Origin of the sequence: Crossiella sp. CA198, from assembly GCF_052078295.1 — a bacterium.
Taxonomy (GTDB): Bacteria; Actinomycetota; Actinomycetes; order Mycobacteriales; family Pseudonocardiaceae; genus Crossiella.
The window spans coordinates 167554-277149 of sequence record NZ_JBQJIM010000002.1 but is presented as its reverse complement, the minus strand read 5'-3'; the positions used below and the strand labels follow the sequence as shown (position 1 = coordinate 277149).

Sequence of the window (109596 nt, the reverse complement as noted above, 5' to 3'; positions counted from 1 at the left end):
TGGTGGTCGGCGCGCTCGGCGATGTGCTGCGCTCGCGGCGCGGGCAGGACCTGGGGGTGCTGCTCGCGGCGGGTGTCGGCTTGCTGGTGCTGCCGTTCCAGTATGTGCTGAACACGGTTTCCGCCGGGCTGGTGCTGGGTTTTCCGCCGGAGCTGGGCGAGGTGCTGCGGTGGCTGCCTCCTGGCTGGGCGCCCGCGGCGGTCGCCGCCTCGGTGCGGGGTGACTGGCTGACCGTGGCGGCGGGACTGGGCGGGCTGCTGGCGCTGACCATGGTGCTCGCGCAGGTGTGGGCGATTCTGTTGCGGCGCAGGATGACCCGGCCCAGCGTCGGGCTGCGTGGCGCGGATGTGCGGACCGGGAACGGTCTGCTGCAACGGTTCCTGCCCGCCGGGCCGGTCGGCGCGGTGGCCGCCAAGGAGGTGCGCACCTGGTGGCGTGATCCACGGCGACGGGCGGTGTTGTTACCCGCCTTGGTGATCGGGCTGGTGCTGCCGTTGGTGCTGCTCAGTGTCAATCCGGCGGCCGCCATGATCGCCCCGGCGGGTGGACTGCTCGTGGTCGGCTTCGCCGCGCTCAACGCGGGCAACCTGTACGGCTTCGACGGCACCGCGCTGTGGCACATCCTGGTGCAGCCCGACGCCGCCCGCGCCGACATCCGCGGCAGGCAGCTCGGCTGGCTGGTCTACGTGGCGCCGGTGGCCTTGCTCGCGGTGCTGGTGCTGCCCGCGGTGACCGGCCGGCCGGGGGCCTATCCGTACGTGCTCGCGCTGCTGCCCGCGCTGCTCGGTGGCGGGGCCGGGCTGCTGGTGATCCTCTCGGTGTTCGCGCCGTTCCCGGTGGCAGCCCAGCGCGGCAACCCCTTCGCCGGGTCCGGGAACCCCGGCTGCGCGAAAGCCTTGCTGCAACTGGTGATCGGGCTGCTGCTCCTGGTCGCCGCGGCGCCGCCAGGACTGCTGTTGCTCGGTGGCGCGCTGTCCGGGAACGCGGTGCTGACCTGGCTGGCGCTGCCGGCCGGGATCGGCTCGGGAGTGCTGTTCGGCTGGTGGTGGGGCGCGCTCGCGGCCCGGCGGCTGGCCGAACGCGGCCCCGAACTGCTGGCCGCCGTCCGAACTTGACGCGTAGGAGATTTCCTACCTATTCTCCTCGGTATGGATGTGTTCGCCGCGTTGGCCAATCCGACCCGTCGGGAGTTGCTGGGGTTGCTCCTGCGCGGGCCGCGGCCGGTGCAGTCCCTCGCGGAGCATTTCGACATGAGCCGCCCGAGCGTGTCCGAGCACCTGCGGGTGCTCAAGGACGCGGGGCTGGTCGCGGAAGCCAGGCGCGGCCGGGAACGGCACTACCAGCTCGAACCCGAGCCCCTGCAGGAGCTTCGGGACTGGCTCACACCGTATGAGCGGTTCTGGCGGGAGCGGTTGTCCGCGCTGTCCGATCTGCTCGACGAGGAGGAAGAAGAGGAATGACCAACGCCACCGACATCAAGGTGGACCAGTTCCTGGCCCACTCGCCAGCCAAGGTCTGGCGGGCGCTCACCGACCCGGCCCGGCTGGCCCGTTGGCTGATGCCCAACGACTTCCAGCCCGTGCTCGGCCACCGCTTCACCTTCAATCGCGGCGAACCGCTGCCCGCGGTCCGCACCGACGGCATCGCGCACTGCGAGGTGCTGGCGATCGAGCCGGAACGCCTGCTGCGCATCAGTTTCGACGACAGCGGTCCGGACAACGGCATGCGGACCACCATCACCTGGACCCTGGAGCCCGAGGGTCGCGGCACCCGATTGTTCCTGGCGCACACCGGATTCGACCCGGACAACGAGTTCCAGCAGCTCTCCCGCAAGTTCATGGGCAGTGGCTGGAGTTCGGGTGTGGCCGCGGCACTGGCGCGGTTACTGGACGAGGAGGCCGACTGAGGCGTGTCCGCCGCACACTCCGCCGCGATCTGAACGGCCCGCGGTCCGGCCGCACTGGCCATGAGCCACTACTCGGTGATACGTTGTACTGGTACTCGGTACCACTGAGTACTTCGAGATCGAAGAGGGCTCACGATGGACGACCTGACGGAGATGCTGAAGGGCACGCTTGAGGGTTGCGTGCTGGAAATCATCGGCAGTGAGGAGACCTACGGGTATGCCATCACGCGTCGGCTGAACGAACTCGGCTTCACCGATGTCGTCGAGGGCACGGTGTACACCATTCTGCTGCGGCTGGAGAAGAACGGGCTCGTCCTGGTGACGAAACGACCGTCCGGGCAGGGTCCACCGCGGAAGTTCTACGCGCTCAATGACGCGGGGCGCGCGGAACTCGCGAAGTTCTGGGCGAAATGGGAGTACATGACATCGCGGATCGACAAGCTCAAGGAGGGCGGGAGATGAATTTCTGGGAGACGATCACGGGCAGCGATCTCACCAGGGATTTCAAGGCGTTCGAGGCTCGGGCAGCGGCATTGCCTGCGGACTACCGGGCGGCGTGGGAAGAGATCAAGGGGCAGCTCATGCCCTACTCGGACTTCACCGGCCGGAACCTGATGCCGATTCTCGACGGCGCCCTGGGGTTGCTCGAAGAGACCGCGGCCGATGGGCAGAGCATTCAGGAGGTGCTGGGTGAGGACATCAAGGGCTTCTGTGCGGCGCTGGCCGGCGAGGAAAGGGGCCGGAGCTATCGCGACCGGTGGCGTGAGCAGTTGAACAGGAATGTCGCCAGGAAATTGGGCAGGCTGGGAGGCTGATATGGGCATCCAGGACATCATCGAGGGCAAGAAGCAGTGGCGGGCGCACCTGGCGCGGGTCAAGGCGCTCCCGCCGGACTACCGGATCGTCTACAAGGAGATGCAGCGGTACTTCTTCAAGGTCGGGCCGGTCGACCTGCTGGAGGGGACGCTGCTCTCCGGGATCGTCGACTTCTTCGAGGAGGGCGCCGCGGGCGGCAAGGGCGTGTTGGAACTCATCGGCGAGGACGTCGCAGCCTTCTGCGACGACCTGATCAAGGACTCGCGCACCAACGCGGATGTCTATCAGGAGTCCATCAGCGGGAAGTCCGGCACGGCCGGGAAGTGACACCCGCCGAACCAAGGCACCGCGGGGTGCCTTGGCCCGTGCTCGGGAACAACCTGGCTAGCGTGGGTCGCTGTCGATCTTCAGGCCGCCGCCGGAGCGGATCACCCGGATCGTGCGCTGTTCGGACCGGTTGGGGTAGACCACGGTGAGGGTGACGTCCACGGCGTTGTCCGAGGTCTTCTTGCCGGTCGCCTTCTGGCTGTACACCAGCTTGTACTGCGACCAGTACTGGGTGAACCCGGATTCGCCGCCGATGAGGCCCTTGGCGTTGTCGGTGAGCATGTCGAAGGCCTGGCCGCGGTCGGCCGCCCGGCCTGCGGCACCGTAGTAGTCGACCACGTACTGGCCTGCCTCGCGGAAACCGATCGGCGCGGAGTCATCCGGCGGGGTCGGCTTGTCCGCGGCGGAGGTCGGCGGCGGGGGCGTGCTGGAGTTGCTGGTCTGGCCGCCCGCGGAGTTCTGGGGCGTCTCGCGGAGCCCGTAGTAGGCGCCGCCAATGCCAGCCACCAGGGCGATCGCCGCCGCGATGGCGATCACCAGGCCGCGCCGGGACTTCTTGCGCGGTGGCGAGGCGGGGTCGCGGACGTAGGCCGCCGGGCGCGGGCGCGGCGTGGACATGGTCGGGTTCGGCGTCGGCCGGTTCAGCTGCGGCTGGGTCGGCGGCCGGTAGGGCGGCGGCGGGGTGTTCCCGCCGAGTACCCGGGTGCTCGGCGCGGGGCGCAGCGGCGTGGGCTGGGCGTTGGCCAGGTTCGGGTCGTTGGCCAGGGAGCTGAGCGTGGCGGCGGCCTGGGACATGCCGGGCCGGTCGGCGGGCTCCTCGCGGAGCAGGCTCATCAGCACCGCGGTCATCGGGCCCGCCTGCCGGGGCGGCTCGACCTTGCCCGCGGCGACCAGGTGCAGCAGGGCCAGCGGGTTCGGGTTGTTGCCGAAGGGCGGCTTGCCCTCGATCGCGGTGTAGAGCGTCGCGCCGAGGGAGAAGACGTCCGAGGGCGGGGCCGGGTCGTGGCCCTTGGCGATCTCCGGCGAGAGGTAGGCCGGGGTGCCGGCCATCATGCCGGTCTGGGTGACGGTGACGTCGTCCGCGGCCCGGGAGATGCCGAAGTCGGTGATCTTGGCCAGGCCGGACTCGCTGACCAGGATGTTGGCCGGCTTGATGTCCCGGTGCACGATCCCGGCCTGATGCGCGGCGGCCAGCGCGCCCGCGACCTGGCCGCCGATCGCGGCGACCTCGCGGATGGGCAGCGTGCCGCGTTCGTCGAGCAGATCGGCCAGGCTGCGCGAGCGCAGGAACTCCATGACCAGGCAGGGGTCCCCGTTGTGCTGCACCACGTCGAAGATGGTGATCGCGTTGGGGTGGGACAGCCGGGCGGCGATCCGGGCCTCCCGCATCGCCCTGCGCCGCGCGTCCAAGGTCTGATCCTCGGACTGGCCCGGCTGCAGCAGGAGCTGCTTGATGGCGACGGGGCGCTGGAGGCGCTCGTCGTATGCCTGCCACACCGCGCCCATGCCGCCGCTGCCGATGTGTTCGACCAGCCGGTAGTTCCCGGCGATCACCTGGCCCCTGTCGATGGCCGATCGCTCCTCGTCCTGATGAGTGGTGACGGCCCAACGCCGTCTGCCAGACGCGTCCACCCTAATTGACGCGATGGAGGGGGTTGGTGAGCGTTAGGTCGGCGAAAATAGTGCCTAGGGCCTCATCCGTATTGCGCCGAATGGACTAATTGCGGCAACTTTCGGGCGCAAGCGGTCCGGCCTTGACCACGTTCGGTGGCGGGACGCTGCCGGAGGGGCAGGTCCTGGCCCCGGGCTCCTGCCCAGCCCAGGGCAGGGGAAGACCGGTGCGCCGCCGTCGCCCGCGGTGTGGTTGTGGTGGCTGGCGGTGTTGGATGCCTGGTCAGCGGATCGCGGCGGGGCGGGGTGGGCTGGCGCGGGATAACGATCCGGTAGGCGTGGCGTTGGTCACGCTGCCGTCGATCCGGCGGCGTGGGGTCCCCGTGCACGGCGGGAGGAGCCGTGCACGGGGACGTGAGGGTGCGGGCACGGTGGCGCCCGAGGCCCGAGGCCCGAGGCCCGAGGCCCGAGGCCCGAGCCCGAGGCCCGAGGCCCGAGGCCCGAGGCCGAGGCCGAGCCCGAGCCCGAGCCCGAGGCCGGGAGCCCGGGCCCCGAGGCGCCGGACGTCAGGTGCGGAGTAGCTGTTCCAGCGCGGCGCGGAGCTGGTCGTGCGGGTTGGCGTCGGACTCGGTGCGCCAGGCGAGGTAGCCGTCCGGGCGGAGCAGCACCGCGCCCTCGGGCAGGGCGTAGCGGGCCGGCCACTGGTTTTCCGGGTCCAGCAGGTCGGTGCCGATCCGGTGGGCGGTCAGCGGGACGCCGAACTGCTCGGCCAGCTCGGTCGCGGCCTGGCGCCAGCCATCGCCCTGGGGGCCGGTGAGCAGGAGCAGGCCGGTGGAGACCAGGTCGTGCAGGGCCAGGCGGTCGCCGTTGTGGGTCAGCCACAGGTGGGGGGCGCGGTGGCCGGGTTCGGGGACGGGGTGATGGCCGGGGGTGAAGGCGGACTCGTAGGACCGGCCCAGGATGGCGGGGGAGGTGTAGCGCTGGCCGAACATCCAACGGATGTCGGAGTTGGCCTCCTCCTCCGGGTCGCTGCTGCCGCGGCTTTCCTGGCGGTTGATGGTGATGTCCACGAACTCCTGGGCCAGTGGACGGCGTTCGGGTTCGTAGCTGTCCAGCAGGGCGGGGGTGGCCCAGCCCTTGAGCACCGCGGCCAGTTTCCAGGCCAGGTTGTGCGCGTCCTGGACGCCGGTGTTCGCGCCGTAGCCACCCGCAGGCGGCCACACGTGCGCGCTGTCCCCGGCCAGGAACACCCGGCCCTGGCGGAACCGCTCGGCCACCGCGGCCACCTGTTGCCACGGGGTCACGTCGACCACCTCGACCGGGATGTCGTCCCGGCCCAGCAGCTCGTGCAGCATCGGGGTCAGGCGTTGCGCGGTGAAGTCCGCCGGGGTGTCCACCGCGGCGTCGTAGCTGAACGCGGCGGCCCAGCGGCCGGGGTGCGCGGTGGTGGTCAGGAAGCCGGGCGGGCGGCCGGGCTTGACCACGAACCACATCACGGCGCGTTCCGGGATCAGCTCGGACAGATCCGCCTCGAAGAGCACGCCGAGGAAGTCGCCCAGGATGCCGGGGCCGTCGCGGCGGATGCCCAGCTGCTCGCGGATGGTGCCGCGGTTGCCGTCGGCGGCGATCAGGTAGTCCGCGTGGATCCGGTACTCCTCGCCGGTGGCGCGGTCCTTGGTCACCGCGTGCACGCCGTCGGCGGTCTCGGTGAAGGAGACCAGCTCGGTGTTGAACCGCTGTTCCGCGCCGCGGGCCTGGGCCGCCGCGCTCAGCACCGGCTCCACCGTGCTCTGGTCGGCCAGGCACAACCGGCCCGCGCTGTACTCGTCGTAGCTCGCGGTGGCGCCCAGGCGGAACAGCCAGCGCCATTCGCCGGCCAGCGACTGGCAGTGCACGCCGCCCTTGTCGTTCTCGAACGGCCTGCCCGCCTCGTACACCTGTTCGGCGATGCCGAAGGCGCGGTAGATCTCCATGGTGCGCACGTTGATCCCGCGGGCCCTGCCTTGTGGGGACGGGCCGGGGTGCTTGTCCACCAGGATCGACTCGACCCCGTGGCCGGACAGGAAAAGCGAGGCGGTCAGGCCGGCCAGGCCGCCGCCGGTGATGAGCACCGGCACTCGTTCCTCGTTGCCGCTCATGACGATTCCCCCTCGTCGGTTGGTGTGCTGAAGCTGTCCCCGATCCCGCGCAGCCACTCCTGGTCCCAGGTGATCCGGCCGTCGTCGAGTTCGGCCACCGTCGCGCGCACCCAGTCGAGCTGGGCGATCAGCGTGGCCCGCTGGTACTCCTCCTCCAGCAGGAACAGCCGCGGCACGCCCGCGGCCAGCGCCTCGGCCGTCACGGTGTCGGTCTCGGCGACCAGTTCGGCGAGTGTGGTCGCGCGCATCTCCAGCAGCGCGCGGATCTCGCCCGGTTCGAGCAGCGGCATGAACGCCACCGCGGCCGGGAACTCCGGGAACTCGGTGCCGGTCGCGGTGAACATCTCGCGCAGCCAGGCGCGGGCCGTGGCCAGCCCCTCCGGGCCGATCTCGTAGATGGTCCGCTCCGGCCGGTTGTCGGCCCGTTCGGTCTCCTTGACCTTGATCAGTCCGGCCTTCAGCAGGCGCTCGATGGTCTGGTAGACGCTGGCCCGCTGCCGGACGTTGACCACCCGGTCCTTGCCGCGTTCCTTGATCAGTTGCTGAATCCGGTACGCGTGCACCGGGGCCTCGATGACCAGGCACAACACGGTCAGTGCGAGCGGCGAACGACGGATCGGGGTTGCCATAGTCATAAACTTACTAGTGAGAATATGACTATGGCAACCCCGAGGGGACGTCAGGGGAAGTGGTCAGCGGTTCTCCGGGCGGCTCGCGCGCAGTTCGTAGCTGGGACCGAGCAGGCCGCGGCGGTCGTTGAGCCGCAGCAGCACCCGGGTGAACCCGGCGCACTCCACGTCCAGCCGCAGCGTGGCCGGACTGCCCTCCAGCAGCATCCGGTGCGCCGACAGGATCAGCCGCCCGCCCGGCCGCAGCACCCGGTACAGCTCGGCCAGGGCCCTGGTCCGGTCCGCCCACAGGTGCAGCGTGTTCACCGTGAGCAGCACGTCGACGCTGCCGTCGGGCTGCCCGGTGTCCTCCGCGTCGCCCCGGTGCAGCCGCACGTGTCCGGTTCTGGCCTGGTCGGCGCAGCGTTCCCGGGACCGGCGCAGCATCTCCTCGGCCGGGTCCACCCCGATCACCCGTCCGGCGGAGGCCGCCGCGGCCGCCGCGGCCAGTCCGACGCCGGGGCCCGCACCGAGCACCAGCACCGTGTCGGTGTGCCGTAAGCCCGCCTCGGCCACCAGTTCCCGCTCGGTGGCGGCGTTGGCGCGCGCCATGATCGCCCCGCCGATCCGGCCGGTGAGGCCGCGGGGATGACCGAACGCGGAGTCCACGATCCGCGGGAGGGAAGTAGCCATGCCTCCAGCACAGCTCGCATCCTCGCTGCTCGCATCGGGGACTTCCCTGAAATTCCTTCACTCGGGGGTAGTGCGCAAAGATCGTCCCTCGGGTGAGGATGACTGAATGAGCCCCGCCGTGACCCGCGCGCGCCGCACCCGCACCCCGCGCAGCCCGCTGTTCGAGGGCTACCAGGATCCCGACGGCCCGTACGCGGGCGTGCACGACGAGATGTTCGACGAGGACGGCCAGGTCCGGCAGGCCTACCGCAGGCTGTACGAGTCGATCGCGCCCTCGGAGGTCGCCGATCTGGCCGCGCGAGCCGAGGCGCTCGGCCGCGCCTTCGTCGACCAGGGCATCACCTTCTCCCTCTCCGGTCAGGAGCGGCCGTTCCCGCTGGACCTGATCCCCCGGGTGATCGGCGCCTCCGAGTGGGCCCGGCTGGAACGCGGCATCGTGCAACGGGTCCGGGCGCTGGAGGCATTCCTGGCCGACATCTACGGCGACGCGCAGATCCTGCGGGACCGGGTGCTGCCCCGGCGGCTGATCACCTCCTGTGCGCACTTCCACCGCGAGGCCGCGGGCATCTCCCCGGCCAACGGGGTGCGCATCCACGTCGCCGGGATCGACCTGGTCCGCGACGGCGAGGGCGTCTTCCGGGTGCTGGAGGACAACCTGCGCTGCCCGTCCGGGGTGTCCTACGTGATGGAGAACCGGCGCACCATGGCCAGGGTCTTCCCCGACCTGTTCGCCCGGCACCGGGTGCGCGCGGTCGGCGACTACGCCGCGCACCTGCTGCGCGCGCTGCGTGCCTCGGCCGCGCCGAACGCCGCCGACCCCACCGTGGTGGTGCTCACCCCCGGCGTGCACAACTCCGCCTACTTCGAGCACTCGCTGCTGGCCAGGCAGATGGGTGTGGAGCTGGTCGAGGGCAGGGACCTGTTCTGCCGGGACAACGCGGTCTACATCCGCACCACCGAGGGCGAACGCCGGGTCGATGTCATCTACCGGCGCATCGACGATGAGTTCCTGGACCCGCTGCACTTCCGTCCCAGCTCGGTGCTGGGCGTGGCCGGCATGGTCAACGCGGCCCGCGCGGGCAACGTGGTGATCGCCAACGCGGTGGGCAACGGGGTGGGCGATGACAAGCTCGTCTACACCTACGTGCCCGAGATGGTCCAGTACTACCTCGGCGAGAAACCGTTGCTGCCCAACGTGGACACCTTCCGCTGCTGGCTGGATGAGGAACGCGAGCAGGTGCTGGACCGGCTGGACGAGCTGGTGATCAAACCGGTGGAGGGCTCCGGCGGCTACGGCATCGTCTTCGGCCCGGACGCCAGCGCGCGCGAGCTGGCCTCGGTGCGCAAACGGGTCCGCAGCGACCCGCGCGGCTGGATCGCCCAGCCCGTGGTGCAGCTCTCCACCGTGCCCACCAAGATCGGCAACCGGCTGGCGCCGCGGCACGTGGACCTGCGGCCGTTCGCGGTCAACGACGGCGAGAACGTCTTCGTGCTGCCCGGCGGGCTGACCAGGGTCGCGCTGCGGGAGGGCAGCCTGCTGGTCAACTCCTCCCAGGGCGGCGGCTCCAAGGACACCTGGGTGCTGGCCCCGCGATCGTCCACTGTGGAGAGTGAACTGGCCGAGCCGGGACTGGCCGGGGCGGTGACCGACGGACAGGCCGCCGAGCACGGCCCCGAGCTGACCACGAGTCAGCAGCAACAGCAGCAACAGCAGTGACATGTCACGGAAACACGGACGGCAGAGGGTGGTGTCATGCTGGCCCGCAACGCAGAGTCGCTGTACTGGATCGGCCGCTACGTGGAACGGGCCGACGACACGGCGCGCATCCTCGACGTCTCCGTCCACCAGCTGCTGGAGGACGCCACCGTCGACCCGGACTCGGCGAGCCGGGCGCTGCTGCACGTGCTGGGCATCGAAGCGCCCGACGGCCGTGAGCTGGACGCCTGGTCGCTGACCGAGCTGGTCGCCTACGCCCCGGCCAACTCCGGCTCCATCGTGGCCTCGCTGACCAGCGCGCGGGAGAACACCAGGGGCGCAAGGGAGGTGGTCTCCACCGAGATGTGGGAATGCCTCAACGCCACCTGGAATGCGCTTCCCGAACGGCAGCGCTACGCCCGGCAGATGGGCCCGCACGCGTTCTTCTCCTTCGTCGAGGAGCGCGCGGCCATGTTCGCCGGACTGGCCGACTCGACCATGAGCCGCGACGACGGCTGGCGGTTCCTGCTGCTGGGCCGCTCGGTGGAACGGGTGGACATGGTGGTGCGGCTGCTGCTCTCCCGGGTCGGGGACAAGGCGTCCTCGCCGGGCTGGGTCACCGTGCTGCGCTCGGCAGGCGCGCACGACACCTACCTGCGCACCTACCGCGGCGCCATGGACGCCGGGCGGGTGGTGCAGTTCCTGTTGCTGGACCGGCTGTTCCCGCGTTCGGTCTTCCACGCCCTGCGCAACGCCGAGGCCTGCCTGGAACAGCTGGACCACCGGCCCAGCGTGCGCATCGGCGCCAAGGCCGAGGCGCTGCGACTGCTCGGCAGGGCCCGCAGCGAGCTGGAGTTCCTGCGCCCGGCCGACCTGCTGGAGGACCTGCCCCGCCGGCTCAGTTCGCTGCAGGGCACCATTCGGGAGGTCGGCGAGGCGGTGTCGTTGCAGTACTTCCACGCCGCGCCCTGGGTGGCCTGGACCAACGCGGAGGTGACCTCGTGAGCTGGCGGGTACGCATCGTGCACACCACCGGCTACCGCTACGACGAGCCGGTGATCCAGTCCTACAACGAGGCCAGGCTCACCCCGCGCGGCGACGGCAGGCAGAACCTGGTGGTCAACCGGGTGGAGACCACCCCGGCCACCCGCGCCTACAAGTACACCGACTACTGGGGCACCGCGGTCACCTCCTTCGATCTGCACGCCCCGCACACCGAGATGAAGGTGGTCGCATCCTCGGTGGTGGAGACCGCTGACGAGGACAAGCCGATCCGGGTCACCGAGTGGTCCGGGCTGGCCTCCGCGGACGTGCTGGACCGCTTCGGCGAACTGCTGGAGCCCAGCTCCTACGTGCCGACCAACCGCGAGCTGGCCGCGGTGGCGCGCAAGCTGCAACGCGGCCTGGAACCGGCGGACGCGGTGCTCGCGGTGTGCGCCTGGGTGCACGAACAGCTCACCTACCGGCCCGGCACCACCGGCGTGCACAGCTCGGCCATCGACGCCTGGCGGGCCCGTGAGGGCGTCTGCCAGGACTACGCGCACCTGACCCTGCTGTTGCTGCGCGCGATCGGCGTCCCGGCCCGCTACGTCTCCGGCTACCTGCACACCCAGCCGGATGCCCGCCTCGGCCAGACCGTGCGCGGGGAGAGCCACGCCTGGATCGAGGCCTGGACCGGCGGCTGGTGGGGCTACGACCCGACCAACGACGTGCCGATCGGCTCCCGGCACGTGCGGGTGGCGCTGGGCCGGGACTACGCCGACGTCGCCCCGCTCAAGGGCATCTACTCCGGCGGCGGGTCCTCCGCGCTGGAGGTGACGGTGGACATCACCCGGCTGGCCTGAACGCGAGGGCCGTTTCCCGCCGGAGTCCGGCCCCGGCGGTTGGTTGGCTGGACCGGTGAGTGAGACGTTGGCGATCCTGGACCGCTTCTACGCCGCCGAGCTGGCCTACCTCTCCGGCGAGACCGGGTTCGAGCCGGTGGCGGAGTTCCTGGACCCGGAGATCGTGCTGCACCAGGCCGAGGGGCTGCCCTACGGCGGGCAGTGGCGCGGGCCGGACGGACTGGCGAGGTTCCTGGCGGTGATGGCGCGGACCTGGGCCTCCTTCGAGATCCTGGCCCAGGAGACCCTGGTCGACGGTGACCGGGTGAGCGTGCTGAGCCAGGTCAGGGCGCGCGGGCGGGCCACCGGGACCGAACTGGAGTTCCCGATCCTGCAACTGATCCGGCTCCGGCACGGGCGGCTGGCCGAGGTGCGGCCGTTCTACTGGGACACCGCGGCGGTGGCGGCGGTCTGCGCCGGCGCGGACCGGTAGCCGAAACCGGCCGAGACGCAGATCACCGGGACTTGTGCGGGGCACTCCCTCCGGCATGGGACGATAGGTCGTCACCCGTCCGTTTCAGCGAGGGAATCAGTGGCCACGTTCGCCGACAAGACCTTCACGCCGCCGGAGCGCATCCGGAACTTCTGCATCATCGCCCACATCGACCACGGCAAGTCCACGCTGGCCGACCGGGTGTTGCAGCTCACCGGCGTCGTCGACGACCGTTCCATGCGCGCGCAGTACCTCGACCGGATGGACATCGAGCGCGAACGCGGCATCACCATCAAGGCGCAGAACGTGCGCCTGCCGTGGGTGCACGAGGGCACCGAGTACGTGCTGCACCTGATCGACACCCCGGGGCACGTCGACTTCACCTATGAGGTCTCCCGGGCGCTGGAGGCGTGCGAGGGCGCGATCCTGCTGGTCGACGCGGCGCAGGGGATCGAGGCCCAGACGCTGGCCAACCTGTACCTGGCCATGGAGAACAACCTCACGGTCATCCCGGTGCTGAACAAGATCGACCTGCCCGCCGCTGACCCGGACCGCTACGCCGCGGAGATCGCGCACATCATCGGCTGCGAGGCCGACGAGGTGCTGCGGGTCTCGGCCAAGACCGGCGTGGGCATCAAGGAGCTGCTGGACAAGGTCGTGCGGACCATCCCGGCCCCGGTCGGCGATTCCAACGCCCCCGCCCGCGCGATGATCTTCGACTCGGTCTATGACATCTACCGCGGCGTGGTCACCTATATCCGCGTGGTGGACGGCAGGATCACCCCGCGCGAGCGGATCCGGATGATGTCCACCGGCGCCACCCACGAGCTGCTCGAGGTGGGGATCATCTCGCCAGAGCCCAAGGTCTCGGTCGGGCTGGGCGTCGGCGAGGTGGGCTACCTGATCACCGGTGTGAAGGACGTCCGCCAGTCCAAGGTCGGCGACACCATCACCTCCGAGCGCAAGGGCGCCACCGAGGCGCTCTCCGGCTACCGCGAACCGCAGCCCATGGTCTACGCCGGGCTGTACCCGCTGGACGGCTCGGACTACCCGGCGCTGCGCGAGGCGCTGGACAAGCTGCAGCTCAACGACGCCGCGCTGACCTACGAGCCGGAGACCTCCGCGGCGCTGGGCTTCGGCTTCCGCTGCGGCTTCCTCGGCCTGCTGCACCTGGAGATCACCCGGGACCGGCTGGAGCGCGAGTTCGGCCTCGAACTCATCTCCACCGCGCCCAACGTGGTCAACCGGGTGGTCATGGAGGACGCTGTCGAGCACATCGTCACCAACCCCTCGGACTGGCCGGGCGGCAAGATCCGCGACATCTACGAGCCGATCACCAAGTGCACGGTCATCGCGCCCGCGGAGTTCGTCGGCACGATCATGGAGCTGTGCCAGGCCCGGCGCGGTCAGCTCGGCGGGATGGACTACATCTCCGAGACCCGGGTCGAGCTGCGCTACACCATGCCGCTGGCCGAGATCATCTACGACTTCTTCGACTCGCTGAAGTCGCGCACCCGCGGTTACGCCTCCCTCGACTACGAGGAGGCGGGCGAGCAGGCATCCGACCTGGTCAAGGTGGACATCCTGCTGCAGGGCGAGCCGGTGGACGCCTTCAGCGCGATCGTGCACAAGGACGCCGCCTACGCCTACGGCACCCGGATGGCCAGCAAGCTGCGCGAGCTGATCCCCCGGCAGCAGTTCGAGGTGCCGATCCAGGCCGCGGTCGGGTCCAGGGTGATCGCCCGGGAGACCATCCGCGCCATCCGCAAGGACGTGCTGGCCAAGTGCTACGGCGGTGACATCACCCGTAAGCGCAAGCTGCTGGAGAAGCAGAAGGAAGGCAAGAAGCGGATGAAGATGGTCGGCCGCGTCGAGGTGCCGCAGGAGGCGTTCGTGGCCGCGCTGTCCACCGACGAGTCCGGGGACAAGAAGAAGAAGTAGCCGCGCGGTGACCGGGTCCACTGGCCCGGTCACCGGAATCGGTGTGCTGGTGACCGACTGGCCGGGCCCTGTGGAAACGGGGGGTGCGGGTGGTGGGTGGTGGGGGTACGCTGGGGGTATGGGGAAGCGCAAGGAGTATGGGCTGCTGGTCAGTGGGCCGCCTGCCGCGGTGACCATTCAGGTTCCCGTGGGCACCTTGCTGCACGACTGGCCCAGTGTGCTCGGCCGGATCACCGACGGCGAGCGGGTCCAGGTCACCCGCAACGGCAAGGTCGTCGCCGTGCTCACCGCGCCCGACCCGAATGAGGTCGCGCTGGACGAGCTGGCCGCCTCGGGACAGGTCGCCGCCGACTGGCGGGAACGCCAGAGCACGTTGCGCGGTCTGCTCCGCACCCTGCCCGCCCGCACCGCCAAGCCCGGCGACGACCGCGGTAGCGCCGCGGTGCTCGCCGACCGCGAGGACACCGATCGGTGATCTACCTCGACAGCTGCGCGCTGATCAAACTGATCGTGCCGGAACCCCTGTCCGAGGACTTGTTCGGCTACCTGGACTCCCGGACCGAGCCGCTGGTCAGCTCCGAGCTGATCGTGGTCGAGGTGCACCGCGCGCTCACCCGCATGGAGGCGGGCAAGGACGCCCGCACCCAGGCCGACCAGCTGCTGGACAACATCACCCAGCTCCCACTGGCCCCGGTGGTCCGCGCCGCCGCCGCCCTGCCCGACCGCTACCTGCGCAGCCTGGACGCCCTGCACCTGGCCACCGCGCTGCGGGTGCCGACGACCCGGTTCGTGAGTTATGACCGGCGGTTGAACGAGGCGGCGGCCAAGGCCGGGCTGACCGTGCGCGCGCCGGGCGCGGCCCGCGCCTGAGCGCTCAGCCGGAGCCGCCCGCCGATCGCGTCCGCCCGGCTTCCAGGATCGGCTCACTTCGGACCCCTCCCTGCCAGGTGCTCGTCATACCGTCTGTCCACGACCGGGATGTTGCGGCCAAGGGTAACTTTCTGTTGTCAGTCCCTGCTTGTGCGTAGTGGCGAGCAGATCAGCCAGAGCGCGGCCAGGATCGCCCCCGCCGTGGCCACCCACAGCGCGCCGCGCAACCCGATCACCTCGCCAAGCACCCCGCCGAACAGGCTGCCCAGCGGGATCGCGCCCCAGATCAGGAACAGCATGGTGGCGTTCATCCGGCCCAGCAGGGCGGGTGGGCAGAGTGCCTGTTGGCGGCTGGCCATGGACACGGTGAGCACGATCAGGCTGAAGGCGGTGCCGAAAGCGGCCACGGCCCACCAGATCAGGCCGTAGCCCGGGGTGGTCAGGGGGAAGCCGAGGAAGAGCAGGCCGGCGGCGGCGCCGGAGAGCAGGATGGTGCGGTCCTGGCCCAGGTGGCCGGCGAGGCGGCGGGCCAGCAGGGCGGCGGCCAGGGCGCCGGTGAGGCCGAGGCTGCTGAGCAGGCCGATGGCGCCGGGGGAGAGGTTGATCTCGCGGAGCAGGAACAGCACGCCCAGGGCGACCTGGATGGACTGGAAGAAGGCGAGGGTGGCGCCGTGCAGGCCGAAGGCGCGCAGCAGCGGGTGGCCGAAGACCAGGCGCAGGCCCTCGGTGATCTCCCGGCCCAGGTGGCGCTGGGCGGGGGCGGGCGGGCGGGGTTCGCGGTGGCGGATGCCGCGTAACCACAGGGCGGACCACAGGTAGCCCGCGGCGTTGACCAGCACGGTGGCCGGGGCGCCGAACCAGTGGAAGAACAGGCCCGCGACGGTCGGGGCGGCGGTGGCGGCGACGGCGAGATTGCCGCGGAGTTTGGCGTTGGCCTCGATCAGGTCCCCGGCGGGGATCAGGCGGGGCAGGTAGGTCTGGTAGGCGACCTCGAAGAAGACCGTGAAGACCCCGGCGATCAGCACCACCACATACACCTGGGTCAGGGTCAGCGCGCCGAAGGCCGCGGCCACCGGGATCGAGCAGAACACCGCCGCGCGGACCAGGTCGGCCAGCACCAGCACCGGCAGCGAGCGCAGGCGATCGCACCAGGCGCCGACCAGCAGGCCGAGCACCAGGAAGGCCGCGGTCTGCAGGGTGCGGATGGCGGAGACCTCGAAGGCGCTGGCGTGCAGGGTCTCGGCGGCGAGCAGTGGCAGGGCCAGGTGGCTGACCCTGGTGCCGAGCTGGCTGAGCACATCCGCGGCCCACAGGTGCCGGAAGTCCCGGTGCCGGAGCAGCCCGCCGGGCCGCCGGGCGGTGTCCTTGGTCACCAGGGCACTGTGGCAGCTTGAGTGGAGTGGACGCAACTAGATTGAGTCGGCGAGACTCAGGTTTGCGGTTTGTCCTGGTCAGTGCGGTACTCGGCGAGCAGGGACAGGGCTTTGGCGTACTTGGCGCGCAGCCGGTCCTGGGTCGCGGGGTCCAGCCTGCCCATCCGGTCCGGGCCGCTGTTGTCGGCGATGTCGGCGTGTTTGACCACGATCGCGATCTCGTCCGCGGCGGCCCGGCGCAGGTAGCTCTCCATCGGCTCGCCGGGCTGTTTGCTCAGCGCCAGCACCGCCACCACCACCCGCTCCGGGCAGCCCGCCGCGCGCAGGTCGTCGGCGGTGACCTCGGTGTCCTCGATGACGTCGTGCAGCACCGCGGCCATCTTGGGCCACTCGCCGGTCACGCTGTCCATCACCCGCAGTGGGTGCCGGATGTAGGGCAGTCCGGCCTTGTCCACCTGGCCCTCGTGCGCTCGCGTGGCGATCTCCACCGCACGCGCGAGCGAGAAGCTGTCAGAGCTGCTCGGCATGGCTAGATTCGAGCACATGATCGCTACCTCGCGCGTGCCGCTGATCGTCGCGCCCATGGCGGGCGGGCCGTCCACCCCGGAACTGCTCGCCGCGGCAGGCTCAGTGGGGGCATTCGGCTTCCTCGGTGCCGGTTATCTCAGCGTCGAGGCCCTGGACGGGCAGATCGAGCGGACCAGGGCACTCGGTGTGGACGCCTTCGGGGTCAACCTGTTCGTGCCCGGCGCCGAGGCGGCCGTGCCGGTCGAGGAGTACGCCGGGCGGCTGGCGGCGGAGACGCGGCGGTACGGGGTTGACCTGGGGCAGCCGCGCTGGGAGGACGACGAGTACCCGGCCAAGGCCGAACTGCTGCTGAGCAGGCGGGTGCCGGTGGTGTCCTTCACCTTCGGTCACCCTGCGCCGGAACTGGTCACCAGATTCAAAGCCGTGGGCACCGAAGTGTGGGTCACGGTCACCACGCCGGAAGAGGCCCGGCTCGCCGCCGAGGTCGGCGCGGATGTGCTGGTGGTGCAGGGCATGGAGGCCGGTGGGCACCGGGGGACCTTCGCCAACGACCCCGGCCAGCCCGGCGCCGCGCCGCTGTACGGGCTGCTGGCCGCGCTGCGGCTGATCGGCGCGGTCACCGAGCTGCCGCTGGTCGCCACCGGCGGACTGGTGCACGGCGCGGACATCGCCGCGGTGCTCACCGCGGGCGCGGCGGCCGCGCAACTGGGCACCGCGTTCCTGCGCTGCCCGGAGGCGGGCACCCAGCCCGCGCAACGCGCCGCGCTGGCCGCCGCGGGCCGGGAGACCGCGCTGACCCGTGCCTTCACCGGCCGCCCGGCGCGCGGGCTGGTCAACCGGGTGCTCACCGAGCACAGCGCGGACGCCCCGGCCGCCTATCCGCAGCTGCACCACCTGACCAGGCCGGTGCGCGCGGCCGCGGCCAAGGCGGGCGATCCCGAGGCGATGTCGCTGTGGGCCGGGCAGACCTACCCGCTGGCCCCCGCACTGCCCGCCGCCGAACTGGTGGAGCTGCTCATGACACAGGCCCGGGACGCGTGGTCCCGGGCCTGTGGTCGCTGGCTCGATCAGTCCTGAGCGGACTGCTCGGCTGGCTGGTTGAGCTTGGACTTGCGGTAGGAGTAGGTGAAGTAGACGACCAGGCCGATCGCGAACCAGATCGCGAAGCGCAGCCAGGTCTCCGGCTGCAGGAAGGTGATCAGCCAGATCGAGAACACCACGCCGATGATCGGCACCACCGGCATGCCGGGGGTGCGGAAGGTGCGCGGCAGGTCCGGCTGCTTGTAGCGCAGCACGATCACCGCGATGCACACCACCACGAAGGCCAGCAGGATGCCGATGTTGGTCAGCTCGGCCGCCTCGTTGATGTTGAGGAACCCGGCGATGAAGGCCGAGCAGACACCGACGATCCAGGTGATCCGGCTGGGCACCTTGCGCTTGGCGCTGGTCTTGGCCAGGAACTGGGGCAGCAGGCCGTCCCGGCTCATCGCGTAGCCGACCCGGGTCACGCCCATCATGAAGGTGAACATCACGGTGAGGATGCCCAGGATCGCGCCCACCGAGATGATCATGCCGAGCACCGGCAGACCGACGTCGGCGAAGGCGCTGGCGAAGGCCGCCTCACCGTTGATCTTGGTGTAGTGCACCATGCCGGTCAGCACCAGGCAGGCCAGCACGTAGAGCACCATCGAGATGGCCAGCGAGTAGATGATCGCCTTGGGCATGTGCCGCTGGGAGTCCTTGGACTCCTCGGCCGCGGTGCTCATCGCGTCGTAGCCGAACACCGCGAAGAACACGGTGGCCGCGCCGGTGACCGCGCCGCCGAAGCCGAACGGGAAGAAGTTGCTGTAGTTGCCGGTGTTGATGTGGAAGACGCCGACCACGATGACCAGCACCACCACGCCGACCTTGAGCCAGACCAGCGCGCTCTCGAACCGGGCCGCGCTCTTCATGCCCAGGTTGAGCACGTAGGCGATGAGCAGGCAGAGCAGCGCGGCGAACAGGTTCACGCTGTAGCTGCCCGCGGCCACACCCGCGGGTTCGGTGCCGGGTGCGCCGAGCATCCAGGTCGGCAGTTGCAGGTCCAGCAGCCCGAGCAGGTTGTTGAAGTAGCCCGAGATGCCGATGGCGACCACCGCCACGATCGCGGTGTACTCCAGCAACAGGTCCCAGCCGATCAACCAGCCCGCGAGTTCCCCGAGCACCACGTAGCCGTAGGTGTAGGCCGACCCGGCCCTGGGGATCAGCCCGGCGAACTCGGCGTAGGAGAAGGCCGCGGCCGCGCTGGCGATGCCCGCGATCAGGAAGGAGATCAGCACCGCCGGACCGGCGGTCTTGTTGGCCACCGCGCCTGCCAGCGAGAAGATGCCTGCGCCGATGATGCCGCCGACGCCGATCGCGGTCAGTTGCCACAGCCCGAGCGACTTGACCAGCCCACTCTCGGACTCCGCGCTCACCTGCTCGATCGGTTTGCGCCGGAACACACTCCGGCCGCCGGACGGAACTTGCGCCCTTGTCATCTCCTGCTCCCTCCACCCGGGCACGCCGCTGTGCCGCGCACACCGTAGACGACCGGCCATGCTCACGGCAGCGTCAGTACCTCGTCCAAGACCAGAAAATCGCCAGGCCGTGTCCCTTCGCGCCGACTAGGTTGGGGACATGGGTGCAGGGAGTGTCGTTTCAGTGAACGTCGGCGCCATCCAGGCCGCGGACTGGGCCGGGCGCAAGGGCAAGAGCGGTATCGACAAGCGACCGGTCACCTCGGCCCGGATCGAGCCGCTCGGCCTGGCCGGGGACGAGATCAGCGATCTGGAGCACCACGGCGGCGAGTTCCAGGCCGTCTACGCCTACGCGGTGGAGGACCTGGCGTTCTGGTCGGCCGAACTGGGCCGCACGCTGGCGCCCGGCAACGCGGGGGAGAACCTGTCGCTGTCCGGAGTGGACACCCAGGCCCTGGTGATCGGCCAGCGGCTGCGGATCGGCACGGCGGTGCTGCGGGTGACCGCGCCGCGCGTCCCCTGCCAGGTCTTCGCCGGTTTCTGGGATGTGCGTGGGCTGGTGAAGCGGTTCACCGTGGCCGGGCGCACCGGGGCCTACTTCGCGGTGGAGACCGCAGGCGAGGTGCGGGCGGGTGACGCGGTGCAGACGCTGTCCACGCCGGCGCACGGGGTGGACATCGCGACCGTGTTCGACTTCGTGGGCCGCAACAACCGGGACCGGGTGCCGGAACTGCTGCCCGCGATGGCCGACTTCCCGCCGAAGGTGCGCGGCTGGGTGCAGGACCACGCGGCGGTCTGAGGCGGCGCGGGGACCGCCTGGGCAGTCCCCGTGCGCGACCGGCTCAGCGGGTGAAGACGATCTTCCCGGCGGTCTCGCCGCCGAGCATGGCGCGGAAGCCCTCCTCGGCCTTCTCCATCGGCAGCTCCAGGCCCACCTGCGGGCGCAGGCCGGTCAGGTCCAGGAAGGTGACCAGGTCGGCCAGCTCGTCCCTGGTGCCCATCATCGAGCCGACCACGTGCAGCTGGAAGAAGAACAGCCGCTGCAACTCGGCTGGCGGGTTGCCGCCGGTGGTGGCGCCGGAGCAGACGATCACCCCACCGGGCTTGAGCGCGCGCATGGAGTGCGACCAGCTGGCCTCGCCGACGGTCTCGAACACCGCGTCGACCTTGCCGGGCAGCCGGGCGCCGGGCTCGAAGACCCCGTGCGCGCCCAGCCGTTCGGCCAGCGAGCGCTTGTCCGCGGACCGGCCGGTGGCCCACACCCGCAGGCCGGCCGCCTTGCCCAGCTGCACCAGCGCGGTGGCCACGCCACCGGAGGCGCCCTGCACCAGGATGGTCTGCCCCGGCCGGGCGGCGGCCTTGGTGAACAGCATCCGGTAGGCGGTCAGCCAGGCGGTGCCCAGGCAGGCGGCGTCGGTGAAGGACAGGCCGGCCGGCTTGGCCAGCACATTGCGCTTGGGCAGCACGATGGTCTCGGCGAAGGAGCCCTGCAGCTTCTCCGTCAGCAGCGTGCGCTTGGGGTCCATGGTCTCGTCCCCGCGCCAGTCCTCGTCGTTGATCACCCCGTGGATGACCACCTCGGACCCGTCGGCCAGGGTGCCGGCGCCGTCGCAGCCCAGCACCATCGGGAACTGCTCGGCCTTGATGCCGACCCCGCGCAGCGTCCACAGGTCGTGCATGTTGAGGCTGGCGGCCTTGACGTTGACCGCGACCCAGCCTGCCGGGACCTCCGGCTCGGGACGCTCGCCGACCACCAGGCCGGCCAGGGGATCCTCGGGATTCGGCTTGTCGGCGTATACGGCGAACATGGCTGAAAACCTATCGCCTGACCCGGACACCCGCCCGTGATGCCGGTCACTGCGACGGCCCCGCGTAGGCTCGGGCCCGTGCAGTGGTTGGCGGACTCCTGGGACGCGGTCGGGCTGTGGCTTGCCCAGCAGTGGTTCCCGTTCCAGTTCCTGCTGGTGATGGCCGTGCTGCTGCCGTTGTGCTGGGCGGTTGCCTGGGGGATCGACCGTGCGGTCGACCAGGTCTCCGCGGGACTGTCGAGGATCCGGGGCCGCAACAGTGACCTCTCGTAAACGCATCACCCTGGCCCTGGCCGGACTGCTCGGACTCGTGCTCGTCGGCTGGTTCGCCCGCGGCCTGCTCGGCGGGGACACCGGCGCGCCGCCGGCCAAGACCACCGTGGTCAGCTCCGCGCAGGCCGGTGGCGCGACCAGTTCCGGCAAGGCCACCCGCTCCGGCGGAGAGGTCACCGAGGCGCTGTCCAAGCTGCCGGCCGAGGCCGCCAGGACCTGGAAGCTGATCCAGAGCAACGGGCCCTTCCCGCACCCGGACCGGGACGGGGTGGAGTTCGGCAACCGGGAGAAGCGGCTGCCCAGTCAGGGCAAGGGCTACTACCGCGAGTACACCGTGCCCACCCCTGGGGAACGCACCCGCGGCGCGCGGCGGCTGGTCACCGGCGGCGGCACCAAGGAGCTGTACTACACCGCCGACCACTACGAGAGCTTCGTGAAGGTGGATCCGAACCGATGACGCCGGTGGAGCACGTGGTCGACGGCAGCACGCTGCGCACCAGGCGGGCCGCGCTGGCCGCCTTCGCCGAGGCGCTGTCCTTCCCGGACTACTTCGGCGGCAACCTGGACGCGCTGTATGACTGCCTGACCGACCTGTCCTGGCTGCCCGCGGTCGAGCACCACGTGCACTGGATCCACGCCGAGGTGTTGCGGCGCAACGATCCGGACGCCTTCGCCGGGATCAGCGAGGTGCTCGCCGACGCGGTCGCGGCCAATCCGCTGCTGACCGTGCGGGTCACCGCCTAGACCAGGCCGGAGCGCTGCCTGGCGCGTAAGTAGGCGCGCAGGAAATCCGCGCGCAGGTAGGACCAGGGATACCGGTCGGCGTGCCCGCGGGTGGCCTCGAAATGCGGCCGGGCCAGCTCCGGCTCACCGCACAGCGAGTACCAGAACGCGACCAGGTTGTGCCCGCTGATCCGGGCCCTGGGGTCCACGCCGTGCGGGTGCAGCCACCGGTCCACTGCCTGCTGGGCGTGCGCGCGCACCTCGGGGCGCTCCAGTAACCGGCGTTGCGCGCCGGGGGAACACTCCACCCATTCCTCGATGTATCCGCGCAGCACCAACAGGTTCAGCGCGGAACCGACTGGCGCGGTGGCCGCCGCACCGGTGACGAACTCGGTCATCACCCGCGGCGGATGCCCCCATTTCGGGGACAGCGAGATGAGCATCTGCTCGTGCCCGCGCAGGTGCTGCGGGGCCAGCGCCCGCAGCCGCGCCCAGCGCTCGCGCAGGTCCGCCGGATCGCCGCCCTGACCGCGGGACAGGTGCACCAGCCACACCCACGGCGTCGGATCGGCCGGGTCGAGTTGGGCGGCGCGGGCGCACATCACCTCGGCCGCGTCCAGCATCCGCGGGAAGCCGGGCCCCGGTTCGCGGACCCGGTGGTAGCCGCGGATCTCCCAGGCGCGCAACACCTCCACCGCCCCGCGCAGAGTCCACCCGATCGGGTCACCGGGTTCGCCGGTAACCCAGTCCAGCAGCCAGCGCGGCACGGTGCCGCCGTGGCAGGCCACCACCGTGGCCGCCGCGACCAGCACGGTGTCGGAGCGGTCGTCGGAATCCTGTGCGCAGGCGATCAGCGCGGCCACCGCGGTCCGGTCCCCGGCGCGGGCGGCCGCCCGGACCGCCTCCAGCTCGGGGCTGCCGTAGGTCAGGCCCTCGCGGGCCTCGGGCAGGGTGCTGGACCGCCGCCACGGGAAGATCTTCGGCACGGAGATCGAGCCTATGGTGTGTGGCATGGATCTGCTCCGCCAGATGGAGGCCAATCTGGCCCGGCACGCGAGCCTGTTGCACGATCCGGCGCGGGTCACCCAGGCGCCGGATGTGTTCCACGCGGACAGCGGACTGGCCGACGACACCTTCAACATCGTGGCCGGGGCCCGCTTCACCGAGGCCACCGCGGATCGCCGGATCGCCGAGACGGTGACCGCCCTGCGCGGCACCGGCCGCCCGTTCTCCTGGTGGGTCGGCCCGGCCGCCACACCGACTGACCTGTCCGCGCGGTTGAGCGCGGCCGGACTGCCCGCCACCGAATCCGAGACCGCGATGTGGGCGAGCCTGGACGAGCTGCCCGCGCCACGCTTGGCCGAGGGCCTGGACCTGGTGGTGGCGAGCACCGAGGCCCAGCTGGCCGACTACGCCGCGGTGCTCGCCGCGCTCTGGGACCCGCCCTCGCCCACCGTGCCCGCCTACTACGCCCGGCCGGGCGCCCTGGACTGCCCGGCACGGTTCCTGGTGGGCTACGCCGAGGGCGAGCCGGTGTGCACCGCCGAGGTGACCCTGCACGCCGGGGTCGCCGGGCTCTACAACATCTGCACCGCGAACACCCACCGCCGCCGCGGTTTCGGCGGCGCGGTCACCGACGCGGCACTGCGGGTGGCCAGCGAAGCCGGGTACCGGACGGCGGTGCTGCAGGCGTCGGCGGACGGCGAACCGGTGTACCGGCGGCTGGGGTTCCAGGCCTGCGGAACCTTCACCGAGCACGCCCTGCCCGCACCGGCACCGGGGATGTACGAAGGTGCACCCGGTCTGGCGGCGCCCCCGCCGCCCTAGCAGGATGAGTCGGCATGCGAGGAATGACAACGGCTGTGCTGGCCGCGGTGGCGATGCTCGGCCTCACGGCCTGCTCGTCCGGCGGAACCGGGTCCACCGGCACCCAGACCCCCACCAGTAGCAGCGCTCCGGCCCCGTTAGCCGCGGCGACCTTCGCCCCGCCCGCCGCCTCCGGCGCCCAGCCGCCTGGCGTGGTGCACAACACCGAACTGGTGCCCGCCGGCGCCGCGGCCACGGTCACGGCCGGCGCCGCGGGCGGCGGCACCACGGTGACCCTGGCCGTCACCGGGTTGCGCCCCAACCGCAAGTACGGCTCGCACGTGCACACCAAGGTGTGCGGGCCGAAGCCGCTGGACTCCGGCCCGCACTACCAGGACAAGCTGGACCCGGTGCAGCCCTCGGTCGACCCGGCCTTCGCCAACCCCAAGAACGAGGTCTGGCTGGACCTGGAGACCGACGCCAGTGGCGCGGGCAAGGCCAGTGCCACCGTGGCCTGGAAGTGGCGGCCGAACGAGGCCAACTCGGTGGTGCTGCACATCGACCACACCAACCACCACGACCCGGGCAAGGCCGGCACCGCGGGCGAACGCCTGGCCTGCCTGACCACCCCGTTCAAGTAGCCTGACCGCCGCCTGCCGGGTTCACCCGGCGGGCGGCACCCAGGCGGCCGGGCGCTTCTCGGCGAAGGCGCGGATGCCCTCCTGGCCCTCGGCACTGGCGAAGTGCTCGGCGGAGAGTTCCAGCATGTCCGCGAAGTCCTCGCCCAGGCTGGACGCGGGGGAGCGGCGCAGCATGGCCTTGGTGGCCGCCAGCGCGGTCGGACCGCCCAGGGCGAGCATGTCGGTGTAGCGGCGGACCTCGGCGTCCAGGGCGTCCGCGGCGACCGCGGTGTTGATCAGGCCGATGGCCGCGGCGCGGGCGGCGTCGAACTTCTCGCCGGTGAGGAACAGCTCGTGCGCGGCACGCGGCAGCAGCCGGGGCAGCACGGTGACCGAGATGACCGCCGGGACCACGCCGATGCGGACCTCGGTGAAGGCGAAGCTGGACTCGTGGGTGGCCACCGCGATGTCACAGGCGGCGATGATGCCCACGCCCCCGGCCCGCGCCGGACCGGCGACCTTGGCCACCACCGGCTTGGGGCTGGTCCAGATCTCCTCCAGGATCGCCGGGAACTCGTTGACGCCCTGGGCGTCCGCACCCGCGCCGCGGGACTCCTTGAGGTCCATGCCGGAGCAGAACACGGTGCCGGTGTGGCCCAGCACGATCACCCGGACCGCCTCGTCGGCGACGGCGCCGCTCAGGTGGGCGCGCAGTTCGCGGCGGAGCTGGGCGGAGAGGGCGTTGCGATTGTGCGGGGAGTCGAGGGTGATCTCGGCGATCCCGCGGTCGACCGCGTAGTGGACGAGTTCGTCAGCCATGGGAAGACCATAAACATAAAAGTGACCGCATCGGGGAGACGGGCGGTTCTCCCCGATGCGGTCGGGAACGGCTGAAAGGAGGCAGTTCAGCCGATCGTCGTGGTGGTCAACGCCGGGTTGGGATTGGGGTAGCACTTGGTGGGGGCGTCGACCGGGAACCCGAGCGCGACCGCGGTGGCGATGAAGGTCAGGCCGGGGTCGGCGAAGCTGGAGCCGCCGAGTTTGGTCTCGATGGTGCCGCTGGCACCGGCGGTCAGTTTCACCGTGATGGTCGGGATCTCGAAGTCCGCGCCGCCCTTGAGCGCCGCGCTCAGCTTGACCTCAAGGTTGTTGCCGACCTTGGTGATCGTCGGTGTGCCCACTCCGGACCCGCCGGAGAGGGTGGCCGAGACGTAGCTGGAGTTGGCCGGAACGGGGACGGTGAGCACGAAGTTCTTGATCTCGCGCAGCGTGTAGTTGCCGACCTTGTCCGGCACCTTGTTCGGTGCGGGGTCGAACACCGCGCTGACCTCGCCGCCGGGCGCGACGGTGGCCGGCGCGGTGGCGGTCAGGTCCTGGCTGAAGGTGGCGTCAACGGGACCGAGCGGACTGCTTGCCTGGCAGGCGAAGTTCACCGCGGCCGCAGGGGAGGCCACGGCCGGACCGGCCAGGACGAGCAGGGGAGCGACAACAGCGGTCGCGGCTAACAACAGTCGAGCGGTGGAGCGTCGTGCAGGGGACATATCCCACCTCGCTGTAGAAAATTCCTCCCGACACGGCGGCGGTTGAGGTGAGTCTCACACGACGATCATTCTGTTGTTAACCCACTAAAGTCGTGATGTTGCGCCGTTCGGCGGCACACGCCTCGGCATAGCGATGCAGCACCAGCTCCGCCACCTCGGGGTCGTCACCGAGCGGTTGGGCCACTACGGTGTCCAGCCCGCTGGCCAGCGCCGCGGTGGTCACCCGGTCCGGCAGCAGGCCGGGGGCCAGGAACCAGGAGGCCAGCGCGATCCGTTGCGCGCCACGGGCTTTGAGCCGTTCGACGGCGGTGGGCACGTCCGGTTGCGCGCTGGCCGCGAAGGCCGCTTCCACCCCGGCCCAGCCCGCGCCGAAGGACCAGCGGTGGGCGAGCTGGTGCACGGCGGCGTTGGCCGGGGCGTGCGAGGAGCCCGCACCGGCCAGCACCACACCGAGTTTCCCGTCCCCTGGCAGGGCTCCGGCCGCGGCCAGCCTGCGCAGCGCGGCCGATTCCAGCCGGGGGTCGGGGCCGAGCACGTCGGCGATGCGCACCGACAGCCGGGGCAGCCGGGTCACCGTCTCGGCCACCGCGCCGGGCACGTCCACCTTGGCGTGGTAGGCCCGGCCGAGCAGCAGCGGCGCCACCACGACCTCGCGGTGGCCCTCGTTGTGCAGTCCGGTCAGCACATCGCCCAGCCGCGGCGCGGACAGGTCCAGGAAGGCCACCCGCACGTCCAGGCCGGGCCGCAGCGCGCGGACCACGGTGACCAGCTCGTGCACAGTGGCCGCCGAACGCGGGTCGCGACTGCCGTGTGCGAGGGCCACCAACGGGATCCGGGTGGTCATCACACCGCCGCCGCCAGGCCGCGGGCACGCAGCACGGCGCGCTCCAGTGGACGGAAGAACAGCAGTTCCACCCCGATGCCGACGGCCAGGATGAGCAGGATCGCCGCGATGACCAGGGACATGTCGGTGAGCTGGCGGCCCTCCTCCAGCATCTGTCCGAGGCCGATGCCCAGGTCGGGGGAGCGGGCGATGATCTCCGCGGCCATCAGCGACCGCCAGGAGAACGCCCAGCCCTGCTTGAGCCCGGCCAGGTAACCGGGCAGCGCGGCGGGCAGCAGCACGTGCCGGGCGGACTGCAACCGGCCGGCGCCGAGCACCGTGCCCACCCGCAGCAACAGCGGTGGCACCTGGTCGATCCCGGCGACCAGGCCGTTGGCGATGGAGGGCACCGCGCCCAGCAGCACCACGGCGTAGATCATCGAGTCGTTCAGGCCCAGCCACAGCAGCGCGGCGGGCACCCAGGCCACCGAGGGCAGGCTCTGCAATCCGCTCAGCAGTGGCCCGATCGCCGCGCGCACCAAGGGAATCCGGGCCACCAGCAGACCCAGCGGGGTGCCGATGGCGACCGCGGCGAGGAAACCGAGCACCGCGCGGTGGGTGGAGACCCACAGCGTTTCCCAGGCCTGGCCGTCCAGCAGCCGTTCCCACAGCACGCCGGCCACGGTGAGCGGGGAGGGCAGTTTGTACTCGGGCTCGATCGCCGAGGCCCACAGCACCTGCCACACCAGGATGATCAGCGCGAGCGCGACCAGCGGGGGCAGCGCGGTGCTCGCGAACCGCCGCCACCCCCCGGTCGAGCGTGGTGGTGGCGGCGCGTCCAGCGCGTCCAGGCCCGCTTCGAGCGCGGCCAGGTCCGCGCCGGACTTGGCTTCAGGCACGGCCATGGCTGGAGATCACCTCCCGCAGGTGGCCGGTGATCTCCTCGGTGAGCTTCTCGTTGTCCTGCCCGGTGATCCGCCACTCGCGCACCACCCGGCCGGGCCGGGAGGACAGCAGCACCACCCGCTGACCCAGCCGCACCGCCTCGCGCACGTCGTGGGTGACGAACAGCACCGCGGTGCCGGTCTGCGACCAGATCCGGCGCAGCTCGCCCTGCAGGGCGTCCCTGGTGATCGCGTCCAGCGCGGCGAAGGGCTCGTCCATGAGCAGCAACGGGTTGCCGCCCTCGGCCTCGTCCAGGGTGGTGGCCAGCGCGCGGGCCAGCGCGACCCGCTGGCGCATGCCGCCGGAGAGTTCGTGCGGGCGCTTGCGGCCGACCTCGGCCAGCCGCACCAGGTCCAGCAGCCTGGTCGCCGCGGCGGCGCGTTCGGTGCGACCGAGTCCACGCAGGCGCAGCGGCAGTTCCACGTTGCGGGCGGCGGTGAGCCACGGCATCAGCGCGGGCTCCTGGAAGACCACCGCAGGCCGTCCACTGTGGACGGACACGGTGCCGGCGCTCGGCTTGTCCAGGCCGGCCACCAGGTTGAGCAGGGTGGACTTGCCGCAGCCGGAGGCGCCGAGCAGGCAGACGAACTCACCGGGCCGCACGGTCAGGTCGACCCCGTCCAGCGCGGTCACCGCGTTCGCGCCGCGGCCGAAGGATTTGCTGACATTGTCCAGGTGCACCACCGCGTCCCCGACGTGGCCGGACGGGCGGGTGTGTTCCAGAGTCGCGGTCATGGCCGTGCCCTCACTTTCCGTCGAGTCCGGACGCGTCCACCCCGGGCAGCCCCGCGGCCTTGAGCGCCTCGTTGAGCGCGGCCAGGTCCACCAGGCCCTTGAGGTCGAACTCCTGCTTGGCGACACCGGCGGCGACGGCGTCCTTGGACAGCTTCGGGAAGGTGGCCGCGGCCGGGTCGGTGGTGAAGGAGATCTGGCTGAAAGCCCGCTCCAGTACCGGTTCCGGCAGCGGCTTGCCCGCGTACCTGCCGAGTGCGGCGTTGACCGTCTTCTTGGCCTGCGCCGGGCTGTCGTTGAGGTACTTGGTCGCGGCGACGTGCCCGCGCAGCAACGCCTGCACGGTGGCCGGGTGCTTCTGCGCGAACTCGGTGCGCACGATCAGCACCGTGGTCGGGAACTTCCCGCCCGGCCACAGGTCCCGCTCGTCCACCAGCACCTTGCCGCCCGCTTCCAGCACCAGGCGGGAGGACCAGGGCTCGGGCAGCCAGCCGCCGTCGAGCTGACCGGTGCGGAAGGCGTCGAAGGTCTGCGGGTTGTCCGTGTTGGCGATCTTGACGTCCTTGCCGCCGGTGGTCTCCACCTTCAGCCCGTGCCCGGCCAGCCAGGCCCGCAGCGCTACGTCCTGGGTGCCGCCCAGCTGCGGGGTGGCGATGCTCTTGTCCTTGAGGTCCTGCGGACCGTTGATCTCCTTGCGCACCACCAGTTGTGCGCCGCCGGTGGCCGCGCCCGCGATCAGCTTGACCGCCTTGCCGTTGGACTTGGTGAAGGCGTTGATGGTCGGGTTGGGCCCGATGAAGGTCGCGTCCAGCGATCCGGCCAGCAGCGCCTCCACCGCGGAGGGTCCGGCGTTGAACGCCTGGGTGCTCAGCTTGGTGCCGCCGAGTTCCTTGGCGATGAACTTCTTGTCCTCGTCGATGCCGACCAGGGCCGGGGCGTGCGTGACGTTCGGGAAGAACCCGAGCCGCAGTTCCGCCGCCGGACCGGAATCACTGGCCGCGGCGGTGGATTCGGCTGCCCTGGAGCAACCGCTGACCGCGGCGATCAGCGCGGTGACGGCGAGCACTGCGGGCAGGACGCGATGGCGGCGTCGCGGGGTACGCACGGGGATCCTCCTGGAGACAAAGGGAAAAAAGGACTAGGGGCCGGGCGAGACGAGGGCTCGGTCATCGGCGGTCGCGCCGCCGAGTCCGGTGTCCTCGTTGACATCCGGGATGGGCAGTGGAGCGCCGATGAGACCGGCGGCCAGGGTGCCGCCGTCGTTCGGGTCGATCACGAGGAAGGACCCGGTGCGCCGGCTGCTGGTGTACTCATCAACCGGCAGCGGCTCTGCTGTCCGGATGAGCACTCGGCCGATCTCGTTGAGCTGCAACGAATCCGGCGTATCCACAGTGGACAGGCGCTGTTCGTCGAAGCGGTCGGCCAACTCGGTGACGATGGCCGGGACGGTGCGGGTGCCGTGTTTGATCAGGACACGGGCGTTGGGCAGCAACGGTTTCTCGGCCAGCCAGCAGACGGTGGCGTTGAGTTCGTCACTCACTGCTGGATATTGTTCCGCGCCCGCGATCAGATCGCCACGGGAGATGTCCACATCGTTGTCCAGCAACAGGGTCACCGATTGACCGGCGCCCGCTTCGGACAGTTCGCCGTCCGCGGTGTCGATCCGGACCACGGTGCTGCGCAGGCCGGCGGGCAGCACGATGATCTCATCGCCCGGCCGCACCACCCCGGCCGCCACCTGGCCGGCGTAACCGCGGTAGTCGGGGTACTCCGGGGTGCGCGGCCGGATCACGTACTGCACCGGGAACCGGAACGGCACGTCATGCGGATCCGGTTGCACCGGAACGGTTTCCAGGTGTTCCAGCAGGGTCGGCCCGCTGTACCAGGGGGTGCGCTCGGAGCGGTCCACCACGTTGTCGCCGACCAGCGCGGAGACCGGCACGGAGACCACCGACCGCTCGGGGTAGCCCAGCGCGTTGGCGTGCGCCAGGAACTCCTTGGCGATCAGCCCGAACCGGTTCTCGTCGTAGTCGATCAGGTCGATCTTGTTGACCGCGAGAACGAGTTGCGGCACGCCGAGCATGGCCAGCACGGCGGCATGCCGCCTGGTCTGCTCGATCACGCCTTTCCTGGCGTCCACCAACAGGATGGCCAGCTGCGCGGTGGACGCGCCGGTGACCGTGTTGCGGGTGTACTGCACGTGTCCTGGGGTGTCGGCGAGCACGTAACTGCGTCGCGGGGTGGCGAAGTAGCGGTAGGCCACGTCGATGGTGATGCCCTGTTCGCGTTCCGAGCGCAGGCCGTCGACCAGCAGGGACAGGTCCGGAGTGGACAGTCCCCGATCGACGCTGGCCCGCTGCACGGCTTCGAGCTGGTCGGCCAGCACGGATTTGGTGTCGTACAACAGGCGGCCGACCAGGGTCGACTTCCCGTCGTCGACGGATCCGGCGGTGGCCAGCCTCAGCAGGTCGGTCATCAGAAGTAGCCCTCTCGCTTCCGGTCTTCCATGGCCGCTTCGCTGAGCCGGTCGTCGGCGCGGGTGGCGCCGCGTTCGGTGAGCCGGGAGGCGGAGACCTCGGCGATCACCGCGGCCAGATCACGTGCGTCGGACTCGACGGCGCCGGTGCAGGACCCGTCGCCGACCGTGCGGTAGCGGATCACCTTGCGCTGCACCGTTTCCCCGGGCTTCGGACCGCCCCACGGACCCTCGGTGAGCCACATGCCGTCCCGCAGGTAGACATCGCGCTCGTGGGAGTAGTAGATCGAGGGCAGCTCGATGTTCTCCCGGTCGATGTAGCGCCAGATGTCCAGTTCGGTCCAGTTGGACAGCGGGAAGACCCGGACATGCTCGCCGGGGCGGTGCCGTCCGTTGTAGAGGTTCCACAGCTCGGGCCGCTGCCGCTTGGGTTCCCACTGGCCGAAGGCGTTGCGCAGGCTGAAGATGCGCTCCTTGGCCCGAGCCCGTTCCTCATCCCGCCGCCCGCCGCCGAAGACCGCGTCGAACTTGTGCGCGGTGATCGAGTCGAGCAACGGCACGGTCTGCAACGGGTTGCGGGTGCCGTCGGGGCGTTCGGTGAGCCGTCCGTCGTCGATCCAGTCCTGCACGTGCGCGACCTCCAGCCGCAGCCCGTGCTTGGCGATGAGGTCGTCCCGGAAGGTGATGACCTCCTCGAAGTTGTGCCCGGTGTCCACGTGCAGCAGGGTGAAGGGCACCGGCGCGGGCCAGAAGGCCTTGAGCGCCAGGTGCACCAGCACCGTGGAGTCCTTGCCGCCGGAGAACAGGATCACCGGCCGGTCGAACTCCCCGGCCACCTCGCGGAAGATGTGGATGGCCTCGGATTCCAGCGCGGTCAGGTTGTCCTGGGCCGGCCGCAGTGTGCTCGTCATTCCCCCGCCTTCATCCGTGCAGTCCGCACTCGGTCTTGTTCTGGCCTGCCCAGCGGCCACTGCGCGGGTCGGCGCCCGGCAATGGTTTCGCCGTGCAGGGCGCACAGCCGATGGACGGATATCCCGCGCCTACCAGGGGGTTCTCCAGAATGCCGTGTTCGGCGATGTAGGCGTTGAACTCCTCGTCGGTCCAGGCGGCGATCGGGTTGACCTTGATCAGCCCGTTGCGCTCGTCCCAGCCCACGATCGGCGTGTTCGCCCTGGTCGGCGCGTCCACCCTGCGCACGCCGGTGACCCACGCGTCATAGCGGGACAGCGTGCGCTGCAACGGGATCACCTTGCGCAGCGCGCAGCAGCGATCCGGCGCCCGCTCGAACAGGTTCGGCCCGTGCTCGGCGTCCTGCTCCGGCACGGTCTGATCGGGCAGCGCGTTGACAATGCTCAACGGGTACACCGACTCCACCGCGTCCCTGGTGCCGATGGTCTCGGCGAAGTGGTACCCGGTCTCCAGGAACAGCACGTCGAACCCGCTGACCACCTTGGCCGCCAGGTCGATCAGCACCGCGTCCTGCATGTTCGAGGCCAGGATCCACCGGTTGAGCGGAAAGGTCTGCGCCACCCAGGTCAGCGATTCCAGCGCGGTGGCCTCGGCCAGTTCGTCCGCGGCCCGCTCGGCCAGTGACTTGAGGTCGGTCACGGCGCTCACCGGATCACCTCCACCGGGCGCTGCAGGCCGACGAACTTCAGCGAGAACACCCGCCGGCAGCCCGTGCAGCCCCACGCCCCGTGCGGTTCCTCCTGCGGGCGCAGGTCCTCGTCCCCGCAGTAGGGGCAGTAGAACGGCGTCGCTCGTTCGCTCATCGCAGATCCGCCTCCTCCGCGCGGGCCGCCCACTGGGCGAACCGCTCGCCGTCGACGCGCTGGGCCACGAAGTTGCGCGCCACCCGCTCCACGTAGTCGCCGAGTTCGGCGCTGGTCACCTTGTGTCCGCGCAGTTTCCGGCCGAACCCGGCGTCCAGGCCGAGTCCGCCGCCGAGGTGCACCTGGTAGCCCTCGACCTGCTGCCCCTCGCCGTTGGTCACGATCTGGCCCTTGAGCCCGATGTCCGCGGTCTGGATCCGCGCGCAGGAGTTGGGGCAGCCGTTGATGTGCACGCTGATCGCGGCCTCGGCCAGGGTGTGCTGGACGTCGGCGAGCTGCTTCTCCAGCTCCTCCACCAGCCGCGCGGCCCGTGCCTTGGTCTCCACGATGGCGAGCTTGCAGAACTCGATCCCGGTGCAGGCCATGGTGCTGCGCCGCCACGGCGAGGGCCGGGCGTGCAGGCCGAGGCCGGCCAGCTCGTCCACCAGAGTGTCCACTTCGGACTCGGCGACGTCGAGCACGACCAGTTTCTGCTGTGCGGTCAAGCGAACCCGGCGGGACCCTGCCCGTTCCACCGCCTTGGCCACCTCGACCAGGATCGAGCCGGAGACCCGCCCGGCGATCGGCGCGACCCCGATGTAGAACTTGCCGTCCTTCTGCGGGTGCACACCCACGTGGTCGATCGGCCCGGAAGCCGGCGGCGCGACCCCGTCGAGCAGTTTGCGCTGGAGGAACTCGGTCTCCAGCACCTCGCGGAACTTGTCCACACCCCAGTCGGCGATGAGGAACTTGATCCGGGCCCGGTGCCGCAGCCGCCGGTAGCCGTAGTCGCGGAAAAGGCTGATCACGCCCTCCCACACGTCCGGCACCTCATCCCGCGGCACCCACACGCCGAGTCGCTTGGCGATCATCGGGTTGGTGGACAGCCCGCCGCCGACCCACAGGTCGAAGCCGGGCCCGTGCTCGGGGTGGTCCACGCCGACGAAGGAGATGTCGTTGACCTCGTGCGCCACGTCCTGCACACCGGAGATGGCGCTCTTGAACTTGCGGGGCAGGTTCGAGTACGCCGGGTCGCCGATGTAGCGCTTGACGATCTCGTGGATGGCCGGGGTGCCGTCGATGACCTCGTCCGCGGAGATCCCGGCCACCGGCGAGCCCAGCACCACCCGCGGGCTGTCCCCGCAGGCCTCGGTGGTGGACAGGCCGACGCCCTCGATCTTCTCCCAGATCGTGGGCACGTCCTCGATCTGGATCCAGTGGTACTGGATGTTCTGGCGGTCGGTGATGTCGGCGGTGTCCCGGCCGTAGGTCTGGGAGATCTCGCCCAGCACCCGCAACTGCTCGGTGCTCAGCGCGCCGCCGTCGACCCGGACGCGCAGCATGAAGTACTCGTCGTCCAGCTCCTCCGGTTCCAGCACGGCGGTCCGCCCGCCGTCGATGCCGGGTTTGCGCTGGGTGTAAAGGCCATACCAGCGAAAGCGCCCGCGCAGATCAGCCGGGTCGATCGAGGCGAAGCCACCGTGGGCGTAGATGTTCTCGATCCGGGCCCGCACGTTCAGCGGGTTGTCGTCCTTCTTCGAGCGCTCGTTCGGGTTCAGCGGCTCGCGGTAACCCAGCGCCCACTGCCCTTCGCCGCGGCGCGCTTTCGCGGCCCGCGCCGGGGTAGAGGTTGGGGGGACCATGGTCCGACCTCCGGGATTCGAGGCGGCCGTGCGCACCGTCGAAGCCCCAGGGTTCACATGGTGGGAAGGGGATCTTCAGCCGGGACGCCCGTCGCCGGCTGGCAAAGAGAAATGCAGCGGCCGACTAGACGTACGGTCGGCAGAGCGCGCTGGAGACGCGCAGGTAGTCCACGTGGCGGCGAGCCACGAGGACAACACGGCGTCCAGGCGAGGTCATGTGGACCAGCGTGCCACGCGTCCCCCGATGGGTCTACCGCCATCCGCATAGTGGGATAACGAGACGGATTGAGACACTGCTGTTATGCCCTCTGCACTTCCCGACGGCGATCCGGCGCCGCAGGACGGCGCGCTGCCCGCCGCCGCCCTGACCGGCCTGGGCGAGCGCCCATTCGGGCTGTACGTCCACGTGCCGTTCTGCGCCACCCGCTGCGGGTACTGCGACTTCAACACCTACACCCCCGGTGAGCTGGGCAGTTCCGCCTCCCCGCAGTCCTGGCTGGCCGGGGTGCGGCGGGAGCTGGAGCTGGGCGCGCGGGTGCTGGGCAGCCCGCCCGCCGCGGACACCGTGTTCATCGGCGGCGGCACCCCGTCCCTGCTCGGCGCGGACGGCCTGGCCGCGGTGCTGGGCGCGGTCCGGGACACCTTCGGCCTGGCCCCCGGCGCCGAGGTGACCACCGAGTCCAACCCGGAGTCCACCTCCCCGGAGTTCTTCGCCGGCATCCTGGCCGCCGGCTACACCCGGGTCTCCCTGGGCATGCAGTCCGCCGCCCCGCACGTGCTGAAGATCCTGGACCGCACGCACACCCCCGGCCGTGCCCGCGCCGCCGCCAAGGAAGCCCGGGCCGCCGGGTTCGAGCACGTGAACCTGGACCTCATCTACGGCACCCCCGGCGAACGCCCCCAGGACCTGGCCGAATCCCTGGACGTGGTCCTGGCCGGCGGCGTCGACCACGTCTCCGCCTACGCCCTCATCGTCGAGGAGGGCACCGCGCTGGCCCGCCGGATCACCCGCGGCGAGCTGGCCAGTCCCGACGACGACGTGCTCGCCGAACGCTACGAACAGGTCGACCAGACCCTCCAGCGCGCGGGCCTGACCTGGTACGAGGTCTCCAACTGGGCCACCGACGACGCCGCCCGCTGTCGGCACAACCTGGGCTACTGGCTCGGCGGCGACTGGTGGGGCGCGGGTCCTGGCGCGCACAGCCACGTGGGCGGAGTGCGCTGGTGGAACGTCAAACACCCGAGCCGCTACGCCGCACTGCTCGCCGAAGGCCACTCACCCGCGGCCGGGCGGGAGACGCTGACCGCCGCGGACCGGGACGTCGAGCGCATCCTGCTGGAGTTGCGGCTGGTGGAAGGACTGCCGGTGGACGTGCTGGACGAGCCCGGCCGGCGCGAGGCCAGGGTCGCCGCGTCGGACGGCCTGCTCGATCCGGCCAGTCTGGACGGCGGGCGGTGCGTGCTCACCGATCAGGGCAGGCTGCTGGCCGACGCGGTGGTCCGGCGGCTGGTGCCGTGAGCTGGCGGTCGAGCGAGTTTTAAAGTAGTTTGCAGGTATGGCCCTCAGTGCTCCGCAGGTCAACTTCTCGGACCTCTCGAACAAGCCCGTCGACACCGTGCGCAAGCTGCAGGAGTCGCCGAGCCGGTCGGTGCGCGTGCACCGCAGGGGAGACGACGAGGACCTGGTGCTGGTTACGGCCAGCCGGGCCGCCGAGGTGCGCGAGGTCGTCTCCACCACCACGGCGCTGTTCGTCGCGCTCATGCAGCACAGCGCTGAGGTCAGGGACCTGGTCACCGACGTGATGCCGACCGCGTTCCCGTGGGTGCGGTTCCTGCCAAGGGAGGACGTGCGGGCGTTCGTGGTCGAGCTGGTGGAGATCCTGGAAGCGGCGAACTCGCTGGGCAATCCCGCCCCGGTCGTCCAGCTGATCACCGAGTGGCGGCACACCGCCGAGATCCACGCCGATCCCGAGCTGCTGGCCATCCTGCGCAAGGACGGCGAGGACCTCGGTGAGGTCCCGGCGCCGGAGGCGAACGACGCGTGAGTCCACTCGCTCTTGGGTGAGGTCTGCTCGCGGAGAACGCTCGCCGATCTCGCTCGTCGTGTTTTCTGGGGGTGCGACCCCCAGACCCCGCCCGGCGGGCTCCGCCCCCGGACCCCCGACGCGGTGTGTCCGGATGCTGTCGGCTGGAAGAACGCCGAGTCGGTCGCGTGCCCGGATCTGGTACCTGCTGGACGAGGACCGGCACACGGTCTGGGTCCAGGCCGCCTGCGCCGGGCACCCGAAGGGCACCGAGATCTGATGCGGCGACCTACCCCAGCACCAGCACCCGGACATGGATGAAGTTGCGTTGCTGCAGCGCCGCCCGCACCGCCCGGTGCAGCCCGTCCTCCAGGAACATCTCCCCGCGCCACTGCACCGCGTGGGCGAACAGGTCGCCGAAGAAAGTGGAGTCGGAACTGAGCAGGCGGTCCAGCTCCAGGACCTTCTTCGTGGTCACCAATTCGTCCAGCCGGACCGGGCGGGGCGGGATCTTCGCCCACTCCCTGGTACTCAGCCCGTGGTCCGGGTACGGCCGCCCGTCCCGGACGTCCTTGAAGATCACCCCGGCCTCCCTGCCAGCACTCGCGCCGTGCACCCCACCCCAGACCCTAGACTTGGTGCCGACAGGGAGGTGACGCGCGGTGAACACAGGGTCGCCGGAGGACCGGCGCTTCGAGGTGTTGCGGGCGATCGTCGCCGACTACGTCAACACCCAGGAGCCGGTCGGGTCCAAGGCGCTGGTCGATCGGCACAACCTCGGGGTGTCCAGCGCGACCGTGCGCAACGACATGGCCGTGCTGGAAGAGGACGGCTACATCACCCAGCCGCACACCAGCGCGGGCCGGGTGCCCACCGACAAGGGCTACCGGGTCTTCGTGGACCGGCTCTCCGAGGTCAAACCGCTGTCCACGGCCGAGCGCCGGGCCATCCAGGCCTTCCTGGACGGGGCGATGGACCTGGACGATGTGCTCCGGCGCAGCGTCCGGTTGCTCGCCCAGCTCACCCGGCAGGTCGCGGTGGTGCAGTACCCGACCCTGACCAGGTCCTCGGTCCGGCACATCGAGGTGGTGCCGATCACCGCGGCCCGGCTGATGCTGGTCACCATCACCGACACCGGCCGGGTCGAGCAGCGCATGGTCGACCTCGGCGACGTGATCAGCCCGGACGATGTGGCCAGGGTGCGGTCGGTGCTCAACTCGACCCTGGTCGGGCGCAGGCTCAGCGACGCCTCCGCGCGGGTCGCCGAGCTGCCAGAGGCCGCCCCGACCGAACTGCGCGACATCATGATCCGGGTGTGCACCGCGCTGATCGAATCGCTGGTGGAGCACCCGGAGGAGCGGCTGCTGCTGGGCGGCACCGCCAACCTGACCCGCAACGTGGCCGACTTCCCCAACTCCCTGCGTAATGTGCTGGAGGCGCTGGAGGAACAGGTCGTCGTGCTGAAGCTGCTGCAGGCGGCGCACGACCAGTCGACGATCACGGTGCGGATCGGTGAGGAGAACGAGGCCGAGGGGATGCGCAGCACCTCCGTGGTCTCCATTGGTTACGGCTCCACCGCCGGCACCGTGCTGGGCGGCATGGGTGTGGTCGGGCCGACAAGAATGGACTATCCGGGAACGATGGCGGCCGTCCGCGCCGTTGCCGCATACGTGGGAGACATCCTGGCCGGTCGCTGAGCGGCGCCGGCTGTGGGGAAGTAGGGACTGGGAGACGGTGGCAAGGGACTACTACGGCACTCTGGGCGTGCGTTCGGACGCATCGCAGGAGGAGATCAAGCGGGCTTATCGCAAGCTCGCCCGCGAGCTGCACCCGGATGTGAACCCGGAGGAGAGTGCCCAGCAGCGTTTCCGTGAGGTCACCGCGGTCTACGAGGTGCTCTCCGACCCGGAGAAGCGCAAGATCGTCGACCTCGGCGGTGACCCGCTCTCGCCCGGCGGCGGTGGCGGCGGACGCGGTGGCGGCGGCATGGGCGACCCGTTCGCCGGGTTCGGCCTCGGCGACATCATGGACGCCTTCTTCGGCGGCGGACCGGCCAGCCGGGGACCGCGCAGCCGGACCCAGCCCGGTTCGGACGCGCTGATCCGCCTGGAGGCCAGCCTGGAGGAGTGCGCCACCGGCATCACCCGCGAGCTGACCGTGGACACCGCGATCCTGTGCACCCTGTGCGAGGGCTCCGGCTGCGCCGAGGGCAGCTCCCCAATCCGCTGCGACACCTGCGGCGGGCGCGGCGAGGTCCAGTCCGTGCAGCGCTCCTTCCTCGGCCAGGTCGTCACCGCGCGGCCCTGCCCGGTCTGCCGCGGCTTCGGCGAGGTCATCCCCGACCCGTGCCAGCAGTGCGCGGGCGAGGGCCGGGTGCGCTCGCGGCGCACCATCAACGTCAAGATCCCGCCGGGCGTGGCCGACGGCATGCGGGTCCGGCTGGCCAGCCAGGGCGAGGTCGGCCCCGGCGGCGGACCGGCCGGCGACCTCTACGTCGAGGTCGAGGAACTGCCGCACGACACCTTCACCAGGGACGGCACCGAGCTGCACTGCACGATCCGGGTGCCGATGACCGCGGCCGCGCTGGGCGCGACCATCCCGATGCAGACCCTGGACGGCGTGCAGGAACTGCCCCTTGACCCGGGCACCCAGCCGGAGACCGAGCTGGTGCTGCCCGGCAAGGGCATGCCCCGGCTGCGTTCCTCCGGCCGGGTCGACGGCCGCGGCGACCTGCACGTGCACGTCGAGGTCGTGGTGCCGACCAAGCTGGACGAGGAGCAGACCGCGCTGCTGCGCCAACTCGCCGAACTCCGCGGCGAGGAGGCCTCCGAACTGGCCGCCAACGCCAACGGGCGCAACGGCGGCGGGCTGTTCTCCCGGCTGCGGCACTCCTTCGGACAGCGTTGATCCACGGCATCCCGGTCTTCCACACCGAGAGCCTGCCGCCTGGCGAGCAGGCCCGGCTGGACGGACCGGAGGGCAGGCACGCGGCCACCGTGCTGCGCACGCGCGTCGGGGAGCAGCTGGTGCTCTCCGACGGCGCGGGCGGCCTGGCCCGGTGCGCGGTGACCGCGGTCGGCAAGGACTTCCTCGACCTGGACGTGCTGGCGCGCTGGACCGAGCCCGCGCCCAGCCCCCGGGTGGTGCTGGTGCAGGCGCTGATCAAGGGTGACCGCGGCGAGCTGGCGGTCGAACTGGCCACCGAGGCCGGGGTGGACGCCGTGCACCCGTGGCGTGCGGCCCGCTGTGTGGCCCGCTGGGAAGACGGACCACGCGGGGCCAAGGCACTGGGCCGGTGGCGCGCCACCGCGCTCCAGGCGGCCAAACAGGCCCGCCGCGCCTGGGTCCCCGAGGTCGGTGAGCCACTGGGCACCGGTCAGCTCGCCCAGCTCGTCCAGGCCAGTGCCGCCACCCTGGTGCTGCACGAGGCGGCCGAGGTGGTGCTGGGCGAGGTCGGGCTGCCCGCCGAGGGCGATCTGCTCATCGTGGTCGGTCCGGAGGGCGGTATCACGGAGAGCGAGGTCTCGCGACTCGTCGAAGCCGGCGCCACCCCGGTCCGGCTCGGACCGACGGTGCTGCGCGCCTCCACCGCCGCGGCCGTCGCACTGGGCGCCATCGGGGTGCTGACCAGGCGTTGGCAACCCACCGGGCGCACTGGCGAAGTTGCTCGTTAGCAACGACTTCCGCGCAGTTCTGCTAGTGCGTCCACGGGAAATGGCGACCGGCCCAGCGATCGATCGCCAAACGGCAGCTTTGGCGCGCCAAGCGGCGTGATCCATTCGGTCCAGGTGTAGCGCGAGGGGCCGGAAAGGAGCTACGCTCTGTCGCCGACGGGCAAGAAAGTTCTGGGGCAGCCTTCGTCGGCCCACCTCAGAGCACTTGCCAAAGCTGGCCTCGGGTGACGGGCACCCGAAGGATCGCCGGACACCTCCCCCCTCGGTCCGGCGCGGTTGCGTCGCGACGGAGTGACCCCCAGGCTCCGTCGCGACGCAACCACCCCCATCACCCACCCTGTGGCAAGTCCGGGGTTCGAACGATCTGTGTCGAGGTTTGTGTCCACTCTGCCGGTGGAATCGCGTGTGGATTTTTTTATAACACGGCTGTGCTAGAAAAGTACAGTGCCCAAACTCGTCGACCACGAGGCCCGTCGCCGGGAACTCGCCCAGGCCGTGTGGCGGGTGGTCCAGCGCGACGGCGTCGAACGCGCCTCGGTGCGCGCGGTGGCCGCCGAGTCCGGCTGGTCGGCAGGCGCGCTCCGGCACTACTTCCCCACCCAGGACGCGTTGCTGCACTTCGCGATGGACCTGGCCGCGGAGAAGTTCACCGAACGGGCCCGCGCCCTCGACGAACACGGCGTGCCTCCGCAGGAGCACTCCGCGCCCTGGCGGGTCCGCCGCCTGCTGACCACGCTGCTGCCCCTGGACGCCGACAGCAAGGTCTCCGCCGAGGTGTGGATGGCCTTCGTCACGCGGGCCAGGGTCGACCCGGTGCTGCGCGCCGCGGGCCGCAAGGGCGATGAGGTGATCGCCGACTGGCTCCTCGAACGCCTGCGCGACGCCGCTGAGGAGGGCATCCTGCGGGCAGGCGCCGACCCGGTGCGCGAGGCGCTGCGGCTGCTCGCGCTCACCGACGGCCTGGTGGTGCACGGCCTGATCACCCCAGAGGCGATGCCGCCGGAACTGATGATCCAACTGCTGGAGGACCACATCTGCGAGGTGTTCCCGGGATGCGATCTGAGCACGTGAGCGACTGTTGCCAAAAATGTGCACAGTTGTCGGATCGTGGCTGGTGAGCTGCCTGCCAGGGTGCGCGCGAGCAGCGAACACGCGCTGGCCTTCGACGACCCCGGGCTGGCCGCCGGGCTGATCGGCCTGGCCGCCGAGGTGGCCGCGGCCACCGGCATCGCCGGACCCAGCTACCGGCTCATCGCCAACACCGGCCCCGGCGGCGGCCAGACCGTCTTCCACGCCCACCGGGGCTGGCCCGGCCAGGCACGAGCGCTATTGCGGTGGGGACGCGTCAGGGCCTGGCGTTAGCATCTGAGGCGACAGTCCACATCCGTCGTCCAGTCCAGTCGTCCGCAGAAAGCAGGCCCGAGGCCACGTGGCCGGTACCGCACCTGGTGAAGCGACCCAGCCCGGGTCGAAGATCTCCCTGCCCGACACCGCAGTCCTGGCGTTGCTGGGTTCCAGCGATGAGAACCTGCGCCTGCTCGAGGAGTTGCTCACCGCCGACGTGCACGTCCGCGGCAACGAGCTGACCCTGACCGGCGAACCCGCTGACGTCGCCTTCGCCGAACGAGTCTTCGCCGAACTCATCACCCTGGCGGGCAAGGGCCAGCCGGTGGGCCAGGACGCGGTGCGCCGCACGGTGGCCATGCTCAGCGCGGGCACCGAGGAATCCCCGGCCGAGGTGCTCAGCCTCAACATCATCTCCCGGCGCGGGCGCACCATCCGGCCCAAGACGCTGAACCAGAAGCACTACGTGGACGCCATCGACGCGAACACCGTGGTCTTCGGCATCGGCCCGGCAGGCACCGGCAAGACCTACCTGGCCATGGCCAAGGCCGTGCAGGCGTTGCAGGCCAAGCAGGTCAGCCGGATCATCCTGACCAGGCCGGCGGTCGAGGCGGGGGAGCGGCTGGGCTACCTGCCCGGCACCCTCTACGACAAGATCGACCCGTACCTGCGGCCGCTCTACGACGCGCTGCACGACATGGTCGACCCGGAGTCGATCCCGCGCCTGACCCAGGCCGGGACCATCGAGGTCGCGCCGCTGGCCTACATGCGCGGCCGCACCCTCAACGACGCCTTCATCATCCTGGACGAGGCGCAGAACACCACGCCCGAGCAGATGAAGATGTTCCTCACCCGGCTCGGCTTCGGCTCCAAGATCGTGGTCACCGGCGACATCACCCAGATCGACCTGCCCGGCGGGCAGCGCAGCGGTCTCAAGGTGGTCCGGGACATCCTCGAAGGCGTGGACGATGTGCACTTCTCCATCCTGACCAGCCAGGACGTCGTCCGGCACCGCCTGGTCGGGGAGATCGTGGACGCCTACGACCGCTGGCAGGTCGTGCAGGACAACGCAGAGAACGGCGCTGCCGGGCAGCGCGCCCACACCCGAAAGGCAAGGCGTTGAGCATCGAGATCGCCAACGAGTCCGGGGTCGGGGTCGAGGAGACCTCGATCGTCGACGCGGCGAGGTTCGCGCTGGACCGCATGGGTGTCAGCCCCCTGGCGGAGCTGTCCGTGCTGCTGGTCGAGCTGGACGTGATGTCCGACCTGCACGAACGCTGGATGGACCTGCCCGGTCCCACCGACGTGATGGCCTTCCCGATGGACGAGCTGGACTCCGCGCGCCGCCCCGACGCGGCCGGGGTCGGGCCCGCGCTGCTCGGCGACATCGTGCTCTGCCCGGCCTTTGCCAAGGACCAGGCGCGCAAGGCCGGACACAGCCTCACCGACGAACTGCACCTGCTCACCGTGCACGGCGTGCTGCACCTGCTCGGCTACGACCACGCCGAGCCGGAGGAGGAGCGGGAGATGTTCTCCCTGCAGAACCGCATCCTCGCCGACTTCCGTGGCGCGCGGGCGCAGGAACAGCAGCGCGCCGCCGACGACAAGGTGCTCGGCGCGGTCGGCCTGCACGACGGGGAGACCGGGGAAGCCGTCGAACCCGCGGCCGGATCCGAGGCCGAGGCGCCCGCCGTGGCGGCGGAGCCGGAGCGGCGCGCGGACTCCGACTCCGCGAACTGAGGCGGCCGCGGCGATGTCCGACCCCGTCTCGCTCGTGGTCATCGCGGTCCTGCTGGTGCTCGCCGCCGGATTGTTCGGCGCCGCCGACGCCGCGCTCGGCACGGTCTCCCGGGCCAGGGTGGACGCCCTGGTTCGGCAGGGCAGGGCCGGGGCCCGGCAGCTCGCGCTGGTGGTCGCCGACCGGCCCCGGCACATCAACCTGCTGCTGTTGCTGCGGCTGGGCTGCGAACTCGCCGCGACCGTGCTGGTCACCCTGGCCTGCCTGTTCTGGTTCCAGCCCGAGTGGCTGGCCGCGCTGGTGGCCATGCTGAGCATGCTGGTGGCCAGCTACGTGCTGGTCGGCGTCGGCCCGCGCACCATCGGCCGCCAGCACCCCTACAGCGTGGGCATCCTGGTCGCCGGACCGGTGCGCGCCCTGGTCTCGGTGCTCGGCCCGCTGGCCCGGCTGCTGATCCTGATCGGCAACGCGATCACCCCCGGCCGCGGCTTCCGGGAAGGCCCGTTCTCCTCCGAGGTCGAACTGCGCGAACTGGTCGACCTGGCCCAGGAACGCGGCGTGGTGGCCGCCGGCGAGCGCGAGATGATCCACTCGGTGTTCGAGCTGCGCGCCACCATCGCCCGCGAGGTCATGGTGCCGCGCACCGAGATCGTCTGGATCGAACAGGACAAGTCGGTCCGCCAGGCCCTCGCACTCTGTTTGCGCACCGGATTCTCCCGGATCCCGGTGATCGGGGAGAGCGTGGACGACGTGGTCGGCGTGGTGAACCTCAAGGACCTGGTGCGCTCCTCGGTGGAGGGCGTGGCCGAGGCCGACCGCACCGTCGCGGTGCGCGAGCTGATGCGCCCGGCCAGCTTCGTGCCCGACTCCAAGCGGCTGGCCGAACTGCTCAAGGAGATGCAGCTCTCCCGCAACCACCTGGCCATCGCGGTGGACGAGTACGGCGGCACCGCAGGGCTGCTCAGCATCGAGGACATCATCGAGGAGATCGTCGGCGAGATCACCGACGAGCACGACGCCGACGAACGCCCGCCGATCGAAGTGCTCGGCGATGGCACCCCCGCGGTCCGGGTCTCCTCCCGGCTGCCGGTGGAGGACCTGGGCGAGTACTTCGGCGTGGAACTGGACGCCTCCGAGGTGGAGACGGTCGGCGGCCTGCTCGCCCAGCGGCTGGGCCGGGTCCCGCTGCCCGGCGCGGAGGCGGAGATCGAGGGCCTGCGGCTGCGTGCCGAGGGCGGCAAGGACAACCGCGGCCGGATGCGGATCACCACCGTGCTGGTGACCCCGGCCGGCGCGCTGACCCCGGCCGCCGTGGCCGAGACCGACGGAAAGGACAGCCGTGCCTGAGCTGGATCCGGAAGACACCAAACTCGTCGTGCTGGCCCGCGCCTCCCGCGCCCGCACCGGCGCGGCCGAGGGCGCCGCGGTCCGCGACACCGACGGCCGGACCTACGCCGCCACCACGGTCGCGCTGCCCTCGCTGAAACTGACCGCGTTGCAGGCCGCGGTGGCCGCCGCGGTGGCCAGCGGGGTGGACGGCCTGGAAGCCGCGGTGGTGGTCACCGCCGCGGCGGCCGCGGACGCGGACTCGCTGGCCGCGGTGCGCGATCTGGCGCCGAAGGCCCCGGTGCACGTGGCCGACAGCAACGGCAACGCACACACCACCCACTGACCGAGCGCCCAGTTTGCCCAACTCGTACAGCCAGTTGGGCACACTGGGCGTACGAGTTGGGCCAAGTCGGCGCGGGGGTCAGCCGGTCTGGCGGAAGGTGCGGCGGTAGCTGCTGGGCGCGGTGCCGAGCTGGGTGCGCAGGTGCGCGCGCAAGGACGCCGAGGTGCCGAAACCGGCCTGGCTGGCGATCCGGTCCACCGGGAGGTCGGTTTCCTCCAGCAGCCGCCGGGCCAGTTCCACCCGCTGCCGCACCAGCCACTGACCGGGGCTGAGACCGGTCTCCTCGCGGAAGCGGCGGGTGAAGGTGCGCACGCTCATCCGCGCCCGCCCGGCCAGTTCGCGCAGTTCGAGGGGCTGTTCCAGGTTGCCCAGCATCCACTCGCGGACCTCGGTGGTGCCCGAATCCGGCTCCACCGGCAGCGGGCGCTCGATGAACTGGGCCTGCCCGCCGTCCCGCCACGGCGCCACCACGCACCGCCGGGCACTGCGGTTGGCCACCGAACTGCCGTGGTCCAGGCGCACCACGTGCAGGCACAGATCCAGGCCCGCGGCCACCCCGGCCGAGGTCAGCACCTGGCCGTCGTCGACGAAAAGCACCTCCGGCCGCAGCTCGACCTCGGGGAACAGCCGCCGGAACCGGTTCACCCACCACCAGTGCGTGGCAGCGGGCCGCCCGTCCAGCAAACCCGCCGCGGCCAGCGCGAACGCCCCGGTGCAGATCGACATCACCCGCTTCCCGGCCGCCACCGCCGCCCGGAACGCCTCGCCGACTCCCTCGGGCAGCACGCCCTCGGTGACGATCGGGCCATCGTGCACCCCACAGGCCACCACGGTGTCCGCCCACTCGAACGCCTCCAGGCCGTGCTGGGGCTGCACCTGGTACCCGGCCGTGGCCCAGACCGGGCCGCCGTCCGGGGTGCACACCCGCACCTCGTAGAGCCGCTTCCCGTCGTCATCCCGCGCGGTGCCGAAGACCTGCGGCGGCACCCCGAGATCCACCCCGGCGGCGTGGTCGAAGATCAGCACGGCGACACGATGCGGACGAGCCATGGCCCGATCCTTGCACAGGATGGCCTTCGGGCCACTCGTGTCCGGCCCGCCGCTGGCCGAGGCTGACTCGGTGACCCAGACCCAGCTCACCCGTCCCCGGCTGCACCGGGCCTGGGTGGTGGCCGCCGTCGCCTTCGTCGCGCTGGTCGGCGCCGCCGGTTTCCGCGCCACCCCCGGCGTGCTGATCAACCCGCTGCAACAGGAGTTCGGCTGGCCGCTGGGCACCATCTCCCTGGCCGTCTCGATCAACCTGCTGCTGTTCGGGCTCACCTCGCCGTTCGCCGCCGCGCTGATGGAACGCTTCGGCATCCGCAAGGTGGTGGCCTGCGCGCTGGCGCTGGTCGCCGCGGGCAGTGGACTGACCGTGTTCATGACCGCCTCCTGGCAACTGGTGCTGCTGTGGGGCGTGTTCGTCGGACTGGGCACCGGGTCGATGGCACTGGCCTTCGTCGCCACCGTCACCACCCGCTGGTTCGTCAAGCACCGCGGCATCGTCACCGGCGTGCTCACCGCGGGCAGCGCCGCCGGTCAGCTGGTGTTCCTGCCGGTGCAGGCCCTGCTGGTGGAGTCCTACGGCTGGCGCTGGGCCTCGCTCGTGGTCGCCCTCGGCGCGCTCGCGGTGGCCCCGCTGGTGCTGTGGCTGCTGCGCGACCACCCGGCCGAGGTCGGCCTGACCGCCTACGGCGCCACCGGCGAACCCCAGGCCCCACCCCGGCCCACGGGCGGCGCGGCCCGGCGGGCGCTGACCGCGCTGGCCACCGCCTCCCGCGTCAAGACGTTCTGGTTCCTGGTCATCGGCTTCGCCATCTGCGGGATGAGCACCAACGGCCTGGTCGGCACGCACTTCATCCCGGCCGCGCACGACCACGGCATGCCCACCACCACCGCGGCCGGACTGCTCGCCCTGGTCGGCATCTTCGACATCGTCGGCACCGTCTTCTCCGGCTGGCTCACCGACCGGGTCGACTCCCGGCTGCTGCTGGGCGCCTACTACCTGCTGCGCGGGGTGTCCCTGTTCGTGCTGCCCAGCCTGTTCGACGCCAGCACCGGGCCCAGCATGCTGGTCTTCATCATCTTCTACGGCCTGGACTGGGTGGCCACCGTGCCGCCCACGGTCGCGCTCTGCCGGGAGCACTTCGGCGCCGACGGACCGGTCGTCTTCGGCTGGGTCTTCGCCTCGCACCAGATCGGCGCGGCCATCGCGGCCACCGGCGCGGGCCTGCTGCGCGAGCACCTGGGCACCTACACCGTCGCCTGGTATCTCTCGGCGGGACTCTGCATGGTCGCGGCCGCGTGCTCCATGATGATCGCCACCTCACACCTCCGGCGCTCGGTTCCGGCGCCGGTGGCCCCGTAGCGTGGACGCCTGTGCGTCTGACCGTGTGCCGTGACTGCTGCTGCGGGACCATCCGCAAGCACCCCGAGATCGACCACGACGAGCAGCTGCGCCAGTTGCGCGAGATCGCCGCGGCGCACGGGGCCAAGGTGACCGTGTCGGACTGCCTGGACGTGTGCGCCCAGTCCAACGTGGTCGTGGTGCAGCGGCCCGGCGGCGGCAAACCGGTGTGGCTGGGCCTGATCCTGGGCGAGGCGGTGCTCGGCGACCTGGACCGCTGGCTGGCCGCGGGCGGACCCGGCCGGGCGCCGCTGCCGGACACCCTGGAACTGCACCGGATCAGCCCGCCGGTCCGGGAAGGATCCCGGTAGACCAGGGCTACAACACGGCCCATGCCGAAGTTTCTGCGGATCACCCAGGTCGTGGTGATCATCCAGGTCCTGCTCAACCTCGGGCTCAACGGCTTCGTGCTGATCCTGCTCAGCCAGGAGAGCGACCGCGCCTGGGCCAGGAACAATCTGGCCGTGCAGGCCCTGATCCAGGTGGCCTCGATGCTGATCATGGTGCTGCTGCTGGTGAGCGCCCTCCGGTTCGGCCGCGGCGAGCCGTGGGCACGCACCACCGCGCTGGCGGTGGAGTGGATCGTGGTCGCCGGGGCCCTGCTCAACCTGGCCGGTGGAGCGCTGCTCGGCCAGTTCACCGCGCAGGCGCTGGTCCCGTTGGTCTTCGCGGTGCTGGTGCTGCAGGCCCTGCTCAAGGCGGAGGCCAGGGAGTGGTTCGCCGGGGAGCTGCGAGAATGGACGGGTGACCAGCGTCAGTGACACCCACCGCTCCGGCTTCGCCTGCTTCGTCGGCAGGCCCAACGCCGGCAAGTCCACCCTCACCAACGCACTGGTCGGCACCAAGGTCGCCATCACCTCCAGCCGCCCGCAGACCACCCGGCACACCATCCGCGGTGTGGTGCACCGGCCGGACGCGCAGCTGGTCATCGTGGACACCCCCGGCCTGCACCGCCCGCGCACCCTGCTCGGCCAGCGGCTCAACGACCTGGTCAGGGAGACCTGGTCGGAGGTCGACGTGGTCGGGCTGTGCGTGCCTGCCGACCAGCCGGTCGGGCCGGGCGACAAGTTCATCGCCGCCGAACTGAAGAAGATCTCCAAGAACACCCCGGTGATCGGCATCATCACCAAGACCGACCTGGTCAGCCAGGACATGGTGGGCCAGCAGCTGCTCGCGCTGCAGGAGATCATGGAGTTCACCGACCTGATCCCGGTCTCCGCGGTGGACGGCTTCCAGGTCGAGACGCTGACCCAGCTGCTGGTGGACCGCCTGCCGCGCGGCCCGCAGCTCTACCCCGACGGCGAGCTGACCGACGAGCCGGAGGCCACCCTGGTCGCCGAGCTGATCCGGGAGGCCGCCCTGGAGGGCGTGCGGGACGAGCTGCCGCACTCGATCGCGGTCACCGTCGAGGAGATGGTGCCGCATCCGGGCCGCACCGACATGATCGACGTGCACGCCGTGGTCTACCTGGAGCGGGACAGCCAGAAGGGGATCATGATCGGGCACAAGGGGGCCCGGCTGAAGCAGGTCGGCTCGACCGCGCGCAAGCACATCGAGAGCCTGCTCGGCACCAAGGTCTACCTGGACCTGCACGTCAAGATCGCCAAGGACTGGCAGCGGGATCCCAAGCAGCTCCGCCGCCTGGGATTCTGAGCTTGACACCCGGGCATGGGACGATGACCGGGTGAGTCTCTACCGCGACACCGGCGTGGTGCTGCGGGTGCAGAAGCTGGGCGAGGCGGACCGCATCGTCACGCTGCTGTCCCGCCGGCACGGCAAGGTGCGCGCGGTGGCCAAGGGCGTGCGCCGGATGACCTCCCGCTTCGGCGCCAGGGTGGAACCGTTCTGCCACATCGACGTGCAGCTCTACACCGGCCGCACACTGGATGTGATCACCCAGGTGCAGACCCTGGACGCCTTCGGCGCCCCCATTGTCGGGGACTACCCGCGCTACACCGCGGGCTGCGCGGTGCTGGAGACCGCCGACCGGCTCACCGCCGAGGAGAACGCGCCGGCACTGCGGCTGTATATGCTGGTGGTGGGCGCGTTGCGGGCACTGGCCGACAACAGCCGGGACGCGCCGCTGGTGCTGGACGCCTTCCTGTTGCGGGCCATGGGGTACGCCGGGTGGGCGCCCGCGCTCAGCGAGTGCGCGCGCTGCGGGGTGCCGGGTCCGCACCAGTCCTTCAGCGTGCAGGCCGGGGGCGCGGTGTGCCACCGCTGCCGCCCACCGGGGTCGACCAAACCGACCCAGGAGACCATCGGCCTGCTGGAGGCGCTGCTGCACGGCGACTGGCCGGTCGCCGAGCAGGCCAGTCACTCCGCGCGGCGGGAGGGCAGCGGCCTGGTGGCCGCGCACCTCCAGTGGCATCTGGAGCGCCAGCTGCGTTCGCTACCGTTGGTGGAACGGAAGCGCTCGGCCGTGGTGCCCGAGCCACAGATCTAGTTGTTCTCACGATGAGGAGGAAGCCGACGATGCTGCGACGGCGGGTTGGACGCGCCGACACGAGCGTCCGGCCACCGGATCCGCATCCCTCGGGCGCGCGCCCGCCGGCGATCCCCGCCGACCTGGTGCCCAAGCACATCGCCGTGGTGATGGACGGCAATGGCCGCTGGGCCAAGGAGCGCGGACTGCCGCGCACCGAGGGGCACAAGCGCGGCGAGGCGGTCGTGGTCGAGGTGGTCAAGGGCGCGATCGAGCTGGGTGTGAAATGGCTCTCGCTGTACACCTTCTCCACCGAGAACTGGAAGCGCACCCCGGATGAGGTGCGGTTCCTGATGGGCTTCAGCCGGGACGTGATCCGCGACCGCACCGACGAGCTGGACGAGCTGGGCGTGCGCATCCGCTGGGCAGGCCGCCGTCCCAAGCTGTGGCGCAGCGTGATCAAGGAGCTGGAGGTCGCGCAGGAGCGCACCAAGGACAACTCCGTGATCAACCTGGCCATGTGCCTGAACTACGGCGGCCGCGCCGAGGTCGGCGACGCCGCCCGCGAGATCGCCCGCCTGGTCGCCGCCGGGAAGATCAACCCGGACAAGGTCGACGAGAAGATGCTGGCCCGGCATATGTACCAGCCGGAAATGCCGGACGTGGACCTGTTCATCCGCCCCAGCGGCGAGCAACGCACCAGCAACTTCCTGCTCTGGCAGTCCGCCTACGCCGAACTGGTCTTCCAGGACATCCTGTGGCCGGACTTCGACCGCAGGGACCTGTGGCGGGCCTGCGAGCAGTTCGCCATGCGCGATCGCCGGTACGGAGGGGCGCTGCCCAACCCCGTCACGGCAAAACCCGAGGAGTTCTCCCTGGAACACATCGACCCCATCCAGGCCGTGGGCATCGAACCCGTGACCGGAGGCACCCGGTGACCGAAGCGCTGACCACCGCGACCCTGCTGACCGCGGCCAGGGAAGCCCTGGAGATGTTCCACGACGTGCACGTCGACGACGACGGTGCGCTGACCTTCCGGCACGGCGAGGTCCCCTGCGCGGTGCAGGCCATGCAACTCTCCGAGGGCCTGACCGTGCTCAGCCTGACCTGCGTGGTCGCCTGGGACCTGCCCGACGACGAGAAACTGGCCGCCTCAGCCGCCGAACGCGCAGGCCAGGGCCTCTTCGGCACCCTGGGCGTGATCCGCACCGGCACCGGCATGGACGTCACCCTGCGCTACGCCTTCCCCGCCGAAGGCATGGGCGCCGCCCCCCTGAGCACCCTGCTCATGCTGGTCGTCTCCACAGCCTCCCAACTCCGCACCGAACTCCTCGACGCCGCAGCCCAAACCAACCCCTAACCCCACCCCACAACGGCCAACACTCACCCCCACCCCGGGTGTTGGCCGTTGTCGTACGCCGAGTTGGCCGTTATGGACGGCGAGTTGGCCCAACTCGTACGCCACGTTGGCCGTTGTGGGACGGCAGCGGGCCGGGGCGGGGCGGAGGGGTGAAACCCCCACGACGAGGGCCCTCGCGTGTTCTCCGTACGGCCTGGAGCATGCAGACCACACCCCGATGAGTGGCCCCTGCAACACAATCCGCCGCCGAACCCACCCAAGGTGACGGGGGCCGCTCATCGGGGTGTGGTTGGCTGGCGGAAGGCCGTACGGAGAACACGCGAGCCCTCGGAGCCACGCTGGGTCAGGCCCCGGCAGCCCAAACCCCGCCCCGCAACCTGCTCATGCCGGGGTTTGATCTGCCCCACCCCTCCGGTGGTCTGCCCGGCCGGCGAGGCCATCCTTTCTTGATCTTAAAACCGAAGATCAAGTGCGTCCGCACCGGACGGGCAGAAATCAAAGGATGGGGAACCGCAGGCTTCGCCCGCTCACAATGGCCCAAGGCGCACAACAACGGCCAACGTGGCGTACGACAACGGCCAACACTCGGTGCGGTTCGAGTGTTGGCCGTTGTGGTCAGGGCAGGGTGAGTTCGCTGAAGTCCGTGATCCATCGGTGGTCGCCGTCCGGACCGGGTGCCTCGCCGGGACGCTGGACGCCGACCGCCTGCCAGCCCGCCTCGACCGCCGCGTCCAGTTCCGCGGTCACGTCGGAGAGGAACAGCGTGGCCGCAGCCGGCACGCCCAGTGCCTCGGTGATCCGCCGGTAGGAGGCGGCCTCGCGCTTGGGGCCCGCGGTGGTCAGGTCGAAGTGGCCGCTGAGGTGGCCGGACAGGTCGCCGTGGTCGCTGTGCCGGAACCAGTCTCGTTGTGCGGCCACCGAACCGGAGGAATAGATGTGCAGGCCCAGCCCGGCCGCCCGCCAGCTCTTCAACGCCACCGGCACATCCGGGTAGACCTGTCCACGCAGGTCACCGGCCTGGAAACCGCTGTGCCAGATCAGGCCCTGGAGTTGCTTGAGCGGGCGGGCCTTCACGTCCTCGTCGATCCAGCCCACCAGGGTCGCGATCACCTCGGCTTCCGACGCCCCTGGCCGGCCGAGTTCCGCGCGCACGCCCTCGACGACCTCGGTCGCCTCGGGCGTGTCCCGGTGCCCGGCCAGCCAGTCGGCCACCCGGGCCCGCGCGTACGGGAACAGCTGGTCGTGCACGGCGGCCAGTGGACTCGTGGTGCCCTCGATGTCCAGGACCACCGCCTGCGTTGTGCTCACGCGGGTTCCGCCACCAGTTCGTCCAGACGGGGGAACCTGGCTGCGATGGGGTCGCCGGTGAAGTCACCCACCCAGCCGTCCTCCTCCTCGAAGAAGCGGATGGCCACGAAGTCGGGGGTGGGGCCCATGTCGAACCAGTGCGTGGTCCCGGCTGGCACCGACAACAGGTCGCCCGCCTCGCACACCACGGCGTAGACCCGCTCGTTGAGGTGCAGGTAGAAGCAGCCCTGGCCGGCGACGAAGAAGCGGACCTCGTTCTCGGCGTGGCGATGCTCGTCCAGGAAGGTGCCGCGGGCCTTGGCCGCGCGGGCCGGGTAGGTCTCGTCCTCGGGATCGGGGCGCAGCGCGGCCACGTCGACCAGCCGGAACCCGCCCTTGGCCTTGAGGTCCTCGACCTCGGTGGCGTAGGCGGCCAGCACGGTGTCCTGATCGGCCTTGGCCGGCAGGTCCCTGGTCGCCCAGTTCTCGTACTCCACACCCAGTTCGGCCAGCGTGGCCGCGATCTTCTCGCTGTCCCTGGTGCGCAACTCGACGGTGGTGGGCTCGGTCTCCGGCATGACCTGCAAGAGCGTCATGAGAACGCACGTCCTTTCAACAACAGCGACAACTGGCAGATGGACTCCACGCATTCCATCCGGTTGCGGGCCTGCGCGTAGTCCGCACCCCAGGTGGTGAGCCCATGATGTTCGATCAGCAGCACCGGCGGCGCGTCCGGCTGCCCGATCAGGTACCGCTCCACCTCGGCGGCGATCCGCGGCACGTCGGCGTGGTTGGGGAACACCGGGATCGAGGTCGCGCTGGGATCGCGCAATCCCAGGCCCTTCAACAGCTCGAAGTCCCGGAAGTCCACTGTGGACAGTTCGGTGCGGTGGCCGGCCATGGTGGCCACCGCGGTGGCGTAGGGGGAGTGGGTGTGCACCACGGCCTCGGCCTTGGTGGCCCGGTAGATCGCGGTGTGGATGGTCGTCTCGGCCGAGGGCCTGGACGCCTGCGCGTGCACCGCGGCCGAGGTGTCCACCGAGACCAGCACCGTGTCGGACTCGGTCAGCGCGCCCTTGTCCCGGCCACTGGCGGTGATCAGCGCGGTCTCCGCGGTCAGCCGCACCGAGATGTTGCCCGAGGTGCCGGGCAGCCAGCCCCGCTGGTACAGCTCGCGGGCGGCCGCGGCCAGCGCCGCCCCGGGGCTCATCCGGACACCTCGGCGAGCGCGACCACCTTGTGCGGGGCCAGTTTCTCCGCATCGCCGGACCCGGACTCCACCAGCAGCACGCCGAACCCGGCCACCGTGCCGCCGCTGCCCCACACCAGTTCGGCGGCATCGCCGAGCCGGTCGCCGAGCACCTCGTCCACCACCAGCACCCTGGTGCCCGGCGCGACCGGGTTGCCCGGCAGCACCAGCGGCACCTCGGCGTGCCTGGCCAGCGCCGCACCCAGCAGCAACCCGCCGGAGGCCAGGCCGAGCACCGCGTCGAAGGAGCCGCGGAACTCCTCGGCCAGCGCGCCCGCGGTCGCCCCGAACAGCGCCGGGTCGGTGTACACGCCGGAGAGGTCCAGGCCGTCGCCGAGGGCCTCGGTGATCCGCCCGGCCAGTGCCGCGCCGTGGTTGGGCCGCCACACCCGCCGCTCGGTGACCACCGCGCTGACCAACTCGGCGGGCGTCACGTCGAAGGCCGGGTTGAACACCGCCACCCCGGCCGGGGCCACCGGCGTGCCGCCGAAGGCGGTGACCTCCGCGGCGGCGCGCTCCTCGACCACGATCTCCGAGCCGTGCGCCAGCGTGTTGTCCACGGTGGACTCCGGCGCGACCACGATGAACGGGATCCGGTGCCGGGCCGCGGAGACCGCCAGCCCGTAGGTGCCGATCTTGTTGGCCACATCGCCGCGAGCGGTGATCCGGTCCGCGCCGACCAGCACCACGTCTACCTGGCCCAGCGACATCGCCGCCGCGGCGGCCGAGTCGACCAGCAACCGGTGCGGAATGCCCTGTTCGGCCAGCTCCCACGCGGTCAGCCGGGCGCCCTGCAGCAGCGGGCGGGTCTCGTCGACCAGCACCTCCTCGATCAGGCCGCGCCCGGCCAGATCGCTGATCGCGCCCAGCGCGGTGCCCCAGGCCGCGGTGGCCAGCCTGCCGGTGTTGCAGTGCGTGAGCACCCGCAGCGGCCGGTCCGGGGTCAGCGAGAGCACCAGGTCGGCGGCCAGCCGGGCGGCGGTGCGGTTGGTCGCCTCGTCCTCGGCCAGCATCATCGACGCCTCGGCCAGCACCGCCTTCGCGCCCTGCTCCAGCTTGCCCAGCGCCCGCCGCACGCCCCAGGCCAGGTTCACCGCGGTCGGCCTGGCCTTGGCCAGCCGCTCCGCGTCGGCGCGCACCACCGCCGGGTCGGTGTGCAGGTGCGCGGACAGCGCCACCCCGAACGCCCCGGCCAGGCCGATCGCGGGCGCCCCGCGCACAGCCAGCGTGGTGATCGCCTCGATCACCTCCTCGACCGTGGCCAGCCGCAACCACCGCAGCTCCTGCGGCAGCACCCGCTGGTCGATGGCCACGACCACGCCGTCGTCCCAGCCGAGTGTGTAGGTCATCCGCCACCCCAATCGATTCGCCGTGGTCCGGCTCGATCCCCCACGGTATTCACCCGCGCCAGACCCCAGGGAGACCGTCCCAGCACCTGGGCCCCGATGGGCGCAACGCGGTAGCCCGGATGGCTGCCTCTCGGCAACGGTTATCAATTCGCCCAATCGCATGGCAGCATGACTCCCGTGAGCACCGTTGCGACCGAGACGGCCGAGCCCACCGGGCACAAGCCACGGGGCCGGGGCATCACCTCGCTGGAAATCCTCTGCGGGGTCCTGCTGCTGGCCATCGTGTTCCAAGGGCAGATCGCCGCCCTGCTGACCGACGAGCGGATCCGCACCGCCTCCACGGTGTTCATCTCCGTCTGCATCCAGGCCATGCCGTTCCTGGTGCTGGGGGTGCTGATCAGCGGCGCGATCGCGGCCTTCGTCTCCCCGGAACGGCTGCGCAGGCTGCTGCCCGGCAACCAGGCCCTCGCGGTGCCGGTGGCCGGACTGGCCGGGGTGGCGCTGCCCGGCTGCGAGTGCAGCGCGGTGCCGGTCTCCGGCAGGCTCATGCAGCAGGGCGTGCGGCCCGCGGTCGCGCTGACCTTCCTGCTGGCCGCGCCCGCGGTGAACCCGATCGTGCTCGGCTCCACCGCCGTCGCCTTCCAGGGCGAACCGCTGATGGTGGTGGCCCGCTTCGTCGGCTCGCTGGCCACCGCGCTGGTCATGGGCTGGCTGTGGGTGCGCATCGGCAAGACCGAGTGGATCGCCGAACGCGCGCTGCGCCGCTACGAACGCCCGGCCGGGACCTCCCGCTGGGGCGTCTTCGCCGAGACCGCCCGGCACGACCTGGTCGAGGCAGGCGGCTTCCTGGTGATCGGCGGCATCATCGCCGCGGTGCTCAAGGTCACCGCGGCCGACTTCTTCAACTCGCTCTCCGGCCAGATCGTGCTCGGCGTGCTGGTGATGGCGGTGGCCGCGGTGGTCATGGCGCTGTGCAGCGAGGCCGACGCGCTGGTCGCGGCCAGCATGTCCGCGCTGCCGCTGCTGCCCCGGCTGGTGTTCCTGGTGGTCGGGCCCGCGGTCGATGTCAAGCTGATCGCGCTGCAGGCCGGTACCTTCGGCCGCAAGTTCGTCGTGCGGTTCGCGCCGCTGACCTTCCTGGTGGCGATCCTGTGCGGGGTCGGCGCCTTCCTGCTCGTCTTCGGTGAGGTGCGCTGATGCGACGCGAGACGCAGAACGTCCTGCTGGTGCTGCTCGGCGGCGCCCTGCTGAAGATCGCGCTCAACGGCCAGTACCTGCGCTACGTCAAACCCTCGTTCCTGCCGTTCCTGATCGCCGCCGCGGTGGTCATGCTGGGCCTGGCCTTCGTGGCCATCGCCCAGGACATCATCCGCATGCGGCACAAGGACAAACCGGCGCCGGTCCCGGTCTGCGCCGAGGGCGCTGAACCCGCGGCGGCCGACCACGACCACGGGCATGACCACGGCAAATCCCGCAGCCCCTGGTTCCTGCTGCTGCCGGTGCTGACCATCTTCCTGATCGCCCCGCCCGCCCTCGGTGCGGCCTCGGTCAACCCGAACGACACCCGCACCGTCACCGAACCAGCCAAACGCAACGGCAGCGCCAACTTCGAGCCGCTGCCCGCGGGTCCGGTGATCCCGATGAAGATGACCGACTTCCTCACCAGGGTGGTGTGGGACGACTCGGGCACGCTCAACGGGCGCGAGGTCCGGCTCACCGGGTTCATGTACCGGGACAAGGGCGTCAGTTACCTGACCCGGATGGTGATCGGCTGCTGCGCGGCCGACGCCCAGCCGATGAAGGTCCGCCTGGACGGCCCGCGCGCTGGCGAGGTCAAGGAGATCCCGATGGACTCCTGGCTGGAGCTGACCGGCAAGGTGCAACCCGGCACGGCCACCGAGGCCAACGCCTACACCCCTGCTTTCGACGTGAGCGAGATCAAGCCGATCCCCGCCCCCGCCGAACAGTACGAATCCTGACCTGAAAGGACCCCGCATGCGGGTGACCCTGCGCCGTCCGGCGGCTATCGCCGCTGTGCTGGCCCTCGTTGTCGTGGCCAGTCCGGCCGCGACCGCCGCACCCGCCCCCGAGGCCCCCGGCGGTATCGCCGGAGTGGCCGTGCCCAGCCTGAGCTGGCAGGACTGCGGCACCGGCGACGGTTTCCAGTGCGCCACCGCCCAGGTGCCCCTGGACTACCGCAACCTCTCCGCCGGCACCCTGTCCCTCGCCCTGGCCCGCCGTCCGGCGAGCAAGCCGGACCAGCGGATCGGCTCGCTGCTGGTCAACCCCGGCGGTCCCGGCGGTTCCGGGGTCGACTTCGCCCGCGGCGTGGTCGCGGACCTGCCCGCGGCGGTGGCCGAACGCTTCGACGTGGTCGGCTTCGACCCGCGCGGCGTCGGCCGCAGCTCCGCACTGGCCTGCCTGGACCCCGAGCAGACCCGCGCGGCCTTCGCCCGGATGACCGCCACCCGCCGCCCCGGCGACTTCGAGCGCGGCCAGGCCTTCGCCGCCGAGTTCCACGCCGGCTGCCAGGCCCGTAGCGCCACGCTGCTGCCGTACGTGGGCACCGAGTACGTGGCCCGCGACATCGACGTGCTGCGCGCCGCCCTGGGCGATGCCAAGCTCAACTACTACGGCGTCTCCTTCGGCACCTACATCGGCACCGTCTACGCCAACCTGTTCCCGAAGAACTTCCGGGTGCTGGCCCTGGACGGCGGCTACGACCCGGACTCCTACGCCAACGACCCGTACCGCTACGACCTGGGCCAGTTCCGCGCCACCGAGGCCGCCTTCAACCGCTTCCTGGACTGGTGCGCGAACACCCCGGACAAGTGCAAGTTCGGCAACGGCAAACCCGGCCAGGCCTTTGACAAGCTGGTCGCCGACCTGGACCGTGACCCGGTCAAGGACGCCGACGGCAAGGTGACCGCCAACGGCGCCAGCCTGGCCTACCGGATCATCTTCGCGGTCAACGGCGGCAGCCCCAGCTGGACCGCACTGGGCGCCCAGCTCGCCGAGGCGCAGACCCGCACCGGCAGACTGGTGCGCCCCATCGCCGCCAACGCCGCGTTCTTCGCCGCCAACACCGCGGTGGAATGCGCCGACCGGGTCTACCCCAAGAGCACCCACCAGCTGCGCGCCCGCCTGGCCATCGCCGCCGCGGTCGCTCCGCGGCTGGGCCCGGTCGCCGCCTACGGCACCCCCGGCTACGACCACTCGCACGCCGCGGTCTGCCAGCAGTGGCCGGCCAAGCAGGCCAGCCGCTACGCCGGTCCCTGGTCGGCGAAGGGCTCGGACCCGATCCTGGTCATCGGCACCACCGGCGACCCGGACACCCCGTACCAGGACTCGGTGGTGCTGTCCCGGACGCTGCGCAACGCAAGGCTGCTCACCTTCGTCGGCGAGGGCCACAGCGGTCTGAGCAACAGCGCCTGCGCCCGGCAGGCCACCGCGGACTACCTGGTGGACAAGACCCTCCCGGCCCGCGGCGCCCGCTGTGAGGACGACCCGGCACCCGCCTAGTCAGCAGTTCGGGCCGTACCCGGGACAGCACAGTCCCGGGTACGGCCCGCCTGGTCAGCACGCTCGGCCCCCGCACAACGCCCAGCCCGCCGCTCCCCGGACCGTCCAGCCCCTGGGGCCCCTCTCCAGCCCCCGGACCGTCCAGCCTCGGTGTGGGCGACTCAGGCCCTGGTGCAGTCGGCGCAGGTGCCGAAGATCTCCACGGTGTGGCTGACCTCGCCGAACCCATGTTCGGCCGCCACCCGCTCGGTCCACTTCTCCACATCCGGCCCCTCCACCTCCACGGTGCGGCCGCAGCGGCGGCACACCAGGTGGTGATGGTGGTGCTGGGAACAACGCCGGTAGATCGCCTCGCCCGAGTCGGTGCGCAGCACATCCAGCTCGCCGACCTCGGCCAGGCTCTGCAACGTGCGGTAGACCGTGGTCAGCCCGATGCCCTCACCGCGCCTGCGCAGCTCCTCGTGGATCTCCTGGGCCGACCGGAACTCGTCCACCTGGTCCAGCAGCTTCGACACCGCGGCCCGCTGCCGGGTCGAGCGCAGTCCGGGCACCGCGGCCGGTCGTTCGCTCACTGTCACTGCCCCTCCTCGACGTGCGCGACCGCGTCCACCACGATGTGCGAGAGATGCTCGTCCACCAGGCGGTACACCACTTCCCGGCCGTGCCGCTCCCCACGTACGACCCCGGCGGACTTGAGCACCCGCAGATGCTGACTGATCAACGGCTGGGCCACGCCCAGGGCGTCGACCAGTTCGTGCACGCACCGTTCCGAGGCCCGCAGCTGCAACACGATGGCGATCCGGACCGGCGCGGCCAGCGCGCGCAGCAGGTCACCGGCCATGGCCAGCACGTCACCCGAACGTTGCGGGGCGGGCGGCACCGGCGCACGGTCGGGGGAGTGCACATGGTCATCGGCCAGCGGCGCGATCTCCCTGTTCACGATGTGCGCTCCTCTCACCGCCCGGCGCCGGGGCACGCAGCTACGTGCCCGTGAACGACCGAGGCTACCCGTCATCCTAGGCAACCCGGTTACCGATCAGTTCGCCACACCTAGCGGAAAAGCGAAACGATCACCCCAACCAGGATGGCCAGCACCACGATCCGCAACACCCGGTCCGGCGTCCGCAACCGGGGCCAGGTGCTGACCACCATGGCCAGCACGAACAACCCCAGCGCGGCCAGCAACACCGCCCCGATCACCCCGCCGACGATGACTCCCGCCGCGAACACCGCCGCCACCACCAGGAACACCACCGGTGGCGGCACGGACCTACGCGGCCGGGACCCACCCGGCGCCGACCTGTGCGGCCCGGCGCCGGAGGACCGGCCAGGCTGAGACTGCGACCCGCTCACAGTCCTTTCCTACACCCAGCCCGCCAACGGCTCACCGGCGGCGTCTACGGTCCGTGGTGTGCTGCTCGTCTGCCGGTTCGCCGTACCCGAGGCCGAGGTCGAGGACTTCCTGGCCAGGGCCAAACACGCCCTGGAACTGCTCACCGCGGGCCCGCACTGCCGCCGCGGCAGGCTGAGCCGGGCCACCGACGAGGCGGACCGCTGGGTGCTGATCGCCGAATTCGACTCGGTCCCCGCCTACCGCAGGGCCCTGTCCCCGTTCGAGGTCCGCGAACACGTCATCCCCCTGCTCTCCCAGGCATTGGCGGACGAGCCCGCGGCCTACGAGGAGCTGTGGGACGTCACCGGTGGCATCGCCGAACGCCGCGACAGCCTGGTCGCCAAGGACGCGGGCACGGTCCGCCTGGGCGAGGCAGGCGGCCCGGCAACCCCCCGCCACTAGTCTCGCCCCGGCCCCGGTCGCCGTCCCGCGTTGTCGTGGCTCAGGCCGCGTGGTCGCAGGTCACGCAGGAGCAGTCCGCGCACGTGCAGTTGGCACAGGCGTCCGAACAACCCGCGCAGTCGCACCGGGCGTGGTTGCAGGTCGCGCAGCTGCAGTCGGCGCACTGGCACAACGCGCAGGAGTCCGTGCAGTTCGCGCACTGGCACCGCGCGCACTCGTCGTAGTGCACCCCGTCCTCGGTCCGGTGCTCCCGGTGCACGTGCCCGTCGTGCAGGTAGTCGACGTGGTCGCCGTGCACCACCGCGTCGTGCCCGCAACCGGGACCGTGGGTGTGCCGGTGCGTTTCGGCGGGCTGGTGCTCAAGGGTGCTGGTCATGGTGTGTCGCCTTTCTGGACTCGATGACCAACCGATACTCATATGCGCACCTGTGCATTGCTCACCGAGTGGCCGGCTCTGCCCTGAAAGGGTGAACTTGCCCCTTTTTTCACAAGCCCTTCCTTAGTGCTGAGCACCTCTGGCACAGTGCTCAACACACCTCTGATGGGTGATTCTCATGGGGGAGCACTCATGTCTGTCCGACCGCCCTGCCCAGGGACCCGCCCGGTCATCAGCCACGCCACCACCGGCGTCGCCGTGCTCGTGACCGCCACCGCGCTGCTGCTGGCCACTCCCGGCGCCGCCCTCGCGGACCCGGTTGACGAACACACCGGCCCCTTGGCGCACGCCCTGGTCCTGGCCGGACAGGGCGCGGCCCTCACCCCGTCCCCGTCGCTGAGCAAGCTGCTGCGCTCCCCGCTCACCCCCGGCGACACCGTCGAGGCCGGCGACCGCCTCAGCCTGCCGGACCCCCAGACCGAGAGCCGCTTCCGCCTGGGCGCGGGCACCGCCGCCGCACACAAGGACACCCCGCCACCGGGAGTTCCCGCAGGCCAGGCCCGCTACCGCGCCGAAGCCACCCTCCGCGCCAACCACGCCCCCACCGCCAAGATCACCGGCGACCTGGGCGTCACCACCACCGACCACGGCCAGCTGGTCTACCTGCAGAACGCGGTCAGCGAGGCGAGCTGCGCCACCCCGACCACCCTGACCAGCACCACCACCGCCGACGGCCTGTGGCTGCGCTACGCCGACGGCCAGCTCCGCAAGGTCAACCTCCCCACCGGCGCCGAGCCCCTCACCAGCCCCAACGTGCCCACCGGCCGCAGCACCGACGCGGGCGAGATCGTCTCCGACATCACCATCCGCCGCGTCACCAAACTCACCGACCTGGTCACCCAGACCGCCCTCACCAGCCGGGGCGTGGAGGCCGTCGCAGGCTGGCGGGTCGACGTCCTCGACTACCGCGCCCCCGACAGCAAAACCCCCGCCAACGGCAACGGCACCCCCAGCGGCACCAGTTCCGCCGACAACAAGAGCGCCCCTGGCGGCACCAACTCCACCGACGGCCAGCGCGCCCCCGGCGGCAACACCCCCGCCGACGGCAAGGGCCCCGTCCTGGCCGACAACACCTTCGTCCTGGGCGCCGCCCTGTGCACCACCGCCAAGGACTTCACCCCCAAACCCGAGCCCACCGCGACCACCACCAGCACCCCCACCGTCCCGGTCAAGATCCCGGCAGGCCCCCAGGCCAACCCCGCCGACCACCTCGACCAGCACCCCCAGGCCACCCCCGGCGCCACCACCGGAACCGGCCCGGACACCCTCCCCCTGGCCCTGCTCGGCCTGGCCCTGCTCGCCACCACCGGCGCCGCCGTGATCCTGCGCCGCCGCACCACCCCCGCTCTCGCCCGCAGCCAACGCGCCACCAGCGTCCGCCGCGGCCACGAGGACTGACCCAGATGTGGTCGAGGTCGGACCCTGAGCCGGGCCTACCCCCGACCCACCCGCCAGGCGAGGAGAAGACCACCCCGCCATCCCAAGCCGCCACCTCGCCCTTGACGACCAGCAGGTCAGCGACCACTGGCACGTCGGCGACCACCAGCAGATCGGCGATCAGCAGCAGATCGGCGACCACCGGCACGTCGGCGACCACCACCACTACGTCGGCGACCACCACTACGTCGGCGGTCAGCAACACACCGGCGGACGCCGCACCGGCCACCCCGGCGGCACCCGCCATGAACCTCGAGCCCGCCAACGGGGAGAAGTCGCGGCCTCCTCGCAGGCGACTCGTGATCGGTGCGGTCGTGCTCACGGCACTCGCCGTGGGCGCGACCGTCGCCTTCGCCGCCGCCTTCCGGGGGCCCACCCCCCACCCCCTCCCCACCGCCCCCGCTCCGGATCTTGTGCTGCCGCTGGCGACGTCGCGGAGCAGCACAGCGCCGGGGACCGTCAGCAGCGCGCCGACGACGGTCACCACGCCGCCGCCGGGGCAACGGCCGGGCACCATCCGGCTCGCCGCAGGCGGCAGCGCGCGGCTGGTACGCCGGGAGATCACTCCCGACGGCACCCTGCCCATCCCGGACAGCCTCGACGAGGCCGCCTGGTGGGGCGTCGGCCTGGGCGCGCCGAACGGGGCCGCGGTGCTGTCCGGCCACGTCAACTGGCGTGGCCGCACCGGACCGTTCGACGAGCTGTGGCGAGCCGAACGCGGTCAGCCGGTGACGATCGCCGACGCCGCGGGCCTGCGCTGGACCTACCGCGTCACCGAGATCCTCACCCTGCACAAGGACGAACTGCCCCGGCACGCCGAACGGCTGTTCAACGCGCGCGGACCGCACCGGGTCGTGCTCGTCACCTGTGGCGGGGACTTCGTCGGCGGCACCGACGGCTACCGCGACAATCGCATCGTGGTGGCCGAACCCGTGTCGCCACAGGCACACCTCAACTGAGCCGGCAGCCACCGGCCGGAAAGCCGAGACGTCCATGAGCGTGGCCCAACCCGCGACGGCGACCCAGCCCGACCAGGCCGCTGCTCCGCCCCCGGCCTGGCTGGCCGAGCTGGAACAACGCGCCACCCACTGGTCCGGTGACCTCACCGTCGACCCGGCTGCCCGCGAGGCCGCGGCCACCGACGCGGGCAACCTCGACCACCGGCGCCCCGCCGCGGTGTTCCGCGCCGGCACCGCCGAGGCTGTGGCGGAACTGTTGCGGCACACCGGTGCGCGCGGCATCCCGGTCGCGGTCCGCGGCGCGGGTCACTGCCTGTCCGGGCACGCCCTCACCGACGGCGTGGTGCTCACCCTCGTCGGCGGCCTCGGCCGGATCGGCGAGGTCGACACCGAGGGCGTCATCCAGGTCGGCGCCGCGGCCATGCTCGCCGACCTCGACGCCGCGGCCTTCGCCACGGGCCACCGCCCGGCCGCCGGCCTGCCCGACTACCACGGGTTGACCGTCGGCGGCGTGCTCGCGGTCGGCGGCATCTCCGCGTGGTGGCGCGAAGGCACCCTGGCCGACCGGGTCCGCCGCCTCCGGGTGGTCACCGGCCGCGGCGAGATCCTGCTCGCCTCGGCCACCGAACACCGCGACCTGTTCGAGGCCGCGCTGGCCGGACTCGGCGCCGTCGGTGTGATCACCGACGCCTGGCTCGAACTGACCCCGGCCCAGCCGCGCGTGCAACTGGACCTGCTGGACTACGCCGACGCCGCGAGCGCCTTCACCGCCATGGACTGCCTCATGGACAACGAGGCCGCCGACGAGGTCTACCTGTGGGTCCAACGACCCGGCACCGGCGGCAGGCCCGGCGCGACCTTCCAGGTGCACGCCTACCAGCACACCGACCGCCACGAGACACAGCCGCTGCCGGTGGAACCGGAACCGGAGCATCGCCTGACGCAGTTGGTGACCTACCCCGAACGCAGTCGGATGATCACCGAGATGTTCGACAGTTTCCGCACCTCACTTTCCTGGGACGACACCACAAAACTCTGGGACGACGTGCTGCTGTCCGGCCAGCACGCCGAGCACTACCTGACCCGCCGGGTCGCCGCGTTCACCCCGGCGGACTGGGCCACCGAGATCCCGCAGTTCGTGCTCGCCTTTCCACACCGCAGGTCCGCCTTCACCCGCCCGGCCTTCGCCGTGCCCGCAGGTGACAGCGACCGGATCGTGCTGGTCGACACCCTCCGCGACCGCGGCCTGCCCGGTGCCGACCCGTCCTGGACCGCCACCGTGCGCGGCAGCAGGCGGGGCGCGCATGAACAGGCGCGCGCCGACGGGGGTGTGGCCTACCCGATCTGGGGTTGCTGGGACGGGGTGTGGCCGCATGCGGCGCGGCTCGGCGAGCACTGGCGGGACTTCGCGGAGACGGTCGCGCGGTACAACCCGCACCTGCAGCTCAACCAGGGGACGGGGCTGCCCGCGGCGATCCGGGCTGAACTGCGGCGTTGAGGCGGACCTCGGCTGTCGGGGCGGCGGATGAGGAGGAGGGGACAGAGGGCCGCGGACGTTGAAGCACGGCTGGCGTGTGCGAGCGAAGGAAGAGCCGGTTCTGGGGATGGACTTGGTGAGCGGGATCGGTCCGAGGGTGAGGCCTCGCCGGGTGAGTTGGGCGGGTGAGTTGGGCCGGTGTGGTCAGGGATCGCCGGGGCGAGGTGGACAGGTGGGCTTGGCCGGTTGGTGGGCGAGTGAGTGTCGGGGGTGAGGGTTAGCGTGCGCGCCAGTCGGAGCTGGCGTGGGGAGTGGTTATGGGGCATGGGTTTCGGGTTGGGATCGGGGTCCGGGCTTATGAGCTGGACTCGTTGGGGCACGTGAACGGGGCGGTGTACTTGCAGTACGCCGAGCACGTGCGGTGGGAATGTTTGCGGGCGGCGGGGATCGGCCTGGAAGCGTTGCGGGAGTTGGGGGTCGCGCCGGTGCGGATCGAGGAGACCATTCGGTATCACCGGGAACTGCGGGCGGGCGACCAGGTTGAGTTGGACTGCGTGTTCGAGTGGGGCGAGGGGAAGATTTTCCGGGTGCGGCAGGAGGTTCGGCGCGGAGAGGAACTCGTTGCCGAGGTGCTGAATGTGGGTGGGGTGCTGGATTTGGGGACCCGGCGGCTGGTGGCGGATCCGGGGGCTGTGTTCCGGGGGCTGGCTGTGCGGCCTGAGTTGGTTGGGTTGTAAGGGATTCGGGGGTGTTCGGGGGCTGGTTTTCGTGGAGGGGCGGCGGCCGGGGCGGTCGCTGGAGTCGGGTTCTGGTGACGTGGTTGGTTGAGGGGTTGGCTGGAGTGACGGGCCTTCGGCTGAGGCAGGGCCGGAGCGGGCGCTCGGCTTGGGGCTCTTGTGACTGTGTGTGGGGGCGCTTGATGCCGGGTGGTCCCGGTGGGGCGCGGAGCGGCTGGGCGGGAGCGGTCTTGGGTTGGGGGTGGTTTGGGGTAGAGGGAGGGTGGCCCGAGGGGAGAAGGGCGATTGGGGGACCGGGGATTTCGTGAGCCGGGGCCGGAGCTGGGGTGGCCGGAGCCAGAGGCTGGGGCTGGGGCTGGGGCTGGGGCAAGCCTGGCCAGGGAGATGAGCTGTGGGTGAGGGCTCTTGGTGTGGCGGGGTGGACCGGGCCGAAGGTATGGCGGGGCTGGGGGAGCTGGGGCGGAGAGCTTGGCGGGACTGGGCGGAGGGCTTGGTGGGGGGGAGAGGTTGGCGATGACCGTGGGTTTGCGGGCCGTGCTGTGGGGCTGGGGGTGAGGACTGGGCTTGCTGGGGGTGAGGACTGGGCTTGCTGGGGGTGCCGTGGTGGTGTGGGACGGATGGAGTTGTGGGGGTTTGGCGGGGCGGGTGGCCTTGGGGCGGGGGCGAGGGTGTGGCGGATTGAGGTTGGGGGATGGCGCGGGGTGGTGGGGGTGGGTTTGGTGGGGTGAGGAGGGCTGGGGCGGGGTGGAAATGGGGGGTGGTGGAACGCGGTTGTCGGGGGCGAAAAGGCGGTCGCTACCCTTGCAGCCTCCCGCTGAATGCCTATGACCTGCTCTGGAGTGTCCGTGTCGGCCGATCGGATTGATACCGTCGTCAACCTCTGCAAGCGCCGAGGGTTCGTCTACCCCTGCGGGGAGATCTACGGCGGTACCAGGTCGGCCTGGGACTACGGGCCGCTCGGCGTGGAGTTGAAGGACAACATCAAGCGCCAGTGGTGGAAGTTCATGGTGCAGGGCCGGGAGGACGTCGTCGGGCTGGACTCCTCGGTGATCCTGCCCCGTGAGGTGTGGAAGGCATCCGGGCACGTCAACGCCTTCCACGACCCGCTGGTGGAGTGCACCTCCTGCCACAAGCGGTTCCGGGCGGACCAGCTCGCCGAGGAATACGCCGAGCGCACCGGCAAGCCCACCACCGAGGACGACATCACCGACGTCCCGTGCCCGAACTGCGGCACCCGCGGCCAGTACACCGCGCCCCGCGAGTTCAACATGATGCTCAAGACCCACCTCGGCCCCGTGGAGACCGAGGAAGGCCTGCACTACCTGCGCCCGGAGACCGCGCAGGGCATCTTCATCAACTTCCTCAACGTGCAGACCACCTCGCGCAAGAAGCCGCCGTTCGGCATCGGCCAGATCGGCAAGTCCTTCCGCAACGAGATCACGCCCGGCAACTTCATCTTCCGGACCCGTGAGTTCGAGCAGATGGAGATGGAGTTCTTCGTCGAGCCCGGCACCGACGAGGAATGGCACCAGTACTGGATCGACGAGCGCACCCGCTGGTACACCGAGCTGGGCATCGCCAAGGACAACCTGCGGATCTATGACCACCCGCAGGAGAAGCTGTCCCACTACTCCAAGCGCACCGCCGACATCGAGTACCGGTTCCAGTTCGCCGGTCAGGAGTGGGGCGAGCTGGAGGGCATCGCCAACCGCACCGACTTCGACCTGGGCACCCACAGCAACCACTCGGGTGTGGACCTGTCCTACTTCGACCAGGCCACCAACTCCCGCTACCGGCCGTTCGTGATCGAGCCCGCCGCCGGTGTCGGCCGCCCGATGATGGCCTTCCTGCTGGAGGCCTACCACGAGGACGAGGCCCCCAACGCCAAGGGCGGCGTGGACAAGCGGGTCGTGCTCAAGCTGGACCGCAGGCTCGCGCCGGTCAAGGCCGCCGTGCTGCCGCTGTCCCGCAACGCCGACCTCTCGCCCAAGGCCCGTGACCTGGCCACCGCGCTGCGCCGGAACTGGAACATCGACTTCGACGACGCGGGCGCCATCGGCCGCCGCTACCGCCGCCAGGACGAGATCGGCACCCCGTTCTGCGTCACCGTCGACTTCGACACCCTCACCGACCACGCGGTGACCGTGCGCGAGCGCGACACCATGAGCCAGGAGCGGATCTCGATCGACCAGATCGAGTCCTACCTGGCCGCGCGGCTCATCGGCTGCTGAGGTCACGACTCCCACTCCTTCCCGGCTCAGCTCGCGATCACACCCGGTCGCGGGCTGAGCCGCGCCAGGGAATACGCCATCCGCAGTTCCTCGGCCACCGCCTCGGGCGCCTCGGCCAATTGCTCCACCGGCGTGCGCACCACGTGCACACCCGCGTTCGCCAACGGATCAGGACCCTCCGGACGCCGGTTGACCAGCCAGAGCCAGGCCAAGGCCACCTGGTCCCACCAGGCATCGGCAATGCCGAGCAGCTGACGGCCGTCCGAGGTGATCCGCCTGCGCCAGGTCGGCGGCGGCAACTCGGCCAGCGCCACGATCCGCCGCGCCCGCGCCTGCTGGATGTCCGCCACCTTGAGCGGCAACTTGTTCAGCGCCTCGCGCACCGCCGGACGACCCCGCTGCGGCGACTCGTCCAGCTCCGCCCACAGCTCTGCCGGGGGCACCCCGCCCTGGCCACAGGCCAGGTGCAGCAGCGTGGCCAACTCGGTCGGGCCCCGGGTGCGGCGGGCCGCGTCCAAGGTCGCCCTGGCCACCGACGCCACCGGGAAACCCCGGGACATCGTCCATTTCGGCAGCACCCGCAACCGGTCCACGTGCAACGACCGGACCGGGGTGAGCCGGGGGTTCGCGAACGGGACCAGCAGGTGGACCGTGCCGTCCAGCCCCGGTATCGGAATGCCGTGCAGCTGCAGGGCGTCATAGCCGGTGATCACGGCGTTCGGTTCGGCGTAGCGCAAGGCCGCGCGCAGGAAACCGGCCCTGGTGGGGCGATTCCCGGTGAGCAGCACGACACCCGGCAACGCCTCCCGCCAGGAACTCACCAGCTTGCCGGGCACGCCCAGCCGGTACAGCTCGGAGGTGCGGGCCACCTGGTGCGGGAACATCGCGGCCAGGCGGTCAAGGCGGACCGGGACGAGGGTTGTGGTCATGGGGCCAGCCTGCTCCGGCGGCTGGGAGGGGGCCAGCGGCGTCGGAGCGGGCTGTGGACAAGTGGTCGATTGTGGATAGGTCGCGATCTTGAAGTGGTGGTGTGGCCGGGGATGTGGTAGTGGGGGTCAGAGGCGGCGGACGTCCAGGGCGTGCTCCACCGCCGTGCCCTCGTCCTCGCGTCGCACCAGGTAGACACCGGCGTTCTTGCGTTCGGCGAGCGCCTCGACCGGTTCGGTGCCGTGGTAGAGCAACCCGGTTCCGTCATCGGTGCAATAGGTGTCCGGGATGACCCCGTTGGCCACCGCACCCAGCACCGCGGGCCGCCGCGCTGCCTCGGAGTCGAAGTGCACCCCGTTGCCAAAGGGCAGGAAACCCAGCCCGTCAGTGACGATCCGCAGCTCCGGCCCGAAGGAATCGGTCGGCCCGCCCACATGCCAGCACAACGAGCCCGCGCTCACCCCGGTCAGCACCACCCCGCGCAGCCACGCCTCCCGCAGCACCGAATCCAGCCCGTGCACCCGCCACACCGCGAGCAGGTTCGCCACCGAACCCCCGCCCACCCACACCACATCGCAGGACAGCACGTAGTCGAGCAGATCCGCCGTCGGCGGCATCGGGAACAGGTTCAGGTGCACCACCTCGACCCCGGCGATCTCCCCGGCCTCGGCGAAGGTCGCGTTGAACCCCCGCTGATCACCCAGCGCCGTGCCGATGTGACACAACTTCGGGCGCCTGCCCGCAACCCCGGCCAGCTCCACCGCGTAGGTCAACAGCGGCGCGAACTCCAGATCGGTGCGGTGGCCACGGCGCAGACCACCCGAGGTGGCCAGGATCGTCGGTTGCTCAGCAGGCATGGTTCGATCGTGCCATCCCCGCTGACGGTTAGGGTCCGGACATGAACGAGCCCCGCTGGCTGTCCGAGGCCGAGCTGCGGATGTGGATCACTTTTGTCGAGGCCACCCATCTCCTGGAACGCAGACTGGAACACCAGCTCCAGACCGACGGCGGGCTCTCCCACGCCCAGTACGACGTGCTCTCCACCTTGTCCGCGGCCCCCGGCCGACGCATGCGGATGACCGAACTGGCCGGCCGCACCGTGGTCTCCAAAAGCGGTCTCACCTACCAGGTCAGCCGCCTGGAGAAGACCGGGCTGGTGCGCCGGGAATCCTGTGCCACCGACGAACGCGGCGTGGTCGCGGTGCTCACCGACACCGGGCAACGGCTGCTCGACAAGATCGCCCCCGGCCACGTCGACACCGTCCGGGACTACCTCATCGACCTCATGACCCCCGAACAACGGGCCGTGGTCGAGGAGGTCATGACCGCCGTGCGCGAACGCGTCCGCACGGACGAGCACCCCTGACAGATGTCATGGCCGGGCCGTGACGAGCGGCCTGCGTCCCGGCCCCGCGCGGGCGGCACCGTAGTGGCATGTCCACACCAACCCTGCCCGGCGCCGAGCGAGAGATCGCCGCCTGCGCCGCGATCAGCCTCCGCGGCCTGCGCAAACACTTCGGACCGGTCCGCGCCGTGGACGGCGTCGACCTGACCGTGACCCCCGGCGAGGTGCTTGCCCTGCTCGGCCCCAACGGCGCAGGCAAGTCCACCACCGTCGACCTGGTCCTCGGCCTGACCCGCCCCGACGCCGGCCAGGTGCACGTCTTCGGCAAGCGCCCCGACCAGGCCGTCCGCGACGGCGTCATCGGCGCCATGCTCCAGGGCGGGGCGCTGATCGAGGACGCCACCGTCGGCGAACTCGTCCGCATGGTCGCCGCCCTGCATCGCCGCCCCCAGGCCGCCGCCATCGCACTGGCCAAAGCCGGCGTGGCCGATCTGGTCAAACGTCGCTGCAAGAAGCTCTCCGGCGGCCAGCGGCAACGCGTCCGCTTCGCCATCGCCCTGGTCAGCGACCCCGACCTGCTGATCCTGGACGAACCCACCGCGGCCATGGACGTGGAGACCCGGCGGCACTTCTGGCACAACATCCGCGAACTCACCGCCACCGGCAAAACCGTCCTGTTCGCCACCCACTACCTCGAAGAGGCCGAGAGCTACGCCGACCGGGTCGTGCTCATGCGCGCCGGAGCGGTCGTCGCCGACGGCACCGTCGCCCAGATCCGGGCCACCGCCGCCGGGCGGACCCTGCGCGCCGTGCTCCCTGGGAGTGATCACGGCTCGCTCGTGCTGCTGCCCGGTGTCACCCAGGCCGACCTGCGCGGCGAGCACGCCACCCTCGCGTCCACCGACTCCGACGCCACCCTGCGCGCCGTGCTCGACCGCTACCCCGGCGCCCGCGACATCGAGATCACCACCGTCGGCCTGGAAGACGCCTTCCTCGCGCTGACCAGCCAGGAGGACAAGTGAACCCGACCTACCTCTTCATCGAGGTCAAGCTCATCGTCCGGCAGTTCGCCTTCCTCTTCTTCACCATCGTGGTGCCCACCGCGATGTTCCTGATCTTCTCCGGCATCTTCGGCGGCAGCACCGCCACCTTCCGCAACGGCACCCCGGTCACCGCCGCCACCATGGTCAGCATGGCCAGCTTCGCCGCCATGTCCGCCGCACTGGTCACCGGCGGCCGGATCGCGCTGGAACGCCAGATCGCCTGGCACCGGCAGCTCCGGCTCACCCCGCTCAGCGGCGGCGGCTACCTGCTGGCCAAGGGGCTCATCGCGGTCCTGGTCGCCATCCCGGCGATGCTCGGCGTGCTCGCGGTCGGGGTCATCGTGCGCCAGATCGACCTCAGCCTGGCGCAGTGGGCCATGCTGATCGCCGGACTCGTGCTCGGCTCGGTGCCGTTCGCGCTCCTGGGCATGGCCATCGGCCAGCTCGCCAGCGCCGAATCCGCCCAGGCGGTCACGCCCGCGGTGATGATGGCGCTGGCCATGGTCGGCGGGCTCATGGTGCCGGTGGAGATCATGCCCGACTGGGTCGGCGACATCGCCCGTGCGCTGCCCAGCTTCTGGTTCCGGGAGAACGGGATCCGGGTGATCGCCGAAGGCACGGTCAGCCTGCCCGCGATCGCCGTGCTCAGCGGCGTGACCCTGGTCCTCGGCCTGTTCGTGGCCAGGCGGTACCGGCTCAGCGCCGGCCGCTGACCTTGCCTACGGTGAACGCCATGACCACCAGAGCCGGACCCAGGATGCGTTCCTGGGAGCTGTTCGCCGGCTTCTTCCTGCTGTTCCTGTTCTTCCCGGTCTACTACCTGCTCGTCGCCGGTCACCCGGTGCTGTGGAAGATCGCCGGACTGGCCGGGATCGGGGTCATCGGCGTCACCTACCTGGTGGTGCCACCGCGGTTGTTCGAGGCGCCGATGTGGCAGCGGATCGCGCTCGTGCTCGGCCAGGCCGTGCTGATCACGCTGATCACGCTGGCCTTCGGGGTGGAGTTCCTCAGCCTGTTCGTCTACCTCGCCGCCACCGCGGCGATCCTGCTGCCGGTCTGGCTGGCCGTGCTGGTGCCGGTCGTGCCCAGCATCGTCGCGGTGCGTGCCGTGCTCGACGGCGGGCCGTTCTGGCTGGCCTGGATCATCCTGGCCATGCTGCTGAGCACCTTCAGCGTGCTCGGCGTGGCCGAGCTGATCCGCGGCAACATCAAGCTGTACCGGGAACAGGAGCAGGCCGCGCTGCTCGCCGTCGCCGAGGAACGCGCCCGGCTCGCCCGCGATCTGCACGACGTGCTCGGGCACAGCCTGACCACCATCACCCTCAAGGCGGGGCTGGCCAGGCGGCTGCTGGAAGCCGGACAGCGGGAGGCGGCGATCACCGAGGTCAGCGATGTCGAAGCGCTGTCCAGGGCCGCGCTCACCGACGTCCGCGCCACCGTCTCCGGCTATCGGGAAGCCTCCCTGGCCGCGGAACTGGCCGGGGCGCGGGTGGCGTTGCAGGCCGCCGGGATCACCGCCGACCTGCCGCATGCCGTGGACAACGTCGCACCGCGGCACCAGCCGGTCTTCGCCTACGTGCTGCGCGAGGCGGTCACCAACGTGCTCCGGCACAGTGGCGCGACCCGTTGCGAGGTGCGCTTCGGGTTGTCCTGGCTGGAGGTCGCCGACGACGGCGCGCCCCAGGACAACGCCGGCCGCACCGGCACCGGGCTCACCGGCCTGACCGAACGACTCGCCGCCGTCGGCGGCACCCTGGCGGCCGGGCCACTGCCCGCCGGCGGATTCCGGCTGCGCGCGGAGATCGGGGACGACGAGTGATCCGGGTACTGCTCGCCGACGACCAGGCCCTGGTCCGTGGGGCACTGGCCGCGCTGCTCGGACTGGAGGCCGACATCCAGGTCGTCGCGCAGGTCGGCTCGGGGGACGAGGTGCTCGCCGCGGCCCTCGAACACCGGCCGGACGTGGCGTTGCTGGACGTGCAGATGCCTGGCAAGGACGGACTGGCCGCCGCGGCCGAACTGCGCGACGCCCTGCCAGGGTGCCGGGTGCTGATCCTGACCACCTTCGGCAGGCCGGGATATCTGGCCAGGGCGATGAGCGCGGGTGCGGCCGGGTTCGTGGTCAAGGACGCCCCGCCGGAACAGCTCGTCGACGCGGTGCGGCGGGTGCACGCGGGACTGCGCGTGGTCGATCCGGGGCTGGCCGCGGAATCGCTGTCCAGCGGGGCCAGTCCGTTGAGCGGGCGGGAACGGGAGGTGCTGGCGGCCGCACGGGACGGCGGCACCGTGGCCGACCTGGCCAGGGCGGTGCACCTGTCGGAGGGGACCGTGCGCAATCACCTGTCGGCGGCGATGGGCAAGACCGGCGCGCGCACCAGGGCCGAGGCCGTGCGCATCGCCGACGACCGCGGCTGGCTGTGAGCTGCGCGGTGGCCGGGATCAGGTGACCGGCCGCCGCGAGGGCTGATCGGCGGTGGTGAGCGGTGCCGGCCGAGGCGAGGCGGTCCTGCCCGATGTTCGGGGCTCCGGCTCGGCCTGATCAGTGCCGACCGCGATCTGTTGATCATGCTTAGGTCGGTACCGCCGGTACGAACCCAATCCCAGGTCCCCTCGACCGGGTATTCCACGCCCCCGCCACACCCGGCCAACCGGCCCGGCGCACAACACGTGCGCGCGGGGAAACCCCCCGATTTCCATTTTACCGGTGGGGGCCGACAAAACGGGAATTCGGCGGTGACCGGAACTCGATCTTGGCCGAGTTCGTGACAGCATTGCGGCATGACTGGACACGCACCCACCACCGGCCGGCGGGCGACGGCACGGCTGTTGCGGCGCGTGCTGGCCGGGATTGTGCTGCTGCCCTTGCTGATCGTCGGTGGCACCGCCTTCCGGGTGTGGCAGGTCGCTCGGCTGGACGACCGGTCCACCGCGGACATCGCCGTGGTGCTGGGCGCCGCGCAGTACGGCGGGCGGCCCTCCGATGTGCTGGAGGCGCGGCTGGCGCATGCCCAGCAGCTCTTCGAGCGTGGGGTGGCCAGGACCGTGGTGACCGTGGGCGGGCGCGGGCTTGGCGACACCTACACCGAGGCCGAGGCGGGGCAGCGGTGGCTGGTGGGCGATGAGACCAAGTCCGGCACGGCGAAGAAGGCCATTCCCAAGGACAAGGTGGTCGCGGTCAACGAGGGCGCCGACACCCTCGGCAGCCTGCAGGCCGTGGCCAGGGAGGCGGAGAAACGCGGCTGGCACAGCGCGGTCATCGTCAGCGATCCCTGGCACTCGTTGCGGGCCCGCACCATGGCCGGGGACACCGGGCTCGCCGCCTGGGCCTCGCCGACCCGGCGCGGACCCATCGTGCAGACCAGGGAGACCCAGCTGCGCTACATCCTGCGGGAGACCGCGGGCGTGCTCTACTACCGGCTCACCCACACCTCCACCCACCTGGCTGACAATGGTCTCGGCTGAACCGCATGGCTACTCCGCGCACGACACCGCGCGGCTGCTGCCCGAACCCGCCAAGCACGGCGCACTGGCCGAAGCCGAGACCGAAGCCCGCACGCCCTTCGCCCGGGACCGGGCCCGGGTGCTGCACTCGGCCGCACTGCGCCGCCTGGCCGGCAAGACCCAGGTGGTCGGGCCAGGGGAGGGGGATGTGCCGCGCACCCGGCTCACCCATTCCCTGGAGGTCGCCCAGATCGGGCGGGGCATCGGCGGGGAACTGGGCTGCGATCCCGACATCGTCGACCTAGCCGGACTGGCCCACGACATCGGCCACCCGCCGTTCGGGCACAACGGCGAACGCGCCCTCAACGCGCTGGCCGGGCCCTGCGGCGGGTTCGAGGGCAACGCGCAAACCCTGCGCATCCTCACCCGGCTCGAACCCAAGGCACTGGGACCGGACGGGCGCCAGTACGGGCTCAACCTGACCAGGGCCGCGCTGGACGCCGCGACCAAATACCCGTGGCCGAGGCGGGAAGGCACCGTCAAGTTCGGGGTCTACGCCGACGACCTCCCGGTCTTCGGCTGGCTCCGGCAGGGCGCCCCAGCCGACGCGCGATGCCTGGAAGCCCAGGTGATGGACTGGTCCGACGACGTCGCCTACTCGGTGCACGACGTGGAGGACGGGGTGCTCGCCGGACGCATCTCGCTGCGCGCGCTGGGCAGTCCGGCCGAACGGCACGTCATCGCCGCGCTGGCCGCCGCGCACTTCAGCCACGAACCCGTGGAGGCGATCGAGGCCGCCGCCGACGGACTGCTGCGGTTGCCCGCGGTGGCCCTGCTCGCCCGGCACGACTACGACGGCACCCTGGCCGACCAGGTCGCGCTGAAACAGCTCACCAGCGAACTGGTCGGGCGCTTCGCCTCCGCCGCGGTCACCGGCACCCGCAAGGCCCACGGCGCCGGGCCACTGCGTCGCTACGAGGCCGACCTGGTCGTGCTGCCGCCGGTCGCCGCCGAGGTCGCCCTGCTCAAGGCGGTCGCGCTGCGATACGTGATGAGCGATCCGGAACGGCTGGCCGTGCAGATCCGGCAACGGGAGCTGATCACCCAGCTCACCGAGGCGTTGTGCCTGCGCGCGCCGGAGGCACTCGACCCCGCGTTCCGGCCCGCGTGGTCGGCCGCCGGGGACGACGCGGAGCGGCTGCGGGTGGTCATCGACCAGGTCGCGCTGCTCACCGACGCGCAGGCGGTGAGCTGGCACCGGCGGCTGGCCACCTGAACGGCGTCAACCTACGTTGACGATTTCTGGTTTACTCGAGGTCATGGGACTTCGAGAGCTAGTGCGTGCGGTGTTCCGGCCATTACGGCGCAAGGTGCCCGCCGGCGCCCCGCCCCGGCGTCGGGACGATCCGGGTGGCGCCGGGGTGCGCGAGCCCCGGCGGCCGCATCCGCCCGGCCCGCTCAGCGGCGCCGCCGCGGCTGAGCCGCCCGCGCCCGCGCAGCACGTGACGCTGCCCGACCCGCGGCGCTGACCAGTGGCGGACCGCCGTTGACCGGCGGTTTGTCACAGCGGGAGCGGGCTGGTCGTCCACCGTGGGTCAGCGTCACCGACCCACGGGGAGATCGCCATGCCACGCATTCCCGCCCGCACCGTCGACCAGGCAGGCTGGCTCATCCGGCGCATGTACGGCTACGCGAAACGGCGCTTCGGCGCGGTGCCCGAGCCGTTCGCGGTCCTGGCCCACCACCGGGGCCTGATGATCGCGGCCGCCCTCGCCGAGACCGCGGTGGAGCGCGCCGCCAAGCACCTGCCGGACAACCTGGCCGACCTGGTGGTCTACCGGGTCGCCACCGAACTCGGCTGTTCCTGGTGCGTGGACTTCGGCACCATGCTGCAGCGGCACAAGGGCCTGGACATCGAGCGGCTCCAGGAGATCCACGCCTACGCCGACTCGCCGCGGTTCACCGAGACCGAGAAACTCGCCATCGGCTACGCCGACGCGATCACCGCCACGCCGGTGCGGGTCACCGACGAGCAGGTCGCCGAACTCCGGGAACGCCTGGGGGACAAGGGATTGGTCGAACTCACATACCTGATCACGGTGGAGAACCAGCGGGCCCGGTTCAACGACGCGCTCGGCATCGTCGATCAGGGCTTCACCTCCGGCGAGGCCTGCCGGGTGCCGCTGCCGGTCGCCAGGCCCGCCGCCACGCCGGTCACCCCGGCCGAGGTCACCAAGGAACGTTCGTGAGCTTCTCCGGGTTCACCACGTCATAGATCGCCACGATCCGCCCGTCCCGGACCGCCAGCGTGACCACGCGGCGGTCCACCGGGCGGTGCTCGTCGTCGCCGTCGGTCTGGGCCAGGAAGCCCAGGTCGCCGTTGACCAGCATCGGGGTCATGCCGGTGAACACCGAGTCCGCCCCGTACTTGTTCAGCAGGCCGAAGGCGAAGCGGGCGACCTTGTCCGCACCGAACACCGGCCGCCGCGCGGTGCTCGCCTTGCCACCGGAATCGCCGATGACCACCACGTCCGGGTGCAGCACCTTCAGCAACTCGTCCATATCGCCGCTGGCCAGCGCCGCGGTGAACCGTTCGAGCACCGCCCGCTGCTCGGCCAGCTCGATCCGTGGCGGCGCGTCCGCCTCGCTCACCGCGCGCCGTGCCCGGGAAGCCAGCTGCCTGGCCGCCGCCGGAGTCGTGCCCAGCACGGTGGCGATCTCCGGGAACGGCACCCCGCACGCGTCGTGCAGCACGAACGCCACCCGCTGCTCCGGGCTCAGCTCGTGCAGCACCACCATGGCCGCCATCCGCACGCCGTCCTCGCGCACCGCGACGTCGAGGGGATCCTCACTCGGCTGGGTGGTCAGCGGCCGCACCACCGGCTCCGGCAGCCAGGAACCGACGTAGCGCTCCCGCTGGGCGCTGGCCGACTTGAGCCGGTCCAGGCAGATCCGCCCCACCACCGTGGTCAGCCAGCCCCGCAGATCGCGGATCTCCGCCCGGGCCGCGGTGCTCTGCCCGGCCAGTCGCAGCCAGGCGTCCTGCACCGCGTCCTCGGCGTCGGCCCTGGTCCCGGTGATGCGGTAGGCGACCCCGATGAGGTGCCCGCGGTGCTCGCTGAACACCGTGGCCAGGGTCTCGTCGCTGACGGTCACACGTCCATCCTGACGTACTCCTAGACTTGCCCTCGTGGCAGGACGAATCCGGGACAGCGACATAGCCGAGGTCCGTGATCGCTGCCGGATCGACATCGTGGTCGGCGAGTACGTCAACCTGGGCCGAGCCGGTGGTGGCACGCTGAAAGGGCTGTGCCCATTTCACGATGAGAAGACCGCGTCATTCAACGTGCGGCCCAGCAAGGGCACCTTCCACTGCTTCGGCTGCGGCGTCGGTGGCGACGTCATCCAGTTCATCCAACAGTACGAGCACATCGGCTTCGTCGAGGCGGTGGAGCGGCTGGCCGACGGCATCGGCTACCGGCTCACCTACACCGGCGGCGGCGCGACCGTGCAGCGCGACCGGGGCACCAAGACCCGGATGCTGGAGGCGCACAAGGCCGCCAGCCAGTTCTACATGGAACAGCTGCACACCCCGGAAGCGGTCAAGGCACGCGAGTTCCTCGCCGAACGCGGCTTCGACCAGGCCGCCGCGGACCGTTTCGGCTGCGGCTTCGCCCCCGCGGGCTGGGACCGGCTGACCAAACACCTCATCGGCCGCGGCTTCGAGATGGACGAGCTGTACAAGTCCGGACTGGCCAAGGAAGGCCGGCAGGGCCCGATCGACCGGTTCCACCGCAGGCTGCTGTGGCCGCTGAAGGACCTGGGCGGCGAGGTGGTCGGCTTCGGCGCGCGCCGGATCTTCCCGGACGACCCGATCGAGGCCAAGTACGTCAACACCAGCGAGACCCCGATCTTCAAGAAGTCGCACGTGCTCTTCGGCATCGACCTGGCCAAACGGGAGATCGCCCGTCGCCGCCAGGTGGTGGTGGTCGAGGGCTACACCGACGTGATGGCCATGCACCTGTCCGAGGTGCCCACCGCGGTCGCCTCCTGCGGCACCGCCTTCGGCGCCGACCACATCTCGGTGCTGCGCAGGCTGCTGATGGACGACGACGCCTTCCGCGGTGAGGTGATCTTCACCTTCGACGGCGACGCGGCCGGTCAGAAGGCCGCGCTCAAGGCCTTCGACGACGAGCAGAAGTTCGCCGCGCAGACCTTCATCGCGATCGCCCCGGACGGCATGGATCCCTGCGAACTCCGCCAGGACAAGGGCGATGTGGCTGTGCGGGACCTGGTCGCCCGGCGGCAGCCGCTGTTCGCCTTCGCCATCCGCACCCTGCTCGCCGAACACGACCTGGACACCGCGGAGGGCCGGGTGGAGGCATTGCGCCGCACGGTTCCGCTGGTCGCCCAGATCAAGGAGGAATCCCTCCGGGACGAGTACGGGCGGCAACTGGCCGGCTGGGTCGGCTGGGACGACACCCCCGGGGTGCTACGCCGGATCCGGGAGATCTCGGGCGGCAAGGCCGCCCCGGACAAGCCCCTGCGCCGCCGCCCGGTGGACCCGAACCAGAGCGCGCTGGCCGTGGAGGTGGACGGGCCGAGCAGGCCGTCGCCGAAGGACCCGCAGTTGCACTCGCAGCGCGAGGTGCTCAAGGCGGCGATCCAACTGCCCGGCATCGCGGGCCCGGCCTACGACTCGATCTCCGAGGACGCCTTCACCCACCCCGCCTACCTGGAACTGCACCGGTCCATCCTGGCCGCGGGTGGGACCTCCTGCGGACTCTCCGGGGCGACGTTCGTGGACGCGGTCGGGCAGCGATGCAAGCACTCGGTGGTGCGCTCGCTGGTGACCGAGCTGGCGGTGGAGCCGCTGCGCACCAGGTCGGCCGAGGACCGCTACGTGCTCGGCTTGATCGCCAACATGCAGGCCAGCCTGGTGGCCAGGCAGATCGCCGACATCAAGTCCAGGCTGCAACGGATCTCCCCGGTCACCGCGGGGGAGGAGTACCGCGCGCTCTTCGGCGACCTGGTGGCCATGGAGCAGTACCACAAGGGACTTCGGGAACAGGCGGGTGGCGTGTAGATGAGCTGGTGGCGACGCTTCACCGAGAAGATCACCGGCGGCGTCCGGCTGCCCGAGGGCGTGCGGGTGCCGCTCACCGGGGAGGAACGGATCATGGCCGTGGCCGAGCTGGCCGGCGGTGGGCACCTGGTGGCGACCTCCTACGCGCTGGTCGTGGCCGAGGACGAGGAGCAGCGGCGGATCTCCTGGCACCTGGTCAGCAAGGCGGTGTGGGGCAACGACGTGCTGGTGGTGACCGAGGCCGCCGAGCAGGGTGCCGCGGGCGAGGCAGTGCTGCTGGCCGACCTGCCGCCGCGGCGCTACCCGCTGGCCCAGCCGGCCAAGCTGCCCGATGTGGTGCACGCCAGGGTCACCGGCTCGATCCGGTCCACCCACCGGCACGAGCTGCCCGGCGGCGGCGCCTGGTTCGTCCAGCGCAAGATCCCCGGCCGCGACGGCGTGCAGCTCCAGGTGCGCGCCGACCCCGGCACGGACGAGGCCGCGGTGCGCGCGCTGGCCGCGGACGTGGCCCGCAAACTCCGCGAGGCCCAGGCCAACGCCTTCTAGGACAACACCTGCCGGAACACACCCGCACCCCCTTCCGGCCACACCACTCGCGCTATAAAGTACGTACGTACGGTTTGCTAAGCGTGCTGGAGGTTGCCGCATGTGGGATCCGACTACCTACCTGGCCTTCGCCGGCCACCGCGAACGCCCGTTCCACGACCTGCTCGCCAGGGTCGGCGCCACCGACCCCCGCCAGGTCGTCGACCTGGGCTGCGGTCCCGGTCAGCTGACCCCGGTGCTGTCCCACCGCTGGCCCGCGGCGAAGATCACCGCGCTGGACTCCTCGGCCGAGATGGTCGAGGCCGCCAGGGCCGCCGGGATCGACGCCGCGCTCACCGACGTGCGGGACTGGCAGCCCGATCCGGACGCCGACGTGGTGATCTGCAACGCCGTGCTGCAGTGGGTCAACGGCCACCTCGACCTGCTGCCAGCCTGGCTGGACCGCCTGCCCGCCGGCGCCTGGTTCGCCTTCCAGGTGCCGGGCAACTTCGCCGAGCCCAGCCACACCATCCCGCGCGGCATCGCCGAAAGCCCGGCCTGGCGGGACACCCTGGGCGGCACGTTCCGCCCGGTGGACGCGGTGCCCCGGCCCGAGGTGTACGCGGGCGTGCTCGCCGCGGCCGGCTTCGCCGCCGACGTGTGGGAGACCACCTACCTGCACGAGCTGCGTGGCGCCGACCCGGTGCTGAACTGGATCAGCGGCACCGCCCTGCGCCCGGTCCGCGCTGCCTTGGACGAGACCCGCTGGCCGGAGTTCACCGCCGAACTGGCCCCCCGGCTGCGCGCCGCCTACCCCGCGCACGGCGAGGACCTCACCTGGTTCCCGATGCGCCGGATCTTCGCCGTGGGCCACAAGAAATGACCCTCGCACGGGTGGTCGCGCTGGCTCGCTACCCGGTCAAGTCACTGCGCGGCGAACAGCTCGACCGGCTGGAGTTCGACGACCGCGGCGTGACCGGGGACCGCTGGTGGGCGGTGCGCACCGCGGCAGGCAAATTCGGCTCCGGCAAGAACACCCGCCGGTTCACCCGGCTACCCCACCTGCTCGAGCTGTCCGCCCGGCTGCACGGCCTGGCCGAACCGATCGTCACCCTGCCCGACGGCGCCGAACACAAGGCAGGCGACCCCGCCCTGGACGCGGCCGTGTCCACCCTGGTCGGCGAGCCGGTCACGCTGACCCCGGAGGCGGACATCCCGCACCTGGACGCCAGCGCCGTGCACCTGGTGACCACCGCGAGCCTGCGCTGGCTGGCTGCCCGTCTGGACCGCCCCGACCTGGCCTGGACCCGCACCCGGGCGAACATCGTGCTCGACACCCCCGGCGACGGACGTCCCGAGGACGACTGGACCGGTCACAGGCTCCGCATCGGCGGCACCACCCTGGAGGTGCTGGGCGGCGCCGTCCGCTGCGTCATGGTCGGTCAGGCGCAAGGGGATCTGCCCGAGATCCCCCGGCTGCTGCCCGCCCTCGCCGGGCACGACCTGACCTTCGGCGTCTACGCCCGGGTGGTCGAGGCCGGCTTCGCGGCCGAGGGAGATCCGGTGCTGGCCCGCTGACGATCCACCTCGGTCACGAGCTTGTCACCCTGCCCCGCCCGCACGGTCCCCTCATCCCGCACTCCGGCCCGCGGACTCGTCCGCCCCAGCCGCTCGTCGATCTTGGCCCGCACCGCCCCCGCCGCGCCTTGCACGGCCGGGTGGCCCACCAACCGGTGGTACGTCCGGACCAGATCGTCGTACCGCTCCCGTCCCGCCCGAGTCCCCAGCACGTACCCCACAGCAACCCCAAGGGCGAACCTGATCATGACTCCTCCTCTTCTTGACCTGCGTGAACACCCAGGTTCGCGGGGCGAAGATCCCTGGGAAGGGGGGTGGTGAAAACCGCTCCGCGGGGTGCGCTAAGGTATTACCCGTCAGGCACCGCCGGACACATGCCAGTCCTCCGTAGCTCAACTGGCAGAGCATGCGACTGTTAATCGCAGGGTTGTTGGTTCGAGTCCAACCGGAGGAGCTTCACCCCAGGCCAGTGGCCTGGGGTTGTTTGCTTTCTTGGGGTAGGTCGGCCGGGGTGGCTGACGTGAGCCCTCTTGGTCGACTGTGACGGTCCGGAGGATCCGTCCGGGGTTTTCGGTGTGGTGGCCCGGAAACTGGGATGCCGGGTGCGGGCTGGGTTCGTAGGTTGCCGGCATGGCGACGCAGGTGATTGTGCTCAATGGTGGGTCGAGTTCGGGGAAGTCCGGGATCGCGCGGTGTTTGCAGGCCGTGTTGCCGGAGCCCTGGTTGCTGGTGGGGGTGGACACGTTCATCGAACTGTTGCCGGGGTCGCTGCGGGGGGCCTCGGGTGGGGTGGAGTTCGGGGCGGATGGGCAGGTTGTGGTGGGGGCGGGGTTCCGGGCGCTGGAGGACACCTGGGCCGTGGGGATCGCGGCCATGGTGCGGGCGGGGGCTCGGGTGATCGTTGACGAGGTGTTGCTCGGGGGTGGGGACGGGCAGCGGCGGTGGGGGGCCGCACTGGCGGGGCTTGAGGTGTTGTGGGTGGGGGTGCGGTGTTCGGCCGAGGTGGCCGCGGGGCGGGAGCTGGCTCGGGGGGATCGGATCGCCGGGATGGCGGCGGCGCAGGCTGATTTGGTGCACCGGGGAGTGGTGTACGACCTTGAGGTGGACACCGTGGGGGTGGAGTCGGTGGCGTGTGCGCGGGTTATCGCGGCTCGGGTTCGGCGTTGAGGGTGGGGTTGTTTTTTGGAGTGAGGTGGGGGTGGGCTTTGGCGGGAAATGGGGGTTGACACGGGGGTTGTCGGGGTGATTTGTGGGGGCAATCTTTGGGTGTGGAAGTTTGCGGAGGTAAATGGGGCTGAGGGGTGCTGAGGGGCCGGGATTGTCGGGGGGCGCCGATAGGGTTAGCAGTAGTTCGACAGGCACGGAAGATGCAGGTCAGAGCTACTGGAGGTGGTGGATGACGGCAGCGGAGACCGAGGTTCCCCAGGTGAAGCTTGGGGCGATCATCGACTTCGTGGTCAGTGGTCCGGGGTTGCAGACCAGGACGGTGGAGAATCTTCGGCGGATGTATCTCGACGAGGCTGCTCGGCCGTGGTTCTACTACGAGCCGATGGTCAATGGGGTAAAGCGCGCACTGGCCAGTGAAGAACCGGGGGAAGTGCTGGATTCAGTGGTGCGGCGGATTGACGATCCGGCTAAGTCGGCGCATTTCCAAGAACTACGAGGGGGATTTCTGACATGGTTGGCGAAGGCACGGCCCGCGCTGGTTCCGGTCGGCGGCTCGGTGTGGCGGGGCAGCGACGGCGAGGTTGGGATCAGTCCGCACCTCGGGCTCACGCTCGGCGCTGATCCGCGGCCGCACGCGGTCATGCTCTACCTGAAGAAGCCCGAGCTGACCCAGGCCGCGGCCAACATTCCACTGTGGATGGTCGAGCGGCAGCTCGCGGAGATCCTGCCCGGTGGGCGGGCGGCCATCCTGGACGTGCGCCGGGGCAAGTTGTTCCGGTTGCGCGCCAACGCCTCCCCGAAGCGACTGGACGCCTCGGTGGCGGGGGCGCTGGCCAACTTCAGCACCATCTGGCAGGCCATCGCCTAGCCGGTTCGCGGCGACGGGGTCCTCCGCCGAGTCCGCCCCAGGGGGCTCGGCGGACCCGCCGCACCCCGGGTGCCGCGGCAAAAATCGCGTACCCCTACGGATGTTCCCCCGGATTGTCCGGCGACCTCGCTCGCCCGGAAGGTGCTGGCAGCGGCCGATTTCCCTGCCGACCGCCACCACCTCGCGGGAGGAACACCGTGAACATCACCCGGAGGGCGAGCTTGATCGCCCTGACGGTCACCGCGCTCGCCGTGCCCCTGCTACCCGGCCTCGCGCTGGCGGAGCAGGAGCCCGGCGGGCGTGCTGTGGCGCCCACCGACCTCGCCCAGGCACCCCCGGCCGGACCCGGCACGCTGTCCATCGGCGGGCAGCGGGCCTCGGTCAAGGACTATCCCTTCATGATCGGCGGACTGCGTGAAGGCGGGCCCCGGCCGCAGGGGCAGACCTGCACCGGCTCGGTGATCGCCGCGCGCAAGATCCTCTCCGCGGCGCACTGCGCGGACGCCGCCGGTGAGAAGTCCTTCCTGTACGGGCTGGACGACCTCAACGCCAGTGGTGGGTTCCGCACCAAGGTGCTGGAGTACAAGAAGCATCCCAAGTACGTGAACTTCGACCAGGGCTATGACGTCGCGGTGGTCACCGTCGCCGACGACATCCCGGTGCCCGGCGGCGCCTACGCCAAGGTCGCCACCTCCGCCGACACCGGCCTGCACGCCCCCGGCAAGGCCGGCCTGGGCCTGGGCTACGGCAAGAAGGACCACAACGACAACACCCGCAACGTCGAGCTGCACAAGTTCGAGCTGCCCATCGTCGAGGGCAGCAACTGCAACGGGGTCGGCGCCGGGTTCCGCGAGGCCACCATGATCTGCTCCGGCTACCCGGACGGCAAGATCACCATCCTGCAGGGAGACAGCGGCGGACCGCTGACCGTGGACGGCAAGGTGGTCGGCGTCGCCTCCTGGAGCCGCAGCGACTTCCGCTGGTACTCCGTCTACGGCCGGCTCAACAACGACATGGGTGACTGGGTCAAGGTGCAGCTCGAAGGCGGCCAGGAACCCCCGCCGGGGGACATCAAGCTCGCGCTCTCCCCGGCGAGCGGCAGCGCCCGGCCCGGCGGCTTCCTGCAGACCAAGATCACCGTCACCGGTGGTGGCCAGACCACGCTGACCGCCAGTGGCGCGCCCGCCGGGACCAGCGTGTTCTTCTCCCCGGCCACGGTCAGCTCCGGCGGCAGCTCCACCGCCTTCATCTGGACCGGCTTCAACACCCCGGCCGGCAGCTATCCACTCAAGATCACCGGCACCTCCAACGGCAAGACCGGCAGCGCCGAGTTCGCCCTCACGGTTACCCGGTAGTCGGCGTTCTGCCAGGTGGGACGGGGTTGCGGCCCCGTCCCACCGCTTTTTATTCAACACCTGTTGACTTGCTGCTGGACTCCGCGCTACCGTTGCGCCAGTGCATTAGTTGCGTGCACGCAAGGGTTTGGAGGATGTCATCAGCGCGACGGAGCGGGACCGGCTGGTCGAGGAGCTGGGGGTCATCCGGCGGGAGCTGATCGGCGAGATGCTGATCAACCTGAGCCGGAGCACCGGCGGCGCCGACCTCCAGCTGGTGCAGATCGCCACGCTGTTCACGCTCGACCGGGGGAGCGAGCCGACAGTGCGCGAGCTGGCCGAACGCATCGGGCGCTCGGTCTCGGCGACCAGCAGGCTGCTCGACCAGCTCGCCCAGCGCGGGCTGATCCACCGGCGCGAGGACGAGAGCGACCGGCGCGCCAAGCGGATCGGCCTGACCGAGGCGGGCGCGGGGTTCCTGCTCGGCGTCGCCCGGAGCCGGGCCGAGGGCCAGTTGCGGCTGATGACCTACCTCTCCGAAACAGAGCAGCGCACCGTCCGCGAGGCGATGACGCTGCTGGCCGATGCGGCGAGGAGGCACGGGGATGAACACAGGTGAGCCGGTTGTCCTTGACCTGAACGAGGTCAGGGCCGGCGCGGGGGAACTGGTCGGCGGCAAGGCGGCCAATCTGGGGGAGATGATCGGCGCGGACCTGCCGGTGCCGCCGGGGTTCGTGCTCACCACGCACGCCTACCGGGCGGTGGCCGATCCGCTGGAGCTGAGCACCGCGGCGCAGGACCCGGCCGCGGCGCGGGAGCTGATCCGCACCGCGCCGGTGCCCGCCGGACTGGTCGGGCTGATCACCGACGCCTACGCCCGGCTCGGCCGGGACGAACCGGTCGCGGTCCGCTCCTCGGCCACCGCTGAGGACCTGCCCTTCGCCAGTTTCGCCGGGCAGCAGGACACCTACCTCAACGTGGTCGGCGCGGACGCGCTGCTGGACGCGGTCCGCCGCTGCTGGGCCTCGCTGTGGACCGACCGCGCGGTCAGCTACCGGGAGACCAACGAGATCGAGCACGCCACCGTGCGGCTGGCCGTGGTGGTGCAGCGGATGGTGGCCGCCGAGGTCGCCGGGGTCATGTTCACCGCCAACCCGGTCACCGGCCACCGCGAGGAGATCGTGGTGGATGCCAGCCCAGGGCTGGGTGAGGCCGTGGTGTCCGGTTCGGTCAACCCGGACCACTTCGTGCTCGACGGGCACACCGGCGCGATCAAGCAGAGCCGCCTCGGCGACAAGCTGCTGGTCATCCGCGGCAAGGCCGGTGGCGGCACCGAGCACAGCACCCGCGCCGCGGCCGACGGCGAGCCCTGCCTGACCCCGGTCCAGCTCCGCGATCTGGCCATGCTGGGCCGCCGGGTGCAGCAGCACTACGGGGCGCCGCAGGACACCGAGTGGGCCATCGACGGCCACGGCACGCTGTGGCTGACCCAGTCCCGGCCGATCACCACGCTGTTCCCGTTGCCGCACACCGACAAACCGGGTCTGCGGGTGTTCTTCAACGGCAGCGTCGCCCAGGGCGTGTACCGGCCGATCACCCCGGCCGGGGTGGCCGGGCTGCGGCTGGCCACCGGCGGGATCAGCGCCGCGGTCGGCCTGCGGGTGCCCGATCCGGTGGCCGGGCCGCCGCTGCTGGCCGTCTCGGCCGGGCGGTTGTTCTTCGACATCACCCCGATCGTGCGCAGCAGGGTCGGCCGCGCGATCGCGCCCAGAATGCTCGACCTGATGGAGGCGAGGTCAGCCCAGGTGCTCCGGGATCTGTTCCAGGACGAGCGGCTCAGCGTCACCCAGAAGTCGCCGTGGCCGTTCCTGCGCACTATCGCCAGGTTCGGGCGCCGCACGCACGCCCCGGTCACCGTGCTCGGCGCGTTGCGCGATCCGGCCAGGGCGCGGAACAAGGCAGACCGCATCACCGCCGAGATCGACCGCCTGCTCACCGTCTCCGACGGGCTTACCCACGCCCAGCGGCTGGCCTTCGTCGAGACGGCCATGCCGGAGGTCACCGGCCCCCGGGTCGCCCGGATCATGCCGCTGATCCCCGCCGGGTTCGTGCTGCTCGCGCTGGCCGGGAAGTTGCTGGGCAAGGACGGCGGCGCGGAGGAGCTGCGGATGGTGCTCAGCGGCATCCCGCACAACCCGACCACCGAGATGGACCTGGAGCTGTGGCGACTGGCCACCGCCATCCGCGCGGACAAGGCGGCTGCCCGCGAACTGCTGGACACGCCCAAGGAGGACCTGCTCATCCGCTTCCGGGTCGGTCTGCTGCCCGCGACAATCCACAGTGGACTGACCGATTTCCTGGCCAGGTACGGACATCGGGCGGTGGCCGAGATCGACCTCGGGGTGCCGCGCTGGTCGGAGGACCCCACGCACGTGCTCGGCGTGCTGGCCAACTACCTGCGTGCCGAGCACCCCGACCTGGCCGCGGACGCCCAGTTCGCCCGCGCCGCCACCGAAGCCGAGGCCAAGGCCGCCGACCTCGTCGCCAGGGTGAGCAGGCGCAGCAGGCTGCGCGGGAAGCTGCTGCGGTTCGCACTGGACCGGGTGCGCGGCATCGCCGGATTGCGTGAGCTGCCCAAGTACCTGCTGGTGCTGACCCTGGCCCGGATGCGCGCCCAGTTGCGGCTGCTCGGCGAGGAACTCGCCGCGCGTGGGCAGCTCAGCACGGCCGAGGACGTGTTCTTCCTGGACACCAAGGAGGTCAGGGCCGCACTCGACGGCGCCGACCACCGCGAGCTGATCACGCACCGGCGGGCCGAGCACCAGCGGGAGCTGCGGCGCAAGCACCTGCCGCGGATCCTGCTCTCCGACGGCGCCGAGCCCGAGGCCGAGGCGCTGGCCAACACCGAGCAGGTCGAGGGCGCGCTCACCGGCACCGCCGCCTCCGCCGGGTCGGTCACCGGCATCGCCAGGGTGGTCATGGACCCGACCGGCGCGCACCTGGAACCCGGCGAGATCCTCATCGCCCCCTCCACCGACCCCGGCTGGACCCCGCTGTTCCTCACCGCGGGCGGCCTGGTGATGGAGATGGGCGGGCCCAACTCGCACGGAGCGGTGGTCGCTCGCGAGTACGGCATCCCGGCCGTGGTCGGGGTGTCCGGGGCGACCGAACGGATCAGCACCGGGCAGCGGGTCACGGTCAACGGCTCCAGCGGTCAGGTCACTGTCGAGGAAGTGTGATCTGGACCTCACCGGAGAACCGATCGGTGCCTGGAGACGAACTCCCGGTACCCGATGACACCCCCGGTTCAGGTGAGGTCCGATGCCCCGAACTCCGCGCCTGCGGGAATGGCCAGTGCCGGCGCCGCGCGCGCTGGTGGTCCTGTTGCACGGCGGCCGTGAGCACAGCCACGGCCGCCCGCACCGGGGCCGCCTGACCTACCTGCGAATGCTGCCCTTCGCCAAGGAACTGCACCGCGCGGGCCGGCGGCACGGCCTGCTGGTCTGGCTGCTGCGCTACCGCTTCCGCGGCTGGAACGCCCCCGACCTCGACCCGGTCCAGGACGCCCGCTGGGCCCTGGACCAGGCCAGACGTCAACATCCAGGGGTGCCGGTGGTGCTGGTCGGGCACTCGATGGGCGGGCGGGCCGCGCTCCGGGTGGCCGGGGACGACGCGGTCCGCGGGGTCGCCGCGCTCGCACCCTGGCTGCCCGCGGGCGAGCCGGTCGAGCAGCTCGCCGGGACCACCGTGCTCATCGCGCACGGCGACCGGGAACGCTGGACCGACCCCGGGCTCTCCTACCGCTACGCGGTGCACGCCCGCCAGATCACCGAGCGGGTGTGCCGCTTCGACGTGCACGGCGACAACCACGCCATGCTGCGCCGGGCCGCCGAGTGGACCGCGCTGGTCCGCCGGTTCGTCTTCGGGGTGCTCGGCATCGGGCCCTGGGACAGCGAACTGGCCAGGGCCTTCGCCCTGCCCGCGCCCGACGGGCTGCGGGTGCCGCTGGCGGGGGTGCGGGCGTGAACCGGCCCAAGGTCGCCGTGATCGGCGCCGGCGTGGCCGGACTCACCGCCGCCTACCTGCTGCAACGTCGCTACGAGGTCACCCTGTTCGAGCAGGAGGCCCGGCTCGGCGGGCACGCGCACACCCATGACGTGCTCACCCCGGACGGCAGGCTGGCCGCCATCGACAGCGGGTTCATCGTGCACAACGAGCACACCTACCCGTACCTGCTCAAACTCTTCGGCGAACTCGAGGTGGCCACCCAGGCCGCGGAGATGTCGATGAGCGTGGCCTGCGAGGGCTGCGGACTGGAGTACGCGGGCGCGCGGCGGCTGCCCGGTCTGTTCGCCCAGCCCGGCAACCTCGGCAACCCGCGCTACCTGCGGCTGCTCGGCGAGGTCACCCGCTTCCACCGGCACGCCCGGCGGCTGCTGGCCGATCCGGATGCCTGGGATGTCACCCTGGGCGCGTTCCTGGCCATCGGCGGCTACTCGCGTTACTTCACCGACCACTTCATGCTGCCGGTGGTCTCCGCGGTGTGGTCGGCCGGACCGGAGCTGAGCCGCCAGTACCCGGCGCGCTACCTGTTCGAGTTCCTGCGCAACCACGGCCTGCTCTCCGTCGGCGGCAGTCACCAGTGGCGCACCGTCACCGGCGGCTCCCGGTCCTATGTGGAGCGCGCGGCGAAGAACCTGGCCGCCGTGCACACCGCCACCCCGGTGCGCGCGGTGCACCGCGGCGCGGACGGCGTGCTGGTCCGCGGCGAGGACGATGAGCTGCACGCGGTGGACAAGGTCGTGCTGGCCACTCACGCCGATCAGGCCCTGGCGCTGCTGGCCGAGCCGACCGCGGCCGAACAGGCCGTGCTGGGCGCGTTCCGCTACTCCCGCAACGAGACCTGGCTGCACACCGACCCCTCGGTGCTGCCCCGCGCGGCCGGGGCCAGGGCCGCCTGGAACTACCGCAAACCGGCCTGCTCGCCCGACGGCGGACCGGTGCTGGTCAGCTACCACATGAACCGGCTGATGCGGCTGGCCGAACCACTGGACTACGTGGTCACCCTCAACGCCACCGACCGGATCCCGGCGCACGCGGTGCTGGCCAAGATGGTCTACGAGCACCCGGTGTACACGCCGGAGTCCGTTGCCGCGCAACAACGTTTGCCCGAGCTGAACACCGAGGTCACCGCGTTCGCCGGGGCCTACCACGGCTGGGGCTTCCACGAGGACGGCTGCGCCGCGGGGGTGCGGGCCGCGCGGGCGCTGGGCGTGACCTGGTGAACGCCGCGCTGTATGACGCCGAGGTGACGCACGTGCGCCGGGAGCGGATACGCCGGGTGTTGCGGCACAAGGTGTACCTGTGGCTGGTCGACCTGGACGAGCTGCCCCGGCTGCCCTGGTGGCTGCGGCCCTTCGCCCGGTTCGAGGCCCGCGACCACCTGGGCTCACCCGAGCGGACGATCCGGGCCAATGTGGCGAACTTCCTGGCCACGCGCGGAATAGACCTGCGCGGGGGCCGGGTTGTGATGATGGCGAACGCTCGCCTGCTCGGGCACGTGTTCAACCCGATCAGCGTCTTCTGGTGCCACCGCCCGGACGGTGGACTGGAATGCGTGCTGGCCGAGGTGCACAACACCTACGGCGAACGACACTGTTACGTGCTGCACCCCGACGAGGACGGACGGGTCCAGGTGGACAAGGAGTTCTACGTGTCCCCGTTCCTGGCCATGGGCGGCCGCTACCAGATGCGGATCAGCCCGCCGGGGGAACGCGTGGCGGTGACGATCACGTTGCGCCAGCAGGACAAACCCCCGTTCGTGGCATCCCTGCGCGGTCGGCGGCGACCGGTCACCCCCGGTGCGCTGGCCAGCCTGCTGCTGCGGCGCCCGCTGCTCACCTATCGGGTGAGCGCGCTGATCCGGTTGCACGGCATAGCGTTGTGGCTACGCCGGGTACCCGTGGTTCGCCGACACGCGCACGTTCCTCAGGAGGGCATCCAGTGACGACACTATCCGCTGGTCCTGCCGCGACGGCCGGACGTGGACTACCGCGCCCGGCCGAGCAACGCTGGCCCGGCCTGGCCACCGCGCCCGACTCGCCGCTGCGCGCGTGGGTGGCCGAACGCCTGTTCCGGCACGCGGTGCGCGATCTGCCGGTGCGGGTGCTGCTGGCAGGCGGCGAACGCCTCGGCGCCGGCGGACCGGGCACCCCGGTCATGCGCGTGCTGCGGCCGCGCGACTTCTTCCACCGGCTCGGCGCGGACGCCAAGATCGGCTTCGGCGAGTCCTACATGGTCGGCGACTGGACCGCCTCCGAGCTGGCCGACCTGCTCACCCCGTTCGCCGCCCGGATGTCCCGGCTGATCCCGAAACCACTGCAGGCGTTGCGGCGCTGGGTGGAACGCACCCAGCCCGCCGCGGAGAAGAACACCGTGCACGGCGCCCGGGAGAATATTCACCGGCACTACGACCTGTCGAACGAGCTGTTCAGCCTGTTCCTGGACCCCAGCATAACCTACTCCGCGGCCTGGTTCGCCGCGGACGGCGCGGACCTGGAACAGGCCCAGCTGCGCAAGATCGACGGCATCCTGGATTATGCCGGAGTCGGTCAGGGCACCCGGTTGCTGGAGATCGGCACCGGCTGGGGCGCGCTGGCGATCCGGGCCGCCGAGCGCGGCGCCCAGGTCACCTCGCTGACCATCTCACCGGAGCAGAAGCAGCTCGCCGAGCAGCGGATCGCCGCGGCCGGGCTGAGCGAGCGGATCACCGTGCGGCTGCAGGACTACCGGGAGGCGCGGGGCGGTTACGACGCGGTGGTCAGCGTGGAGATGATCGAGGCGGTCGGCCGGGAGTTCTGGCCGGAGTACTTCAGCACGCTGAACAGGCTGACCCGGCCCGGCGGGCGGGTGGCGATCCAGGCGATCACCATGCCGCATGACCGGATGCTGGCCACCGCGGACAGTTACAGCTGGATCCACAAGTACATCTTCCCCGGCGGCATCTGCCCGTCGCTGGAGTCGATCGGGCGCAACGTGCGCGAGGACACCGAGCTGACCGGCGCGGGCCGCAGGCCGCTGGGTCCGCACTACGCGCAGACCCTGCGGCTGTGGCGGGAGCGGTTCCTGGCGAACTGGCCCCGCGTCGAACAGCTCGGCTTCGACCGCACGTTCCGCCGGATGTGGGAGTTCTACCTGGCCTACTCCGAGGCCGGGTTCCGCTCCGGCTACCTCAACGTGTGGCAGATCGCCTTGTCCCGCAAGGGATAGCTCAGGACTGGGCGTGCGCGCGGAGGGCGGCCAGAGCGTCGTCCGCGTGCACGCTCATCCGCAGCTCGCTCTTGATCACGGCGATGATCCGGCGGTCCTGGCCGATCACGAAGGTGTGCCGCTTGACCGCGAGCGGGCCGAATCGCCTGGCCACGTCGAACTTTTTGGCCACCGTCCGGTCCACATCGGACAGCAGCGGGTAGTCGAAGGAGTTGGTCTCGGCGAATTGGCGCTGCTTGTCCACCGGGTCCGCGCTGATGCCCACCCGCTGCGCGCCGACCGCGGCGAACTCCGCGGCCAGGTCCCGGAAGTGGCAGCTCTCCGCGGTGCAGCCGGAGGTCATCGCGGCCGGGTAGAAGAACAGCACCACCGGACCGTCGGCGAGCAGTCCGCTCAGTGTGCGGGGCTTGCCGTCCTGGTCGGGCAGCTCGAACTCATCGACGAGGTCTCCGACGCGCATGACGTTCCTTCCTCAGTGCTTCTTGGGCGGCAACGGGAAGAACCCGCTGGTCCGCCGGAGGTAATCGCGGTATCCCGGCCGGGAGACCAGCAGGTGGCGCTCCAGCAGCGCCTTGCCCGTGCGCCTGGTGAGAACGTAGGTCATCAGCACCGGGGACAGCACGGTGGCTGCCCCTGGCCAGCTCTGGCAGGCCAGCAGGTACAGGCCCCACCAGAGCGCGGCGTCACCGAAGTAGTTGGGGTGCCTGGTGTAGCGCCACAGCCCCGAGTCCATGACCCGGCCCTGGTTGGCCGGATCGGCCTTGAACCGCTTGAGCTGGGCGTCCCCGACCGCCTCGAAGGCGAACCCGATCGCCCACAGCACAACGCCGAGCACGGTCAGCGGGATGAGGACGGGCTCGGCGTACTGTCCGATCTGGACCGGCAGCGAGACGAACCACAGCACCGCGCCCTGCGGCAGGTAGACCCGCTTCACCAGGTGCGCCAACGGGTTTCCCTTGGCCGCCGCCATCAGTTCGACGTAGCGCTTGTCCTCGGGCTGACCGTGGTTGCGGCGCAGGATGTGCCAGGCCAGCCGCAACCCCCACAGCACGGTCAGCGCGGTGATCAGCGCCCGTTGCCACAGCACCCCGTGCCCGGCGGAGAGTCCGAAGCTGACCAGCGCGACCGCGGCGAACCCGGCGCCCCAGAAGACGTCGATGATGTCGTAACGCCGCCGGGTCACCGAGATCAGGAAGGTCACGGCCAGCAGCACGAGCAGGGTGCCCAGGGAAACCAAGAGGTTGAGCGGCACCGGGTTCATCCGGGCATCCTCGCGCCCAGCAGGTGCTCCCGGGTATCCGGCATTCCGCTGACCCCCGAGGCGGTGGGCCGCACCGCGAGGATCTGGTCCACGCCCATCCGGTTCTCCGCGAAGGCCAGCGCCCCGCCTGCCAGGTAGAGCCGCCACACCCGCGCCTGCCCGACGCCGGCCAGTCGCGTGAACTCGTCCCAGTGTTGTGCCAGGGTGCCGGCCCAGGCGAGCACCGATCGGACGTAGTGCTCGCGCAACGCGTGCACGTCCCGCACCTCGAACCCGGCCTGCTCCAGCGCGTCCACGGTCTGCCCGACCGGCCGCATGGTCATGTCCGGCGCCACGTAGCCCTCGATGAACGCGCCACCGCCCGGCGCCACCGCGCCGCGGGACATCTGCTGCAACAGCAGCCGTCCCTCGGCCTTGACCATCCGGAACAGGGTGGCGGTGTAGGCCGGGTAGTTCACCGCGCCCACGTGCTCACCCATCTCGATCGAGGCCACCGCGTCGAACGGCTCCCCGGCCAGCTCCCGGTAGTCCTGCACCCGCACCTCGACGAGGTCGCCCAGCCCGCGCTCGGCGATCCGCCGCCGCACGAACTCACCCTGCCGCGCCGACAGCGTGATCCCGGTGGCCCGCACCCCGTAGTGCTCGGCCGCGAACAGGATCAGCGACCCCCACCCGCACCCCACGTCCAGGAACCGCATTCCCTGCCGCAGCCCCAGTTTCCGGCAGACCAGGTCGAGCTTGTCCCGCTGCGCGTCGGTGTGCGTGTAGTCCGCCTCGCCCGAGGTCCAGTACCCGCAGGAGTAGGCCATGTGCGGTTCCAGCAACGCCTCGTAGAACTCGTTCCCCAGGTCGTAGTGATGCGCGATCGCCGCCCGATCCCGCCCCCGCGTGTGCACCCGCCCCCGCAACCGCGCCTCCTCCGCGGGCGCCGCAGGCCGCCACCCCAGCACTCCCAGCCGAGCCGCCACCCGCACCGCCCGCCCCCGCTGCCGCCACCCCACCCGAGGCCGCCCCCGCTCCCGCGCGAACGCCCATACCCGCCGCAACGCCTCGTAGAGATCGCCCTCCACCTCGATCTCCCCGGCCACAAAAGCCCGCGCGAACCCCAGCTCGCTCGGATCCCACACCAACCGCCGCACCCCGACCGGCGACCGCAACACCACCACCGGCCCCTCGGACGGCCCCACCTCACTCCCGTCCCACCCCCGAACCCGCACCGGCAACCCCGCTCCCAGCATGTCCTCCACCAGCCTGCCCAGCGTTGCGGCCACCTCCGGCATGCCGTTGCACCTCCACTCAGGACCCCGCGGCGGGACCGGGGGGACTGCAGGGGGTTCGTGCGTGGCGGGGGTTCGGATCGGGGTGCGCGGTGTGGCGTGGGTCACTTGCCAGGGGTGGGCGGAGTGTGCCGGGTTCGCGACGGGGGGCGGGGGCGGCGTTGGTAGGGTGATCCGCATCCCATCCCGGGTGCGGCGGACGTCGCTGGGGGCAGTAGCTCAGCTGGTCAGAGCAGCAGACTCATAATCTGTCAGGTCGTGGGTTCGAGCCCCACCTGCCCCACCGCTCTTACCAGATAAAACAACCAAAACAAGATCATTAAAAATGATCTCTGGGTGCGGCTTTGGGTGCGAGTATCCTGGGGGTATGGCTGCTGCACGCTCTGAAGGTCGTCAGCGAGGCACGATCGAGACCCGGGGTGACAACCTCCGCGTGTCGGTCTACGCCGGGCTGGACCCCGTCACCGGCAAGCGCGTCTACCTCCGCGACACCATCAGGGGCAGCGACAGCGCGGCCATGAAGCGTGCCAAGAGCAAGCTCAACGAGTTCCTCGTGAAGGTCGACAAGCAGCGCAACGCGCCGTCCAACGTGAAGCTCGGCCCCACCATCGACAAGTGGCTGAAAATGGCCGAATTGGATGACGGAACCCGCGAGATGTACCGGGGCTACGTCGAGCGCAACATCAGGCCGGTGTTGGGGGACACCCCGATTGCCAAGGTGTCCACGTTGAGCCTGGAGTCCCTGTACACGGAGCTTCGCCGCTGCCGGGGGCAGTGTGACGGCAAGCCGTTCGTCGAGCACCGGACCGAAGAAGAGCACGACTGCGCCGAGGTGCCGAAGAAGACGAAGAAGCGCTGCCGCCCACACCAATGCCGACCGCTCGCCGAATCCAGCGTGCGGCAGGTCCACTCGATTATCAGCGGCGCGCTCACCGCCGCAGTCCGCTGGGACTGGATCGACTCGAATCCCGCCCGCCTTGCCCAGCGCCCCAAACAGAAGGCTCCCGAGCCTGATCCGCCGTCACCGGCCGAGGCCGCCCGGCTCGTCGATGCCGCGTTCGAGCTTGACGAGGACTGGGGAATCCTGGTGTGGCTCGTCATGACGACCGGAATTCGCCGGGGCGAAGTCTGCGCGCTGAAGTGGTCCCGCGTCGATCTGGATGAGGGAACCGTGGACATCCGCCGGAGCTACACACTTCGCGCCGGTGTCGGCAGGGAGAAGGACACCAAGACCCACCAGATGCGGCGGATCGCGCTCGACACCGAGACGACCGTGTTGCTCACCGAGTACAAGGAACGGTGCCGTCAGCGGTTCGCCGGTATGGGCGGTGAACTGAGCAAGGACATGTACGTGTTCACCGGCCTGCGTGACCCCGATCCGACCAAACCGTACTCGCCGCACGCGCTGTCCAGCCGCTACAAGGAAATGGCTGACAGGCTCGGGATCGACACCCACATACACGCCTTGCGCCACTATTCGGCGACTGAGCTGCTGACTGCTGGCGTCGACCTGCGAACCGTCGCCGGGCGGCTCGGCCACGGTGGGGGAGGGGCGACCACCCTCCGGGTTTACGCGGCGTGGGTCGCCGGAGCCGACCGCAAGGCCGCCGAGATCCTCGGGGCCCGCTTGCCGAAACGTGCGCCGAAGCCCGACAAGTCCATGTGATCCTCCGCGCCACCTCCGTAGGCTGCTCCCGTGACTGAGGAGCGCGGCGCGTGGAAGACCTTCGGTGAGCGGATCATCTATGACAACCGGTGGGTGAAGCTCGGCCTTGTCGACGTCGAGGCACCCAACGGTGAGCGGTGGGACTACCACGTCGTTCACCTAGGCCGGATCGCGATTGCCTTGATCGTCGACGACCAGGACCGGGCATTGATGTTGTGGCGCTACCGGTTCGCCACCGACCAGTGGGGCTACGAACTGCTCGGCGGGCTCGTCGACGACGGCGAGGAAGCCGCCGCTACGGCAGCCAGGGAGGCTGCCGAAGAGAGCGGCTGGCAGCCCATCGGCGAGCCCGAGCACCTGATCAGCTTCGAGCCGCTGCCGGGGCAGACCACGGCACCCATGGACGTGTACCTGTGGCGCAACGCCGAGTGCGTCGGTGAGCCGACCGACACCGAAGAGGCCGGGCGTGTGGAGTGGGTGCCGCTGAGTCGAGTGCGGGAATTGGCTCAGCGTAAGGAACTTCTCGGCTCTGGAACCCTCGTCGCGTTGCTGTACTACCTGACCTCATACGACCCCTCGGAAGCCGCCCGGGAGGACGAGGCGACCGAGTCGCCGTAGCTGCCGGTCGGACTTGATCTGTGAGCCGAGGCGTCGCGCCTGCCGGGAGTGGTCGAGCGCGGCGTCACGGTCGCCTACCGCCGCGTAGGCGAACGCGAGATCGACCAGCATCCCGGTGCGGGCGCGGATGAACTCGACGGGCAGCCGAGGCAGAGCCTCATGCAGGTGCGTGATGGCGTCCGGCTCGCCGAGACGGGCAAGGGCATGGCCACGCCACCGGTCCAGGTGTGCTCCAGCGAGGAACAGGAACGGCAACGCAGGGTCGACCGGATCGGATGGCAAGAGGGCGCGGGCGGCATCGAACGCGCGGAGCGCCTCGGCTCGACGACCGGCGGCCGCGAGTCCTTCCCCGTGTGCGGCGGCGAGCCATGCGTTCAGCAGTGGCGGTACCGCGCGACCGGCGAGCGTGCGCGCCTCGGTCAACTGCTCAACGGCGCGCCCCGTCTCGCCGAGATCGATCAGAACGAACGCCTGTTCGGCCGTGGCGTGCGCCAACAGTGCGGGGGAGTCGGCTTCCCGCGCGGCGGCTCTCGCACGCTCGTAGTGGTTCCATGCCTGCCCGACCGCGTTGCGGTCGAGCGACTCCCAACCGGCCAATGTGGACGCTTCGGTCAGCACACCGGCCAGAGCCTCGCGGAGTCCCTGAGCAGCCCCGTGCCGGAGTGTGGTCTCAACCTCCCGGATGCTGCTTCGGAGCTGATCAAGCAGCGTGACCCCGCCGAACCGACGATCGCGGTGACGAACGTCATTGACCTGCCGCCGGAACACCTCGACAGTCTCAGCGTCGACCCTCCGAGCCACGATCAGCCGGTTCCGCAACTCCTCGGCCTCGTCGTCGATCAGCTCCGGCGGGAACCCGAGTTCCTCGTTCGTCCGGCCGTAGACGTCGCGGAACAGGCGTTGATACGGCTCGCTCACCGCCTCGTGGCCGTTCTCCCAACGGGACAGCTTCGTTTTCAAGCTGGTCGCCGTCATGACGGCCAATCCGAGCGCTGACGCGCGGGAGAGAACCAACTTGATGACCGCATCGGCCGAGTAGCCAAGTTGGTGCCGAACTGCGCGAAGCCTGGTTGTCGCCATCATTCGCCCCGGGTGGGATAACCGCGCTGACCTGGGAAGTTAATCGAGGTTAACGGGCTCCGGGTTAACCGGTGCCAACTGTGGAAACGTGCCGAACTGCCGTTCTCTGTTGGCATGGAAGCAAACAGCGAAGTCCGGATGACCGGCGCGGAATGCCGGACACCACGGTTCGCCCCGCGACTAACCGGGGCGGTCGTCGGCCTCACCTCGGGCGGTCAGGTTCGCGTTGATCTCGTCGAGTCGGTCGACGATCTCGCTGAGCCGGTCCTCGATCGCCGCCAGGCGGTCCGAGACCTGCTGCTCAGCCGTGGGCGGCAGCTTCCCGCCGCGCAGGACCCGGCCGAGGTGCTGCGGGTCCCACTCCAGGGCCACGGAGAGCGCTTCGAGCGTTCGGGCGCTCCGCCGGCGTTGGACGGTGTTGTACTGCAACTCGCGGATGATCGCCTGCGAAACGTGCGCCCGCTCCGCCACCGCGCGCTGAAGTACCCCGAGCTGCTCAATGCGCTCGTCGATCGCCTTCGCGACCGCCGCCCAGTCCTCCGACACCTATTCCTCCGGGGTCCGCCTCAGCGTCGAGATTAGCCGGACCGCGGTTTCGGCGGGCGCAGTCGAGTGCGCGTGCCCGCGAATGGGTCACCCCATGCCTAATGCAGAGCTGAAAGCGGCTCTGTAGAGCTGAAATAGTCTTTCATGTTGAATTTAAGGAATTCCGCAATGAGTACCGCTATGCCTGCTGCCGGGAAACCGGCCTTCTACACGGTGCGGGAGACCGCGCGAATCCTGCGCGTCGACCCCGCCACGCTTTACCGGGCGATCCGGGAAGACGCCTTCCCAGCCGTCCGCGTCCGAACCCGCTACATCGTGCCCGCCGTCGCGCTGGACAAGCTGGTCGACGAGGCCACCGAGTCCGGCGGCTGTGTCGACGTCGCCGGGATGACCGCCGAACGACGCACCGCCCGTGAGATGGCCCGGCTGACCGGGGGTGCGTCGTGGTGAATCCGGATGACCACTTCGAGGAGATGGCGGCCGGGCTGGACCGGTACGCCACCGTGCCCGAGGACGTGTTGTTGGACGTCGTGACCCGTGACGGGGCCTGTATGTGGCTCTACACCAACGAAAACGAGCCTTCCTGGACCGGGGACGAGGTGTCCGACCGGGAGTTGGCCGCGCGGATCTGCGCGGGCTGCCCGGTCCGGCGGGAGTGCCTGGAACTGGAGTTGCGGACCGCCGGTCCGGCCACGGTCGGGGTGTGGGGTGCGCTCTCGGATGAGGACCGGCGCGCGCTGTACCCGGTGTGGGTGGCACGCCGGTCGCGCGCTGAGTCCGATGTGGACGGAGGGCCGTCGGCATGACGATCGAACTGACTCCGCCACAGATCCTGATCGGGTTGGGCGTGCTGCTGGTGCTGTTCCTGGTGTGGCGGGCCAGTTCCCGCCGGGCGAAGGCCGCCGCCGACGCTGCTCGGGCGAGCGCCCGGCTGCTCTCGCTGACCGGCCGCGTGCTGGTGCAGGCCGGGTTCATCGTCGGGGTGCAGTGGGTGGTGATCACTCAGCAGGCCGGTACGACGGTGCTGTTGGTGGTGCTGAGCGTGCCCGCGTTGTTTGCCGCCTACACGCTGACCAAGGCGTTGACGGTGACCACTGTGGACAGTCCGCGGAACAAGGGTGAGCGGCGATGACCAGCGCCGATGCCCCGGTGTGGGGAAGGGTGGCCGCCTCCGGGCGGTCACCCGCCACCCCTGCGGATCAGCTGTCCCGCGCGGAGTCGCTCGCGCGGGAGGCGGCCGAGGCCGCGCAAGTGCGGGCCTACCAGACCCACCCGGACATGGTGGCCCTGCGGGTGGAACGGGCCCGGGCCGAGGTCGACCGGCTGTGCTGGGCCGGGATCGTGCTCGGGCTGGCCTTCACCATGACCAACGTGCAGCACTTCGCCGCCGGTGGCGCGGCGGCGTGGTCGCTGCCCTGGCTGGCGGCGTGGCTGCTGGACCCCACGGTGTCGCTGGTGTTGCTGGCGATCCTGCGCGCGGAGCAGGTGACCGCGCGGTACCGGGTGCCCACTGGGCCGTGGACGCGGCGGGCGAAGTGGTTCACCTTGGCGGCCACCTACGTGATGAACACCTGGGCCTCCTACGCGGCCGGGTCGCTGTCGGGGGTCGTGCTGCACTCGGTGCCGCCGCTGGTGGTGTTCGTGGCGGCGGAAGCGGTCACCGACCTGCGGGACAAGCTGACCGAGGCGGTCACGGCCGCGTTCACCGAGGCTCGCCGCCGGGGCGCTCCGCCGGAACCGGTGAACGCCGAACCCGGCGTTCATGAACCCGTGCGCACGGCCCGCCGGGGCACGCCCGGCAACGGCCGGAAGTCCTTCGCCGAGTACCTCACCGAGGCGCGCGCGGCCTGGACTCCGGCGGCGGTGGTGACTCCGGCGTGGGTCAGGGAAGTCACCAGTTGCTCACGTGGCCTGTCCTCCCGGCTGGCCGCCGCACTCGTCGCCGAAGTCGGCGAGCGGAACACCCCGGTGGCTGGGGGAGGTGAGCGGCTGTGAACGGTCACGACGAAGTGCCCGTGAACGGGAACGCGCAGCAAGCCGTGAACGCCTCTGTGGCGGTGCGCACGGCCGGTCAAGATGTGGCGACGGTGCCGCCGGTGCTTGATGGTGAGTTGGTCGATGAGGCGTCGGCACCCCGGCGGGTGCCGTGGCGGCGCCGGGGTGCCGAGTGGTGGCGGCACTCGCCCCGCGTGCCGATGGCGTTCAAGAGCCGTGCGCATGCCAAGCAGGCGGGGAAGGATCTCGCCGTGGCGTTGCTGCGCTCGCCGTTCCGTTACGTGCGGGCCGTGGCCCGGGGGCTTGTGGTGGCGGTGCGGTGGTGGCGGTCTTGGGTGAAGGTCGCGGACTACCGGGAGGCGGCCGAGCAGTCGGAGAAGCTTGCCGACAAGTTCGCCGACATACGGGCGCTGACGCTGTTCCGGTGGAAGGTCACCGGGGTCCTGGCCGGTGTCGTCGCGGCCGTGGTCGTGGTGGTCCACCTGCTCTACGGCAACAACCCGCTGTGGCTCGCCGCCGGGGCGGTCTCGGTGGCTGCCGCGATCCTGGGCCGCCGCAAGGATGGCAGCCCCGGGCGCAAGCCGGTGCTGGCCGGTCCGCGCACGCTGACGTGGACGATGGACCCGCAGGTACTCGTCGACGCCTTCCGGGACGCCAAGCTGATCGGCAAGGACGAGACACTGCGGCTGGTCGAACGGGCCCGCCGGATCGGAGAGGGCTGGGCCGTCACGGTCGACCTGCCCGCCACGCGCAAGGCCGCCGATGTGGTCAAGAACCGGGAAGCCCTGGCCTCCGCGCTCGCCGTTGATGAGGTGCAGCTCAGCGTGGAGCGGGTGCGCGGCAACGGAGGCCACGCCGGACGGGTGGCCCTGTGGGTCGCCGACACCGACCCCTACGCCACGCCCCCGGTCCGGACGCCGCTGCTGGCGGTGCAGCGCTGGGACGCGTGGCGTCCGGTGCCCTTCGGCCGGGACGCACGCGGGCGGCGGATCGACCTGCCGTTGGTGTGGACCTCGCTGCTCATCGGTGCGATTCCCAGACAGGGCAAGACGATGGCCGCCCGGCTGGCCGCCGCCGGCCTGATCCTGGACCCGCACTGCCGCCTGTACCTGGCCGACTTCAAGGGAGGCAAGGACTGGGAAGCCGCAGGGCAGGTAGCCCACCGGTTCCTGGCTGGCGACGAGAGCGCGCACGTCCTGGTCCTCGTGGACTGGCTCGTTGAGCTGGTCGCCGAAGTCCAGGGCCGCTATGCGCGGATGCGGGACCTGGATGACCTGACGTGTCCGGAGTCCAAGGTCACCCCGGAGATGTCCCGCGACCCCGGGTTGGACATGCCGGTGACCGCGATCGTCGTCGACGAGGTTCAGGTCCCGCTGGAGGACCGCACACCTGTTGTGGTGCAAGGGAAACGGCTTACCGCGGGCGAGTACATCGGCGAGTTGCTGACCTGGTTGGCGAGGAAGGGACCGGCCGCCGGGATCGTGCTCGTGCTGGCGACTCAGCGGCCGGACAGCAAGACCATCCCGTCCGGCCTGCGCGCGGTGCTCGGCTCCCGCTTCGCCCTGCGGGTGATGGATTGGCGGGACAGCAACATCGTGTTGGGGGAGCAGATGAACACCCGGGGCTATGACAGCAGTCGCCTGCTGCCCTCCCACAAGGGTGTGGGCATCCTGCGGCCGGACGGCGAGACCCACGCCGGGGCCGATGTGCTCGCGCTGACGGTGCGCACGTTCTACATGCCGAATGAGGATTGGAAGGAGATCAACCAGCGCGGCCGTGCCCTACGGGAGGCCGAGGGAACACTGTCCGGTCACGCGGCCGGACGGGACACCGCCCCGGTGCTCGACCACGCGGCCGTGGCCAAGGCGATCGGGTCGGGGACGCGGCACCCGGTCGAGGCCGCGCCCGCCGTCGACCTGCCGGAGCCACTCGCCTCCGTTGTGGACTATCTCGGGGACGATCTCGACGAGGGCGGCCGGGAGTTCGTGCCGACGGCCGAACTGGTCGAGGCGCTCGACGTCGACCCGACGATGTTCGGGCGGCAGATGGGAGAGCTGGGCTGCCGTCCGGACCGCAAGCGGGTGCCAGCCGAGGACGGCACCGTGCGGCAGGTGCGCGGCTACCTCACCGCCGATCTCCGGGCCGCCGTCGACGCCTGCCGGGCGGCCGAGGGTGATGGGGAGATCGTGGAGGCGGACGTGATCGAGGATGAGGACTGACCCGTCACAACCCGCTCTGTGCGCCCGTCACGCCGTCACAACCGGTGTGACGGGCGCACAGGGCCACTACCTGGCGATACGGCCCCTGTGACGGCTGTGACGGGTACGTTCAAGCCCGTCTCGGTGGCACGGACACCCGCAGTTCCGCCGCGTTGAGCGTGGCGGGCCGACCCGGCTCACTCGACGGCGAGGGCGTCAGCGCGGTGAGCGCGCTACGCACAGCTCGCAGGGCATCCCGGCAAGGCGGGTCAGCATCTCAGCCTGCCCGCGCTCGATCCTGGTGCCGCAGTAGGCGGTCAGCACGTCCGGCAGGTCGCCGCCCCGCGGCAGCGGGACCAGATGGCACGAGCGCAGCGACTCACCGACCACGCCCCGCCGGAACCGCACGATCAGCGACACCCGGCTGTCAGCCACGAAGCCACTCCACCAGTCGGGCCAGCATGCCGGGCTGGCGGTGACGGGGTGGGCGCTTGTCCAACTCCGCGTCGCGCAGGGTTGCCCGTGCCCACACGTAGGACTGGCAGCGCAGACACCGGGGGCGGGGCGGCTCCTCCAACAAGGCGGCCACCACTCGGCCGCCACAGACTGCCTGGTAGGTCCCCGTGCCGCTGGCTATGCCTGCGGTCATGTCCTCATCGGTCACGGCGTGGTCGACGGCTTCGACGCGGCTGGTCACCCAGCTCGTGAACAGTCGGTTCTCGGCCGTGTGCGGCTCCACAGTCACGGTCTGCCTCCGCTCGTGGGGCCACGGCCGGAGTCCTGGCGGTAACTGAGGGTGGGAGGACTCCGGCCGTGGCAGCGCCCGGCGGCGGAAAAGGAAGAAAACACCACCGGGAGTCTCTGACCAGGGGCGATCGGTCGTGAGAGACTGAGATCAGCTTTGCGTCAGCTCTCGTCGAAGTACACGACCTGCACACGACGCGAGCACGACATGTCAGGTCCGGGAGGGACGGGCGAGATGCCTCGGTGGCGCGGAGTGGGACAGCCGCGAACGGTTCTGGAACAGCTGATCAGGGATCGACGCCAGACGTTCGAGGAGTTCGTTGAGTTCGCTGAGGAGTTCGCCCGCGACCAGAAAGAGCAAGGCACGCTGAGCGTTCGCCACCTGCAACGGCTTGTGGCTGGGCGTCGGTCAGATGGTGGTCCCCTGGGGTCTGTTCGTCCGGCGACCGCTCGTCTGTTGGAACGCATCTTCGGGGTTTCGATCGACGAGCTTCTCTCCGAACCAAGCGATATCCCGGACAATAAAGACTCGGCCAGCGATCTTAGGCAGATGCTTAACGCTTCGCGCCGAGTGGACCTGGCTGCGATCGAGCTTTTCGAGGAACAGCTCAATGCGGTTCGCCGACTCGATCGGCAGTTGGGTGCGATTGTCGCTCACGACGAAGTGAGGGTGAAAGCGCGGCAGGTTGGCTGGCTTCGGTCGTACAGCACGTCGCCAGGTGTGCGAGCCAAGCTTGCTGGTCTGCTCTCTGAACTGCACACCCTAGCGGGCTGGCAGGCTCTGGACATCGGCAATATTTCGGATTCGTGGCGGCACTACGAGGATGCCAAGGCGGCGGCTGCGGAGTCAGAAAAAGCGCCATTCGTGGTGCATGCAATGGCTGAACAATCATTCGTACTCTTGGACATCGATAGACCAGGGGAAGCCGTCGACTTGCTTGTGAATGCGCGCTCTCGGGCTAGGCGAACTTCCTCATCCCTGCTCCGCGCTTGGCTTGCTGCCGCGCACGGTGAGGCACTCGCGGCAGATGGTCGGCGTAGCGAAAGTCTGCGCGCATTTGATGAATCTGCGGAGCTTCTATCGGAAAGCTCGGAACATTCTGGGGGTCCATACGTGGTACTGGACACGGTTCACCTTGCCCGCTGGCGTGGGCATGCGCTCGCGCGGTTTGGCGACACGGAAGCGGTGAATGTTCTATCAGACGCGCTCGACCGGCTCGACCCCACATTCACGCGCGCCGAGACGGCACTTCGCGTCGACCTGGCAACCGCGTTCGTGAGCCAGGGGGAGCCGGAAGCCGCGCGGCAGCACGCGGCCGTGGCGCGGCGACTGGCGGCGGAGATCGGCTCCGCCCGGCAGGATCGCCGGTTGCGTCTACTCGCCGGACAGCTTCGGTAGGCTGGGCCAGATCAATCTGTCCACAATGGACTAGCTGGGTGCGAGTTTGGGTGCGAACAAGAGACGTCAGCGCCTTATATGCCTCAGTTCCGCCCTGCGTCGCTCGGCATTTCCACTGGTGAGCGCCCTAGCTTCGCGACCTCGCGGCCTCATAATCTGTCAGGTCGTGGGTTCGAGCCCCACCTGCCCCACAGGTTTGAGCAGGTTAAATCCCGTTCACAAGATCGCGTGGGGCGATCTTTGTCCATGTTGCTGTCCACGAACACGCTCGTACGCTGGGCTTATGCCGACTTCGGAACCCGCCAGCGAGCTACGGCCACGGGGGCAGCATCCGGGCACGTGGCACCTCCCTTCAGGTCCGCGTGTATGTGGGCGTCGATCCCGTGACGGGCAAGCCCGTGTACCTAACGGAGACGGTTCGCGGCACGGACAAGGCGGCGCACAAGAAGGCCAACTCCGTCCTCAACCGGCTCCTCACCCAGGTGGAGTCCCAGTGTGCGCCGAGTTCCACGGTGACGTTTGGCTACACGCTTGACGAGTGGCTGCCGAAGGCGGACATCGAGGACGACACCAGGGAGATGTACCGGGGCTACATCGAACGCTCGATGTAGCCCCGTGCTGGGCGACATCCCAGTCAGCAAGCTGACTGCCTGGACGCTCGAAACCCTGTACACGGAGCTTCTCCACTGCCGCATTCGCTACGACCGGCGGCCATACATCGAGAAGCATGCCAAGGACGAGTCACACGACTGCAAGATCGAAGGATGCAAGCCCCACGTGTGCCGCCCGTTGGCGCGGTCGAGCGTCCGGCAGGTCGCCGCGATCATCAGCGGCGCACTGGATGCGGCGATCCGGTGGGAATGGATCTCAACCAATCCCGCGAAGGTGGCACAGAAGCCGAAGGCTCAACCCCCTCAGCCCTCACCGCCGTCCGCCGCAGAGGCCGCTTGTTTGGTCGACGAGGCGTTTCGCATGGACGGGAAGGACAATGACGACTGGGGAACGCTCGTCTGGCTGGTGATGACGACTGGCATCCGACGCGGCGAGGTGTGTGCACTCCGCTGGTCGCGGATCGACTTGGACGAAGGAATCATCGAGATCCGAAAGAGTTACTCCCGGCGAGGCGGGATCGGCAGAGAGAAAGACACCAAGACACACCAGATGCGCCGGATCGCGCTCGACACCGAGACTACGGTGCTGCTGCGGGAACATAAATCGAGAGCTGCCGCCAGGCTCGCCGGACTTGGTGTTGAACTGAAGGACGACATGTATGTGTTCACCGGAACTCGGAACTTCACCTATACCAGCCGTACTCGCCTCACGCCCTGTCAAGTCGGTATAAGGAGATGGCCGTCGGTGTTCATATCGACACGCACTTACATGCTCTCCGGCATTACTCGGCCACCGAGTTGCTGACAGCTGGGGTGGATCTTCGCACAGTCGCCGGACGGCTTGGCCATGGTGGAGGTGGCGCAACGACTCTAAAGGTATATGCGGCTTGGGTTGCAGCCTCTGATCGTAAGGCGGCAGAGGTCTTGGGGGCGCGTATGCCGAAGAGGAATCGGAGGGGGATGGAGAAGGGTTAAGGGTCACGACCGCGGTTCTACTGAACTTCCTCTGGTGTGATCGAATGCCCGTTTGCTGCCCGCACAAACTTGCTAAGCCCAGCTAGTTGCGCTCGCAGATCGAGAATATTCAGGTGGTTTCGTTTCAACATTGAAGCCACCGTGTTCGCGATCCCTACCTTGTCGAACTTTCGCCCCTCTTTTGTGCTAGGAAGCGGATTCTCCCACTGTCCTGCAATCTGATAGCTTACTGACGGATGAGTTGCCTCGACTGCGGACTTTAGTATTTCGCCAGGGATGTAGTTCTCAACTGTGTAGCACTTTGTGACCCACGCGAATCCTGGCGCTGGGTGGTCTTTGTCAAATTCGTCTCGAATTCTCTTCTTTGTTGCGTTGATCCGCTGTTTTGGTCCGGTCTTGTCTGAATCTATTAGGACCATGCTTGCTCGATTGAGTTGTCGAAGGCTGATGAAATCCTCGAGTGCCTCCTCGCTTGCGGTGAGGTGAGCCAGCAGCTTTCCTCCGTAGAACATAATCGAGTAGTCGATTCCTTCAGAAAGCTTGGCATCGTATAGTTCGAGCCAGCGGCGGATGTAAGTTCGGTCCGAGGGGCCTTCTGCCCAAATTATGCAGTTCGCTTGAAGTAGATCTGACGGCCGGTAACCCAAGTCTTGGCAGATCTCGATGAGTTCGTGTTTTTGCCTTGCGAGTCGACTCACGCTGCCCTCGGTTGTCAGCCTTATGTGATAGGCGGTTGCGCGGGCGTCATCAAGGAGATGAGAAGAATGTGTTGCGATCACATATTGGTTGTCTGTCTCATCGGTAAGGTAGCGAACAAGCTTTTTCTGAAGCAGGGGATGGAGGTTTGTTTCGGGCTCTTCAATGCAAACTAGTGAATTGGTGGCAACTGTGGCTGCCGCTGCAAGGACTATTACCTGCTCAACGCCGCTGCCGAGGCTGGAAAGAGGTAGGACGCGTTGAGGAGTCTCGATCTGAATCGTTGAGAAGTCATGTGGAATGCTGAGAGATGTGCCAGAATCGCCGAGTACAATCCGGATGAATCGGTTTATTGCCGCCCAGCGCAGCTTCGAGTCTTCCCATTTTCCATGTGTGGGGCTCTGCAATTCTGCCAGTGCTCGGATTACCCCTCTTCCGGAACTCCAATCCGGAATCTCCTCGTTGGTGGCCTCTATTTGGCGCGCGTTCTTGATTGTAACCACGTTCGGGATAGAAGAGAAGTCTCCAATAGGGGCAAGTAGGCGGCTCATCACATCTGTCGGATTTGTGTCTCCACCACCGATTGTGGTGAGTATGCTTCGATAACTGTTCTCCCAGCTCGGCCAGGACGATATGGCCTTGTCGACATTGCTTCTATTTGGCGAGAACCTGTTATCGGCTAGAGTGTAGCGGGCCCAGAATATCTCGTCGTCATTGCAAAGCAAAGACATTACGGCTTCTTGGAGTTCATCGCGCGACTTCGAATTTGCAACGCCTTGAAGTCGAGTGGGATCTTTGGGTTCGCCAAATGTTCCGATCCTTACGGGAAGGCCAACCTCTAGCGGTGGAACTCCAGCAAAGCCGCGTGGTCGATCGAGTTCCCCTAGTTGCAGCGGGTTCGGGTTGGCTATGCCGGGATTGACGCGCAATTTCGGGAGAACATCTTCAAGAAATCGCAGAACATTGGATTTTCCGCAGTTGTTAATTCCGGCCAGCACTGTTACTTTGGTTGCAAGAGTGAAAGTTTGCCAAGTGGCGAAGGATCGATATCCACAGAAGCCGATTCCTGGCAGAAGCGGCTTGTATTCGGATTCTATCAACTGCTCTCCAGGGTTGAGGATTTTCAAATTTTGGTTTTGTGGATAGCTGGTATTTGGTGAAATGTGAAGTGCTGTTGGCTATAGGGTTGCGTGTGGCGTCTTTTTCTGACTGTAAACATAGGCTGTGGCCTGTGTGTTGGATAGTTGATGTGTCATTTGATGCTCATGTGGTGCCATAACGCGCCCTGTACGTTGTCGAAACGTAAGATGCTGGCTCTGGTCCAGTCAGCTGCCGTGAGAATTGCGGTGCTCGGATCCACTCTCGCCGTGGGCGGGAGGTGAGGCGTGTCTACCTGCACAAGCGAACAGGTCGGCTGCCGCTCGACAGTCGGGATGAGTTCAGGAGTAGCGCCAAAGGCTAGGCTCCCGCTGTCCGTAGGCCGCTCCCGTGACAGAGGAGCGTGGAGCGTGGAAGACCTTCGGTGAGCGGCTCATCTACGACAACCGCTGGGTGAAGCTCGGCCTTGTCGACGCCGAGGCTCCCAACGGCGAGCGGTGGGACTACCACATCGTCCACCTCGGCCGGATCGCCATCGCGTTGATCGTCGACGACCACGACCGGGCGCTGATGCTGTGGCGCTACCGGTGCGCCACTGAGCAGTGGGGCTATGAGCTGCTCGGCGGCCTCGTCGACGAGGGTGAGGAAGCCGTCGCGACGGCAGCGCGCGAGGCAGCCGAAGAGAGCGGCTGGCAGCCCATCGGCGAGCCGGAGCACCTGATCAGCTTCGAGCCGTTGCCGGGGCAGACCACCGCGCCCATCGACGTGTACCTGTGGCGCAACGCCGAGCAGATCGGTGAGCCGACCGACACCGAGGAAGCCGGGCGCGTCGAGTGGGTGCCGCTCAGTCGCGTGCACGAGCTGGCGCAGCGCAAGGAGTTGCTCGGGTCCGGGACCCTCGTCGCCCTGCTCTACTACCTGTCCTCACGTGGTGTCGCGGGCAGCCCCAGGAAGGACGAGCCGGCCGAGTCGGCGTAGCTGCCGATCGGACTTGATCTGTGAACCGAGGCGTCGCGCCAGCCGAGCATGGTCAAGCGCGGCGTCCCGGTTGCCGAGGGCGGCGAACGCGAAGGCGAGATCGACCAGCATCGCGGTGCGGGCCCGCATGAACGAGGCGGGCAGCCGGGCCAGCGCGTGGCTCAGGCGCTCCACCGTGTCCGGCTCG

At 70.3% G+C, this 109596-nt stretch carries 123 protein-coding genes, 2 tRNA genes and 2 pseudogenes (2 of these 127 cut by a window edge); 84 read left to right on the top strand and 43 right to left on the bottom strand.

Annotated elements, in window-relative coordinates; genetic code table 11:
* The 6 genes from ACTOWY_RS03905 to ACTOWY_RS03880 form a co-directional block, all read left to right on the top strand.
* Window positions 1-1115, top strand: the 3' portion of a protein-coding gene (locus tag ACTOWY_RS03905) for a hypothetical protein (RefSeq protein ID WP_441308216.1). It extends 463 nt beyond the left edge of the window; 1115 of the gene's 1578 nt are visible here — the last part of the coding sequence; its start codon lies beyond the left edge, outside the window; its stop codon occupies window positions 1113-1115.
* A 33-nt stretch (window positions 1116-1148) separates the two neighbouring features.
* Window positions 1149-1460 (top strand): ArsR/SmtB family transcription factor, encoded by a 312-nt coding sequence (locus tag ACTOWY_RS03900; protein ID WP_185002191.1) that lies wholly within the window; start codon window positions 1149-1151, stop codon window positions 1458-1460.
* Window positions 1457-1906 carry an SRPBCC family protein gene (locus tag ACTOWY_RS03895; RefSeq protein ID WP_441308215.1) on the top strand — a complete coding sequence of 150 codons (450 nt, stop codon included), beginning with the start codon at window positions 1457-1459 and terminating at the stop codon, window positions 1904-1906. Before ACTOWY_RS03900 ends, ACTOWY_RS03895 begins: the two co-directional genes overlap by 4 nt.
* 135 nt (window positions 1907-2041) lie before the next feature.
* Complete coding sequence (locus ACTOWY_RS03890; RefSeq protein ID WP_441308214.1) at window positions 2042-2368, top strand: PadR family transcriptional regulator; 327 nt, start codon at window positions 2042-2044, stop codon at window positions 2366-2368.
* Window positions 2365-2721 carry a DUF1048 domain-containing protein gene (locus tag ACTOWY_RS03885; protein ID WP_441308213.1) on the top strand — a complete coding sequence of 119 codons (357 nt, stop codon included), beginning with the start codon at window positions 2365-2367 and terminating at the stop codon, window positions 2719-2721. The genes ACTOWY_RS03890 and ACTOWY_RS03885 overlap by 4 nt, the downstream gene beginning before the upstream one ends.
* A 1-nt stretch (window position 2722) precedes the next feature.
* The gene (locus ACTOWY_RS03880; RefSeq protein WP_441308212.1) at window positions 2723-3049 is read left to right on the top strand and encodes a DUF1048 domain-containing protein; all 327 of its coding nucleotides are present in this window, start codon (window positions 2723-2725) and stop codon (window positions 3047-3049) included.
* Between the two features lie 57 nt (window positions 3050-3106).
* Here the strand turns inward: ACTOWY_RS03880 and ACTOWY_RS03875 are convergent, their stop codons facing one another.
* The 4 genes from ACTOWY_RS03875 to ACTOWY_RS03860 form a co-directional block, all read right to left on the bottom strand.
* The gene (locus ACTOWY_RS03875) at window positions 3107-4603 is read right to left on the bottom strand and encodes a protein kinase domain-containing protein (protein ID WP_441308211.1); all 1497 of its coding nucleotides are present in this window, start codon (window positions 4601-4603) and stop codon (window positions 3107-3109) included.
* Window positions 4604-5226: 623 nt separating this feature from the next.
* Window positions 5227-6798: an FAD-dependent monooxygenase gene (locus tag ACTOWY_RS03870; protein WP_441308210.1), complete on the bottom strand. Its 1572-nt coding sequence runs from the start codon at window positions 6796-6798 to the stop codon at window positions 5227-5229.
* Window positions 6795-7427: a PadR family transcriptional regulator gene (locus tag ACTOWY_RS03865; RefSeq protein ID WP_441308209.1), complete on the bottom strand. Its 633-nt coding sequence runs from the start codon at window positions 7425-7427 to the stop codon at window positions 6795-6797. Before ACTOWY_RS03865 ends, ACTOWY_RS03870 begins: the two co-directional genes overlap by 4 nt.
* Before the next feature lie 63 nt (window positions 7428-7490).
* Window positions 7491-8099: a class I SAM-dependent methyltransferase gene (locus tag ACTOWY_RS03860; protein ID WP_441308208.1), complete on the bottom strand. Its 609-nt coding sequence runs from the start codon at window positions 8097-8099 to the stop codon at window positions 7491-7493.
* A 106-nt stretch (window positions 8100-8205) separates the two neighbouring features.
* Here ACTOWY_RS03860 and ACTOWY_RS03855 point away from each other — a divergent pair, with 106 nt between their 5' ends.
* From ACTOWY_RS03855 to ACTOWY_RS03825, 7 genes are all read left to right on the top strand, one after another.
* A complete protein-coding gene (locus ACTOWY_RS03855; RefSeq protein ID WP_441308207.1) occupies window positions 8206-9816 on the top strand; it encodes a circularly permuted type 2 ATP-grasp protein in 1611 nt (536 codons plus the stop codon).
* A gap of 36 nt (window positions 9817-9852) precedes the next feature.
* Complete coding sequence (locus ACTOWY_RS03850) at window positions 9853-10800, top strand: alpha-E domain-containing protein (RefSeq protein ID WP_247759456.1); 948 nt, start codon at window positions 9853-9855, stop codon at window positions 10798-10800.
* Entirely contained in the window at window positions 10797-11639 is an 843-nt protein-coding gene (locus ACTOWY_RS03845) for a transglutaminase family protein (RefSeq protein WP_441308206.1), read from the top strand. Before ACTOWY_RS03850 ends, ACTOWY_RS03845 begins: the two co-directional genes overlap by 4 nt.
* 55 nt (window positions 11640-11694) lie before the next feature.
* Entirely contained in the window at window positions 11695-12111 is a 417-nt protein-coding gene (locus ACTOWY_RS03840; RefSeq protein ID WP_441308205.1) for a nuclear transport factor 2 family protein, read from the top strand.
* Window positions 12112-12210: 99 nt separating this feature from the next.
* Complete coding sequence (gene lepA, locus ACTOWY_RS03835; protein WP_441308204.1) at window positions 12211-14052, top strand: translation elongation factor 4; 1842 nt, start codon at window positions 12211-12213, stop codon at window positions 14050-14052.
* A 118-nt stretch (window positions 14053-14170) separates the two neighbouring features.
* Entirely contained in the window at window positions 14171-14527 is a 357-nt protein-coding gene (locus tag ACTOWY_RS03830; RefSeq protein ID WP_441308203.1) for a type II toxin-antitoxin system Phd/YefM family antitoxin, read from the top strand.
* On the top strand, window positions 14524-14922 hold the full coding sequence (locus ACTOWY_RS03825; protein WP_441308202.1) for a type II toxin-antitoxin system VapC family toxin: 399 nt from the start codon (window positions 14524-14526) through the stop codon (window positions 14920-14922). The genes ACTOWY_RS03830 and ACTOWY_RS03825 overlap by 4 nt, the downstream gene beginning before the upstream one ends.
* Before the next feature lie 137 nt (window positions 14923-15059).
* Here the strand turns inward: ACTOWY_RS03825 and ACTOWY_RS03820 are convergent, their stop codons facing one another.
* Both ACTOWY_RS03820 and ACTOWY_RS03815 read right to left on the bottom strand, forming a co-directional pair.
* Window positions 15060-16295: an MFS transporter gene (locus ACTOWY_RS03820; protein ID WP_441308201.1), complete on the bottom strand. Its 1236-nt coding sequence runs from the start codon at window positions 16293-16295 to the stop codon at window positions 15060-15062.
* A 56-nt stretch (window positions 16296-16351) separates the two neighbouring features.
* A complete protein-coding gene (locus tag ACTOWY_RS03815; protein WP_441308200.1) occupies window positions 16352-16822 on the bottom strand; it encodes an HD domain-containing protein in 471 nt (156 codons plus the stop codon).
* Between the two features lie 16 nt (window positions 16823-16838).
* On the opposite strand from ACTOWY_RS03815, the gene ACTOWY_RS03810 reads away from it, so the two are divergent.
* Window positions 16839-17900: a nitronate monooxygenase gene (locus ACTOWY_RS03810; RefSeq protein WP_441308199.1), complete on the top strand. Its 1062-nt coding sequence runs from the start codon at window positions 16839-16841 to the stop codon at window positions 17898-17900.
* Here the strand turns inward: ACTOWY_RS03810 and ACTOWY_RS03805 are convergent.
* Complete coding sequence (locus ACTOWY_RS03805; protein WP_441308198.1) at window positions 17891-19342, bottom strand: amino acid permease; 1452 nt, start codon at window positions 19340-19342, stop codon at window positions 17891-17893. The genes ACTOWY_RS03810 and ACTOWY_RS03805 overlap by 10 nt on opposite strands.
* Before the next feature lie 163 nt (window positions 19343-19505).
* Here ACTOWY_RS03805 and ACTOWY_RS03800 point away from each other — a divergent pair, with 163 nt between their 5' ends.
* A complete protein-coding gene (locus ACTOWY_RS03800; protein ID WP_441308197.1) occupies window positions 19506-20120 on the top strand; it encodes an MOSC domain-containing protein in 615 nt (204 codons plus the stop codon).
* Window positions 20121-20163: 43 nt separating this feature from the next.
* On the opposite strand, the gene ACTOWY_RS03795 is transcribed toward ACTOWY_RS03800, so the two are convergent.
* Window positions 20164-21129, bottom strand: a complete 966-nt coding sequence (locus tag ACTOWY_RS03795) for a zinc-binding dehydrogenase (protein WP_441308196.1) — start codon at window positions 21127-21129, stop codon at window positions 20164-20166.
* 78 nt (window positions 21130-21207) lie between these two features.
* Here ACTOWY_RS03795 and ACTOWY_RS03790 point away from each other — a divergent pair, with 78 nt between their 5' ends.
* The 3 genes from ACTOWY_RS03790 to ACTOWY_RS03780 are packed head-to-tail and all read left to right on the top strand — an operon-like array spanning window position 21208 to window position 22146.
* On the top strand, window positions 21208-21402 hold the full coding sequence (locus ACTOWY_RS03790; RefSeq protein WP_247759469.1) for a hypothetical protein: 195 nt from the start codon (window positions 21208-21210) through the stop codon (window positions 21400-21402).
* Window positions 21389-21859, top strand: a complete 471-nt coding sequence (locus ACTOWY_RS03785) for a ribonuclease domain-containing protein (RefSeq protein WP_441308195.1) — start codon at window positions 21389-21391, stop codon at window positions 21857-21859. Before ACTOWY_RS03790 ends, ACTOWY_RS03785 begins: the two co-directional genes overlap by 14 nt.
* Entirely contained in the window at window positions 21856-22146 is a 291-nt protein-coding gene (locus ACTOWY_RS03780; protein WP_441308194.1) for a barstar family protein, read from the top strand. The genes ACTOWY_RS03785 and ACTOWY_RS03780 overlap by 4 nt, the downstream gene beginning before the upstream one ends.
* On the opposite strand, the gene ACTOWY_RS03775 is transcribed toward ACTOWY_RS03780, so the two are convergent.
* On the bottom strand, window positions 22143-23138 hold the full coding sequence (locus ACTOWY_RS03775) for a hypothetical protein (RefSeq protein ID WP_441308193.1): 996 nt from the start codon (window positions 23136-23138) through the stop codon (window positions 22143-22145). The two genes, ACTOWY_RS03780 and ACTOWY_RS03775, sit on opposite strands and share 4 nt — an antisense overlap.
* Here ACTOWY_RS03775 and ACTOWY_RS03770 point away from each other — a divergent pair.
* Both ACTOWY_RS03770 and ACTOWY_RS03765 read left to right on the top strand, forming a co-directional pair.
* Window positions 23137-23952, top strand: a complete 816-nt coding sequence (locus tag ACTOWY_RS03770; protein ID WP_441308192.1) for a GNAT family N-acetyltransferase — start codon at window positions 23137-23139, stop codon at window positions 23950-23952. The genes ACTOWY_RS03775 and ACTOWY_RS03770 overlap by 2 nt on opposite strands.
* A 14-nt stretch (window positions 23953-23966) precedes the next feature.
* The gene (locus ACTOWY_RS03765; protein ID WP_441308191.1) at window positions 23967-24572 is read left to right on the top strand and encodes a superoxide dismutase; all 606 of its coding nucleotides are present in this window, start codon (window positions 23967-23969) and stop codon (window positions 24570-24572) included.
* A 21-nt stretch (window positions 24573-24593) separates the two neighbouring features.
* Here the strand turns inward: ACTOWY_RS03765 and ACTOWY_RS03760 are convergent, their stop codons facing one another.
* The 12 genes from ACTOWY_RS03760 to ACTOWY_RS03705 all read right to left on the bottom strand — a co-directional run bounded on the left by ACTOWY_RS03760 (window position 24594) and on the right by ACTOWY_RS03705 (window position 34739).
* Window positions 24594-25370, bottom strand: a complete 777-nt coding sequence (locus ACTOWY_RS03760) for an enoyl-CoA hydratase-related protein (RefSeq protein WP_441308190.1) — start codon at window positions 25368-25370, stop codon at window positions 24594-24596.
* A gap of 86 nt (window positions 25371-25456) precedes the next feature.
* On the bottom strand, window positions 25457-26092 hold the full coding sequence (locus ACTOWY_RS03755) for a cyclase (RefSeq protein ID WP_441308189.1): 636 nt from the start codon (window positions 26090-26092) through the stop codon (window positions 25457-25459).
* A 76-nt stretch (window positions 26093-26168) separates the two neighbouring features.
* Complete coding sequence (locus ACTOWY_RS03750; RefSeq protein ID WP_441308188.1) at window positions 26169-26936, bottom strand: sirohydrochlorin chelatase; 768 nt, start codon at window positions 26934-26936, stop codon at window positions 26169-26171.
* Window positions 26936-27820, bottom strand: coding sequence for an ABC transporter permease (locus ACTOWY_RS03745; RefSeq protein WP_441308187.1), 885 nt, complete (start codon window positions 27818-27820; stop codon window positions 26936-26938). The genes ACTOWY_RS03750 and ACTOWY_RS03745 overlap by 1 nt, the downstream gene beginning before the upstream one ends.
* The gene (locus ACTOWY_RS03740; RefSeq protein ID WP_441308186.1) at window positions 27807-28595 is read right to left on the bottom strand and encodes an ABC transporter ATP-binding protein; all 789 of its coding nucleotides are present in this window, start codon (window positions 28593-28595) and stop codon (window positions 27807-27809) included. The genes ACTOWY_RS03745 and ACTOWY_RS03740 overlap by 14 nt, the downstream gene beginning before the upstream one ends.
* A 10-nt stretch (window positions 28596-28605) precedes the next feature.
* Window positions 28606-29697 (bottom strand): ABC transporter substrate-binding protein, encoded by a 1092-nt coding sequence (locus tag ACTOWY_RS03735; protein WP_441308185.1) that lies wholly within the window; start codon window positions 29695-29697, stop codon window positions 28606-28608.
* Between the two features lie 33 nt (window positions 29698-29730).
* Window positions 29731-31068, bottom strand: a complete 1338-nt coding sequence (locus ACTOWY_RS03730; RefSeq protein WP_441308184.1) for a sulfate adenylyltransferase subunit 1 — start codon at window positions 31066-31068, stop codon at window positions 29731-29733.
* Complete coding sequence (gene cysD, locus ACTOWY_RS03725; protein WP_441308183.1) at window positions 31068-31979, bottom strand: sulfate adenylyltransferase subunit CysD; 912 nt, start codon at window positions 31977-31979, stop codon at window positions 31068-31070. Before cysD ends, ACTOWY_RS03730 begins: the two co-directional genes overlap by 1 nt.
* Before the next feature lie 10 nt (window positions 31980-31989).
* Window positions 31990-32685 (bottom strand): phosphoadenylyl-sulfate reductase, encoded by a 696-nt coding sequence (locus tag ACTOWY_RS03720; RefSeq protein ID WP_441308182.1) that lies wholly within the window; start codon window positions 32683-32685, stop codon window positions 31990-31992.
* Window positions 32682-32840: an Insertion element protein gene (locus tag ACTOWY_RS03715; protein ID WP_441308181.1), complete on the bottom strand. Its 159-nt coding sequence runs from the start codon at window positions 32838-32840 to the stop codon at window positions 32682-32684. The genes ACTOWY_RS03720 and ACTOWY_RS03715 overlap by 4 nt, the downstream gene beginning before the upstream one ends.
* On the bottom strand, window positions 32837-34522 hold the full coding sequence (locus tag ACTOWY_RS03710; protein WP_441308180.1) for a nitrite/sulfite reductase: 1686 nt from the start codon (window positions 34520-34522) through the stop codon (window positions 32837-32839). The genes ACTOWY_RS03715 and ACTOWY_RS03710 overlap by 4 nt, the downstream gene beginning before the upstream one ends.
* A 124-nt stretch (window positions 34523-34646) precedes the next feature.
* Window positions 34647-34739, bottom strand: coding sequence for a putative leader peptide (locus tag ACTOWY_RS03705; protein ID WP_441308179.1), 93 nt, complete (start codon window positions 34737-34739; stop codon window positions 34647-34649).
* 84 nt (window positions 34740-34823) lie between these two features.
* Here ACTOWY_RS03705 and hemW point away from each other — a divergent pair, with 84 nt between their 5' ends.
* From hemW to ACTOWY_RS03690, 3 genes are all read left to right on the top strand, one after another.
* Window positions 34824-36041: a radical SAM family heme chaperone HemW gene (gene hemW, locus ACTOWY_RS03700; protein ID WP_441308178.1), complete on the top strand. Its 1218-nt coding sequence runs from the start codon at window positions 34824-34826 to the stop codon at window positions 36039-36041.
* A gap of 37 nt (window positions 36042-36078) precedes the next feature.
* Entirely contained in the window at window positions 36079-36567 is a 489-nt protein-coding gene (locus ACTOWY_RS03695) for a hypothetical protein (protein WP_441308177.1), read from the top strand.
* Window positions 36568-36700: 133 nt separating this feature from the next.
* The gene (locus ACTOWY_RS03690) at window positions 36701-36826 is read left to right on the top strand and encodes a hypothetical protein (protein ID WP_441308176.1); all 126 of its coding nucleotides are present in this window, start codon (window positions 36701-36703) and stop codon (window positions 36824-36826) included.
* A 9-nt stretch (window positions 36827-36835) separates the two neighbouring features.
* Here ACTOWY_RS03690 and ACTOWY_RS03685 read toward each other — a convergent pair whose 3' ends face one another.
* Window positions 36836-37129, bottom strand: a complete 294-nt coding sequence (locus ACTOWY_RS03685; RefSeq protein ID WP_441308175.1) for a type II toxin-antitoxin system VapB family antitoxin — start codon at window positions 37127-37129, stop codon at window positions 36836-36838.
* A gap of 79 nt (window positions 37130-37208) precedes the next feature.
* Between ACTOWY_RS03685 and hrcA the strand changes: the two genes are divergently transcribed.
* The 9 genes and pseudogenes from hrcA (at window position 37209) to ACTOWY_RS03640 (ending at window position 44974) form a co-directional block, all read left to right on the top strand.
* Complete coding sequence (gene hrcA / locus ACTOWY_RS03680) at window positions 37209-38243, top strand: heat-inducible transcriptional repressor HrcA (protein WP_441308174.1); 1035 nt, start codon at window positions 37209-37211, stop codon at window positions 38241-38243.
* 37 nt (window positions 38244-38280) lie between these two features.
* The gene (gene dnaJ, locus ACTOWY_RS03675; protein ID WP_441308173.1) at window positions 38281-39453 is read left to right on the top strand and encodes a molecular chaperone DnaJ; all 1173 of its coding nucleotides are present in this window, start codon (window positions 38281-38283) and stop codon (window positions 39451-39453) included.
* A complete protein-coding gene (locus ACTOWY_RS03670; protein ID WP_441308172.1) occupies window positions 39450-40220 on the top strand; it encodes a 16S rRNA (uracil(1498)-N(3))-methyltransferase in 771 nt (256 codons plus the stop codon). Before dnaJ ends, ACTOWY_RS03670 begins: the two co-directional genes overlap by 4 nt.
* Before the next feature lie 444 nt (window positions 40221-40664).
* Entirely contained in the window at window positions 40665-41291 is a 627-nt protein-coding gene (locus ACTOWY_RS03665) for a TetR/AcrR family transcriptional regulator (RefSeq protein ID WP_441308171.1), read from the top strand.
* A gap of 36 nt (window positions 41292-41327) precedes the next feature.
* Window positions 41328-41582 (top strand): hypothetical protein, encoded by a 255-nt coding sequence (locus ACTOWY_RS03660; protein WP_441308170.1) that lies wholly within the window; start codon window positions 41328-41330, stop codon window positions 41580-41582.
* 67 nt (window positions 41583-41649) lie between these two features.
* Window positions 41650-42687: a PhoH family protein gene (locus ACTOWY_RS03655; RefSeq protein WP_247759494.1), complete on the top strand. Its 1038-nt coding sequence runs from the start codon at window positions 41650-41652 to the stop codon at window positions 42685-42687.
* Window positions 42684-43199 (top strand): annotated as a pseudogene (gene ybeY, locus ACTOWY_RS03650) (rRNA maturation RNase YbeY); the annotation flags it as partial. The gene ACTOWY_RS03655 and the pseudogene ybeY, both read left to right, overlap by 4 nt.
* Window positions 43200-43317: 118 nt before the next feature.
* Complete coding sequence (locus ACTOWY_RS03645) at window positions 43318-44649, top strand: hemolysin family protein (RefSeq protein ID WP_441308169.1); 1332 nt, start codon at window positions 43318-43320, stop codon at window positions 44647-44649.
* The gene (locus tag ACTOWY_RS03640; RefSeq protein ID WP_441308168.1) at window positions 44642-44974 is read left to right on the top strand and encodes a cytidine deaminase; all 333 of its coding nucleotides are present in this window, start codon (window positions 44642-44644) and stop codon (window positions 44972-44974) included. Before ACTOWY_RS03645 ends, ACTOWY_RS03640 begins: the two co-directional genes overlap by 8 nt.
* A 78-nt stretch (window positions 44975-45052) precedes the next feature.
* On the opposite strand, the gene ACTOWY_RS03635 is transcribed toward ACTOWY_RS03640, so the two are convergent.
* Window positions 45053-46024 carry a GlxA family transcriptional regulator gene (locus ACTOWY_RS03635; RefSeq protein WP_441308167.1) on the bottom strand — a complete coding sequence of 324 codons (972 nt, stop codon included), beginning with the start codon at window positions 46022-46024 and terminating at the stop codon, window positions 45053-45055.
* 19 nt (window positions 46025-46043) lie between these two features.
* On the opposite strand from ACTOWY_RS03635, the gene ACTOWY_RS03630 reads away from it, so the two are divergent.
* The 7 genes from ACTOWY_RS03630 to ACTOWY_RS03600 are packed head-to-tail and all read left to right on the top strand — an operon-like array spanning window position 46044 to window position 51205.
* Entirely contained in the window at window positions 46044-47381 is a 1338-nt protein-coding gene (locus tag ACTOWY_RS03630) for an MFS transporter (RefSeq protein WP_441308166.1), read from the top strand.
* Between the two features lie 11 nt (window positions 47382-47392).
* Window positions 47393-47731, top strand: coding sequence for a (2Fe-2S) ferredoxin domain-containing protein (locus ACTOWY_RS03625; RefSeq protein ID WP_247759499.1), 339 nt, complete (start codon window positions 47393-47395; stop codon window positions 47729-47731).
* A 21-nt stretch (window positions 47732-47752) separates the two neighbouring features.
* A complete protein-coding gene (locus ACTOWY_RS03620) occupies window positions 47753-48181 on the top strand; it encodes a hypothetical protein (protein WP_441308165.1) in 429 nt (142 codons plus the stop codon).
* Window positions 48165-49073, top strand: a complete 909-nt coding sequence (gene era, locus ACTOWY_RS03615) for a GTPase Era (protein ID WP_441308164.1) — start codon at window positions 48165-48167, stop codon at window positions 49071-49073. The genes ACTOWY_RS03620 and era overlap by 17 nt, the downstream gene beginning before the upstream one ends.
* Before the next feature lie 31 nt (window positions 49074-49104).
* On the top strand, window positions 49105-49866 hold the full coding sequence (gene recO, locus ACTOWY_RS03610; RefSeq protein WP_247759502.1) for a DNA repair protein RecO: 762 nt from the start codon (window positions 49105-49107) through the stop codon (window positions 49864-49866).
* A 29-nt stretch (window positions 49867-49895) separates the two neighbouring features.
* Window positions 49896-50783: an isoprenyl transferase gene (locus ACTOWY_RS03605; RefSeq protein ID WP_441308163.1), complete on the top strand. Its 888-nt coding sequence runs from the start codon at window positions 49896-49898 to the stop codon at window positions 50781-50783.
* Window positions 50780-51205 carry a YbjN domain-containing protein gene (locus ACTOWY_RS03600; RefSeq protein ID WP_312987121.1) on the top strand — a complete coding sequence of 142 codons (426 nt, stop codon included), beginning with the start codon at window positions 50780-50782 and terminating at the stop codon, window positions 51203-51205. Before ACTOWY_RS03605 ends, ACTOWY_RS03600 begins: the two co-directional genes overlap by 4 nt.
* 615 nt (window positions 51206-51820) lie before the next feature.
* Here ACTOWY_RS03600 and mtnC read toward each other — a convergent pair.
* From mtnC to mtnA, 4 genes and pseudogenes are all read right to left on the bottom strand, one after another.
* Entirely contained in the window at window positions 51821-52513 is a 693-nt protein-coding gene (gene mtnC, locus ACTOWY_RS03595; RefSeq protein ID WP_441308162.1) for an acireductone synthase, read from the bottom strand.
* On the bottom strand, window positions 52510-53088 hold the full coding sequence (locus tag ACTOWY_RS03590) for a 1,2-dihydroxy-3-keto-5-methylthiopentene dioxygenase (RefSeq protein ID WP_441308161.1): 579 nt from the start codon (window positions 53086-53088) through the stop codon (window positions 52510-52512). The genes mtnC and ACTOWY_RS03590 overlap by 4 nt, the downstream gene beginning before the upstream one ends.
* On the bottom strand, window positions 53085-53702 hold the full coding sequence (mtnB, locus tag ACTOWY_RS03585; RefSeq protein ID WP_441308160.1) for a methylthioribulose 1-phosphate dehydratase: 618 nt from the start codon (window positions 53700-53702) through the stop codon (window positions 53085-53087). The genes ACTOWY_RS03590 and mtnB overlap by 4 nt, the downstream gene beginning before the upstream one ends.
* A 404-nt stretch (window positions 53703-54106) precedes the next feature.
* Window positions 54107-55090: pseudogene (gene mtnA / locus ACTOWY_RS03580) on the bottom strand (S-methyl-5-thioribose-1-phosphate isomerase); the annotation flags it as partial.
* Between the two features lie 168 nt (window positions 55091-55258).
* On the opposite strand from mtnA, the gene ACTOWY_RS03575 reads away from it, so the two are divergent.
* Genes ACTOWY_RS03575 through ACTOWY_RS03565 form a run of 3 tightly spaced genes read left to right on the top strand, consistent with a single transcriptional unit; the run spans window position 55259 to window position 58612 of the window.
* Complete coding sequence (locus ACTOWY_RS03575; protein WP_374205788.1) at window positions 55259-56287, top strand: permease; 1029 nt, start codon at window positions 55259-55261, stop codon at window positions 56285-56287.
* Entirely contained in the window at window positions 56287-57069 is a 783-nt protein-coding gene (locus ACTOWY_RS03570) for a TIGR03943 family putative permease subunit (protein ID WP_441308159.1), read from the top strand. The genes ACTOWY_RS03575 and ACTOWY_RS03570 overlap by 1 nt, the downstream gene beginning before the upstream one ends.
* 16 nt (window positions 57070-57085) lie before the next feature.
* On the top strand, window positions 57086-58612 hold the full coding sequence (locus tag ACTOWY_RS03565) for an alpha/beta hydrolase (RefSeq protein WP_441308158.1): 1527 nt from the start codon (window positions 57086-57088) through the stop codon (window positions 58610-58612).
* 161 nt (window positions 58613-58773) lie between these two features.
* On the opposite strand, the gene ACTOWY_RS03560 is transcribed toward ACTOWY_RS03565, so the two are convergent.
* The 3 genes from ACTOWY_RS03560 to ACTOWY_RS03550 all read right to left on the bottom strand — a co-directional run bounded on the left by ACTOWY_RS03560 (window position 58774) and on the right by ACTOWY_RS03550 (window position 59878).
* Window positions 58774-59190 carry a Fur family transcriptional regulator gene (locus tag ACTOWY_RS03560; protein ID WP_441308157.1) on the bottom strand — a complete coding sequence of 139 codons (417 nt, stop codon included), beginning with the start codon at window positions 59188-59190 and terminating at the stop codon, window positions 58774-58776.
* Window positions 59187-59531 carry an ArsR/SmtB family transcription factor gene (locus tag ACTOWY_RS03555; RefSeq protein WP_246493137.1) on the bottom strand — a complete coding sequence of 115 codons (345 nt, stop codon included), beginning with the start codon at window positions 59529-59531 and terminating at the stop codon, window positions 59187-59189. Before ACTOWY_RS03555 ends, ACTOWY_RS03560 begins: the two co-directional genes overlap by 4 nt.
* 131 nt (window positions 59532-59662) lie before the next feature.
* A complete protein-coding gene (locus ACTOWY_RS03550; RefSeq protein WP_441308156.1) occupies window positions 59663-59878 on the bottom strand; it encodes a DUF6703 family protein in 216 nt (71 codons plus the stop codon).
* A gap of 145 nt (window positions 59879-60023) precedes the next feature.
* Here ACTOWY_RS03550 and ACTOWY_RS03545 point away from each other — a divergent pair, with 145 nt between their 5' ends.
* Window positions 60024-60407 carry an antibiotic biosynthesis monooxygenase family protein gene (locus ACTOWY_RS03545; protein WP_441308155.1) on the top strand — a complete coding sequence of 128 codons (384 nt, stop codon included), beginning with the start codon at window positions 60024-60026 and terminating at the stop codon, window positions 60405-60407.
* Window positions 60408-60447: 40 nt separating this feature from the next.
* On the opposite strand, the gene ACTOWY_RS03540 is transcribed toward ACTOWY_RS03545, so the two are convergent.
* Complete coding sequence (locus ACTOWY_RS03540; protein WP_441308154.1) at window positions 60448-60783, bottom strand: hypothetical protein; 336 nt, start codon at window positions 60781-60783, stop codon at window positions 60448-60450.
* 192 nt (window positions 60784-60975) lie between these two features.
* Here ACTOWY_RS03540 and ACTOWY_RS03535 point away from each other — a divergent pair, with 192 nt between their 5' ends.
* The 5 genes from ACTOWY_RS03535 (at window position 60976) to ACTOWY_RS03515 (ending at window position 67684) form a co-directional block, all read left to right on the top strand.
* Window positions 60976-62241, top strand: coding sequence for a hypothetical protein (locus ACTOWY_RS03535; protein ID WP_441308153.1), 1266 nt, complete (start codon window positions 60976-60978; stop codon window positions 62239-62241).
* 284 nt (window positions 62242-62525) lie between these two features.
* Window positions 62526-63239 carry a class F sortase gene (locus ACTOWY_RS03530; RefSeq protein ID WP_441308152.1) on the top strand — a complete coding sequence of 238 codons (714 nt, stop codon included), beginning with the start codon at window positions 62526-62528 and terminating at the stop codon, window positions 63237-63239.
* 34 nt (window positions 63240-63273) lie between these two features.
* Window positions 63274-64737 (top strand): FAD-binding protein, encoded by a 1464-nt coding sequence (locus ACTOWY_RS03525; RefSeq protein ID WP_441308151.1) that lies wholly within the window; start codon window positions 63274-63276, stop codon window positions 64735-64737.
* Window positions 64738-65033: 296 nt separating this feature from the next.
* On the top strand, window positions 65034-65453 hold the full coding sequence (locus ACTOWY_RS03520) for an acyl-CoA thioesterase (protein WP_441308150.1): 420 nt from the start codon (window positions 65034-65036) through the stop codon (window positions 65451-65453).
* 845 nt (window positions 65454-66298) lie between these two features.
* Window positions 66299-67684, top strand: coding sequence for a glycine--tRNA ligase (locus tag ACTOWY_RS03515; RefSeq protein WP_247797745.1), 1386 nt, complete (start codon window positions 66299-66301; stop codon window positions 67682-67684).
* A 26-nt stretch (window positions 67685-67710) separates the two neighbouring features.
* On the opposite strand, the gene ACTOWY_RS03510 is transcribed toward ACTOWY_RS03515, so the two are convergent.
* A complete protein-coding gene (locus ACTOWY_RS03510; protein ID WP_441308149.1) occupies window positions 67711-68613 on the bottom strand; it encodes a hypothetical protein in 903 nt (300 codons plus the stop codon).
* Window positions 68614-68739: 126 nt separating this feature from the next.
* Complete coding sequence (locus ACTOWY_RS03505; RefSeq protein ID WP_441308148.1) at window positions 68740-69468, bottom strand: Type 1 glutamine amidotransferase-like domain-containing protein; 729 nt, start codon at window positions 69466-69468, stop codon at window positions 68740-68742.
* A gap of 41 nt (window positions 69469-69509) precedes the next feature.
* Here ACTOWY_RS03505 and ACTOWY_RS03500 point away from each other — a divergent pair, with 41 nt between their 5' ends.
* The 9 genes from ACTOWY_RS03500 to ACTOWY_RS03460 all read left to right on the top strand — a co-directional run bounded on the left by ACTOWY_RS03500 (window position 69510) and on the right by ACTOWY_RS03460 (window position 76689).
* Window positions 69510-69977, top strand: a complete 468-nt coding sequence (locus ACTOWY_RS03500; protein WP_441308147.1) for a MarR family winged helix-turn-helix transcriptional regulator — start codon at window positions 69510-69512, stop codon at window positions 69975-69977.
* A 68-nt stretch (window positions 69978-70045) separates the two neighbouring features.
* A complete protein-coding gene (locus tag ACTOWY_RS03495) occupies window positions 70046-70978 on the top strand; it encodes an ABC transporter ATP-binding protein (RefSeq protein WP_441308146.1) in 933 nt (310 codons plus the stop codon).
* Window positions 70975-71712, top strand: coding sequence for an ABC transporter permease (locus ACTOWY_RS03490; RefSeq protein WP_441308145.1), 738 nt, complete (start codon window positions 70975-70977; stop codon window positions 71710-71712). Before ACTOWY_RS03495 ends, ACTOWY_RS03490 begins: the two co-directional genes overlap by 4 nt.
* Before the next feature lie 20 nt (window positions 71713-71732).
* Window positions 71733-72818 carry a sensor histidine kinase gene (locus ACTOWY_RS03485; protein WP_441308144.1) on the top strand — a complete coding sequence of 362 codons (1086 nt, stop codon included), beginning with the start codon at window positions 71733-71735 and terminating at the stop codon, window positions 72816-72818.
* Window positions 72815-73420 (top strand): response regulator transcription factor, encoded by a 606-nt coding sequence (locus tag ACTOWY_RS03480; protein ID WP_441308143.1) that lies wholly within the window; start codon window positions 72815-72817, stop codon window positions 73418-73420. Before ACTOWY_RS03485 ends, ACTOWY_RS03480 begins: the two co-directional genes overlap by 4 nt.
* Before the next feature lie 357 nt (window positions 73421-73777).
* Window positions 73778-74461 carry a YdcF family protein gene (locus ACTOWY_RS03475; protein ID WP_441308142.1) on the top strand — a complete coding sequence of 228 codons (684 nt, stop codon included), beginning with the start codon at window positions 73778-73780 and terminating at the stop codon, window positions 74459-74461.
* The gene (locus ACTOWY_RS03470; protein WP_441308141.1) at window positions 74448-75716 is read left to right on the top strand and encodes a deoxyguanosinetriphosphate triphosphohydrolase; all 1269 of its coding nucleotides are present in this window, start codon (window positions 74448-74450) and stop codon (window positions 75714-75716) included. The genes ACTOWY_RS03475 and ACTOWY_RS03470 overlap by 14 nt, the downstream gene beginning before the upstream one ends.
* A 43-nt stretch (window positions 75717-75759) precedes the next feature.
* The gene (locus tag ACTOWY_RS03465; RefSeq protein WP_441308140.1) at window positions 75760-75969 is read left to right on the top strand and encodes a hypothetical protein; all 210 of its coding nucleotides are present in this window, start codon (window positions 75760-75762) and stop codon (window positions 75967-75969) included.
* Between the two features lie 96 nt (window positions 75970-76065).
* Window positions 76066-76689 (top strand): carboxymuconolactone decarboxylase family protein, encoded by a 624-nt coding sequence (locus ACTOWY_RS03460; RefSeq protein ID WP_441308139.1) that lies wholly within the window; start codon window positions 76066-76068, stop codon window positions 76687-76689.
* On the opposite strand, the gene ACTOWY_RS03455 is transcribed toward ACTOWY_RS03460, so the two are convergent.
* The gene (locus ACTOWY_RS03455; protein ID WP_441308138.1) at window positions 76670-77596 is read right to left on the bottom strand and encodes a sigma-70 family RNA polymerase sigma factor; all 927 of its coding nucleotides are present in this window, start codon (window positions 77594-77596) and stop codon (window positions 76670-76672) included. The two genes, ACTOWY_RS03460 and ACTOWY_RS03455, sit on opposite strands and share 20 nt — an antisense overlap.
* A gap of 34 nt (window positions 77597-77630) precedes the next feature.
* Between ACTOWY_RS03455 and dnaG the strand changes: the two genes are divergently transcribed.
* The 14 genes from dnaG (at window position 77631) to ACTOWY_RS03385 (ending at window position 92267) form a co-directional block, all read left to right on the top strand.
* Window positions 77631-79526, top strand: coding sequence for a DNA primase (gene dnaG, locus ACTOWY_RS03450; RefSeq protein WP_441308137.1), 1896 nt, complete (start codon window positions 77631-77633; stop codon window positions 79524-79526).
* Window positions 79527-80072, top strand: coding sequence for a hypothetical protein (locus ACTOWY_RS03445; RefSeq protein WP_441308136.1), 546 nt, complete (start codon window positions 79527-79529; stop codon window positions 80070-80072).
* Window positions 80073-80172: 100 nt separating this feature from the next.
* On the top strand, window positions 80173-80934 hold the full coding sequence (locus tag ACTOWY_RS03440; protein WP_441308135.1) for a trans-aconitate 2-methyltransferase: 762 nt from the start codon (window positions 80173-80175) through the stop codon (window positions 80932-80934).
* A complete protein-coding gene (locus ACTOWY_RS03435) occupies window positions 80931-81629 on the top strand; it encodes an MOSC domain-containing protein (protein WP_441308134.1) in 699 nt (232 codons plus the stop codon). Before ACTOWY_RS03440 ends, ACTOWY_RS03435 begins: the two co-directional genes overlap by 4 nt.
* Before the next feature lie 381 nt (window positions 81630-82010).
* Window positions 82011-82083: transfer RNA gene (locus ACTOWY_RS03430), tRNA-Asn, on the top strand.
* Window positions 82084-82259: 176 nt separating this feature from the next.
* Window positions 82260-82796, top strand: coding sequence for a chloramphenicol phosphotransferase CPT (cpt, locus tag ACTOWY_RS03425; RefSeq protein ID WP_441308133.1), 537 nt, complete (start codon window positions 82260-82262; stop codon window positions 82794-82796).
* A 229-nt stretch (window positions 82797-83025) separates the two neighbouring features.
* Complete coding sequence (locus ACTOWY_RS03420; protein ID WP_441308132.1) at window positions 83026-83664, top strand: hypothetical protein; 639 nt, start codon at window positions 83026-83028, stop codon at window positions 83662-83664.
* A gap of 197 nt (window positions 83665-83861) precedes the next feature.
* A complete protein-coding gene (locus ACTOWY_RS03415) occupies window positions 83862-85019 on the top strand; it encodes a trypsin-like serine protease (RefSeq protein ID WP_441308131.1) in 1158 nt (385 codons plus the stop codon).
* A gap of 109 nt (window positions 85020-85128) precedes the next feature.
* Window positions 85129-85617, top strand: a complete 489-nt coding sequence (locus tag ACTOWY_RS03410; RefSeq protein WP_441308130.1) for a MarR family winged helix-turn-helix transcriptional regulator — start codon at window positions 85129-85131, stop codon at window positions 85615-85617.
* Window positions 85604-88237: a PEP/pyruvate-binding domain-containing protein gene (locus tag ACTOWY_RS03405; RefSeq protein ID WP_441308129.1), complete on the top strand. Its 2634-nt coding sequence runs from the start codon at window positions 85604-85606 to the stop codon at window positions 88235-88237. Before ACTOWY_RS03410 ends, ACTOWY_RS03405 begins: the two co-directional genes overlap by 14 nt.
* Window positions 88238-88319: 82 nt before the next feature.
* Complete coding sequence (locus tag ACTOWY_RS03400) at window positions 88320-89024, top strand: alpha/beta hydrolase (RefSeq protein WP_441308128.1); 705 nt, start codon at window positions 88320-88322, stop codon at window positions 89022-89024.
* On the top strand, window positions 89021-90283 hold the full coding sequence (locus tag ACTOWY_RS03395; protein ID WP_441308127.1) for an NAD(P)/FAD-dependent oxidoreductase: 1263 nt from the start codon (window positions 89021-89023) through the stop codon (window positions 90281-90283). Before ACTOWY_RS03400 ends, ACTOWY_RS03395 begins: the two co-directional genes overlap by 4 nt.
* Entirely contained in the window at window positions 90277-91005 is a 729-nt protein-coding gene (locus ACTOWY_RS03390; RefSeq protein ID WP_441308390.1) for a DUF1365 domain-containing protein, read from the top strand. The genes ACTOWY_RS03395 and ACTOWY_RS03390 overlap by 7 nt, the downstream gene beginning before the upstream one ends.
* Window positions 91002-92267, top strand: coding sequence for a class I SAM-dependent methyltransferase (locus tag ACTOWY_RS03385; protein WP_441308126.1), 1266 nt, complete (start codon window positions 91002-91004; stop codon window positions 92265-92267). The genes ACTOWY_RS03390 and ACTOWY_RS03385 overlap by 4 nt, the downstream gene beginning before the upstream one ends.
* 1 nt (window position 92268) lies before the next feature.
* Here ACTOWY_RS03385 and ACTOWY_RS03380 read toward each other — a convergent pair whose 3' ends face one another.
* Genes ACTOWY_RS03380 through ACTOWY_RS03370 form a run of 3 tightly spaced genes read right to left on the bottom strand, consistent with a single transcriptional unit; the run spans window position 92269 to window position 94808 of the window.
* Entirely contained in the window at window positions 92269-92727 is a 459-nt protein-coding gene (locus tag ACTOWY_RS03380) for a peroxiredoxin (RefSeq protein WP_185002279.1), read from the bottom strand.
* A 12-nt stretch (window positions 92728-92739) separates the two neighbouring features.
* Window positions 92740-93528 carry a DUF1295 domain-containing protein gene (locus ACTOWY_RS03375; protein ID WP_441308125.1) on the bottom strand — a complete coding sequence of 263 codons (789 nt, stop codon included), beginning with the start codon at window positions 93526-93528 and terminating at the stop codon, window positions 92740-92742.
* Window positions 93525-94808 (bottom strand): class I SAM-dependent methyltransferase, encoded by a 1284-nt coding sequence (locus ACTOWY_RS03370; RefSeq protein ID WP_441308124.1) that lies wholly within the window; start codon window positions 94806-94808, stop codon window positions 93525-93527. The genes ACTOWY_RS03375 and ACTOWY_RS03370 overlap by 4 nt, the downstream gene beginning before the upstream one ends.
* Window positions 94809-95013: 205 nt before the next feature.
* Between ACTOWY_RS03370 and ACTOWY_RS03365 the strand changes: the two genes are divergently transcribed.
* From ACTOWY_RS03365 to ACTOWY_RS03355, 3 genes are all read left to right on the top strand, one after another.
* Window positions 95014-95088: transfer RNA gene (locus tag ACTOWY_RS03365), tRNA-Ile, on the top strand.
* A gap of 84 nt (window positions 95089-95172) precedes the next feature.
* Entirely contained in the window at window positions 95173-96471 is a 1299-nt protein-coding gene (locus ACTOWY_RS03360) for a tyrosine-type recombinase/integrase (RefSeq protein WP_441308123.1), read from the top strand.
* Between the two features lie 30 nt (window positions 96472-96501).
* Window positions 96502-97089 carry an NUDIX domain-containing protein gene (locus tag ACTOWY_RS03355; protein ID WP_441308122.1) on the top strand — a complete coding sequence of 196 codons (588 nt, stop codon included), beginning with the start codon at window positions 96502-96504 and terminating at the stop codon, window positions 97087-97089.
* On the opposite strand, the gene ACTOWY_RS03350 is transcribed toward ACTOWY_RS03355, so the two are convergent.
* A complete protein-coding gene (locus tag ACTOWY_RS03350; protein ID WP_441308389.1) occupies window positions 97036-98169 on the bottom strand; it encodes a tetratricopeptide repeat protein in 1134 nt (377 codons plus the stop codon). The two genes, ACTOWY_RS03355 and ACTOWY_RS03350, sit on opposite strands and share 54 nt — an antisense overlap.
* 180 nt (window positions 98170-98349) lie before the next feature.
* Window positions 98350-98715 carry an XRE family transcriptional regulator gene (locus tag ACTOWY_RS03345; RefSeq protein WP_441308121.1) on the bottom strand — a complete coding sequence of 122 codons (366 nt, stop codon included), beginning with the start codon at window positions 98713-98715 and terminating at the stop codon, window positions 98350-98352.
* Between the two features lie 168 nt (window positions 98716-98883).
* On the opposite strand from ACTOWY_RS03345, the gene ACTOWY_RS03340 reads away from it, so the two are divergent.
* Genes ACTOWY_RS03340 through ACTOWY_RS03320 form a run of 5 tightly spaced genes read left to right on the top strand, consistent with a single transcriptional unit; the run spans window position 98884 to window position 102929 of the window.
* Window positions 98884-99165, top strand: coding sequence for a helix-turn-helix domain-containing protein (locus tag ACTOWY_RS03340; RefSeq protein ID WP_441308120.1), 282 nt, complete (start codon window positions 98884-98886; stop codon window positions 99163-99165).
* Window positions 99162-99521, top strand: a complete 360-nt coding sequence (locus ACTOWY_RS03335; RefSeq protein ID WP_441308119.1) for a WhiB family transcriptional regulator — start codon at window positions 99162-99164, stop codon at window positions 99519-99521. The genes ACTOWY_RS03340 and ACTOWY_RS03335 overlap by 4 nt, the downstream gene beginning before the upstream one ends.
* Complete coding sequence (locus ACTOWY_RS03330) at window positions 99518-99847, top strand: hypothetical protein (protein ID WP_441308118.1); 330 nt, start codon at window positions 99518-99520, stop codon at window positions 99845-99847. Before ACTOWY_RS03335 ends, ACTOWY_RS03330 begins: the two co-directional genes overlap by 4 nt.
* Complete coding sequence (locus tag ACTOWY_RS03325) at window positions 99844-100710, top strand: hypothetical protein (RefSeq protein WP_441308117.1); 867 nt, start codon at window positions 99844-99846, stop codon at window positions 100708-100710. The genes ACTOWY_RS03330 and ACTOWY_RS03325 overlap by 4 nt, the downstream gene beginning before the upstream one ends.
* 20 nt (window positions 100711-100730) lie before the next feature.
* Entirely contained in the window at window positions 100731-102929 is a 2199-nt protein-coding gene (locus tag ACTOWY_RS03320; RefSeq protein WP_441308116.1) for a cell division protein FtsK, read from the top strand.
* A gap of 195 nt (window positions 102930-103124) precedes the next feature.
* Here ACTOWY_RS03320 and ACTOWY_RS03315 read toward each other — a convergent pair whose 3' ends face one another.
* Complete coding sequence (locus ACTOWY_RS03315) at window positions 103125-103343, bottom strand: hypothetical protein (protein ID WP_441308115.1); 219 nt, start codon at window positions 103341-103343, stop codon at window positions 103125-103127.
* Window positions 103336-103653, bottom strand: coding sequence for a hypothetical protein (locus tag ACTOWY_RS03310; RefSeq protein ID WP_441308114.1), 318 nt, complete (start codon window positions 103651-103653; stop codon window positions 103336-103338). Before ACTOWY_RS03310 ends, ACTOWY_RS03315 begins: the two co-directional genes overlap by 8 nt.
* Window positions 103654-103905: 252 nt before the next feature.
* On the opposite strand from ACTOWY_RS03310, the gene ACTOWY_RS03305 reads away from it, so the two are divergent.
* From ACTOWY_RS03305 to ACTOWY_RS03290, 4 genes are all read left to right on the top strand, one after another.
* Entirely contained in the window at window positions 103906-105051 is a 1146-nt protein-coding gene (locus tag ACTOWY_RS03305; protein WP_441308113.1) for a hypothetical protein, read from the top strand.
* 368 nt (window positions 105052-105419) lie between these two features.
* Window positions 105420-105662: a hypothetical protein gene (locus tag ACTOWY_RS03300; RefSeq protein WP_441308112.1), complete on the top strand. Its 243-nt coding sequence runs from the start codon at window positions 105420-105422 to the stop codon at window positions 105660-105662.
* A 4-nt stretch (window positions 105663-105666) separates the two neighbouring features.
* Complete coding sequence (locus ACTOWY_RS03295) at window positions 105667-106467, top strand: tyrosine-type recombinase/integrase (RefSeq protein ID WP_441308111.1); 801 nt, start codon at window positions 105667-105669, stop codon at window positions 106465-106467.
* Window positions 106398-106637, top strand: a complete 240-nt coding sequence (locus ACTOWY_RS03290; protein ID WP_441308110.1) for a tyrosine-type recombinase/integrase — start codon at window positions 106398-106400, stop codon at window positions 106635-106637. The genes ACTOWY_RS03295 and ACTOWY_RS03290 overlap by 70 nt, the downstream gene beginning before the upstream one ends.
* A 17-nt stretch (window positions 106638-106654) precedes the next feature.
* Here the strand turns inward: ACTOWY_RS03290 and ACTOWY_RS03285 are convergent, their stop codons facing one another.
* A complete protein-coding gene (locus ACTOWY_RS03285; RefSeq protein ID WP_441308109.1) occupies window positions 106655-108460 on the bottom strand; it encodes an AAA family ATPase in 1806 nt (601 codons plus the stop codon).
* Window positions 108461-108821: 361 nt separating this feature from the next.
* Here ACTOWY_RS03285 and ACTOWY_RS03280 point away from each other — a divergent pair, with 361 nt between their 5' ends.
* Window positions 108822-109409: an NUDIX domain-containing protein gene (locus ACTOWY_RS03280; protein ID WP_441308108.1), complete on the top strand. Its 588-nt coding sequence runs from the start codon at window positions 108822-108824 to the stop codon at window positions 109407-109409.
* On the opposite strand, the gene ACTOWY_RS03275 is transcribed toward ACTOWY_RS03280, so the two are convergent.
* Window positions 109356-109596: the 3' portion of a hypothetical protein gene (locus ACTOWY_RS03275; protein WP_441308107.1), read on the bottom strand. It continues 230 nt past the right edge of the window; the window shows 241 of its 471 coding nt (coding positions 231-471); its start codon lies beyond the right edge, outside the window; it ends in the stop codon at window positions 109356-109358. The two genes, ACTOWY_RS03280 and ACTOWY_RS03275, sit on opposite strands and share 54 nt — an antisense overlap.

Bases quoted from the DNA above. Each gene is read 5' to 3' on its own strand.
- ACTOWY_RS03900 (WP_185002191.1), top strand. From the start codon at position 1,149: ATGGATGTGTTCGCCGCGTTGGCCAATCCGACCCGTCGGGAGTTGCTG.
- ACTOWY_RS03895 (WP_441308215.1), top strand. From the start codon at position 1,457: ATGACCAACGCCACCGACATCAAGGTGGACCAGTTCCTGGCCCACTCG.
- ACTOWY_RS03890 (WP_441308214.1), top strand. From the start codon at position 2,042: ATGGACGACCTGACGGAGATGCTGAAGGGCACGCTTGAGGGTTGCGTG.
- ACTOWY_RS03885 (WP_441308213.1), top strand. From the start codon at position 2,365: ATGAATTTCTGGGAGACGATCACGGGCAGCGATCTCACCAGGGATTTC.
- ACTOWY_RS03880 (WP_441308212.1), top strand. From the start codon at position 2,723: ATGGGCATCCAGGACATCATCGAGGGCAAGAAGCAGTGGCGGGCGCAC.
- ACTOWY_RS03870 (WP_441308210.1), bottom strand. From the start codon at position 6,798: ATGAGCGGCAACGAGGAACGAGTGCCGGTGCTCATCACCGGCGGCGGC.
- ACTOWY_RS03865 (WP_441308209.1), bottom strand. From the start codon at position 7,427: ATGGCAACCCCGATCCGTCGTTCGCCGCTCGCACTGACCGTGTTGTGC.
- ACTOWY_RS03860 (WP_441308208.1), bottom strand. From the start codon at position 8,099: ATGGCTACTTCCCTCCCGCGGATCGTGGACTCCGCGTTCGGTCATCCC.
- ACTOWY_RS03855 (WP_441308207.1), top strand. From the start codon at position 8,206: ATGAGCCCCGCCGTGACCCGCGCGCGCCGCACCCGCACCCCGCGCAGC.
- ACTOWY_RS03850 (WP_247759456.1), top strand. From the start codon at position 9,853: ATGCTGGCCCGCAACGCAGAGTCGCTGTACTGGATCGGCCGCTACGTG.
- ACTOWY_RS03830 (WP_441308203.1), top strand. From the start codon at position 14,171: ATGGGGAAGCGCAAGGAGTATGGGCTGCTGGTCAGTGGGCCGCCTGCC.
- ACTOWY_RS03815 (WP_441308200.1), bottom strand. From the start codon at position 16,822: ATGCCGAGCAGCTCTGACAGCTTCTCGCTCGCGCGTGCGGTGGAGATC.
- ACTOWY_RS03810 (WP_441308199.1), top strand. From the start codon at position 16,839: ATGATCGCTACCTCGCGCGTGCCGCTGATCGTCGCGCCCATGGCGGGC.
- ACTOWY_RS03805 (WP_441308198.1), bottom strand. From the start codon at position 19,342: ATGACAAGGGCGCAAGTTCCGTCCGGCGGCCGGAGTGTGTTCCGGCGC.
- ACTOWY_RS03795 (WP_441308196.1), bottom strand. From the start codon at position 21,129: ATGTTCGCCGTATACGCCGACAAGCCGAATCCCGAGGATCCCCTGGCC.
- ACTOWY_RS03780 (WP_441308194.1), top strand. From the start codon at position 21,856: ATGACGCCGGTGGAGCACGTGGTCGACGGCAGCACGCTGCGCACCAGG.
- ACTOWY_RS03770 (WP_441308192.1), top strand. From the start codon at position 23,137: ATGGATCTGCTCCGCCAGATGGAGGCCAATCTGGCCCGGCACGCGAGC.
- ACTOWY_RS03775 (WP_441308193.1), bottom strand. From the start codon at position 23,138: ATGCCACACACCATAGGCTCGATCTCCGTGCCGAAGATCTTCCCGTGG.
- ACTOWY_RS03765 (WP_441308191.1), top strand. From the start codon at position 23,967: ATGCGAGGAATGACAACGGCTGTGCTGGCCGCGGTGGCGATGCTCGGC.
- ACTOWY_RS03760 (WP_441308190.1), bottom strand. From the start codon at position 25,370: ATGGCTGACGAACTCGTCCACTACGCGGTCGACCGCGGGATCGCCGAG.
- ACTOWY_RS03755 (WP_441308189.1), bottom strand. From the start codon at position 26,092: ATGTCCCCTGCACGACGCTCCACCGCTCGACTGTTGTTAGCCGCGACC.
- ACTOWY_RS03750 (WP_441308188.1), bottom strand. From the start codon at position 26,936: ATGACCACCCGGATCCCGTTGGTGGCCCTCGCACACGGCAGTCGCGAC.
- ACTOWY_RS03745 (WP_441308187.1), bottom strand. From the start codon at position 27,820: ATGGCCGTGCCTGAAGCCAAGTCCGGCGCGGACCTGGCCGCGCTCGAA.
- ACTOWY_RS03740 (WP_441308186.1), bottom strand. From the start codon at position 28,595: ATGACCGCGACTCTGGAACACACCCGCCCGTCCGGCCACGTCGGGGAC.
- ACTOWY_RS03730 (WP_441308184.1), bottom strand. From the start codon at position 31,068: ATGACCGACCTGCTGAGGCTGGCCACCGCCGGATCCGTCGACGACGGG.
- cysD (WP_441308183.1), bottom strand. From the start codon at position 31,979: ATGACGAGCACACTGCGGCCGGCCCAGGACAACCTGACCGCGCTGGAA.
- ACTOWY_RS03715 (WP_441308181.1), bottom strand. From the start codon at position 32,840: ATGAGCGAACGAGCGACGCCGTTCTACTGCCCCTACTGCGGGGACGAG.
- ACTOWY_RS03710 (WP_441308180.1), bottom strand. From the start codon at position 34,522: ATGGTCCCCCCAACCTCTACCCCGGCGCGGGCCGCGAAAGCGCGCCGC.
- ACTOWY_RS03705 (WP_441308179.1), bottom strand. From the start codon at position 34,739: ATGACCTCGCCTGGACGCCGTGTTGTCCTCGTGGCTCGCCGCCACGTG.
- hemW (WP_441308178.1), top strand. From the start codon at position 34,824: ATGCCCTCTGCACTTCCCGACGGCGATCCGGCGCCGCAGGACGGCGCG.
- ACTOWY_RS03695 (WP_441308177.1), top strand. From the start codon at position 36,079: ATGGCCCTCAGTGCTCCGCAGGTCAACTTCTCGGACCTCTCGAACAAG.
- ACTOWY_RS03690 (WP_441308176.1), top strand. From the start codon at position 36,701: ATGCTGTCGGCTGGAAGAACGCCGAGTCGGTCGCGTGCCCGGATCTGG.
- ACTOWY_RS03645 (WP_441308169.1), top strand. From the start codon at position 43,318: ATGTCCGACCCCGTCTCGCTCGTGGTCATCGCGGTCCTGCTGGTGCTC.
- ACTOWY_RS03635 (WP_441308167.1), bottom strand. From the start codon at position 46,024: ATGGCTCGTCCGCATCGTGTCGCCGTGCTGATCTTCGACCACGCCGCC.
- ACTOWY_RS03630 (WP_441308166.1), top strand. From the start codon at position 46,044: ATGGCCTTCGGGCCACTCGTGTCCGGCCCGCCGCTGGCCGAGGCTGAC.
- ACTOWY_RS03620 (WP_441308165.1), top strand. From the start codon at position 47,753: ATGCCGAAGTTTCTGCGGATCACCCAGGTCGTGGTGATCATCCAGGTC.
- ACTOWY_RS03605 (WP_441308163.1), top strand. From the start codon at position 49,896: ATGCTGCGACGGCGGGTTGGACGCGCCGACACGAGCGTCCGGCCACCG.
- ACTOWY_RS03590 (WP_441308161.1), bottom strand. From the start codon at position 53,088: ATGACGCTCTTGCAGGTCATGCCGGAGACCGAGCCCACCACCGTCGAG.
- mtnB (WP_441308160.1), bottom strand. From the start codon at position 53,702: ATGAGCCCCGGGGCGGCGCTGGCCGCGGCCGCCCGCGAGCTGTACCAG.
- ACTOWY_RS03575 (WP_374205788.1), top strand. From the start codon at position 55,259: ATGACTCCCGTGAGCACCGTTGCGACCGAGACGGCCGAGCCCACCGGG.
- ACTOWY_RS03570 (WP_441308159.1), top strand. From the start codon at position 56,287: ATGCGACGCGAGACGCAGAACGTCCTGCTGGTGCTGCTCGGCGGCGCC.
- ACTOWY_RS03565 (WP_441308158.1), top strand. From the start codon at position 57,086: ATGCGGGTGACCCTGCGCCGTCCGGCGGCTATCGCCGCTGTGCTGGCC.
- ACTOWY_RS03540 (WP_441308154.1), bottom strand. From the start codon at position 60,783: ATGACCAGCACCCTTGAGCACCAGCCCGCCGAAACGCACCGGCACACC.
- ACTOWY_RS03535 (WP_441308153.1), top strand. From the start codon at position 60,976: ATGTCTGTCCGACCGCCCTGCCCAGGGACCCGCCCGGTCATCAGCCAC.
- ACTOWY_RS03530 (WP_441308152.1), top strand. From the start codon at position 62,526: ATGAACCTCGAGCCCGCCAACGGGGAGAAGTCGCGGCCTCCTCGCAGG.
- ACTOWY_RS03525 (WP_441308151.1), top strand. From the start codon at position 63,274: ATGAGCGTGGCCCAACCCGCGACGGCGACCCAGCCCGACCAGGCCGCT.
- ACTOWY_RS03520 (WP_441308150.1), top strand. From the start codon at position 65,034: ATGGGGCATGGGTTTCGGGTTGGGATCGGGGTCCGGGCTTATGAGCTG.
- ACTOWY_RS03510 (WP_441308149.1), bottom strand. From the start codon at position 68,613: ATGACCACAACCCTCGTCCCGGTCCGCCTTGACCGCCTGGCCGCGATG.
- ACTOWY_RS03505 (WP_441308148.1), bottom strand. From the start codon at position 69,468: ATGCCTGCTGAGCAACCGACGATCCTGGCCACCTCGGGTGGTCTGCGC.
- ACTOWY_RS03500 (WP_441308147.1), top strand. From the start codon at position 69,510: ATGAACGAGCCCCGCTGGCTGTCCGAGGCCGAGCTGCGGATGTGGATC.
- ACTOWY_RS03495 (WP_441308146.1), top strand. From the start codon at position 70,046: ATGTCCACACCAACCCTGCCCGGCGCCGAGCGAGAGATCGCCGCCTGC.
- ACTOWY_RS03485 (WP_441308144.1), top strand. From the start codon at position 71,733: ATGACCACCAGAGCCGGACCCAGGATGCGTTCCTGGGAGCTGTTCGCC.
- ACTOWY_RS03475 (WP_441308142.1), top strand. From the start codon at position 73,778: ATGACTGGACACGCACCCACCACCGGCCGGCGGGCGACGGCACGGCTG.
- ACTOWY_RS03470 (WP_441308141.1), top strand. From the start codon at position 74,448: ATGGTCTCGGCTGAACCGCATGGCTACTCCGCGCACGACACCGCGCGG.
- ACTOWY_RS03465 (WP_441308140.1), top strand. From the start codon at position 75,760: ATGGGACTTCGAGAGCTAGTGCGTGCGGTGTTCCGGCCATTACGGCGC.
- ACTOWY_RS03460 (WP_441308139.1), top strand. From the start codon at position 76,066: ATGCCACGCATTCCCGCCCGCACCGTCGACCAGGCAGGCTGGCTCATC.
- ACTOWY_RS03445 (WP_441308136.1), top strand. From the start codon at position 79,527: ATGAGCTGGTGGCGACGCTTCACCGAGAAGATCACCGGCGGCGTCCGG.
- ACTOWY_RS03440 (WP_441308135.1), top strand. From the start codon at position 80,173: ATGTGGGATCCGACTACCTACCTGGCCTTCGCCGGCCACCGCGAACGC.
- ACTOWY_RS03435 (WP_441308134.1), top strand. From the start codon at position 80,931: ATGACCCTCGCACGGGTGGTCGCGCTGGCTCGCTACCCGGTCAAGTCA.
- cpt (WP_441308133.1), top strand. From the start codon at position 82,260: ATGGCGACGCAGGTGATTGTGCTCAATGGTGGGTCGAGTTCGGGGAAG.
- ACTOWY_RS03420 (WP_441308132.1), top strand. From the start codon at position 83,026: ATGACGGCAGCGGAGACCGAGGTTCCCCAGGTGAAGCTTGGGGCGATC.
- ACTOWY_RS03405 (WP_441308129.1), top strand. From the start codon at position 85,604: ATGAACACAGGTGAGCCGGTTGTCCTTGACCTGAACGAGGTCAGGGCC.
- ACTOWY_RS03400 (WP_441308128.1), top strand. From the start codon at position 88,320: ATGCCCCGAACTCCGCGCCTGCGGGAATGGCCAGTGCCGGCGCCGCGC.
- ACTOWY_RS03380 (WP_185002279.1), bottom strand. From the start codon at position 92,727: ATGCGCGTCGGAGACCTCGTCGATGAGTTCGAGCTGCCCGACCAGGAC.
- ACTOWY_RS03375 (WP_441308125.1), bottom strand. From the start codon at position 93,528: ATGAACCCGGTGCCGCTCAACCTCTTGGTTTCCCTGGGCACCCTGCTC.
- ACTOWY_RS03370 (WP_441308124.1), bottom strand. From the start codon at position 94,808: ATGCCGGAGGTGGCCGCAACGCTGGGCAGGCTGGTGGAGGACATGCTG.
- ACTOWY_RS03360 (WP_441308123.1), top strand. From the start codon at position 95,173: ATGGCTGCTGCACGCTCTGAAGGTCGTCAGCGAGGCACGATCGAGACC.
- ACTOWY_RS03350 (WP_441308389.1), bottom strand. From the start codon at position 98,169: ATGGCGACAACCAGGCTTCGCGCAGTTCGGCACCAACTTGGCTACTCG.
- ACTOWY_RS03340 (WP_441308120.1), top strand. From the start codon at position 98,884: ATGAGTACCGCTATGCCTGCTGCCGGGAAACCGGCCTTCTACACGGTG.
- ACTOWY_RS03330 (WP_441308118.1), top strand. From the start codon at position 99,518: ATGACGATCGAACTGACTCCGCCACAGATCCTGATCGGGTTGGGCGTG.
- ACTOWY_RS03325 (WP_441308117.1), top strand. From the start codon at position 99,844: ATGACCAGCGCCGATGCCCCGGTGTGGGGAAGGGTGGCCGCCTCCGGG.
- ACTOWY_RS03290 (WP_441308110.1), top strand. From the start codon at position 106,398: ATGGCCGTCGGTGTTCATATCGACACGCACTTACATGCTCTCCGGCAT.